At 61.4% G+C, this 113,421-nt stretch carries 109 protein-coding genes, 2 tRNA genes and 4 pseudogenes (1 of these 115 only partly in view); 66 read left to right on the top strand and 49 right to left on the bottom strand.

What is annotated here, in order from left to right; translation table 11 throughout:
* The 7 genes from NKH41_RS14865 to NKH41_RS14835 form a co-directional block, all read left to right on the top strand.
* Positions 1–864 carry the 3' portion of a pyruvate dehydrogenase complex dihydrolipoamide acetyltransferase gene (locus NKH41_RS14865; RefSeq protein ID WP_352766640.1) on the top strand. It extends 513 nt beyond the left edge of the window, so 864 of the gene's 1,377 nt are visible here — the last part of the coding sequence; its start codon lies beyond the left edge, outside the window; the stop codon is at positions 862–864.
* Between the two features lie 17 nt (positions 865–881).
* Positions 882–1,301 (top strand): hypothetical protein, encoded by a 420-nt coding sequence (locus NKH41_RS14860; protein WP_352766638.1) that lies wholly within the window; start codon positions 882–884, stop codon positions 1,299–1,301.
* Positions 1,298–1,936 carry an SGNH/GDSL hydrolase family protein gene (locus NKH41_RS14855; protein ID WP_023675083.1) on the top strand — a complete coding sequence of 213 codons (639 nt, stop codon included), beginning with the start codon at positions 1,298–1,300 and terminating at the stop codon, positions 1,934–1,936. The genes NKH41_RS14860 and NKH41_RS14855 overlap by 4 nt, the downstream gene beginning before the upstream one ends.
* Positions 1,937–1,947: 11 nt before the next feature.
* Positions 1,948–3,393 (top strand): dihydrolipoyl dehydrogenase, encoded by a 1,446-nt coding sequence (gene lpdA / locus NKH41_RS14850; protein ID WP_352471838.1) that lies wholly within the window; start codon positions 1,948–1,950, stop codon positions 3,391–3,393.
* Between the two features lie 98 nt (positions 3,394–3,491).
* The gene (locus NKH41_RS14845; RefSeq protein ID WP_023675081.1) at positions 3,492–3,749 is read left to right on the top strand and encodes a GlsB/YeaQ/YmgE family stress response membrane protein; all 258 of its coding nucleotides are present in this window, start codon (positions 3,492–3,494) and stop codon (positions 3,747–3,749) included.
* A gap of 137 nt (positions 3,750–3,886) precedes the next feature.
* On the top strand, positions 3,887–4,852 hold the full coding sequence (gene lipA, locus NKH41_RS14840; RefSeq protein WP_352457494.1) for a lipoyl synthase: 966 nt from the start codon (positions 3,887–3,889) through the stop codon (positions 4,850–4,852).
* 12 nt (positions 4,853–4,864) lie between these two features.
* The gene (locus tag NKH41_RS14835) at positions 4,865–5,326 is read left to right on the top strand and encodes a type II toxin-antitoxin system RatA family toxin (protein ID WP_352766637.1); all 462 of its coding nucleotides are present in this window, start codon (positions 4,865–4,867) and stop codon (positions 5,324–5,326) included.
* Here NKH41_RS14835 and NKH41_RS14830 read toward each other — a convergent pair.
* Together NKH41_RS14830 and NKH41_RS14825 are read right to left on the bottom strand one after the other, a co-directional pair.
* Positions 5,302–5,811 (bottom strand): CinA family protein, encoded by a 510-nt coding sequence (locus NKH41_RS14830; protein WP_352766635.1) that lies wholly within the window; start codon positions 5,809–5,811, stop codon positions 5,302–5,304. The genes NKH41_RS14835 and NKH41_RS14830 overlap by 25 nt on opposite strands.
* The gene (locus tag NKH41_RS14825; protein ID WP_352766633.1) at positions 5,808–7,028 is read right to left on the bottom strand and encodes a bifunctional 2-C-methyl-D-erythritol 4-phosphate cytidylyltransferase/2-C-methyl-D-erythritol 2,4-cyclodiphosphate synthase; all 1,221 of its coding nucleotides are present in this window, start codon (positions 7,026–7,028) and stop codon (positions 5,808–5,810) included. The genes NKH41_RS14830 and NKH41_RS14825 overlap by 4 nt, the downstream gene beginning before the upstream one ends.
* 179 nt (positions 7,029–7,207) lie before the next feature.
* Between NKH41_RS14825 and dusB the strand changes: the two genes are divergently transcribed.
* From dusB to hflX, 8 genes are all read left to right on the top strand, one after another.
* A complete protein-coding gene (gene dusB, locus NKH41_RS14820) occupies positions 7,208–8,233 on the top strand; it encodes a tRNA dihydrouridine synthase DusB (protein ID WP_352766631.1) in 1,026 nt (341 codons plus the stop codon).
* Positions 8,230–9,372 carry a two-component system sensor histidine kinase NtrB gene (locus tag NKH41_RS14815; protein ID WP_023675075.1) on the top strand — a complete coding sequence of 381 codons (1,143 nt, stop codon included), beginning with the start codon at positions 8,230–8,232 and terminating at the stop codon, positions 9,370–9,372. The genes dusB and NKH41_RS14815 overlap by 4 nt, the downstream gene beginning before the upstream one ends.
* Entirely contained in the window at positions 9,369–10,829 is a 1,461-nt protein-coding gene (gene ntrC / locus NKH41_RS14810) for a nitrogen regulation protein NR(I) (protein WP_254817199.1), read from the top strand. The genes NKH41_RS14815 and ntrC overlap by 4 nt, the downstream gene beginning before the upstream one ends.
* Positions 10,830–10,957: 128 nt before the next feature.
* Positions 10,958–13,243: a sensor histidine kinase NtrY-like gene (locus tag NKH41_RS14805; RefSeq protein WP_352502927.1), complete on the top strand. Its 2,286-nt coding sequence runs from the start codon at positions 10,958–10,960 to the stop codon at positions 13,241–13,243.
* Positions 13,233–14,594 carry a nitrogen assimilation response regulator NtrX gene (gene ntrX / locus NKH41_RS14800; protein WP_352471845.1) on the top strand — a complete coding sequence of 454 codons (1,362 nt, stop codon included), beginning with the start codon at positions 13,233–13,235 and terminating at the stop codon, positions 14,592–14,594. Before NKH41_RS14805 ends, ntrX begins: the two co-directional genes overlap by 11 nt.
* Before the next feature lie 88 nt (positions 14,595–14,682).
* Positions 14,683–15,546: a D-amino-acid transaminase gene (locus NKH41_RS14795; protein WP_352766629.1), complete on the top strand. Its 864-nt coding sequence runs from the start codon at positions 14,683–14,685 to the stop codon at positions 15,544–15,546.
* 145 nt (positions 15,547–15,691) lie between these two features.
* Positions 15,692–15,937, top strand: a complete 246-nt coding sequence (gene hfq / locus NKH41_RS14790) for an RNA chaperone Hfq (RefSeq protein WP_006202172.1) — start codon at positions 15,692–15,694, stop codon at positions 15,935–15,937.
* Positions 15,938–17,329 (top strand): GTPase HflX, encoded by a 1,392-nt coding sequence (gene hflX, locus NKH41_RS14785; RefSeq protein WP_352502925.1) that lies wholly within the window; start codon positions 15,938–15,940, stop codon positions 17,327–17,329.
* A gap of 6 nt (positions 17,330–17,335) precedes the next feature.
* On the opposite strand, the gene mazG is transcribed toward hflX, so the two are convergent.
* Together mazG and NKH41_RS14775 are read right to left on the bottom strand one after the other, a co-directional pair.
* On the bottom strand, positions 17,336–18,160 hold the full coding sequence (gene mazG, locus NKH41_RS14780; RefSeq protein WP_352471848.1) for a nucleoside triphosphate pyrophosphohydrolase: 825 nt from the start codon (positions 18,158–18,160) through the stop codon (positions 17,336–17,338).
* A 136-nt stretch (positions 18,161–18,296) separates the two neighbouring features.
* A complete protein-coding gene (locus NKH41_RS14775) occupies positions 18,297–19,481 on the bottom strand; it encodes an amino acid aminotransferase (RefSeq protein WP_352682713.1) in 1,185 nt (394 codons plus the stop codon).
* 218 nt (positions 19,482–19,699) lie between these two features.
* On the opposite strand from NKH41_RS14775, the gene NKH41_RS14770 reads away from it, so the two are divergent.
* The 4 genes from NKH41_RS14770 to NKH41_RS14755 are packed head-to-tail and all read left to right on the top strand — an operon-like array spanning position 19,700 to position 22,322.
* A complete protein-coding gene (locus NKH41_RS14770; RefSeq protein ID WP_502895600.1) occupies positions 19,700–20,233 on the top strand; it encodes a sigma-70 family RNA polymerase sigma factor in 534 nt (177 codons plus the stop codon).
* Positions 20,230–21,003: an anti-sigma factor family protein gene (locus NKH41_RS14765; protein ID WP_352933005.1), complete on the top strand. Its 774-nt coding sequence runs from the start codon at positions 20,230–20,232 to the stop codon at positions 21,001–21,003. The genes NKH41_RS14770 and NKH41_RS14765 overlap by 4 nt, the downstream gene beginning before the upstream one ends.
* A gap of 24 nt (positions 21,004–21,027) precedes the next feature.
* Entirely contained in the window at positions 21,028–21,735 is a 708-nt protein-coding gene (locus tag NKH41_RS14760) for a Bax inhibitor-1/YccA family protein (RefSeq protein WP_352448927.1), read from the top strand.
* A gap of 32 nt (positions 21,736–21,767) precedes the next feature.
* On the top strand, positions 21,768–22,322 hold the full coding sequence (locus NKH41_RS14755; protein WP_352766624.1) for a DUF2076 domain-containing protein: 555 nt from the start codon (positions 21,768–21,770) through the stop codon (positions 22,320–22,322).
* A gap of 103 nt (positions 22,323–22,425) precedes the next feature.
* Here the strand turns inward: NKH41_RS14755 and NKH41_RS14750 are convergent, their stop codons facing one another.
* From NKH41_RS14750 to NKH41_RS14710, 9 genes are all read right to left on the bottom strand, one after another.
* A complete protein-coding gene (locus NKH41_RS14750) occupies positions 22,426–23,016 on the bottom strand; it encodes a hypothetical protein (RefSeq protein ID WP_352778284.1) in 591 nt (196 codons plus the stop codon).
* A gap of 203 nt (positions 23,017–23,219) precedes the next feature.
* A complete protein-coding gene (locus tag NKH41_RS14745; protein WP_352613605.1) occupies positions 23,220–24,038 on the bottom strand; it encodes an MBL fold metallo-hydrolase in 819 nt (272 codons plus the stop codon).
* Between the two features lie 3 nt (positions 24,039–24,041).
* Entirely contained in the window at positions 24,042–24,836 is a 795-nt protein-coding gene (locus NKH41_RS14740; RefSeq protein WP_352766620.1) for a TatD family hydrolase, read from the bottom strand.
* The gene (gene metG, locus NKH41_RS14735; RefSeq protein ID WP_352766953.1) at positions 24,836–26,422 is read right to left on the bottom strand and encodes a methionine--tRNA ligase; all 1,587 of its coding nucleotides are present in this window, start codon (positions 26,420–26,422) and stop codon (positions 24,836–24,838) included. Before metG ends, NKH41_RS14740 begins: the two co-directional genes overlap by 1 nt.
* Before the next feature lie 122 nt (positions 26,423–26,544).
* Entirely contained in the window at positions 26,545–27,600 is a 1,056-nt protein-coding gene (locus NKH41_RS14730; RefSeq protein WP_352766618.1) for a DNA polymerase III subunit delta', read from the bottom strand.
* Positions 27,597–28,271 (bottom strand): dTMP kinase, encoded by a 675-nt coding sequence (gene tmk / locus NKH41_RS14725; RefSeq protein WP_352448921.1) that lies wholly within the window; start codon positions 28,269–28,271, stop codon positions 27,597–27,599. Before tmk ends, NKH41_RS14730 begins: the two co-directional genes overlap by 4 nt.
* 64 nt (positions 28,272–28,335) lie before the next feature.
* On the bottom strand, positions 28,336–29,496 hold the full coding sequence (locus tag NKH41_RS14720; RefSeq protein WP_352471861.1) for a D-alanyl-D-alanine carboxypeptidase family protein: 1,161 nt from the start codon (positions 29,494–29,496) through the stop codon (positions 28,336–28,338).
* A 101-nt stretch (positions 29,497–29,597) separates the two neighbouring features.
* Positions 29,598–30,821, bottom strand: coding sequence for a septal ring lytic transglycosylase RlpA family protein (locus NKH41_RS14715; RefSeq protein ID WP_352766617.1), 1,224 nt, complete (start codon positions 30,819–30,821; stop codon positions 29,598–29,600).
* Positions 30,822–31,094: 273 nt separating this feature from the next.
* Positions 31,095–31,826 carry a hypothetical protein gene (locus NKH41_RS14710; RefSeq protein WP_352766616.1) on the bottom strand — a complete coding sequence of 244 codons (732 nt, stop codon included), beginning with the start codon at positions 31,824–31,826 and terminating at the stop codon, positions 31,095–31,097.
* A 460-nt stretch (positions 31,827–32,286) separates the two neighbouring features.
* Between NKH41_RS14710 and NKH41_RS14705 the strand changes: the two genes are divergently transcribed.
* Positions 32,287–32,376 (top strand) — tRNA-Ser (locus NKH41_RS14705).
* 43 nt (positions 32,377–32,419) lie between these two features.
* On the opposite strand, the pseudogene NKH41_RS14700 reads toward NKH41_RS14705, so the two are convergent.
* Positions 32,420–33,611, bottom strand: a pseudogene (locus NKH41_RS14700) (helix-turn-helix domain-containing protein).
* Between the two features lie 351 nt (positions 33,612–33,962).
* Here NKH41_RS14700 and NKH41_RS14695 point away from each other — a divergent pair.
* The 3 genes from NKH41_RS14695 to rimO all read left to right on the top strand — a co-directional run bounded on the left by NKH41_RS14695 (position 33,963) and on the right by rimO (position 36,686).
* Positions 33,963–34,370 (top strand): DUF930 domain-containing protein, encoded by a 408-nt coding sequence (locus NKH41_RS14695; protein WP_036238130.1) that lies wholly within the window; start codon positions 33,963–33,965, stop codon positions 34,368–34,370.
* A gap of 190 nt (positions 34,371–34,560) precedes the next feature.
* Positions 34,561–35,220 (top strand): TerC family protein, encoded by a 660-nt coding sequence (locus tag NKH41_RS14690; protein WP_023675054.1) that lies wholly within the window; start codon positions 34,561–34,563, stop codon positions 35,218–35,220.
* A 152-nt stretch (positions 35,221–35,372) separates the two neighbouring features.
* Positions 35,373–36,686, top strand: coding sequence for a 30S ribosomal protein S12 methylthiotransferase RimO (rimO, locus tag NKH41_RS14685; RefSeq protein ID WP_352682730.1), 1,314 nt, complete (start codon positions 35,373–35,375; stop codon positions 36,684–36,686).
* Between the two features lie 63 nt (positions 36,687–36,749).
* On the opposite strand, the gene NKH41_RS14680 is transcribed toward rimO, so the two are convergent.
* The 8 genes from NKH41_RS14680 to NKH41_RS14645 form a co-directional block, all read right to left on the bottom strand.
* Entirely contained in the window at positions 36,750–37,817 is a 1,068-nt protein-coding gene (locus NKH41_RS14680; protein WP_352766615.1) for a BMP family ABC transporter substrate-binding protein, read from the bottom strand.
* Between the two features lie 47 nt (positions 37,818–37,864).
* On the bottom strand, positions 37,865–38,839 hold the full coding sequence (locus tag NKH41_RS14675) for an ABC transporter permease (RefSeq protein WP_352448916.1): 975 nt from the start codon (positions 38,837–38,839) through the stop codon (positions 37,865–37,867).
* Positions 38,839–39,951 (bottom strand): ABC transporter permease, encoded by a 1,113-nt coding sequence (locus tag NKH41_RS14670; RefSeq protein ID WP_352448966.1) that lies wholly within the window; start codon positions 39,949–39,951, stop codon positions 38,839–38,841. The genes NKH41_RS14675 and NKH41_RS14670 overlap by 1 nt, the downstream gene beginning before the upstream one ends.
* Positions 39,948–41,540 carry an ABC transporter ATP-binding protein gene (locus NKH41_RS14665; RefSeq protein WP_502895599.1) on the bottom strand — a complete coding sequence of 531 codons (1,593 nt, stop codon included), beginning with the start codon at positions 41,538–41,540 and terminating at the stop codon, positions 39,948–39,950. Before NKH41_RS14665 ends, NKH41_RS14670 begins: the two co-directional genes overlap by 4 nt.
* Before the next feature lie 152 nt (positions 41,541–41,692).
* Positions 41,693–42,670, bottom strand: coding sequence for a quinone oxidoreductase family protein (locus NKH41_RS14660; RefSeq protein ID WP_352766611.1), 978 nt, complete (start codon positions 42,668–42,670; stop codon positions 41,693–41,695).
* An 18-nt stretch (positions 42,671–42,688) separates the two neighbouring features.
* Complete coding sequence (gene pcsA, locus NKH41_RS14655) at positions 42,689–43,465, bottom strand: phosphatidylcholine synthase (RefSeq protein ID WP_502893794.1); 777 nt, start codon at positions 43,463–43,465, stop codon at positions 42,689–42,691.
* A 35-nt stretch (positions 43,466–43,500) separates the two neighbouring features.
* Positions 43,501–44,115 (bottom strand): DUF1326 domain-containing protein, encoded by a 615-nt coding sequence (locus NKH41_RS14650; RefSeq protein ID WP_352502444.1) that lies wholly within the window; start codon positions 44,113–44,115, stop codon positions 43,501–43,503.
* A gap of 14 nt (positions 44,116–44,129) precedes the next feature.
* Complete coding sequence (locus NKH41_RS14645; RefSeq protein ID WP_352766608.1) at positions 44,130–45,068, bottom strand: DUF2182 domain-containing protein; 939 nt, start codon at positions 45,066–45,068, stop codon at positions 44,130–44,132.
* Positions 45,069–45,129: 61 nt separating this feature from the next.
* Between NKH41_RS14645 and NKH41_RS14640 the strand changes: the two genes are divergently transcribed.
* The gene (locus tag NKH41_RS14640; RefSeq protein ID WP_352766606.1) at positions 45,130–46,338 is read left to right on the top strand and encodes a UbiH/UbiF family hydroxylase; all 1,209 of its coding nucleotides are present in this window, start codon (positions 45,130–45,132) and stop codon (positions 46,336–46,338) included.
* Positions 46,339–46,559: 221 nt separating this feature from the next.
* Positions 46,560–46,883: a heat shock protein HspQ gene (gene hspQ, locus NKH41_RS14635; protein WP_023675043.1), complete on the top strand. Its 324-nt coding sequence runs from the start codon at positions 46,560–46,562 to the stop codon at positions 46,881–46,883.
* Positions 46,884–47,007: 124 nt separating this feature from the next.
* Here hspQ and NKH41_RS14630 read toward each other — a convergent pair whose 3' ends face one another.
* Positions 47,008–47,637 (bottom strand): invasion associated locus B family protein, encoded by a 630-nt coding sequence (locus NKH41_RS14630; protein ID WP_352448908.1) that lies wholly within the window; start codon positions 47,635–47,637, stop codon positions 47,008–47,010.
* A gap of 264 nt (positions 47,638–47,901) precedes the next feature.
* On the opposite strand from NKH41_RS14630, the gene NKH41_RS14625 reads away from it, so the two are divergent.
* A complete protein-coding gene (locus NKH41_RS14625; RefSeq protein ID WP_502906021.1) occupies positions 47,902–49,689 on the top strand; it encodes an extracellular solute-binding protein in 1,788 nt (595 codons plus the stop codon).
* 23 nt (positions 49,690–49,712) lie between these two features.
* Positions 49,713–50,390 (top strand): DsbA family oxidoreductase, encoded by a 678-nt coding sequence (locus NKH41_RS14620; protein ID WP_352766603.1) that lies wholly within the window; start codon positions 49,713–49,715, stop codon positions 50,388–50,390.
* 6 nt (positions 50,391–50,396) lie between these two features.
* On the opposite strand, the gene NKH41_RS14615 is transcribed toward NKH41_RS14620, so the two are convergent.
* Positions 50,397–50,831, bottom strand: coding sequence for a hypothetical protein (locus NKH41_RS14615; RefSeq protein WP_352766602.1), 435 nt, complete (start codon positions 50,829–50,831; stop codon positions 50,397–50,399).
* A gap of 629 nt (positions 50,832–51,460) precedes the next feature.
* On the opposite strand from NKH41_RS14615, the gene NKH41_RS14610 reads away from it, so the two are divergent.
* Both NKH41_RS14610 and mgtE read left to right on the top strand, forming a co-directional pair.
* A complete protein-coding gene (locus NKH41_RS14610; RefSeq protein ID WP_352766600.1) occupies positions 51,461–53,350 on the top strand; it encodes an ABC transporter ATP-binding protein/permease in 1,890 nt (629 codons plus the stop codon).
* A 268-nt stretch (positions 53,351–53,618) separates the two neighbouring features.
* Positions 53,619–54,983, top strand: a complete 1,365-nt coding sequence (gene mgtE, locus NKH41_RS14605) for a magnesium transporter (RefSeq protein WP_352682750.1) — start codon at positions 53,619–53,621, stop codon at positions 54,981–54,983.
* A gap of 57 nt (positions 54,984–55,040) precedes the next feature.
* On the opposite strand, the gene gor is transcribed toward mgtE, so the two are convergent.
* From gor to rpiA, 3 genes are all read right to left on the bottom strand, one after another.
* The gene (gene gor, locus NKH41_RS14600) at positions 55,041–56,429 is read right to left on the bottom strand and encodes a glutathione-disulfide reductase (protein ID WP_352766598.1); all 1,389 of its coding nucleotides are present in this window, start codon (positions 56,427–56,429) and stop codon (positions 55,041–55,043) included.
* Between the two features lie 117 nt (positions 56,430–56,546).
* Positions 56,547–57,125, bottom strand: coding sequence for a DUF2059 domain-containing protein (locus NKH41_RS14595; protein ID WP_352448901.1), 579 nt, complete (start codon positions 57,123–57,125; stop codon positions 56,547–56,549).
* A complete protein-coding gene (gene rpiA / locus NKH41_RS14590; protein ID WP_023675034.1) occupies positions 57,112–57,843 on the bottom strand; it encodes a ribose-5-phosphate isomerase RpiA in 732 nt (243 codons plus the stop codon). The genes NKH41_RS14595 and rpiA overlap by 14 nt, the downstream gene beginning before the upstream one ends.
* A gap of 144 nt (positions 57,844–57,987) precedes the next feature.
* Here rpiA and NKH41_RS14585 point away from each other — a divergent pair, with 144 nt between their 5' ends.
* The 6 genes and pseudogenes from NKH41_RS14585 to NKH41_RS14560 all read left to right on the top strand — a co-directional run bounded on the left by NKH41_RS14585 (position 57,988) and on the right by NKH41_RS14560 (position 62,533).
* On the top strand, positions 57,988–58,671 hold the full coding sequence (locus NKH41_RS14585; RefSeq protein WP_352766597.1) for a phosphoglycolate phosphatase: 684 nt from the start codon (positions 57,988–57,990) through the stop codon (positions 58,669–58,671).
* Between the two features lie 102 nt (positions 58,672–58,773).
* Positions 58,774–58,848, top strand: a tRNA-Val gene (locus tag NKH41_RS14580).
* Positions 58,849–58,914: 66 nt separating this feature from the next.
* On the top strand, positions 58,915–59,241 hold the full coding sequence (locus tag NKH41_RS14575; RefSeq protein ID WP_352766595.1) for a DUF6538 domain-containing protein: 327 nt from the start codon (positions 58,915–58,917) through the stop codon (positions 59,239–59,241).
* Between the two features lie 534 nt (positions 59,242–59,775).
* A complete protein-coding gene (locus tag NKH41_RS14570) occupies positions 59,776–61,515 on the top strand; it encodes an adenylate/guanylate cyclase domain-containing protein (RefSeq protein WP_352766593.1) in 1,740 nt (579 codons plus the stop codon).
* A gap of 167 nt (positions 61,516–61,682) precedes the next feature.
* Positions 61,683–61,934 (top strand): PepSY domain-containing protein, encoded by a 252-nt coding sequence (locus NKH41_RS14565; RefSeq protein WP_023675031.1) that lies wholly within the window; start codon positions 61,683–61,685, stop codon positions 61,932–61,934.
* Positions 61,935–62,058: 124 nt separating this feature from the next.
* Positions 62,059–62,533, top strand: a pseudogene (locus NKH41_RS14560) (hypothetical protein).
* A gap of 11 nt (positions 62,534–62,544) precedes the next feature.
* Here the strand turns inward: NKH41_RS14560 and NKH41_RS14555 are convergent.
* Together NKH41_RS14555 and NKH41_RS14550 are read right to left on the bottom strand one after the other, a co-directional pair.
* Entirely contained in the window at positions 62,545–64,449 is a 1,905-nt protein-coding gene (locus NKH41_RS14555; protein ID WP_352766591.1) for a L,D-transpeptidase family protein, read from the bottom strand.
* Positions 64,450–64,668: 219 nt separating this feature from the next.
* Entirely contained in the window at positions 64,669–65,415 is a 747-nt protein-coding gene (locus NKH41_RS14550; protein WP_352744218.1) for a 3-oxoacyl-ACP reductase family protein, read from the bottom strand.
* 98 nt (positions 65,416–65,513) lie between these two features.
* On the opposite strand from NKH41_RS14550, the gene NKH41_RS14545 reads away from it, so the two are divergent.
* Positions 65,514–66,128, top strand: coding sequence for a TetR/AcrR family transcriptional regulator (locus NKH41_RS14545; RefSeq protein ID WP_352682763.1), 615 nt, complete (start codon positions 65,514–65,516; stop codon positions 66,126–66,128).
* A 33-nt stretch (positions 66,129–66,161) separates the two neighbouring features.
* Here the strand turns inward: NKH41_RS14545 and NKH41_RS14540 are convergent, their stop codons facing one another.
* Positions 66,162–67,070, bottom strand: coding sequence for an alpha/beta hydrolase (locus tag NKH41_RS14540; protein WP_352766589.1), 909 nt, complete (start codon positions 67,068–67,070; stop codon positions 66,162–66,164).
* A gap of 47 nt (positions 67,071–67,117) precedes the next feature.
* On the opposite strand from NKH41_RS14540, the gene NKH41_RS14535 reads away from it, so the two are divergent.
* Positions 67,118–67,570, top strand: a complete 453-nt coding sequence (locus tag NKH41_RS14535; RefSeq protein ID WP_254817243.1) for a MarR family winged helix-turn-helix transcriptional regulator — start codon at positions 67,118–67,120, stop codon at positions 67,568–67,570.
* Positions 67,571–67,597: 27 nt separating this feature from the next.
* On the opposite strand, the gene NKH41_RS14530 is transcribed toward NKH41_RS14535, so the two are convergent.
* A complete protein-coding gene (locus NKH41_RS14530; protein WP_352766587.1) occupies positions 67,598–68,209 on the bottom strand; it encodes a pyridoxamine 5'-phosphate oxidase family protein in 612 nt (203 codons plus the stop codon).
* A 159-nt stretch (positions 68,210–68,368) separates the two neighbouring features.
* On the opposite strand from NKH41_RS14530, the gene NKH41_RS14525 reads away from it, so the two are divergent.
* Positions 68,369–68,797 (top strand): nuclear transport factor 2 family protein, encoded by a 429-nt coding sequence (locus NKH41_RS14525; RefSeq protein WP_352766586.1) that lies wholly within the window; start codon positions 68,369–68,371, stop codon positions 68,795–68,797.
* Positions 68,798–68,821: 24 nt separating this feature from the next.
* Here the strand turns inward: NKH41_RS14525 and NKH41_RS14520 are convergent, their stop codons facing one another.
* Positions 68,822–69,175, bottom strand: a complete 354-nt coding sequence (locus NKH41_RS14520) for a gamma-butyrobetaine hydroxylase family protein (protein ID WP_023717628.1) — start codon at positions 69,173–69,175, stop codon at positions 68,822–68,824.
* A gap of 199 nt (positions 69,176–69,374) precedes the next feature.
* Here NKH41_RS14520 and moaA point away from each other — a divergent pair, with 199 nt between their 5' ends.
* On the top strand, positions 69,375–70,370 hold the full coding sequence (moaA, locus tag NKH41_RS14515; protein ID WP_352568644.1) for a GTP 3',8-cyclase MoaA: 996 nt from the start codon (positions 69,375–69,377) through the stop codon (positions 70,368–70,370).
* A 107-nt stretch (positions 70,371–70,477) separates the two neighbouring features.
* Positions 70,478–70,900 (top strand): hypothetical protein, encoded by a 423-nt coding sequence (locus NKH41_RS14510; protein WP_352766584.1) that lies wholly within the window; start codon positions 70,478–70,480, stop codon positions 70,898–70,900.
* Between the two features lie 51 nt (positions 70,901–70,951).
* On the opposite strand, the gene NKH41_RS14505 is transcribed toward NKH41_RS14510, so the two are convergent.
* On the bottom strand, positions 70,952–71,617 hold the full coding sequence (locus NKH41_RS14505; RefSeq protein ID WP_352766582.1) for a DUF1579 family protein: 666 nt from the start codon (positions 71,615–71,617) through the stop codon (positions 70,952–70,954).
* 261 nt (positions 71,618–71,878) lie between these two features.
* On the opposite strand from NKH41_RS14505, the gene NKH41_RS14500 reads away from it, so the two are divergent.
* The 11 genes and pseudogenes from NKH41_RS14500 to NKH41_RS14450 all read left to right on the top strand — a co-directional run bounded on the left by NKH41_RS14500 (position 71,879) and on the right by NKH41_RS14450 (position 79,947).
* On the top strand, positions 71,879–72,235 hold the full coding sequence (locus NKH41_RS14500) for a hypothetical protein (RefSeq protein ID WP_352448884.1): 357 nt from the start codon (positions 71,879–71,881) through the stop codon (positions 72,233–72,235).
* A 122-nt stretch (positions 72,236–72,357) separates the two neighbouring features.
* Complete coding sequence (locus NKH41_RS14495) at positions 72,358–73,278, top strand: DMT family transporter (RefSeq protein WP_352766580.1); 921 nt, start codon at positions 72,358–72,360, stop codon at positions 73,276–73,278.
* Between the two features lie 58 nt (positions 73,279–73,336).
* A complete protein-coding gene (gene mobA / locus NKH41_RS14490; protein WP_352471892.1) occupies positions 73,337–73,966 on the top strand; it encodes a molybdenum cofactor guanylyltransferase MobA in 630 nt (209 codons plus the stop codon).
* On the top strand, positions 73,963–74,472 hold the full coding sequence (gene mobB / locus NKH41_RS14485) for a molybdopterin-guanine dinucleotide biosynthesis protein B (protein ID WP_352471893.1): 510 nt from the start codon (positions 73,963–73,965) through the stop codon (positions 74,470–74,472). The genes mobA and mobB overlap by 4 nt, the downstream gene beginning before the upstream one ends.
* Before the next feature lie 212 nt (positions 74,473–74,684).
* On the top strand, positions 74,685–75,467 hold the full coding sequence (locus tag NKH41_RS14480) for an ABC transporter substrate-binding protein (RefSeq protein ID WP_352471894.1): 783 nt from the start codon (positions 74,685–74,687) through the stop codon (positions 75,465–75,467).
* Between the two features lie 118 nt (positions 75,468–75,585).
* Positions 75,586–76,299: an ABC transporter permease gene (locus NKH41_RS14475; RefSeq protein ID WP_352471895.1), complete on the top strand. Its 714-nt coding sequence runs from the start codon at positions 75,586–75,588 to the stop codon at positions 76,297–76,299.
* Positions 76,296–77,123, top strand: a complete 828-nt coding sequence (locus NKH41_RS14470; RefSeq protein WP_023675012.1) for an ABC transporter permease — start codon at positions 76,296–76,298, stop codon at positions 77,121–77,123. Before NKH41_RS14475 ends, NKH41_RS14470 begins: the two co-directional genes overlap by 4 nt.
* A gap of 58 nt (positions 77,124–77,181) precedes the next feature.
* A pseudogene (locus NKH41_RS14465) lies at positions 77,182–78,057 on the top strand (NAD(P)-dependent oxidoreductase); the annotation flags it as partial.
* Between the two features lie 9 nt (positions 78,058–78,066).
* Positions 78,067–78,771, top strand: coding sequence for a DNA alkylation repair protein (locus NKH41_RS14460; RefSeq protein ID WP_352766578.1), 705 nt, complete (start codon positions 78,067–78,069; stop codon positions 78,769–78,771).
* Positions 78,731–79,312, top strand: coding sequence for a GNAT family N-acetyltransferase (locus tag NKH41_RS14455; protein WP_352766577.1), 582 nt, complete (start codon positions 78,731–78,733; stop codon positions 79,310–79,312). Before NKH41_RS14460 ends, NKH41_RS14455 begins: the two co-directional genes overlap by 41 nt.
* 62 nt (positions 79,313–79,374) lie before the next feature.
* Positions 79,375–79,947, top strand: coding sequence for a DUF3299 domain-containing protein (locus tag NKH41_RS14450; RefSeq protein WP_352766575.1), 573 nt, complete (start codon positions 79,375–79,377; stop codon positions 79,945–79,947).
* 11 nt (positions 79,948–79,958) lie between these two features.
* On the opposite strand, the gene NKH41_RS14445 is transcribed toward NKH41_RS14450, so the two are convergent.
* The 4 genes and pseudogenes from NKH41_RS14445 to NKH41_RS14430 all read right to left on the bottom strand — a co-directional run bounded on the left by NKH41_RS14445 (position 79,959) and on the right by NKH41_RS14430 (position 82,559).
* Complete coding sequence (locus NKH41_RS14445) at positions 79,959–80,450, bottom strand: Lrp/AsnC family transcriptional regulator (protein ID WP_023675006.1); 492 nt, start codon at positions 80,448–80,450, stop codon at positions 79,959–79,961.
* A 201-nt stretch (positions 80,451–80,651) separates the two neighbouring features.
* Positions 80,652–81,269 (bottom strand): annotated as a pseudogene (locus NKH41_RS14440) (uracil-DNA glycosylase family protein); the annotation flags it as partial.
* 13 nt (positions 81,270–81,282) lie between these two features.
* Positions 81,283–81,894, bottom strand: coding sequence for a glutathione S-transferase (locus NKH41_RS14435; RefSeq protein ID WP_352766573.1), 612 nt, complete (start codon positions 81,892–81,894; stop codon positions 81,283–81,285).
* 41 nt (positions 81,895–81,935) lie between these two features.
* Positions 81,936–82,559 (bottom strand): thermonuclease family protein, encoded by a 624-nt coding sequence (locus tag NKH41_RS14430; protein WP_352766571.1) that lies wholly within the window; start codon positions 82,557–82,559, stop codon positions 81,936–81,938.
* 75 nt (positions 82,560–82,634) lie between these two features.
* Here NKH41_RS14430 and NKH41_RS14425 point away from each other — a divergent pair, with 75 nt between their 5' ends.
* Positions 82,635–84,149: a sensor histidine kinase gene (locus NKH41_RS14425; RefSeq protein ID WP_352471905.1), complete on the top strand. Its 1,515-nt coding sequence runs from the start codon at positions 82,635–82,637 to the stop codon at positions 84,147–84,149.
* 4 nt (positions 84,150–84,153) lie between these two features.
* Here NKH41_RS14425 and NKH41_RS14420 read toward each other — a convergent pair whose 3' ends face one another.
* Positions 84,154–85,152 carry a nicotinate-nucleotide--dimethylbenzimidazole phosphoribosyltransferase gene (locus tag NKH41_RS14420; RefSeq protein WP_352766951.1) on the bottom strand — a complete coding sequence of 333 codons (999 nt, stop codon included), beginning with the start codon at positions 85,150–85,152 and terminating at the stop codon, positions 84,154–84,156.
* Positions 85,153–85,349: 197 nt separating this feature from the next.
* Here NKH41_RS14420 and NKH41_RS14415 point away from each other — a divergent pair, with 197 nt between their 5' ends.
* Positions 85,350–85,583 (top strand): DUF1289 domain-containing protein, encoded by a 234-nt coding sequence (locus tag NKH41_RS14415; RefSeq protein WP_352766569.1) that lies wholly within the window; start codon positions 85,350–85,352, stop codon positions 85,581–85,583.
* Between the two features lie 13 nt (positions 85,584–85,596).
* Positions 85,597–86,301, top strand: a complete 705-nt coding sequence (locus NKH41_RS14410; protein ID WP_352540527.1) for a TIGR02281 family clan AA aspartic protease — start codon at positions 85,597–85,599, stop codon at positions 86,299–86,301.
* A gap of 8 nt (positions 86,302–86,309) precedes the next feature.
* Here NKH41_RS14410 and dusA read toward each other — a convergent pair whose 3' ends face one another.
* Both dusA and NKH41_RS14400 read right to left on the bottom strand, forming a co-directional pair.
* Positions 86,310–87,302, bottom strand: a complete 993-nt coding sequence (gene dusA, locus NKH41_RS14405) for a tRNA dihydrouridine(20/20a) synthase DusA (protein ID WP_352766568.1) — start codon at positions 87,300–87,302, stop codon at positions 86,310–86,312.
* Positions 87,303–87,498: 196 nt separating this feature from the next.
* Complete coding sequence (locus NKH41_RS14400; RefSeq protein WP_023674997.1) at positions 87,499–88,170, bottom strand: GntR family transcriptional regulator; 672 nt, start codon at positions 88,168–88,170, stop codon at positions 87,499–87,501.
* 140 nt (positions 88,171–88,310) lie between these two features.
* On the opposite strand from NKH41_RS14400, the gene NKH41_RS14395 reads away from it, so the two are divergent.
* The 8 genes from NKH41_RS14395 to NKH41_RS14360 all read left to right on the top strand — a co-directional run bounded on the left by NKH41_RS14395 (position 88,311) and on the right by NKH41_RS14360 (position 97,131).
* On the top strand, positions 88,311–88,898 hold the full coding sequence (locus NKH41_RS14395) for an amino acid synthesis family protein (RefSeq protein ID WP_352766565.1): 588 nt from the start codon (positions 88,311–88,313) through the stop codon (positions 88,896–88,898).
* Complete coding sequence (locus NKH41_RS14390) at positions 88,891–90,690, top strand: alpha/beta fold hydrolase (RefSeq protein ID WP_352766562.1); 1,800 nt, start codon at positions 88,891–88,893, stop codon at positions 90,688–90,690. Before NKH41_RS14395 ends, NKH41_RS14390 begins: the two co-directional genes overlap by 8 nt.
* 5 nt (positions 90,691–90,695) lie before the next feature.
* On the top strand, positions 90,696–91,754 hold the full coding sequence (locus tag NKH41_RS14385; RefSeq protein ID WP_352540531.1) for an LLM class flavin-dependent oxidoreductase: 1,059 nt from the start codon (positions 90,696–90,698) through the stop codon (positions 91,752–91,754).
* Positions 91,751–93,226, top strand: coding sequence for an aldehyde dehydrogenase (locus tag NKH41_RS14380; RefSeq protein ID WP_352766558.1), 1,476 nt, complete (start codon positions 91,751–91,753; stop codon positions 93,224–93,226). Before NKH41_RS14385 ends, NKH41_RS14380 begins: the two co-directional genes overlap by 4 nt.
* Before the next feature lie 83 nt (positions 93,227–93,309).
* A complete protein-coding gene (locus NKH41_RS14375; protein ID WP_352471913.1) occupies positions 93,310–94,329 on the top strand; it encodes an ABC transporter substrate-binding protein in 1,020 nt (339 codons plus the stop codon).
* Positions 94,330–94,395: 66 nt separating this feature from the next.
* A complete protein-coding gene (locus NKH41_RS14370) occupies positions 94,396–95,256 on the top strand; it encodes an ABC transporter permease (RefSeq protein WP_502895614.1) in 861 nt (286 codons plus the stop codon).
* A 1-nt stretch (position 95,257) separates the two neighbouring features.
* Entirely contained in the window at positions 95,258–96,058 is an 801-nt protein-coding gene (locus tag NKH41_RS14365) for an ABC transporter permease (RefSeq protein WP_352766555.1), read from the top strand.
* On the top strand, positions 96,055–97,131 hold the full coding sequence (locus NKH41_RS14360) for an ABC transporter ATP-binding protein (RefSeq protein ID WP_352471916.1): 1,077 nt from the start codon (positions 96,055–96,057) through the stop codon (positions 97,129–97,131). Before NKH41_RS14365 ends, NKH41_RS14360 begins: the two co-directional genes overlap by 4 nt.
* Before the next feature lie 497 nt (positions 97,132–97,628).
* Here the strand turns inward: NKH41_RS14360 and NKH41_RS14355 are convergent, their stop codons facing one another.
* The 4 genes from NKH41_RS14355 to NKH41_RS14340 form a co-directional block, all read right to left on the bottom strand.
* The gene (locus tag NKH41_RS14355; RefSeq protein WP_352766552.1) at positions 97,629–98,666 is read right to left on the bottom strand and encodes a phosphatidylglycerol lysyltransferase domain-containing protein; all 1,038 of its coding nucleotides are present in this window, start codon (positions 98,664–98,666) and stop codon (positions 97,629–97,631) included.
* Between the two features lie 275 nt (positions 98,667–98,941).
* Positions 98,942–99,664: a glycosyltransferase gene (locus NKH41_RS14350; RefSeq protein ID WP_352766550.1), complete on the bottom strand. Its 723-nt coding sequence runs from the start codon at positions 99,662–99,664 to the stop codon at positions 98,942–98,944.
* A 108-nt stretch (positions 99,665–99,772) separates the two neighbouring features.
* Positions 99,773–100,546 (bottom strand): glycosyltransferase family 2 protein, encoded by a 774-nt coding sequence (locus NKH41_RS14345; RefSeq protein WP_352502417.1) that lies wholly within the window; start codon positions 100,544–100,546, stop codon positions 99,773–99,775.
* A gap of 113 nt (positions 100,547–100,659) precedes the next feature.
* A complete protein-coding gene (locus NKH41_RS14340; RefSeq protein WP_352766547.1) occupies positions 100,660–101,823 on the bottom strand; it encodes a glycosyltransferase family 4 protein in 1,164 nt (387 codons plus the stop codon).
* A gap of 221 nt (positions 101,824–102,044) precedes the next feature.
* On the opposite strand from NKH41_RS14340, the gene NKH41_RS14335 reads away from it, so the two are divergent.
* Positions 102,045–103,025: a glycosyltransferase family 2 protein gene (locus NKH41_RS14335; RefSeq protein ID WP_352766545.1), complete on the top strand. Its 981-nt coding sequence runs from the start codon at positions 102,045–102,047 to the stop codon at positions 103,023–103,025.
* Positions 103,026–103,055: 30 nt separating this feature from the next.
* On the opposite strand, the gene NKH41_RS14330 is transcribed toward NKH41_RS14335, so the two are convergent.
* From NKH41_RS14330 to NKH41_RS14310, 5 genes are all read right to left on the bottom strand, one after another.
* Entirely contained in the window at positions 103,056–103,751 is a 696-nt protein-coding gene (locus NKH41_RS14330; protein ID WP_352766543.1) for a sulfotransferase family protein, read from the bottom strand.
* A 208-nt stretch (positions 103,752–103,959) separates the two neighbouring features.
* The gene (locus NKH41_RS14325) at positions 103,960–105,165 is read right to left on the bottom strand and encodes a glycosyltransferase family 9 protein (protein WP_352766541.1); all 1,206 of its coding nucleotides are present in this window, start codon (positions 105,163–105,165) and stop codon (positions 103,960–103,962) included.
* Complete coding sequence (locus tag NKH41_RS14320; RefSeq protein ID WP_352766540.1) at positions 105,155–106,339, bottom strand: glycosyltransferase family 9 protein; 1,185 nt, start codon at positions 106,337–106,339, stop codon at positions 105,155–105,157. The genes NKH41_RS14325 and NKH41_RS14320 overlap by 11 nt, the downstream gene beginning before the upstream one ends.
* A 9-nt stretch (positions 106,340–106,348) precedes the next feature.
* Positions 106,349–107,530, bottom strand: a complete 1,182-nt coding sequence (locus NKH41_RS14315; protein WP_352766538.1) for a glycosyltransferase family 9 protein — start codon at positions 107,528–107,530, stop codon at positions 106,349–106,351.
* A 6-nt stretch (positions 107,531–107,536) separates the two neighbouring features.
* Positions 107,537–109,342, bottom strand: a complete 1,806-nt coding sequence (locus NKH41_RS14310; RefSeq protein WP_352766536.1) for an ABC transporter ATP-binding protein — start codon at positions 109,340–109,342, stop codon at positions 107,537–107,539.
* Between the two features lie 676 nt (positions 109,343–110,018).
* Between NKH41_RS14310 and NKH41_RS14305 the strand changes: the two genes are divergently transcribed.
* The 3 genes from NKH41_RS14305 to NKH41_RS14295 all read left to right on the top strand — a co-directional run bounded on the left by NKH41_RS14305 (position 110,019) and on the right by NKH41_RS14295 (position 113,051).
* Positions 110,019–110,732, top strand: coding sequence for an SGNH/GDSL hydrolase family protein (locus tag NKH41_RS14305; RefSeq protein ID WP_352766534.1), 714 nt, complete (start codon positions 110,019–110,021; stop codon positions 110,730–110,732).
* Positions 110,733–110,977: 245 nt separating this feature from the next.
* On the top strand, positions 110,978–111,202 hold the full coding sequence (locus NKH41_RS14300) for a hypothetical protein (protein WP_352766532.1): 225 nt from the start codon (positions 110,978–110,980) through the stop codon (positions 111,200–111,202).
* A 10-nt stretch (positions 111,203–111,212) separates the two neighbouring features.
* Entirely contained in the window at positions 111,213–113,051 is a 1,839-nt protein-coding gene (locus NKH41_RS14295) for a carbamoyltransferase family protein (RefSeq protein ID WP_352932977.1), read from the top strand.
* The last annotated feature ends 370 nt before the right edge of the window (positions 113,052–113,421 follow it).

Genomic DNA, 113,421 nt, shown 5'->3' with positions numbered 1-113,421 from the left:
GTGGTAAAGGCCGATGTCGATGCCGCAATTTCCAGTGGCGGCGCCAAGGCGGCACCAGCAGCAAAAGCGGCGCCCGCCGGCGCTCCGGCGCCTGCGGCCGCAGCACCCAAACCAATGTCCGACGAGCAGGTGCTCAAACTGTTTGCCGAAGGCTCCTACGAGCTGGTCCCCCACGACAATATGCGCAAGACCATTGCGCGGCGGCTGGTCGAGGCCAAAACCACCATCCCGCATTTCTATCTGACGCTCGACTGCGAGCTCGACGCGCTTCTGGCCCTGCGCACGCAGATCAATGCGGCCGCCCCGGCGAAGAAGACCGAGAAGGGCGAAACGCCGGCCTACAAGCTTTCGGTCAACGACATGGTTATCAAGGCTCTGGCCATGGCGCTGATGGCGGTGCCGGATGCCAATGCGTCGTGGACAGAAAACGCCATGGTCAAGCACAAGCATGCCGATGTCGGCGTTGCCGTGTCGATCCCCGGCGGCCTGATCACCCCGATCATCCGGCGTGCCGATGAAAAGACGCTGTCCGTCATCTCCAACGAGATGAAGGATCTTGCCGGCCGCGCCCGCAGCCGCAAGCTGAAACCGGAAGAATATCAGGGCGGCACCACGGCGGTGTCCAATCTCGGTATGTTCGGCGTCAAGGATTTTTCTGCCGTCATCAACCCGCCGCATGCGACGATCCTGGCGGTCGGCGCCGGCGAGCAACGCGCAGTGGTGAAGAACGGCGAGATCAAGATCGCCACGATCATGTCGGTGACGTTGTCGACCGATCACCGCGCCGTCGACGGTGCGCTCGGCGCTGAGCTGCTCGTCGCCTTCAAACGCATGGTCGAAAACCCGATGGGCATGCTGGTTTAAGAGAGGGGAACAGGGCGGTGCGGAAATTCTTCACCAGCCTTTTTGCCTTCTTTCTTTCCGGTTTGGCGGGCGGATTGGTGGCGCAGTGGCTCGCCGTCGCTACCAATGCCGACGTAGAGTACATCGTTGTGTTCATGATCTCGGCTCTCGTCACCGTCCTCGTGACGGTCGCGTTCTTCATCGCACAATTCATGTCGGACCCACGACGGGCAACAAAGCTGACGGCGACCATAGGGGTAGCGTTTTTTGTGCTCGTTGGAGTTGCCCTGATCGGCTGGACTTTCTCCCAGCCCCCAGGCAAGAGCCAGTGGTCGGGCGATCTTCCCGTAGTCGCAGGTCTCGTCCTGCCGGGCATCGCTACGGTGCTGGTCCAGTGGCTTTTCGTGCGCTGGCGATTGGCGCGCTCGCAACCGGGTTTCGGCGGGGCAGGCACATGAAGACGGTCCTCTGCTACGGCGATTCGCTTACCTGGGGCTATGACGCGGCAAACCTCGGCCGGCATCCGCTGGAAGATCGCTGGCCGAGCGTGCTGCAGGCGGCATTGGGCAGCGGCGTCGAGGTCATCGCCGAAGGCCTGAATGGCCGAACCACCGCCTTTGACGATCACTTGGCCGGAGCGGACCGCAATGGCGCAAGGCTGTTGCCAACCATCCTGACGACGCACGCACCGATCGACTTGATCGTCATCATGCTCGGCGCCAACGATATGAAGCCGTGGATTCATGGTAATCCGGTCGCGGCCAAGCAAGGCATGCAACGCCTGATCGATATCGTGCGCGGTCACGATTACCCGTTCGATTGGCCGGCGCCGCAGATCCTGATCGTCGCGCCGCCCGTAGTCAGCCGCACGGAAAACGCCGAGTTCAAGGAAATGTTCGCCGGCGGCGATGACGCGTCAAAGCGGCTGGCGCCGCAATATTCCGCCCTTGCCGACGAGGCCGGCTGCGGCTTCTTCGATGCCGGCACGGTAGCCAAAACCACGCCGCTCGACGGCGTCCACCTGGACGCAGAAAACACGCGGAACGTCGGGCAAGCGCTGGCGCCGCTCGTGCGCCTCATGTTGGAATTGTGAAGGAGAAAGCCGTGGCTGAGAACTACGACGTCATCATCATCGGCTCCGGCCCCGGCGGCTATGTCACTGCAGTGCGTTCGGCCCAGCTTGGCTTCAAGACGGCGATCGTCGAGCGCGAGCACTTGGGCGGCATCTGCCTCAACTGGGGCTGCATTCCGACCAAAGCGCTGCTGCGCTCCGCCGAGATCATGCACTATTCGGATCATCTGAAGGACTACGGCCTGAAGATCGATGGCAAGGTCAGCGTCGACACAGCCGCCGTCGTCGATCGCTCGCGAAAGGTCTCGCTGCGGCTCAACGGCGGCGTCGGCTTCCTGATGAAAAAGAACAAGGTTGACGTCATCTGGGGCGAAGCCAAGCTGACCAAACCTGGCGAGATCGTCGTGTCGAAATCGTCGAAGAAGCCGATGGAGCCGCAGCCGCCGGCGCCCAAGGGCGTCAAGGGCGAGGGCACCTACAGCGCCAAGCACATCATTCTGGCGACCGGAGCGAGGCCGCGCGCATTGCCCGGCATCGAGCCGGACGGCAAGTTGATCTGGACCTATTTCGAGGCCATGGTGCCGAAAGAGATGCCGAAATCGCTGCTGGTGATGGGCTCGGGCGCCATCGGCATCGAGTTCGCCTCGTTCTACCGCACCATGGGCGCCGAGGTGACGGTGGTCGAACTGCTGCCGGCTGTGATGCCGGTCGAGGACGCCGAGGTCTCGAAATTCGCGCAGAAGCAGTTCGAGAAGCAGGGCATGAAGATCATTCTAGAAGCCAAGGTGACCAAGGTCGAGCAGGGCACTAACTCGGTCACGGCGCATGTCGAGATGAAGGACGGCAAGGTCGAGAAGATCACCGCCGATCGTATGATCTCGGCCGTCGGCGTACAGGGTAACATCGAAAACCTCGGCCTCGAGACGCTCGGCGTGAAGACGGACCGCGGTTGCGTCGTCGTCGACGGCTACGGCAAGACAAATGTGCCGGGCGTCTACGCCATCGGCGACGTTGCCGGACCGCCGATGCTCGCCCACAAGGCCGAGCATGAGGGCGTGGTCTGTGTGGAAAAGATCGCCAATTTCCCCGGCGTGCATGCCATCGACAAGCTGAAGATCCCGGGCTGCACCTATTGCAATCCGCAAGTCGCCTCGGTCGGACTGACGGAAGCCAAAGCGAAAGCCGATGGCAAGGACATCCGCGTCGGCCGCTTCCAGTTCGCCGCAAACGGCAAGGCGATTGCGCTGGGCGAAGACCAAGGCTTCGTCAAGACCATTTTCGACAAGAAGACCGGCCAGTTGCTGGGTGCCCACATGGTCGGCGCAGAAGTAACCGAACTGATCCAGGGCTTCGTCGTGGCGATGAATCTGGAGACCACCGAGGAAGAGCTGATGCACACGATCTTCCCGCACCCGACGCTGTCGGAGATGATGAAGGAGAGTGTACTCGACGCCTATGGCCGCGCACTGAATGCATGATAAATTAGTTGGGCGAGTCTCACACGGAAGACACAGAGGAACTCGACGGCAGAGCAATTCGTTTCGCAGGCATCATCCATCATACAAGGAGAGGGCATATGGAAATGAACGGCGTGGGCTGGGTTGCAGCCATCATCATCGGCGGCCTGGCGGGATGGCTCGCCGAGATGGTCATGAAGAGCAATACCGGCATCCTCATGAACATCGTTCTCGGCATTGTCGGCGCAATAGTGTTGAATGCCATCTTGCAGGCCCTGAACATCGGCATCTTCGGCGTCGGCTGGATAGCCTATCTGATCACCGGCTTCATCGGTGCCTGCATTCTGATTGCGGTCGGACGACTGGTGCGCCGCTAACCTCTGTCGGCACTTGCTATGCGAAAAAGGCCACCGCGGCATGCGTGATCGCGGCCTTTTTCTTTTCTCCGAAAAGTCCTAGATGACGTGGGTAGAGCGAGCGCTGGACAAGCGCTTGCCAATGAGCCGGGTTTCACATGGTCACCGTCCTCGACACGATTGCCAATGCGCCGCGCCTGCGGCATCCCGAAAAGGCGCACAAGCCGGATCAGGACGTACTGCGCAAGCCTGACTGGATCCGCGTCAAGGCGCCGATGTCGAAAGGCTATGCCGAGACGCGCGAAATCGTGAAGTCTCACAAATTGGTGACGGTTTGCGAAGAGGCGGGCTGCCCCAATATCGGCGAGTGCTGGGAGAAGAAGCACGCCACCTTCATGATCATGGGCGAGATCTGCACGCGGGCCTGCGCCTTTTGCAATGTCGCCACCGGGATCCCGACCGCACTCGATCCCGACGAGCCGGCGCGCGTCGCGCATGCGGTCAAGCAAATGGGCTTGAGCCATGTCGTCATCACCTCCGTCGATCGCGACGATCTGGCCGACGGCGGGGCCCAGCATTTTGCCGATGTCATCCGTGCGATCAGGGCAGCAACCCCGTCGACGACGATCGAAATCCTGACGCCCGATTTCCTGCGCAAGGACGGTGCACTGGAGATCGTCGTGGCGGCCAAGCCGGACGTTTTCAACCATAATCTCGAGACCGTTCCGTCGAACTATCTGACTGTTCGGCCGGGTGCGCGCTATTTCCACTCGATCAGGCTCTTGCAGCGGGTCAAGGAACTCGACCCCTCGATCTTCACCAAGTCCGGCATCATGGTCGGCCTTGGCGAGGAGCGGAACGAAATCCTGCAGCTGATGGACGATTTGCGTTCGGCCAATGTCGACTTCATGACCATCGGCCAATATCTGCAGCCGTCGAAGAAGCACCATCCGGTGATCCGCTTCGTCACGCCGGAGGAATTCAAGTCCTTTGAGACGATCGGCAGGACCAAGGGCTTCCTGCTGGTAGCGTCGAGCCCGCTGACGCGCTCGTCGCACCATGCCGGCGACGATTTCGCCAGACTACGCGCGGCGCGCGAAGCGTTTCTCAGGAAGTCCGCCTAACACACTGGTTTCATGCCACAATTCGAAGCCCATCGCCGCGTTGCGCATACGCCGGAGCAGATGTTCGCTCTGGTTGCCGATGTCGAATCCTATCCGCAATTCCTGCCGCTTTGCGAGGCACTGACGGTTCGTTCGCGCAAGGAACGCAACGGACGCACCTTGCTCATCGCCGACATGAGCATCGGCTACAAGGCGATCCGCGAGACCTTTACCACGCAGGTGCTGCTGAAGCCGGACGAGAACGCCATCGATGTCAAATACATTGACGGCCCTTTCAAATATCTGAGCAATGTCTGGCGCTTCGACCCGGCGGACGGCGGCGGTTGCAACGTCTGCTTCTTTATCGACTACGAGTTCAAGAGCCGCATTTTGGGTGCGTTGATGGGAACCATGTTCGACCGCGCCTTCCGCATGTTCTCCGAGGCGTTCGAGAAACGGGCCGAAATCATCTACGGCGCGCCATCGACCGCCTGATCCGCAGCGAGCGCGCGCAGACCCAGTTCAAGCGCATGACGGACCGTCTCCCTGCGGATGTAATCGCGGCCCTTGTCGGCGAACAGCTGGCATTCGCTGACTACCGGCCGGCCAGCCACGGCAACGCCGAACCAGACCAGGCCGACAGGTTTTTCCGCCGAGCCGCCGTCCGGACCGGCGATGCCGGTCACCGCCAGGGCGAGCCCGGCCGGCGAATGCGCCAAGGCTCCGGCCGCCATCTCCACCGCAGTCTCGCGCGAGACCGCGCCGTGCGCCTCGAGCGTAGCGGCCGAGACGCCGAGCATCTCGGTCTTGGCCTGGTTGGAATAGGTGATGAAGCCGCGATCGACCACCGCGGAAGAGCCGGCGATCTCGGTCAGCGCGGCGATGATCATGCCGCCGGTGCAGCTCTCCGCCGTCGCCAGCATCATGCCGCGCTGCTGGCAGGCCTTAAGCAGGGCATCTGCGAGACCGCTATTGCTCATTCAGGGACATCCCCTGGAAACACAACGCTGGCAGTCGCGATGGCCGCTATGCCTTCCTCACGGCCGAGGAAGCCGAGCTTCTCATTGGTTGTCGCCTTGATCGAGATGCGATCGCGCGAAATTCGCAGCATTGCCGAAAGCGCTTCGGTCATGGCCTCGCGATGCGGGCCGACGCGCGGCGCCTCGCAGATCAGGGTGATATCGGCGTTGGCGATGCGTCCGCCGCGCGCGCGCACCAGCTTCACCGCGTGTTCGACGAAGATGCGTGAAGCGGCCCCTTTCCACTGCGGGTCGGAGGGCGGGAAATGCGTGCCGATGTCACCGGCGCCGCAGGTGGCGAGCAGGGCGTCGGTCAAGGCGTGGAGACCGACATCGGCATCCGAATGGCCGGACAACTTCCTATCGTGTGGAATGGCGACGCCGCACAGGGTGACATGGTCGCCGGGCACGAACGCATGGACGTCATAGCCATTGCCGGTTCGGATGTCGGGAAAACGCGGGGCGCTGGAAAGCCGCTGATCCGCCATTGCAATATCCCGTGCCCAGGTCAGTTTGACGTTGTCCGACGAGCCGGGAACGATCTTCACCGGAATATGCGCCCATTCGGCGAGTGCCGCATCGTCGGTGAAATCCGCTTTGCCCAGATGATGAGCCTTTTCGTGCGCAGCCAGGATCGGCCAGAACGGAAAGCCTTGCGGTGTCTGTGCGGCATGAAGCCCGGCCCTGGACACGGTTTCGCCGATCATGCCTTCGGCCGTTTCGCGCTTGAGCGTATCGGCAACGGGCAAGGCAGGCAGTGCCCCCTGGCGCTCGCCAATGGCGGCGATCGTGCGGTCTATCAGTTCCGCATCGACAAACGGCCGGGCCGCATCATGGATCAAGACCCGGCCCGGCGCATTGCTTCTCAACGCCAGTAGTCCAAGGCGGACGGACTCCTGCCGTGACGTACCGCCGGTCACCGCGACGACACGGTCGGCGTTCGCACCGGCCGCACGGCGAAAAAGCGCGCCGTCGTCGGCATGGATAGCAACGACGACAGCTCCAATTTTTGGATGCGTCAGAAAGGCGTCGAGCGTGCGTGCGATAACGGCGCCGCCGCCAATCTGCTGGTACTGCTTCGGCCCATTGGCCTGTCCGGCGCGCGCGCCGCGGCCGGCGGCAACGATGACCACCGCGACCTTGTCGTCCGCAGCTTGCTTTTCGCTCACATCTCTCATGCCGAGACGCTTAGCGCATGATCCCGAAAAGTGGTATCGCTTTCGGAAGACCCAGGATTGATGCGGTCCGGCGATCCTTTTTTCCCAAATGCGCCTTAATGTCACGACATTGCGCGTTGCACATTGCCGCCGTTCTGGCTAGAGAATGTGCAGCAACCGAAGGTGCTTGGTTTTTGTGCATGCCTGATGTGACCAAATTGGCTTCGCCGCTGGATGTGGGTGGCGTGAGAATCCGCAATCGCGTATTTCTCGCGCCCATGTCGGGCATCACCGACGAACCGTTCCGGCAACGCGCCCATGCGCATGGCGCCGGGCTGGTCGTATCGGAAATGGTGGCGAGCGGTGAGCTTGCAAAGGGCAGGGCTGGCTCGGGCCTGCGCATCCGTCATTCCGGGCTGCCTGTCCACATGGTCCAGCTTGCCGGCCGCGAGGCGATGCACATGGCCGAGGGCGCGCGAATCGCGGTCGGCGAAGGCGCCGACATCGTCGACATCAACATGGGCTGTCCGGCCAAAAAGGTGACGGGCGGCTATGCCGGTTCGGCACTGATGCGAGACCTCGACCACGCGCTGTCGCTGATCGAAGCGGTAGTCGGCGCGGTCGACGTGCCGGTCACGGTCAAAATGCGGCTCGGCTGGGACGAAGGCGCGCTCAACGCGCCGATGCTGGCGCGACGCGCCGAGCAGGCCGGGGTGATGATGGTGACGGTGCATGGCCGCACACGTTGCCAGTTCTATCAGGGCACGGCCGACTGGCGTGCCATCGCACGCGTCAAGCAGGCCGTCTCGATCCCTGTGGTTGCCAATGGCGATGTCGGCTCGCCGGCAGAGGCTGCGTCGATCCTTGACCAATCCGGCGCCGACGCGGTGATGATCGGCCGTGCGCACTATGGCGCGCCGTGGACCGCCGGCAGCATTGTAGCGGCCGCGCTGGCCGAGCCAGTATCCGGCATGCCGGAAAGCCCGCAAGCGCTGACCGATTACGTCATTGCCCATTACGAAGACATGCTGACGCTCTATGGCGTGGAAAGCGGATTGCGCCAGGCGCGCAAGCATCTCGGCTGGTATCTCGACCGCCACGCCGCCACAAGCGACGACCGGCGCAAGGCCATACTCACGTCTTTCGAGCCTGGGCGCGTCATTTCCTTGCTGCGCGACGTATTTTCAAGCGCTCCCGAAGCAGCGAACCTGCGGAGTGCGGCATGAACGCCACCGTCACACAGAGCACGGATATGGCGGACGCCGCGCATATTGTGCTCAACACCATTCGTCGGCCGGTGATCATGGTCGATCCGCAAGGCTTCATCACCTTCGCCAATGCCGATGCCGAGGATTTTTTCCGTTCGAGCGCCACGATGCTCGCCCGCAACACGCTGCACAAGCTCATTCCTTTCGGCAGCCCGCTGCTGACGCTTGTCGACCAGGTGCGCGAGCGCCGGGCGCCAGTCAACGAATACCGGGTGGACGTGTCGTCGCCGCGGCTCGGCATCGAGAAGGTGGTCGATCTCTACGTCGCGCCTGTGACGGAATTTCCAGGCTCCGTCGTGGTAATGTTCCAGGAACGCTCAATGGCCGACAAGATCGACCGGCAGATGACGCATCGCGGTGCGGCGCGCTCGGTCACCGGCCTTGCCGCGATGCTTGCCCATGAGATCAAGAACCCGCTGTCCGGCATTCGTGGTGCCGCGCAGCTGCTTGAACTGTCGGCGTCCGACGAGGATCGCGCACTGACCAGGCTGATCACCGACGAGACCGATCGCATTGTCTCGCTGGTCGACCGCATGGAGGTGTTTTCGGACGAGCGGCCGATCGACCGCTACCCCGTCAACATCCATGTCGTGCTCGACCATGTCAAGGCAATCGCCAAGAACGGTTTTGCCAAGCGGATCAAGATATTGGAGGATTATGATCCATCATTGCCTCCGGTTTTTGCCAATCGCGACCAGCTCATCCAGGTCTTCCTCAATCTGGTAAAAAATGCCGCCGAGGCGATCGGCAGCGATCCACAGGGCGAGATCATGCTGTCGACCGCCTTCCGCCCGGGCATTCGCGTTTCTGTGCCCGGAACGCAGGACCGCGTGTCGCTGCCATTGGAATTCTGCGTGCGTGACAACGGTTCGGGTGTCTCCGAGGATATCCTGCCGATCCTGTTCGATCCCTTCATCACCACCAAGCCGAACGGCTCCGGTCTCGGTCTGGCGCTGGTCGCAAAGATCGTCGGCGAGCATGGCGGCATCATTGAATGCGAATCGACGCCGCGCGGGACCACCTTCCGTATCCTGATGCCGGCATGGAAAGAAACCCAGTTTGGCACCGACGACGACGGTGAAGGAGACCGCAAATGACCGTTCGCGGCAATATTCTCGTCGCTGACGACGATGCGGCCATCCGCACAGTCCTCAACCAGGCGCTTTCGCGCGTCGGTCACGACGTGCGCGTCACCTCCAATGCCTCGACGCTGTGGCGCTGGGTGGCGGCGGGCGAGGGCGATCTGGTCATCACCGACGTTGTCATGCCTGACGAGAACGCCTTCGACATGCTGCCGCGCATCAAGAAGGCGCGACCGGAACTGCCGGTCATCGTCATGAGTGCGCAGAACACGTTCATGACAGCAATTCGTGCCTCCGAAACCGGGGCCTACGAGTATCTGCCGAAACCGTTCGACCTGACCGAGTTGCTCAACATCGTCAACCGCGCTCTTTCCGAGCCGCGGCGGCCGAAGATCGATACGCGGGCCGACGAGCCGCCGGAAACGATGCCGCTGGTCGGCCGCTCGGCGGCCATGCAGGATATCTACCGCATGCTGGCGCGCATGATGCAGACCGACCTGACGGTCATGATCAGCGGAGAGTCGGGTACCGGCAAGGAACTGGTGGCGCGCGCGCTGCATGAATACGGCCGCCGCCGAGGCGGTCCCTTCGTCGCCATCAACATGGCGGCGATCCCGCGCGACCTGATCGAATCGGAACTATTCGGGCACGAGAAGGGCGCCTTTACCGGCGCGCAGAACCGCTCCACCGGCCGTTTCGAGCAGGCCGAAGGCGGCACGCTCTTCCTCGACGAGATCGGTGATATGCCGATGGAAGCGCAGACGCGGCTGCTGCGTGTGCTGCAGCAGGGCGAATACACCACGGTCGGCGGCCGCACGCCGATCAAGACCGACGTGCGCATCGTCGCTGCCACCAACAAGGACCTGCGCACGCTGATCAATCAGGGGCTTTTCCGCGAGGACCTGTTCTACCGTTTGAACGTTGTGCCGCTCAGGCTGCCGGCGCTGCGCGAGCGCTCGGAGGACATTCCGGACCTCGTCCGCCACTTCTTCAAGCTCGGCGTCAGTGAAGGCTTGCAGACCAAGCGCATTTCCACCGGCGGCATCGAGCTGATGAAGCGCTACCCATGGCCGGGTAATGTGCGCGAACTCGAAAATCTCATCCGCAGGCTGGCCGCACTGTATTCGCAGGACGAGATCTCCGCGGAGATCATCGAGGCGGAGTTGAAGACCGGCGAAAGGCCTGTCGTTCCAGGTGGCGGCAACCTCATTCCCGACGACCTTTCCATCGGCCAGGCGGTGGAGCATTTCCTGCAACGCTATTTTGCCTCGTTTGCCGGCGACTTGCCCCCGGCCGGGCTCTATCAGCGAATCCTCTCCGAGGTCGAATATCCGCTGGTCCTCGCCTCGATGACCGCAACGCGCGGTAACCAGATCAAGGCTGCGGAATTGCTGGGCCTCAACCGAAACACGCTGCGCAAGAAGATTCGCGAACTCGGCGTCAACGTCTACAAGTCGTCCAGGCAGGTCTAGACGAATCCCTTTAAGAGCGCTTTCCAGGGGATCGATTGCCGAAAGATTTCCGTCTCGGCCACACTTGTTGCATAATCGCCACAATGCGTTGCATACATCCGACGCAATCACTGGCTCTAGACGGCGACATGGCCCTGCACGCACCGACACTGAGCAAATCGCTTTTCAGCAATACCGGCGCGCGAGACGGTCGCCGGCTGCTTGCGCTGCCGGGCGTGATCGCCGTTGCCGGTGCGCTGGTGACGGCGGCGATCTCATTCGCCATTCTGGTCGGCGCGACGCCGATCACGCCCGACGCGAGGACGACGCTGGCGCTGATTGCGCTTAATGCGGCGTTCGTCCTGTTTCTGATCTTGCTGGTCGGCCGCGAGGTGCATCGCATCCTGATGGCACGACGGCACGGCAAGGCTGCGTCGCGCCTGCATGTGCGCATAGTGGCGATGTTTGCGCTAGTCGCCGCCATCCCCGCGATCATGGTGGCGATCATCGCGTCGATCACGCTCGACATCGGCCTCGACCGCTGGTTCGAGATCCGCACCAAGACGATCGTCAATTCGTCATTGTCGATCGCCGACGCCTATGTGCAGGAAAACGCCCGAAATCTTCAGGGCACGACGTTGTCGATGGCTTACGACCTCGACGCTTCGCGCACGCTCTACGGTCTCGATCGCACCGGGTTCCTCGATCTCATGAACAAGGAGGCGGTGGGACGCTCGCTGGCGCACGCAGCACTCATCAAGCCCGATGGTTCCTTCGTTATGAGCGCCAAGACCGACGCGGACTTTGCCATGCCGGAGCCGCCTGAGGGCGCCGTGGCAAGCGCTGCCGACGGCAAGCCGGTGCTGATAGAGCCGCGCACCCGCAACATCATGGGTGCGATCGTCAAGCTGCGCGAGATCGACGGGCTCTATCTCTACACCATCCGCCTCGTCGATCCCGAGGTGATCAAGGCACGGCAGATCGTCAAATCCAACACCGCCGAATATCGCGGTCTCGAAGACAATCGCCGCACCTCGCAAGTGGCTTTCGCGCTTCCCTATCTGTCGCTGACGCTGATCATCATCCTGTCCGCCATCTGGACCGGCATTGCGGTGGCCGACCGCCTGGTGCGGCCGATTCGTCAGCTCATCGGCGCGGCCGACGAGGTCGCCACCGGCAATCTCGACGTAGCCGTGCCTGTCCGCCCCTCCGACGGTGACGTCGCCTCGCTCGGCGACACCTTCAACAAGATGCTGATGGAACTGAAATCGCAGCGCAACGAGATCCTGTCGGCCAAGGATTTGATCGACGAGCGGCGGCGCTTTTCGGAGGCGGTGCTTGCCGGCGTCACCGCCGGGGTCATCGGCGTCGATCCATATGGCATCGTCACCATCGTCAACCGTTCGGCCGAAACGATGCTGGCCATATCCGCCACGGCAGCGCTTGGGCAGAACCTTTCCGCCGTGCTGCCGCATGTCGGCCGCGTCTTCGAGATCGGCCGCAAATCGGGCAAGCCGGTCTATCGCGAACAAGTCACCTTCTATCGTGCCGGCACCGAACGGACCTTCAACGTGCAGATCACGATTGAAGCCGGCGACGACGGTTCGGAGGATAAATCCTACGTCGTGACAGTCGACGACATTACCGATTTGGTCCAGGCACAGCGTTCCTCCGCATGGGCCGACGTGGCGCGGCGCATCGCCCACGAGATCAAGAACCCGCTGACGCCGATCCAGCTTTCGGCCGAGCGCATCAAGCGCCGTTACGGCAAGGTCATCACCGAGGACCGTGAGGTTTTCGATCAATGCACCGACACCATCATCCGGCAAGTGGAGGACATCGGCCGCATGGTCGACGAGTTCTCGGCGTTCGCCCGCATGCCGAAACCGGAAATGAAGGCCATCGATCTGCGCGATTCGTTGCGCGAGGCCTCGTTCCTGGTCGAAGTGAGCCGGGCCGACATCACCTTCGAGCGCGTCTTCGGCAATGAGCCGCTCAAAGGCACGTTCGACAGCCGGCTGATGGCGCAGGCTTTCGGCAACGTCATCAAGAATGCTGCCGAGGCCATCGACGGACTTGATGCAGAGGATCGTCCGCACGGCATAATCCGGATTCAAGCCGGGCGTCAGAATGGCGCGATTCGAATCGACGTCATCGACAACGGCAGGGGCTTGCCGCGCGAAAACCGGCAGCGCTTGCTCGAGCCTTACATGACGACACGCGAGAAAGGCACCGGGCTTGGCCTCGCTATCGTCAAGAAGATCGTGGAGGACCATGGCGGGCGACTCGAATTGCACGATGCACCAGCGGACTTCCACGATGGGCGGGGTGCAATGATCAGCATCATCCTGCCGGTTGCCGCCACCGTTCCGGTACGCGGCGAGGGCAAGACGGAACACGAAAAAGAAACTGAAAAGGTCGGTAATGGCGTCTGATATTCTCATCGTCGATGACGAGGAAGACATCCGCGAACTCGTCGCCGGTATCCTGAGCGACGAAGGTCACGAAACACGCACGGCGTTTGATGCCGACAGCGCGCTGGCGGCGGTCGCCGACCGGGCACCCAGGCTGATCTTCCTCGACATCTGGCTGCAGGGCTCGCGGCTCGATGGCCTGGCCTTGCTGGACGAGATCAAGACGATGCACCCGAACCTGCCGGTGGTAATGATCTCGGGCCACGGCAACATCGAAACGGCAGTCTCGGCCATCCGCCGCGGCGCCTATGATTTCATCGAAAAGCCATTCAAGGCCGACAGGCTGATCCTCATTGCCGAACGGGCGCTCGAAACCTCCAAATTGAGACGCGAGGTTTCGGATCTCAAGCTGCGCAGCGGCGAGACTTTCGACCTCATCGGCATGTCGTCGGCAATGAGCCAATTGCGCCAGACCATCGAGCGCGTCGCGCCGACCAACAGCCGCGTCATGATTATCGGCCCCTCCGGCTCGGGCAAGGAACTGGCGGCGCGCGCCATCCACGCACTGTCGGCGCGCAAGAGTGCACCGTTTGTGACGCTGAGCGCCGCCAACATCACGCCTGAGCGTATGGAGATCGAGTTGTTCGGCACCGAATCGAACGGCGTCGAACGCAAGGTCGGCGCGCTGGAGGAAGCCCATCGCGGCATTCTCTACATCGATGAAGTGGCCGACATGCCGCGTGAGACGCAAAACAAGATCCTGCGCGTGCTGGTCGAACAGCAGTTCGAGCGGGTAGGGGGCACCAAGCGGGTCAAGGTCGACGTGCGCATCGTCTCGTCGACCTCGCAGAACCTGGAAGCCATGATCGCCGACGGCCGTTTCCGTGAGGACCTTTATCATCGCCTGGCCGTGGTTCCGGTCATGGTGCCGGGACTGGCCGAGCGTCGCGAGGACATTCCTTATCTGGTCGACAATTTCATGAAGCAGATCGCTCGCCAGGCCGGCATCAAGCCGCGCCGCATCGGCGACGACGCGCTGGCGGTGCTGCAGGCGCATAACTGGCCGGGCAACGTTCGCCAGTTGCGCAACAATGTCGAGCGGCTGATGATCCTGGCGCGCGGCGACGATGTCGATGCGCCGATCACCGCCGATCTCCTGCCTGCCGAGATCGGCGACGTCATGCCGCGCACTCCAAACAAATCCGATCAGCACATAATGGCGCTGCCGCTGCGGGAAGCGCGCGAACAATTCGAGAAGGACTATCTGATCGCCCAGATCAACCGTTTTGGCGGCAATATCTCGAAGACGGCAGAGTTTATCGGCATGGAACGCTCTGCATTGCACCGCAAGCTGAAGTCGCTGGGCGTCTGACAGCCAAACCAGTCGTGGCCCACGCAATTATCGGTTACGGCGGTCTTGGAATCGCATAAGAAAGCTGGACTTCTTTCAGGGGTTAGCCATGCCGCGCATTGCGTATGTGAACGGGCGCTACGTCGCTCACGCCGAAGCTTCCGTGCATATCGAGGACCGTGGCTATCAATTCGCCGACGGCGTCTACGAGGTCTGCGAGGTGGCACGAGGCTTCATCGTCGACATGCCCCGCCATCTCGCCCGATTGAACCGCTCACTTGCCGAACTCTCGATCGATTGGCCGATCACGCGCGGCGTGCTGCCGCTCGTCATGCGCGAGGTGGTGCGCCGCAACCATGTCGTCGACGGCCTGGTCTATGTCCAGGTGACACGCGGCGTCGCCAGCCGCGAGTTTTTCTTCCCGCCGGCGGAGACGAAGCCGTCGCTGGTGGTGACCGCCAGAAAAGCCGATCCTGCAGCTGCCGCGAAGCGGGCCGAGAGCGGGATCCGGGTTATCACAGTGCCGGAGAACCGGTGGGATCGGGTCGATATCAAGTCGGTCGGCCTGTTGCCGAACGTGCTGGCCAAGCAGAAAGCCAAGGAAGCCGGCGCTCAGGAGGCCTGGTTCGTCGATGTCGACGGCACCGTCAAGGAAGGTGGATCGTCGAACGCCTGGATCATCACCGGGGACGGCGTGCTGGTGACGCGGCCGGCCGAGCACGGCATCCTGCGCGGCATCACCCGTACGACGCTGTTCGACGTGGCCGCCAAGCTCGGCCTGACGATCGAGGAGCGCGGTTTTTCGGTGGCCGAAGCCAAGGCCGCGCGCGAGGTTTTCATCAGCTCCGCGACCACGATTGCCATGCCGGTGGTGGCGATCGATGGCGCTCCCGTCGCCAACGGCCACCCGGGCTCGATAACAGTTTCATTACGGCAGGCCTTTTTTGACGTTGCGGAAAAAAGTCCAGCCTGATAACCGCACAGATGGAATGAACATCAATATATCTCGTTCTGCTTGTCGTTACTGACGGCAAGATGGTGTTTGCGTGCTTGACATGTGCCGGCTAATTTGGCGCATTGGCCTGCAAACCGAAGGGGATCGGCGAAAGACAAGAACAATGGCGGAACGATCGCAAAATCTTCAGGACCTGTTCCTGAATTCAGTTCGCAAGAGCAAAAATCCACTCACCATCTTTCTCATCAACGGCGTGAAGCTGACCGGCGTGGTCACTTCGTTCGACAATTTCTGCGTTCTGCTGCGTCGCGACGGCCATTCCCAGCTTGTCTACAAGCACGCTATTTCCACGATCATGCCGAGCCAGCCGGTTCAGATGTTCGATGGTGAGGAAAGCCAGGGCGCCTGATTGGCACGTGAGAAAGACGCGGACCGCCGCGTTCGCGGAAAACCAGCACATCAGACCGGGACAGAGGCCAACGGCCCGACCCGGGCGGTGGTAATCGTGCCGGTGCTTACCCGGCAGCCGCGTGGCGACGACGACACCAACCGCCCCCGCCTGACCCGTTCCGCCGAGGCTCGTCGCGACGAGGCCGTCGGCCTCGCCAGCGCCATCGACCTCGACCTGGTCCACACGGCGGTGGTGACCGTCAACGATCCACGCCCGGCGACCTTGCTCGGCAGCGGCAAGGTGGCGGAGTTCGCTGAGATCGTCAAAGAGGGCCACGCGGAAGTGGTCATTGTCGATCATCCGCTGACCCCGGTACAGCAGCGCAACCTCGAAAAAGAGTTGAACGCCAAGGTGCTCGACCGCACCGGGCTGATCCTGGAGATTTTCGGCGAGCGCGCCCGCACCAAGGAAGGCACGCTGCAGGTCGATCTTGCCCATCTCAACTACCAGAAAGGCCGCCTTGTGCGGAGCTGGACCCACCTCGAGCGCCAGCGTGGCGGCGCCGGCTTTCTCGGCGGCCCTGGCGAGACCCAGATCGAGTCGGATCGGCGTGTGCTGCAGGACAAGATCACCAAGCTGAAGCACGAGCTCGAAACTGTGCGCCGCACCCGCGACCTGCACCGCGCCAAGCGCAAGAAGGTGCCATTTCCGGTAGTGGCGATCGTCGGCTACACCAATGCCGGCAAGTCGACTCTGTTCAACCGGCTGACCGGAGCAGGGGTGCTGGCCGAAGACATGCTGTTTGCCACGCTCGACCCGACGCTGCGCCGCGTGCGTCTGCCGCACGGCACGCCGATCATCCTTTCCGATACGGTCGGCTTCATTTCCGACCTGCCAACGCATCTGGTCGCGGCCTTCAGGGCGACGCTGGAGGAAGTGGTCGAGGCAGACCTCGTCATTCATCTGCGCGACATCTCCGATCCCGATACGGCCGCGCAGGCCGAAGATGTCGAGCGCATCCTTGCCGATCTCGGCGTCGATGCCCGCGATAGCAAGCGCGTCATCGAAGTATGGAACAAGATCGACCGGCTCGACGAGGGCAACCGGGCGCGGCTGCTTGCCGATGGTGCTGACGGCAAGAAGGCACCGCCGATCGCCATATCGGCGGTAACCGGCGAGGGCATCGATGCGCTGAAGGCGATCATCGAGACGATGATGTCGGGCGAACTGGAGACCTTCACCGTCACACTCAAGCCCGACCAACTCGGCGTCGTCGACTGGCTTTACCGCAACGGCGACATCATCTCGCGCGACGACAATGAGGATGGCAGCGTAACCGTCGCGCTTAAAGCTACACACAGCGCTCGGCAGGAGATCGAAAGCCGATTGCGCCGTCAAAACAACGGGTAGAGGCGGTTACTTCGCGCTTTTTGCCTGCTGCCAGAGCGCTTCCATCTCGTCCAGTGTCGCCTCTTCCAGGCTGTTTCCCGACGCTTGCAGCGTCCGCTCGACATAGTGGAAGCGCGACCGGAATTTTTCGTTGGTGCCGCTGAGTGCCGCTTCGGAATCAATTTTGAGGTGCCGGCCGAGATTGACGACCGCAAACAGCATGTCGCCGAACTCGTCCTTGATCGGCGCAGTGTCGCCTTTGGCCAGCGCCTCGCGTAGTTCGCCGATCTCCTCCTCGATCTTGTCGAGGATCGGCGCCGCCTCGCTCCAGTCGAAGCCGACGCGGGCGGCCTTTTCCTGCAGCTTGAGCGCCCGGGTCAGCGCGGGCAGGGCGACCGGCACGCTGTCGAGAAAGCCCTTGCCATGGTCTTCCGGGTCGAGCCCACGGGCGAGGCGCGCACTGCGCTTCTCCGCCTTTTCCTCTGCCTTGATCTTTTCCCACATGCCCTTGGCCATGCCGGCGCTGCGCGCCTTGTCGTCGCCGAAGACATGGGGGTGGCGGCGGATCATTTTTGTGGTGATGGCCAGGACCACATCGCCGAATGAAAATTCGCCGGCCTCCTCGGCCATTTGCGCGTGGTAGACCACTTGCAGCAGGAGATCGCCGAGTTCATCCCGCAGATCGTCCAGATCGCCACGCGCAATGGCGTCCGCCACTTCGTAGGCTTCCTCGATCGTGTACGGCGCGATTGTCGAAAAGTCCTGCTCGATATCCCACGGGCAGCCGGTTTCCGGCGCCCGCAGCGCTGCCATGATCTCGATCAGTCGGGAAATGTCTTTCGAGGGTTTCATCTGGGAAACGCTATCCTGTACACGGCTGTGCGGCCAACGGCTTCAGCCGGTGAGGGCGCCTTGTCCACAGACGGGCCGCCAGACCATGATACGAAAGTGGAAGCCGGTTTCCGGAAGATCCTAGTTAGCAAAAGCATCAGTCGAGCACGGAGACTATCGCCTTGGCGAGCGCATCCATGCCGTCCTCGGGCAGGCCGGCAACGTTGATGCGGCTGTCGCCGACCATATAGATGGCATGCTCGGCGCGCAGCCGCTCGACTTGCGCCTCCGACAGGCCAAGCCGGGAAAACATGCCGCGATGGCTGGCGACGAAATCGAAACGGTCGGAGTTGGACTGCCGCCGCAGCGCCTCGGCGAACTGGACGCGCAGCCGCAGCATGCGCAGCCGCATCTCTTCAAGCTCTGCCTCCCAGTCGGAACGCAATGCGGGGTCTTCAAGCACGATGCGCACCGCCGCCGCGCCGTGGTCCGGCGGCATCGAATACATGGCGCGCGCCGCCGACAGCATCTGGCCCATCGCCAAATCCGCCTGCGCGCCACCTTTCGCCATGATCAGCGCTGCACCGACTCGGTCGCGATAGACGGCAAAGTTCTTCGAGCAGCTGGAGGCAACGACCATTTCCGGAACTTTTGCCGCCAGAAGGCGCAAGCCGGCGGCATCCGCATCAAGTCCCTCGCCAAAGCCCTGATAGGCGATGTCGACAAAGGGCAGCAGGCCGCGCTCAACGACAAGATCGGCAATGGCAGCCCATTGCGAGATGTCTAGATTGGCGCCTGTCGGGTTATGGCAGCAGCCATGCAACAATACGACGTCGCCAGGATTCGCGGTTCTCAATGCATTCAGCATGTCGTCGAAGCGAACCGCACCAGAAGCAGCGTCGAAATAGGGATATTCGCGTATCTGCAGGCCAGCGGCGCGCATCACCGGCATGTGGTTCGGCCATGTCGGATCCGACAGCCAGACCATCGCGTCGGTGCGGGTCCTTTTCAGCAGCTCTGCTACCAGCCGCAGCGCGCCGGAGCCGCCTGGCGCCTGCGCCGCACGAATGCGCGTCATGTCGGCGGCTGGGCCGAACACCAACCTGGCCATCGCCGCGTTGAAGGCGGTATCGCCGGCAAGGCCGAGATAGGTCTTGGTATCCTGGCCCTGCAGCAGCCGCTTTTCGGCTTCGCGCACCGCGCGCATCACCGGCGTCTTGCCGTCGCGATCCTTATAGACGCCGACCCCAAGATCGACCTTGTCGGGACGCGGGTCGGCGCGATAGAGGCCGATCAAGGCCAGGATCTTGTCGGCAGGCGCGGGCTGGAGATTTTCGAACATCGATAAGGTTCCGTTGGCGGCGGAGTGATACGCAAACCGGCCGTGCTTTGCCAGCAGTTTCATATGCGCCAACTCGGCGCCGGTTTGCCTCGAAGGCGGCCGATACTATCTGGCGGGCGAGAGCGGGCCCGATATCTCCCAGGACGAGAACGCGGCGAGCCGTAAGAAAATTTCGGGGAGAGCGGGATTAACATCCCGACCTGCTCCGTAAACAGGACATGAAACGGCCGATGCCACGCTTCGATATTCTGGGACAGCTCGGTTCGCTGCGCCGCTATGCACGCTCGCTGACGCGCGACAGCGCCGATGCAGAGGATCTGGTGCATGATGCGCTGGTGCGTGCCTATGAGCGACGCGGCAGCTTCCGCTCCGGCGGAAATCTTCGCGTATGGCTGCTGTCGATCGTCCATAATGCATTCATCGACGGTCGGCGGTCCCGCAAATCCGAAGCAATGCGCATCGAACAGGCCGGCTATCTCGCCGAGGCGAATGTCCCGGCGCCGCAGGAACATTCGGTCCGTCTGGCGCAGGTGCGCGAAGCGTTTTTCGAATTGCCGGAGGAGCAGCGTTCGGCGTTGCATCTCGTCGCCATCGAGGGGCTTAGCTACAGCCAGGCCGCTGAGGTGAGTGGCGTGCCGCTTGGCACGCTGATGTCGCGCATCGGCAGGGCGCGTGCGGCCCTGCGCGAGATGGAGGACGCGGTGCCGGCACGCGCGAAAGGCCATCTGAAGATCGTCGGAGGTGGATCATGAACCAACTGCGCGATCCCGTGACCGACGCCGATCTCGACGCCTATGTCGACGATCAGCTGGACGTGGCTCGTCGCATCGAGGTCGAGGCGTTCCTTTCGGCCCGCCCGGACGCGGCCGCGCGGGTGATGTCCGACTTACGGATGCGTGACGAATTGCGCGTGGCGCTTGCCGGATCGAAAGGCATGGCGCGGCCCGCGACGGCCGATGCTGCACGGCGGCTGGAGCGGGGATTGGCGCGCGGCCGCGTCCTTGGTGCTTTGCAGCGAGCTGCGGCAGTCGCTGTCTTCGTCGCTGCCGGCTGGCTTGCGAACGGGCTCATCGGACCGATATCGGTGACGGAAGTCGTCGCTTCGACCCATCCGCCGGCCTATGTGGAGGACGCGGTCCGGGCGCACCGCACGACGCTCGTGCGCGAGGCGATGTCGTCGCAACCCGAAGCACCCGGCTACAATGCCGACGAAATCCGCGCCGCGACGGCGATCGTGATGCCATCGCTGCCACCGGACTGGACGGTCCGTGACGTGCAGATCTATCCATCGCAATTCGGACCGAGCGTCGAGATGGCTGTCGAGACGAAAGAGATGGGGCTGGTCTCGTTGTTCGCGATCAGGCCCGGAACATTCGACGTCGTCAAGCCGACCGTCGTTCCCTCGGGCGAAGTTTGCTCGGCTTATTTCCAGATCGGCGAGGTCGCCTACGCGGTCGTCGGACGCAGCGATGTCGGCGGTCTCGATCGCACGGCCGAAGCCCTCGCCAAAACGCTTTACTGATCGACCTGCAAGAAGGAGAACCACATGAACAATCTCGGATATATCGGGGCCGGAGCCCGAGCCGGAGCCGTCTACGATGAAGGCCTGCGCCGGCACATGCTGCGCGTCTATAACTATATGGGCCTTGGCCTCGTCGTTACGGGCGTGATCGCGTTCGTGGTGGCTTCCACGCCCGCTCTTTACGTGCCGATCTTCTCCACACCGCTGAAATGGGTGGTGATGCTGGCCCCGCTGGCCTTTGTGCTCTTGTTCTCGTTTCGGATGCAGGCGATGTCGGCAGCCGGCGCCCAGGCGATGTTCTGGGCATTCTGCGCGGTCATGGGCCTGTCGCTGGCTTCCGTGTTCCTGGTCTTTACCGGCACCAGCATCGCACGCACCTTCTTCATCGCCGCCACCATGTTCGGCGCGACCAGCCTTTACGGGTACACGACCAAACGCGACCTGACGCAGTTTTCGTCGTTCCTGATCATGGGCCTGATAGGCGTGGTGATCGCCAGCATCGTCAATATCTTCCTGGGCTCGACCGCGCTCCAATTCGCGATCTCTGTGATCGGCATCGCCGTCTTCATCGGCCTCACCGCCTGGGATACCCAGACGATCAAAGAGCAGTATGCGGAAAACTTCGGCGCGGAATCACAGCAGAAACTCGCTGTCTTCGGTGCATTCTCGCTCTATCTGAACTTCATCAACATCTTCCAACTGCTGTTGAACTTCACCGGCGAGCGCGAATAGCCGGCGTTGAACCAAGACCGGAGTTGGACATCATGGACAGAAACGATCAGCAAGCGATCGGACAGCTCTTCGAGAAGTTGGCAAGCGCCGAGCGCCAGGCGCCCCGGCGCGATGCCGAAGCAGAGCGCTTCATCCAGGACCAGATCACCCAGCAGCCTGGGGCGCCATATTACATGGCCCAGACGATCGTGGTGCAGGAGCAGGCCCTGAACGCAGCTCAGGCGCGCATAGAAGAACTGGAGGAGCAGGCGCGGCAGCCGGCCGGCGGTGGACCGCTCAGCGGCTTCTTCGGCCGCAGCGGCGGCAGGCGCTCAGGCTCGGTGCCGCGGGTAGGGCGCACCGCCTCCGTTGCAACTGAAGGGCCGCAGGACACGCCACAGCGGGCAGGCGGCGGTTTTCTTGCCGGCGCCGCGCAGACCGCGATGGGCGTGGCGGGCGGCGTGCTGCTCGGCAACGCGATCGCCGGCGTGTTTGGCGGCAGCGAAGCGAAGGCAGCTGAACAGCCGACGCCGCAGCCGGACGAAGCCGATCAGGCAGGCGATGCCAGCTCCGACAATGGCGGTGACTTCGGTGATATGGAGTTCTGACGAGACGACCCAGACTGTGCCTGTACCGGCGCTGGGGACGATTGCGGGTAAGCATAGGCGAGATGGCGAGGGCAACATCCGGGAAGCGAGTCCTCGCCGGCGGCTAATAACCCAGGCGCTTCAGTTCAGCCTTGACCGCTGCGATCGTCTTGAAGCGGAAGTGCTTCGTTGTGCCGTCGCGCCAATGGCAGTCGCATGTGGCGTCGAACTTCCGGCTCGCTTTCAATTGAGTCAGCGCCTTCTGGCCTGGCTTGGGGCCATCGAAGATGCGAACTTCGTAGAGCGTCCCTTCGACATCGTAGTGCATCTGAGCCCAGGAAAGTATCACGATCAGTTCCTTTGCCGGGTCGTGGTCGGCGTTGGCGAGGCCGAGCGCGATGTCCGGTGTGTCGCCCTCTTGTTCACCGAGCGTGACCTGGATTGCGCGATATCTGTTGTCAGCTAGCCGTTGCAGCGCAACGAGCGGGCGTTCCGGATAGTCCTCGGCGGTCTGGTAATCGACGAAGAGTGTCTGGAGGCCGTTCCAGCTCACGGCTGTGGTGTGCGGATCAGCATTATCGGCGAACCCAACAACACGTTTGGCGAAAGCCAGGTCGTTCTCGCCTGGCGTACGACTGACATCCTGAGCTCGCGCATCGGTGAGCGCGCAGGCGAGGGTGAGGGCAAGACCTGCAAGCAGCGGAAGCGTCTTCATGATTCGCAATCCTAGCATGCCCGTTGCCCCACAGCGCTGTTGCGAACGTCTACGAGTGACCGGCCTGATCTCGCCGCCATCGGATGCTATAGGCGTAGTCGCATAAGATAGATTATGGAACTGGCGTAGCCGATTGGATGTGGCGTGAAGATAGCACTCCGCGAGATCCAAACCCGGGAACCTAGCCGTGAAAACCTCGCCCTTCACGCTGATTCGTAAGGGATTTCGATCGTCATGCCGTCATAAGCAGGCTCGACGTTGGCCGGCGTCTCGGCCATTACCGTGGCGTAGTCGAGCGGAACATGCATATGCGTCAGCACCGCGTTCTTCGGCGCCAGTCCTTCGATCCAGCCAAGCGCCTGGCCAAGCGACAGATGGCTCGGATGGACGGTGTATTGCAGCGCGTCGATGACCAGCATGTCCAGCCCGCGCAAACGCTTGGCGGTCGCCTCCGGAAAGTCGCTGACGTCAGGGCAATAAGCCAGCCCGCCGATGCGGAAACCCAGCGAGGTGATGTCGCCATGGAGCTGCAGCAGCGGTTCGAGGGTGAGGGCGCCGCCCTCGCCTTCGATCACCACCGGCCTGTGGTGGTCGATGATATGGGCATTGACGATCGGCGGATACGAACTGCCTTTCGGTGTTTCGAAACAGTAGCGGAACGCCTCGCGTAGGCGCAGCATGGTGGCCTGATCGGCATGGATGTCGATCCGGTGGCGCTGCTCGAGCACGAAGCCGCGCAAATCGTCGATGCCGTGGATATGGTCGGCATGCGGATGTGTATAGACCACCGCATCGATGCGCTTGACGGATGCCAGCAGCATCTGCTCGCGGAAATCCGGGCCGGTGTCGATGACGACCGTGGTCCGGGCGCCACTCGCCGCGATCCGCTCGACAAGCGCTGCGGTGCGCGTGCGCCGGTTCCGGGGGTTCGCGGGATCGCAATTGCCCCAGTCGCCGGTGATGCGTGGCGTGCCCGGCGATGAGCCGCAGCCGAGGACGGTAAGACGTAACCGGTCGCTCATGCGTCAGGCGCCCGGCGCGCTCGGGCGCGGCATTTTCCTGAACAGCCGGAAGAAGTTATCCGTGGTGATGTCAGCGATCTCGGCATCGCTGACGCCGATCGTCTCGGCCAGCACCTTGGCTGTATGCGCGACATAGGCGGGCTCATTGCGCTTGCCGCGAAACGGGATCGGCGCCAGGTATGGCGCGTCGGTTTCGACCAGCAGACGGTCGCGCGGCACATCGGCGGCGACGGCGCGCAGCTCGGCGGAGTTCTTGAAGGTCAGGATTCCGGAAAACGAGACGTACCCGCCGAGCGCCACGCCGATCTCGGCCAGCCGGCGTCCCGACGAAAAACAGTGCAGGATGAAGGGGAAGGCGCCCTTCCCCGTTTCTTCTTCGAGGATATCAGCCATGTCGTCGTCGGCGTCGCGCGAATGGATGACCAGCGGCAGACCGGTCACGCGCGCCGCGGCGATGTGGGTGCGAAAGCCCTGCGCCTGTGCGTCGCGCGGCGCATGATCGTAGAAATAGTCGAGTCCGGCCTCGCCGATCGCCACCACTTTGCGATGAGCAGAGAGCCGCACCAGACCATCGACAGTGACATCAAGCTCTTCGGCCGCATTATGCGGATGGGTGCCGACCGAGCAATAGACCTCATCGAAAGTCTCTGCAATCTCAAGCACTTGGTTAAATCGCTTCACCCTCGTCGAGATCGTCACCATTCGGCCGATGCCGGCCGCTAGGGCGCGGGCGACAATGGCCGCCCGCTCTTCGGCGAAATCCGGAAAGTCGAGATGGCAGTGACTGTCGACCAGCATCAGGCGCTTGTATCCGTTTGCTCGACATAGCGTGGAAATACCGGTTCCGGCGCCGGCAGCGGCGTACCGGATACCAGCGAATGGCCTTCCGCGACATGCTCGAAATTACGGCTGCCGGCCGGCACCGCCAAAAGGTCTAGTAGCTTTGCCGCCGACTGCGGAATGAAGGGCTGGCACAGCAACCCGACACGCCGGATCACCTCAGCGGTCGTCCACAGTACCGTTTCCATGCGCGCCGGATCGGTCTTCTTCAGTGCCCATGGCTCCTGCCCGGCGAAATAGCGGTTGGCTTCGGCCACCACGCCAAAGATCGCCGCCAGAGCAAAGTGGATGCCCTGGTCGGCCATCGTCCTGCGCGCCGTGACAAGGGCGGTATCTGCCTGATCGAGGATCGCTTTGTCGGCATTGCTCAATTCGCCGCGCTTAGGCACCACGCCGCCGCAGTTCTTGGCGATCATGGACAGCGAGCGCTGCGCCAGATTGCCGAGATCGTTGGCGAGGTCGGCATTGGTGCGGTTGACGATTGCATCATGGCTGTAGCTGCCGTCCTGGCCGAACGGCACTTCGCGCATGAAGAAATAGCGCACTTGGTCGAGGCCGTAGTGCTCGATCATCGCGAACGGGTCGACGACATTGCCGACCGACTTCGACATCTTCTCGCCACGGTTGAACAGAAAACCATGCGCAAACACGCGCTTCGGCAATTCGATGCCGGCCGACATCAGGAATGCCGGCCAGTAGACCGCGTGGAAGCGGATGATATCCTTGCCGATGACGTGGACGTTCGCCGGCCAGAAAGACCATCTCTCATTGGTCGGATCCGGATAACCGGCGGCGGTGATGTAATTGGTTAGGGCATCGACCCAGACATACATCACATGCTTCTCATCGCCGGGCACCGGCACGCCCCATTTGAATGTGGTGCGCGAGATCGACAGATCCTTCAGGCCGGATTTGACAAAGCTAATGATTTCATTGCGCCGCTCCGCCGGTCCGACGAACTCGGGGCTGTTCTCATAGAGCGCGAGCAGTCTGTCCTGATAGGCGGAAAGGCGGAAGAAATAGCTCTCTTCCTCGGTCCATCCGACAGGCGAGCCGAGCGGTTCGCGGCGCACGCCGTCGTCACCGACCTTGGTTTCGGCCTCGTCGAAATAGGCTTCCTGCCGCACCGAATACCAGCCACTGTAGCGGTCGAGGTAGATGTCGCCATTCTCAGCCATGCGCGTCCAGATCGCCTGGCAGGCCTTGTAATGACGCTCTTCGGTGGTGCGGATGAAAACGTCGTTCGAGCAACCGGTCGCTTCGAGCATCGAGCGGAAGATCGCCGAGTTGCGATCGGCAAGCGCTTTCGGCGTCAGGCCTTCGGCGTCCGCCGTCTGCTGCATCTTCAAACCGTGCTCGTCGGTTCCCGAGACGAAGAAGACGTCCTTGCCATCGAGCCGCTGGAAGCGGGCCAGCGTGTCGCTGGCGATGACATTGTAGGCATGGCCGATATGCGGCTTGCCGTTCGGATAGAAAATCGGCGTCGTGACGTAGTATTTTTCGCGTGCCATGGATGAGCCGTCATGAATGTCTGAATGAAAGATGTCGCGGTGAGATATCGCATCGAAACGGCAATTGCCATCCGACGCCAATGTGGTGGCTTCGAAGTTCCTGCGATTGATTGGGAATCAATACTCAGGGGCTTCAAAAGCCACGCCAGCGGCCGTCACATTCGCATTGCAGAATTCAGGCGGTCGATCATGGTCAGGGCGTGCTGCTTTTTGTCGAGGTTGTAGGTCTCGGTTTCAGATATAGCGTTCAAAGCCGCGTGCCAAGTATCCGACAGCGTTTTGGCTCGCGCGAGATCGCCGGCGAGCGCGGCCTGGCTGGCGCCGGCCGACAGCAGATCAAGCGCACGGCGATTGAATATCTCGAACGGGATCGCCTGGTCGCGGCCGGCGACCGCCTCGGCAAGACGGTAGGCGCCCGCGACATCTAACTTCTTGGACATCACCAGAGCGTCGAGGGTGGCGGCGATTTCGAGCCCGCCATACTGCGTCAACAGGATCGCATTGCGCGCGCTGCCCCCTGACCGCTCCGCCAGCGCCGCGCGCGCCGCAGGATCCGCCGGTGGCGGCGGCTCGATGCCCTCCAGAACCGTCATCAAGCTCTCGGCATCGAGCGGCGCCAACCGCACCATCTGGCAGCGCGACCTGATCGTCGGCAGCAGACTGCCCGGCGCATGGACGATGAGGATGAATAAGGTGCGCGCGGGTGGCTCTTCAAGATTCTTCAGCAAGGCATTGGCAGCATTGGTGTTCATGTCGTCGGCGGGATCGACGATAACCACCCGGTAGCTGCCGTCGTGCGAGGTCAGCGACAGAAAACGGCTGACCTTGCGGATTTCGTCGACCGTGACCACTGTCTTGAAGCTCTTGGTCTTGTCGTTCGCCGGGCGTGTAAGATGCAGCACCGAAGGATGCGCGCCGGTGGCGATCTGTCGAAACAGCGACGAAGCCGGATCTGGAACGGCAAGGCTTTCCGGCGCCTGCTCGAAGGCCGGGTGCTTCAACAGATGATGCGCCAGGTGAAAGGCCAGCGTCGCCTTGCCGATGCCAACCGGTCCGGCAAAGATCAGTGCGTGCGGCAGCTTTCCCGAGCGGTAAGCGGTGGCGAGCATGTTGGCCGCCTGCAGGTGACCGACAAGACGCGGCGTCTCGGATGGCTCGGGCACCCCGTCCAGCGTGTCGTGCTGTTCGGGCGCGATGCGTTCGAAAATCATGCTGGCGCCGCCTGCCTTCTTTGCGCCGGCATCATCCTCTCGAGAGCCGCGAAGACCGCGGCGGTAACGACATCCTCCACCGCATCTAGGTCGGCTGAGGCATCGACGACAACGCAGCGTTCGGGTTCAGCTGAGGCGATCGCGAGAAACGCCTCGCGCCGGCGTTGGTGGATGGCCAATGTTTCTTTCTCGAAGCGGTCCGGTCCGTCACTGCTGCCCCGCCGGGCGGTAGCGCGCCTCAGGCCCTCGGCGGGGTCGATGTCGAAGATCAGTGTCATGTCCGGCACCATGCCGTTGATGGCGACCTTCTCCAATGCGTCCATGAATGCCGGGTCGAGGCCGCCGGTGACGCCCTGGTAGACGCGCGAGGAATCCATGAAACGATCGCAAAGTACGACCGAACCGCGCTCGACTGCCGGCCGGATGACCTGTTCGACATGGTCGGAACGCGCAGCGGCGAAAAGCAGAGCTTCCATCTTGGGGCCGAACGGCTCGGCTGCGCCTGAAAGCAGGACATGCCTGACCGCCTCCGCGCCCGGCGAGCCACCCGGCTCACGTGTCACCAGCACATCGTATTTCTTGGCGCGCATCTTCTTTGCCAGCCGCTCGATCTGCGTCGACTTGCCTGCTCCTTCGCCGCCTTCAAAAGTGATGAAAAATCCGCGCGCCAAAGCCTTTGTCCATACTTCGGGGACCGTATAGTCCCGGCGGGAAAAAAGGTCCACCGCGACGGTGCTAACGCAGCCAGCCGACGGCCAGTTCCTTGGCGGCGTCGAGCGCGCGCTGCGGCAGCGAACCGACACCGATCGACTCGGCGGCAAACAGCGGCGTCTCCTGGCTCAGCGTATCGCCGATCCAGACGCGCAGCGTACCCACCGGCTGCCCCTCCTCCACCGGCGCTGCCACCGGTCCGTCATAGACGATCCTGGCGGTGAGCTTGTCGCGGTTGGTGATCGGCAGGAAGATCTGCACCGGTCCTTTTGCCTTTAACGCGACACCGGACTTGGCACCGCCAAAGACCTGGGCTTCGCCAACCACTTCGTCCTTGGCGAATACTTCAGTCTTCTCGAAGGAGCGAACGCCCCAGTCGAGCAGCTTTCGCGCTTCCTCAGCCCGCTCACGGTCGTTTGCCAGACCGCTCATCGCCGCGATCACCCTTGTGCCGTTGTGGCTGACCGAGCCGACAATGCCGAACCCGGATTGCTCGCTGGCACCGACCGCGAGCCCGTCGGCGCCTATGTCCATGGCCAGTAGCGGATTGCGGTTCCTCTGGGAAATCTTGTTCCAGGTAAAATCCTTCTGGCCGTAATAGCGGTAGAGATCCGGGTAGTTGCGCCAGATATGCAGCGCCAGAAGCGCGAGTTCGCGAACGCTCGTTTGCTGCCCATCGGCCGGCAGACCGGTGGAATTGACGAAAGTCGATTTCTGCAAGCCGATCTGGCGGGCACGCCCGGTCATCTGCGCCGCGAAGTTTGCTTCGGACCCGGCCATCCCTTCAGCGATGACGATACAGCCGTCATTGGCCGCCTGCACGGTCACGCCCTGGATCAGGTCTTCCAGCCGGATCGTCGACTTGAGCTTGGCGAACATGGTCGATGTCCCCGAAGGAGCGCCGCCTTTGCGCCAGGCGTTCTCGCTCACCACGAAGGTGTCATCGAGCGTCATGCGCCCTGATTTGATGGCGTCGAAAGCCACTTCCATCGTCATCAGCTTGGCCAGCGAGGCCGGCGGGATCAACCTGTCGGCGTCCTTGGAAAACAGCACGGTTCCGGTTTCGGCATCGATCATGAAGGCCTGGGCGGCCTTGGTCTCGAAAAGCTGAGCTGAGGCCTGCGCAAGCGAGAGCAGCAGCAGGCCGAGCGCCACAAGCCCGGTGAAAGGGTGAAAAGATTTCATCAGGTTCGACCAGTGAGCCGGCGCTTTTGCAAGTTGGCAGAAGCTATCAGGCTTTTGCCTGGCGGATCAATCGCGCGCGAAAAAACCAGGCAGCCCCGAACTCAGTTGCGTACCGCAAGCGCATCCGGCGCACCATGCGACCACGCTGCCTGCAGCATCTCGTCCAGGCTGCCACGACCGTTGGCAAAGAGGTTGACCGAGTACCAGTCCTTGCCTTCAGGTTCCGAGCGCTGGATTTCGGTCTTGCCGAAGCTGGAAAGCTGGGCAGCCACACGCTCCGCTTCGGCGGCATTCTCGAATGAACCCGCCGCGACATAGGCGGTGGGCGACCCGGCTGGAGGGGCTTGCCGCTTCCACGATTGAAGAAGCTCGGCGGACGACATGCCGGTGCGATCCAGCCCGGCAAACGCGTTGGAGGCGCGCTGCACGCGCTCGTCGGCGTAAGACAGCGACGCCATGGTGAACGGCGATTGCGCCGGCAGGTTGATCTCCGGACGCTCCGGCACGATCGGGCCGAAATCGGGCAGTACAATGTCTCCCGAAGCAGATGCTTGCACCGCCATGACAGGCCGTGCATCGGATCCCTGCCCGGAATTCGTCAGCTGACCGGGGAACGGCACGGCAGCAGCGCTCACCGGCAGGCTTGGCGACGGCCCATTCATCGCGACCATGACGCCGCTGGGCAGACCGTCCGACGGATCCGGCGCCCTGTTGCCTGGACGATACGAAGCCACCAGATACTGCCCGTCATTGCCTTCGAGCGGCGCACGGCCGACATATTCGACCTTCACCTCGGCCGTACCGACATTGGCATAATCGAGCATTTCAGCAGCGCGCTTCGACACATCGATGATGCGTCCATCATGATAGGGCCCGCGGTCGTTGACGCGCACGATCACCGAGCTGCCGGTCTTCATGTTGGTGACCCGCGCATAGCTCGGCAGCGGCATGGTCGGATGCGCCGCCGTCAGATCTGCCATGTCGTAGACTTCGCCGTTGGCCGTCAACCGGCCGTGGAAGGCCTCACCGTACCAGGATGCGAGGCCAACCTTGGCGTAACGTTTGTCTTCCTTCGGATAATACCACTTGCCGCGCACCTGATAGGGCTTGCCGAGCTGGTCGCGTCCGCGAGACGTCTTGAACATGACGCGCGGGCTGGCTTTCACGCCGTATTCGGCTTCGGAAAAATATTCCTTGGAGCGAGGTTTCTTGTTGACCATCGCCCTTTGCTGCGGCCCGGCACATGCTGCAAGAAAGGCTGCCGACAAGGCAAACAGCGCGAAAGCGGAAGCGCGACGAAGACGCGGGCGCGCCGTGGTCTGCATATTTTGATTGTCCCCTATAGCATCGACGAAGGCACCGCAGCATGAACGTCAGCGATGCCAAAGCACCCACTCCAGAAACGCCGGCGACGCCCTACCCCAATCCTTTTTGTGCGCAGGAATTGTTTATCACCGTATTAACCGATTGTGGTCGGAACCGGGCGAGATTGTGGCACGGACCGCCTCGCTGATCGGCATGAAAATCATCGCTTATCGATCAGAAACGCCATTCGTGGCGCACTTTGCCCCTGGCTTGGCGTGGCTGCGAGCGCAGATTCAGGGACCGAATATCACAAGTTCGGTGAACGTCAGATCTCCAGGTGCGGGTGGTCTGGGACCTTTGAAGTATTTCAGCCCCTTGTTGGGGCGGTACCATCCCACCAAGCCTGGAATCGGCTCCTTGGCGTCGACAAAGCAAACCAGGATTCCGCTTCGCAAGAGAAAGCGCCCCATCGCGCCGGCGCAGCGGCTCAAATCCGCAAGCGAGCGGCAATAGATGACCTGATGGCATCGAATAACACCGTGCAACATTCGGCGCGGCATCAACACCATGGGGAACGCTGCTCCGTCGCAAATGCAGATCAACGACAGGCAGCCCAGCGCGGCGTGTTCCGAGAGTATGTATCTCTCACTCTCGGGCAGCATCGCCAATTCCGGAAGATCGGGACGCACTTCGACCACGCGACATGACCGCTGCGCCGAACTTAAAGCCGGCAAGAAGGTAAATTGTCCGCTGGAGAAGAGCCGAAAGCCTAGCGCCCGGTTGGCTTTCAATGTCGCTTGTGCAGGCGAAATGTTCGTGTAGGTCACGTCCTTCCGCTTGAGAACCGCCGCAACCAACATGGCGCCATAGGGACGGAAATCTGCATCGACTGACCAGCTTGAAAGATTGCAGCGAATTTCCTCGCTCTCCGACCCGTGATAGCGAGCATAAAGGGTGAGCACAACGCCGACGATCCGACCGGCATGCTCCAAAGCAAAGCCATATTGTGGGAACTCGGCAACCACAGGCCGCTGCGACAAGCGGGTCAGAGCGTGTATCCAGTAACTCCGGTTACGCGCCGGAAAGCCCCTGCACAGGCAATCAACCACTCCCTCCCAGTCGGTTTCGCGGACTGGTCTACAGCGAAGACCGGGCGGGAGAGCGCCAAGTACGGCCAAAATCAACTCCAGAATACGATTTACTTACATGTGCCTAACGCGCCCAACATATCAGCGCTCAACGATTAATAGTCCGTGCGGGTTTTAAAAACGATTTTCCACACTCAGCACAAACACAGCTCGCCATGACGCTGCTCAACGCCCTGGATCGCGCCGAAAGGTGCGGCCGCCACGGTTGACTTGGCGTTGAATGCGGCTTTACAGGAATGGAGCGCGAACCGGTCGGGGAACGTCCTGGTGCCAATCCGGTACCGACAGCTCGAACCCGCTCCTCTCGCGATATCCTAAGTGATTGAAAAATCACCTTGGAGGGATGGCCGAGCGGTTTAAGGCACCGGTCTTGAAAACCGGCGTGGGTGCAAGCCCACCGTGGGTTCGAATCCCACTCCCTCCGCCATATCCGTCCTGTCCAACCCGGAGACATGGGTAACAGATTGTACTTAAGACATGGGTGACAACCTCGTGCCGAACGGGTTGTCGATGGTCTGCAAGGTCCTCTGTTCCAAGTCGATATACCCGAGATCGTAATGCATGAAGCTGACGAGCCAAATGCCGTCGTCGATCTCCTTGATTCCCAGCCTCTGACCGGCGAGCACGGTCGAGACGTTGATCTTCTTCCTGTGCATGCAGATGCGGCCGCAAGCGGTAACCAGGATGTCGCGGTCGTGGAAGGGGTAATTCCAGTTCCGGCAGGCCGTCATAGGCTCTTGAGGACGGCGTGTAGAGCTCGGCCGGGGTGCGCATGGCGAGCGCCTCGTGTGGCCTTTCCTCATTGAATTCGCTGATGAAAGCGTCGAACCTCGCCTGCTGCTGGAGGATGTTCATGCCGGGCGGCCTGGTCGTCTCTTTCTTTAAGGTCAGATGCATGCGCTCGTGGCGGCCGTTCTGTTGCGGGTTGCCCGGCTGGATGCGCTCGATGACGATGCCGAGCCTGAGCCAGAACACCGACAGGCGCGAGAGATTGTAGAGGCCGTTAGGCGAAGCGAAAGGGAGCCCGTTGTCGGAGCGGATGGCGGCGGGCAGGCCGCGCTCCCTGAACAGCCGCACGAAGGCCTCGATGACCGGCGTCTCCTTTGTCGATTCAAGCGCTTCGCAGGCGAGCACATAGCGCGAGATCTGGTCGGTGACCGTCAGGGGGTAACAGTAGCTACCGTTGCCGAGCCTGAACTCCCCCTTGAAGTCGGTGCACCACAGATCGTTAGGGGCGGCGGCTTGCGACAATGGCGTGCCCACGGCCTTGCTCGCCCGGTTCCTCTTGCGGGCCTGGCTCACAAGGCCGTGACGGTCGAGCACGGCATGCACGGTGCTTTTGGCCGGGATACGCACATCACCGGCGAGCTTCCTGACCAGCAACTCCCTGATCTTGCGAGCGCCCCAATGCGGCTTCTCACGCTTGGTCTCGACGATCAGCCGCTCGATCTGCTCGGGCAACTGGTTGGCGTACCTCACCGGCCGCCGCGAGCGGTCGCAAAGCGCCTCCAGCCCTTCCTCCCTATAGCGGTTGAAGATCTTGTAGCCAGTCTTGCGCGAAATCCCGAAATCCCGGCACACATCGCTCATGCCTTCTCCCGCGAGAAGGCGGGCAACGAAACGTAGACGTTCCTCCATCACCGAACACTCTCTCCACGGCATCAACACCTCCGGCCAAAAGCCAAAAGTGTTACCCATGTGTCCGGTACAAACGTCACCTATGTCTCAGGCCGCGCATCCAATTTCTTCAATTCTGCAGGCATGACGTCGAGTTTTCCGCTCGTCGGATTCTCGACTGCCTGGGTTTAACAGGCCGGTCCGGTTAGGGGAGAACCGCCGCTCTGCCCCATGCCGCGCGCCACCTCTCGCGTCGCTGAAATGCGACAGGTGCTGATCATGGCAACGATACCAAAGTACCGGTGATACTATTGCGTAATCAACAACCTGCCACAAAGCGAAGACTGTCACCCGCCGCGCAGCCGCGCTTCGTCGGGTTGATTTCTCCGCCCGAATATGATGCTTCTCCCGCCCATGAATAAACTATTTTCTGCGGTCCTCGCATGGACGATAGTGGCTTGGCCGGCCAGCGCAATGGACAGCGCATTGCGCGCCGGCCTGCTGAAACTCGATCCGCAAACCCGGCTGGAGCAGCGATGCGACGCCGAAATTCTCGACCGGATTACCCGCGACGATCACAAATACAAAGCCGATCGTGTCGTCGCCTACGCTTTTGCGACGCCCGAAATGGGCGCCGATGCGATCAAGAGCCCGGGTGCTGCGTTTCGCAGCAAGGGACAGTGGTACCGGCTGAAATTCAAATGCGAAACAGCGCCGGACCATATGGAAGTCCTGCAGCTCCGCTATCGGATCGGTGATGAAATTCCGGAAAGCGACTGGCCCAAATACAATCTCTATAACTAGGCATTCGCGACCTGTGGCCGCATTTTGCCGGTGTTCGGGCCGATCGTCGCAAACTCTGTATATTGCCGCAATAACGGGCGGTTTGCCGACCTTGTTCCAACCAGTCCCTTGACGCGCAGGAACCATACACGTTAGGCCCTCCAGGCATTCGACGCGAACGGTCGGCCAACCAGCAAGGGACTTCCAGTCGATGGAAATTTTCACTGCCGCGGGCTTCTCTGCCCTGCTCCAGGTCATCGCCATCGACCTCGTGCTTGCAGGCGATAACGCCATCGTCATCGGCTTGGCCGCGGCGGGCTTGCCGGTCGAGCAGCGCAAGAGAGCGATTCTCATCGGCGTGGTGGCGGCGACGGTGCTGCGTATCGGTTTTGCTGCGATCACCGTCACCCTGTTACAGATTGTCGGCCTGCTGCTGGCCGGCGGCATCTTGCTGCTGTGGGTGTGCTGGAAAATGTATCGCGAGCTGCGCACGTCGTATGCCGACGAGGTGGAGGCGACCGAAGCGCTGTCCAATTCCGATATCAACAGCGATGATATGGTGGCCGGCAAGGCGCGCAAGAAGACCTTGGGTCAGGCGGCATTGCAGATCGTCATCGCCGACGTGTCGATGTCGCTCGACAACGTACTGGCGGTCGCCGGCGCGGCGCGCGATCACTTCCAGGTGCTGGTGATAGGCCTCGTCCTGTCGATCGCGCTGATGGGCCTTGCCGCGAGCTTCATCGCCAAGCTGCTGCACCGCCATCGCTGGATCGCCTATATCGGCCTTTTGATCATCTTTTATGTCGCACTCGATATGATCTACCGGGGCGCGGTGGAAGTCTTGCCGCATGTCAGCAGTGCGGTGAGCTGACACGCCGACTCGAATTCTCATCGGCCGGCCTTTCAGCTTCGGCGAGCCTTCGGCGACGCTGGCGGTTGCGTTTCGCCGCAGCCGCTGCCCATACCAATGCCGCGACAAGTGTGATACTGCGCCGCCAATCCTGAAAATCCGGAAAAGCTTAGATGTCCGCCCCTCGCGTCAGTTTCGTCAGCCTTGGATGCCCGAAAGCCCTTGTGGATTCCGAGCGCATTATCACCCGCCTGCGCGCCGAAGGCTACGAGATCGCCCGCAAGCACGACGGCGCCGACCTGGTCGTCGTCAACACCTGTGGCTTCCTCGATTCGGCTCGCGACGAATCGCTCAACGCCATCGGCTCCGCACTTTCGGAGAATGGCAAAGTTATTGTCACCGGCTGCCTCGGCGCCGAGCCGGACATCATCCGTGAAAGACATCCCAACGTCCTCGCCATCACCGGACCACAAGCTTATGAAAGCGTGATGAGGGCGGTGCATGAGGCCGCCCCCCCGAGCCATGATCCCTACATCGACCTTTTGCCGCCGCAAGGGGTCAAGCTCACGCCGCGCCACTATGCGTATCTCAAGATCTCGGAAGGCTGCAACAACCGCTGCACTTTCTGCATCATCCCGGCGCTGCGTGGCGACCTCGTATCGCGGCCGGCGGCCGACGTGTTGCGCGAAGCCGAGAAGCTGGCCAAGGCCGGGGTCAAGGAGATCCTCGTCATCTCGCAGGATACCAGCGCCTACGGCATCGATATCAAATACCAGACCAGCATGTTCGGCGATCGCGAAGTGCGGGCGAAATTCCTCGATCTATCGGAAGAACTGGGCAAGCTCGGTGTCTGGGTGCGCATGCACTATGTCTATCCCTACCCGCATGTCGCGGACGTCATCCCACTGATGGCCGAAGGCAAGATTCTTCCCTATCTCGATATCCCATTCCAGCACGCCTCGCCGCAGGTGCTGAAGAACATGCGCCGGCCCGCTCATGGCGAAAAGACGCTCGAGCGCATTCGCGGCTGGCGCGACGTCTGCCCGGACCTTGCCATCCGCTCCACCTTCATCGTCGGCTTCCCCGGCGAGACGGACGACGACTTCGAGATGCTGCTCGACTGGCTGGACGAGGCCAAGATCGACCGCGCCGGCTGTTTCAAATACGAGCCGGTCAGAGGCGCCCGCTCCAACGAGCTCGGCCTCGAGCAAGTGCCGCAGGAGATCAAGGAAGCCCGCTGGCACCGCTTCATGCAGCGCCAGCAGAAGATTTCGGCAACGCAGCTAACCAAGAAAATTGGCAAGCGACTGCCGGTCCTGATCGACGAGGCGCATGGCAATTCGGCCAAGGGCCGGACCAAATACGATGCGCCCGAAATCGACGGTTCGGTCCATATCCAGTCGCGGCGGCCACTGCGCGCCGGCGACATTGTCACGGTCAAGGTCGAGCGCGCCGACGCTTACGACCTTTACGGCTCAGCCGTCTGATATTCCGTCCAAAATGAAAAGGGCGCCGCGTGGCGCCCTTTCGTTCGATATGTTTCCGACCGCCTACTGCGGCAGCTTGTCGTCGACGCCCTTCACGTAGAAATTCATGCCGAGCAACGTGGCGTCGTCGGCGACCTCGCCCTCCTTCAGCCAAGGTGTGCCGTCCTGCTTGGCGACCGGCCCGGTGAAGGGGTTCCAGCCGTCGGCGATCTTCTTGGTGGTGGCTTCGGCCATCGCCTTGACGTCGTCGGGCATGTTGGTGAACGGCGCCAGCTTGACGGCGCCGTCCTTAATGCCGAGCCAGACATTATCGGGCTTCCAGGTGCCGTCGAGCGCCGCCTGGACGCGGCTGATGTAGTAGGGACCCCACTCGTCGGTCAGCGCGGTCAGCTGCGCGTGCGGCGCGAACTTGATCATGTCGGAGGACTGGCCGAAGCCGTGCAGCTTGCGCTCTTCCGCCACCTGCAAGGCAGCGGTCGAGTCGGTGTGCTGGACGATGATATCGGCGCCCTGGTCGAACAATGCCTTGGCAGCATCGGCCTCCTTGCCCGGATCGAACCAGGAGTTCACCCACACGATCTTCGCCTTGAAGTTCGGGTTGATCGACTGTGCGCCGAGCATAAAGGAATTTATGCCCATCACCACTTCCGGGATCGGGAAGGAAACGATGTAGCCGGCGACGCCCGACTTCGATTGCTTGGCGGCGATCTGGCCAAGCACGTAACGGCCTTCGTAGAAACGCGCATTGTAGATGCCGAGATTTTCGGCGGTCTTGTAGCCGGTGGCGTGCTCGAACATCACCTTGGGGAATTTCTTGGCGATCTTCACTTCCGGGTCCATGAAGCCGAAGGACGTGCCGAAAATGATCTTGCATCCCTCCCGCGCTAGGCGCTCGAAGGCGCGGTCGGCATCGGGGCCTTCGGAGACGTTTTCGAGATAGGCGGTCTCGACCTTGTCGCCGAGTGCCTTTTCCACCTCGAGGCGGCCTTGGTCGTGCTGGTAGGAGTAGCCGAAATCGCCGATCGGGCCGGTGTAGACCCAGCACGCCTTCAGCTTGTCCGCCGCCTGGGCTGATGCCGCCAGCGACAATGCGGCCGTCGTCGCCATCAGGGCAATAAGCAGGTTTTTCATTGTGTTACCTCTCTGAGTTAAGCCTTGGAGCTTCCGTCTTTTTGTTGTCAACGATCCGGAACGAATGGCTGGCCCAAGGAGGCCGGCGTGTTCATCATCGTCAAACGCTTGTTGCGCGAGATTAGAACGAGAACCACGACGGTTGCCAGATAGGGCAGCGAAGAAAGCAGTTGCGAGGGAAACGATTTTAAGAACGCAATTAACTTGTAGAGCAACCAGGGCGCGTCGACGAAGTCCTGCAGATTTATGGCTTGGACGTGAAGCTGGCCAACCCAGATCGCGCCGAAAATATAGGCGCCGGCCAGCACCCGCCATGGCCGCCAGGAGGCGAAGACGACCAGAGCCAGCGCGATCCAGCCGCGGCCGGCGGTCATGTTCTCCACCCATTGCGGTGTGTAGACCAGCGATAGGTGACCGCCGGCGAGGCCGGCACAAGCGCCGCCGAAAATCACTGAGAGATAGCGGTAGCGGATGACGTGGATGCCAAGCGCATGGGCGGATGCATGGCTGTCGCCGATCGAGCGCAGCGTGAGCCCGGTGCGGGTCTTGAACAGGAACCACATGACGGCGGCGGTCAGCGCGATCGAGATGTAGAAGATTGGATCCTGGCCGAACAGCAGCCTGCCGACGACGGGGATTGCGGTCAGGCCGGGAATATCGAGGTTTGGCAGCCTTTCGCCGGGCTGGCCGACAAAATTCGTTCCCATCATGCCGGAAAGGCCGAGGCCGAGCAGTGTCAGCGACAGGCCGGTGGCCACCTGATTGGTGGCCAGCGACAGCGTCATGACGGCGAACAGCAGCGAGAACACTGCCCCCATGGTGATTGCCGCCAACAGCCCTATCCAAGGCGAGCCGGTGAGATAGCCGGCGCCGAAACCGCCGACGGCACCCATGATCATCATTCCTTCGACGCCGAGATTGAGCACACCCGAACGTTCGACCACCAGTTCGCCGATCGCCGCGATCAGCAGCGGCGTCGCCGCCGTAGCGATGGTCAAGAGGATGTTGACGGTGATGTCCATCAGCGGGCTTCCTCCAGCTTCGGCCCTGCCTCGAGCTTCGGCGCGGAAAAGCCGGTCAGGCGAATGCGGTAATGGATGAGCGTGTCGCAGCCGAGCACGAAGAACAAAAGCATGCCCTGGAACACGCGCGCCACCTTGTCGGAGATGCCGAGCGCGCTTTGCACTGCCTCGCCGCCCAGATAGGTCAGCGCCAGCACAAGGCCTGCGGCGACGATGCCGAGCGGATTGAGCCGGCCGAGAAATGCCACGATGATAGCGGTAAATCCGTAGCCGGGCGAGATCACCGGCTGCAATTGTCCGATGGCTCCCGAGACCTCCGAAATCCCTGCAAGTCCGGCCAGTGCGCCCGACAGCAGGAAGGCAAAGAAGACCATGCGGTTAAGGCCAAACCCGGCGAAGCGCCCTGCCCTCGGGCTTGAGCCGAGCACGCGGACCTCGAAGCCTTTCAGCATACGGCTCATCAGGATCCAGATCAGTATCGCCGCGATCAGCGCGAAGACAAATCCCCAGTTTGCCCGGCCGGATTCCGGGAGGAGTTCCGGCAGTATGGCCGAGTCGTTGAACTGGATGGTCTGCGGGAAACCGTGGCCCTGCGGATCGCGCCACGGCCCCCGTACGAGCCAATCGAGGAAGAGCTGGGCGACATAGACCAGCATCAGGCTGGTCAGGATCTCGTTGGTGTTGAAGCGCGTCTTCAGCAGTGCCGGGATTGCAGCATAGGCGGCCCCACCGACCATGCCGAGCAGAAGCATCAGCGGCAGCACCAATGGGCCTTCGAACTGCGGAAACAGCACGGGGATGATCGAGCCGACAATGCCGCCCAGGATGAACTGGCCTTCGGCGCCGATGTTCCAGATGTTGGCCTTGTAGCAGACCGACAGTCCGACCGCGATCAGGATCAGGGGGGCGGCCTTGATCGCCAGCTCATGCAGCTGCCAGACCTGGCTGATCGGTTCGATGAAGTAGATGCGGAACGCAGTCAACGGGTTGACGCCGAGCAGCGCGAACATAATGGCACCGGCAATGATCGTCAAAACGAAAGCGATGAAAGGCGAGAGTGCCGAAAACAGCATCGAGCGCTGCGGGCGTTTTACAAGTTCGAGGCGCATCAGGCCGTCTCCAGCGTATGTTCGGCATGCCCGGGTTCGGCGCCGCCCATCAGCAGCCCGATCTTCTCGAATGTCGCTTCAGCTATCGGCAGCGGCTTCGACAATTCGCCATTGTGCATGACCGTGATCGCATCGGAAATCTCGAACAGCTCGTCGAGGTCCTGGCTGATCACCAGCACCGCCGAGCCGCTGCGTGCCAGTTCGATCAGCGCCTGGCGGATGTGGGCCGCCGCACCCGCGTCGACCCCCCAGGTCGGCTGATTGACCACCAAGACGGTCGGCCGGCGGTCGAGTTCGCGGCCGACGATGAATTTCTGCAGATTGCCGCCCGAAAGAGCCGCAGCCTCCGGATCCGGCGCGCTCTTGCGCACGTCCATCGCCTTTATGATGCGCTGGGCAGCGGTATGGATCGCATCGCCCTTGACCATTCCACCGGCGCCGACAAACATCTTGCCATCGGTGGCGTGGCGCGACAGAAGCAGGTTCTCCGAAAGCTTCATGCGCGGTGCTGCGCCATGGCCGAGCCGCTCTTCCGGGACGAAGGCAGCGCCCATCAGACGCCTGCCGGTGATGGTGAGGCCGCCGGCATCCTTGCCGCGGATGCGGACCGAGCCGGCATCCGGCTGCAGCACCTCGCCGGAAACGGATTCGAAGAATTCGCCCTGGCCGTTGCCGGCCACACCGGCAATGCCGATCACCTCGCCGGCGCGGACCTCGAGATTGATGTTCCTGAGCGGGATCGAGAACGGGGTCGCCGGCTTGCGGGTGAGTTCGCGGATTTGAAGCAGCACCGGCGCGGTCTCGATACCCTCGGCCGGCGCCCGCACCACGGCCAGCACCTCGTTGCCGACCATCATCCGCGCCAACGAAGACGCGGTTTCCTGGCGCGGATTGCAATGGCCGACCACCTTGCCGTGACGCAGCACGGTGGCGCGGTCGCAGATCCGTTTGACCTCTTCCAGCCGGTGCGAAATGTAGAGGATGGACTTTCCTTCCGAACGCAGCCGTTCGAGCGTCTCGAACAACTTATCGGCCTCCTGCGGCGTCAGCACCGAAGTTGGTTCGTCGAGGATGATAAGTTGCGGCGTCTGCAGCAGGCAGCGGATGATTTCGATGCGCTGACGCTCGCCGACCGACAGATCACCGACCAGCGATAGCGGATCGAGAGGCAGGCCGTAACTGTAGGAGAGCGCCCTCGCCTTGGCCGCGATCGTACTGATCGGCGAGCCGTCATCCAGCGACAGCGCGATGTTCTCCGCCGCCGTCAGCGCTTCGAACAGGGAAAAATGCTGGAAAACCATGCCGATGCCGAGCTTTTTTGCGGTGCCGGGGCTGGTGATCCTGACCGCCTGGCCATTCCAGAAAATCTCGCCGGAATTCGGTTCCAGCGATCCAAACAGCATTTTCACCAGGGTCGACTTGCCGGCGCCGTTCTCGCCAAGCAACGCATGGATCTCGCCCTTGGCGATGTTGAGATCGACATGGTCGCACGCCATCAACGTGCCGAATATCTTTGTGAGGCCGCGAACCTCAAGCAGGTTTGCGCCGTCCTGATCTGCACTCACGGTGCCTCCATCTGGTTTGCCAGACATGTTCTGTGTTCCCGCAACCATCGTATGCGCGGGCTGCTCTCTACGGTAAGCGCCTCACGACTTGAAAGAGCTTCAAGAATTTCAGCGGAAACTCAAGCGGTAAAAAGCAGTTCGCAAGAACGGCGGCGTCGGCGGCCCGAAACGGCGGGCACCTAAGGGATAAGTATTGTTGTCCCGGTGGTCCGGCGCCCTTCGAGATCGGAATGCGCTTTGCCGGCCTCGCTGAGCGCGTAACGCTGGTTGATCTTGATCTTGACGGCGCCGCTGAGCACCACGTCGAACAAGGCGGTGGCGGAAGCCTCGAGGTCTTCGCGCCTGGCATTATAGACGAACAGCGTCGGCCGCGTTGCGAACAGCGAGCCCTTCTGCGCCAGCAACGAGATGCTGAAGGGCGGGATCGGCCCAGACGATTGACCGAAGCTGACGAAAGTGCCGAGCGGCCGCAGGCAATCGAGCGAGGCTGGAAATGTGTCGTTGCCGACTGAATCGTAGACAACGTCGCATTTCTTGCCACCGGTGATAGCGGCAACGCCGGCCACGAAATCCTGTTCGCGATAGTTGATCACGTGGTCGAAGCCATGCGCCTTGGCGAGCTCGATCTTGTCGGTGGAACTCGCCGTGCCGATCACTGTCGCGCCAAGATGCTTGGCCCATTGGCCGAGGATCAGCCCGACACCGCCCGCCGCCGCATGAAACAGGATCGTGTCGCCGGCTTTCACCTTGAATGTACGGCGCAACAGATATTCGGCGGTCATGCCCTTTAGCATCATGGCTGCGGCCTGTTCGTCACTGATGCCGTCCGGCACCTTCACCACGCGGTCGGCGGCGATCACGCGCTGCCCGGCATAGGCGCCGGTCGTCACGGCGTAGGCGATGCGATCGCCGGGTTTGAGCCAGTCGACATCCGAGCCGACATCCAAGACCACGCCGGCCGCCTCGCCGCCGGGGATCAGCGGAAATCCGCCCTGCGGCGGATAAAGGCCAGAGCGATAATAGACGTCGATGAAATTGAGACCGATCGCGGTATGCTTGACCAGGATCTGTCCCGAGCCCGGCTGCCCGGGATCGGCATCCTCATAGGTCAGGACCTCCGGGCCGCCATGGGCATGGATGCGGATCGCTTTGGACATTTTCTGGCTCTCTTGGGATCAGGCTTTCTTATCCGGCTTGGCGCCGAGATTTGGGAAGAACTGCATGATAGCGCCGATGCAAGCGAGGTAAAGCCCGGTGACCGTAATCCCGATCTTGATGAAATCGCTGACCTGCTCGCCCAGCACGCCGATCTGGTCGTAGAAGGAGGCAAGTGCGGCCTGCGCCAGCGCCAGCGCGCCGAAAGCGCACCAAAGCAGCGTCATGCCGAGATTGATTGGCCGCAGCCGCTTCACCCGCACCGGATGGATGAAATTGATCGGCACGAAGGTGAGAATGCCGGCCACCACGACCACGGCGAAAGAAACCCACTGTCCGGGCTCGATGACGAACAGCGTGAACACCACCATGTTCCAGACGACCGGAAAGCCCTTGAAGAAATTCTCCTTCGTCTTCATGCCGGTATCGGCATAGTAGATTGCGCTCGACACCACGATGATCGCCGCCGAAAGGAACGACAGGCGCTCGCCCATGAAGCCGCGCTGATAGAGCGCGAAGGCCGGAATCAACACGTAGGTCACGTAGTCGATGATGTTGTCGAGCAGTTCGCCCGACCAAGTCGGCAGGATTTCCTTGACATCGAGCTTCCTGGCGATCGGCCCGTCGATGCCGTCGACGAAAAGCGCCAGCCCCAGCCACCAGAACATCGCCGTCCAGCGCTGCTCGCTTGCTGCCACCAGCGACAGAAACGCCAGGAATGAGCCCGACGCGGTCAAGAGATGGACCGAGAACGCCCGCGCCTGAGGCCATGTGACTTTCTTCTTCGGCCGCGGAATCCGGTCGGCGATTTTCCTGGCCGTCGTCTTCTTGCTCACGGGCCCCGCCAGTCCAGCTTGCAGATTTCGGCCGAACGGCCAGCAAAGTTCCAGTTGCGGCCAAAGGCCCGCATTTTGCTCTTGTCGGATTTGGCGACGATGATTTCCGGCGCAATCCAGTATTCCGAATTGCTGATGACCGTATCCTTGTCGCGATCCTTGCCGGTGATTGGCGTCACCGCACCATCGATGATCTTCGGTATCTGAAAGATGCGTGTTTTCTCACGCGTCTCGTAGGTGATCGGCACCTGCTCGGCACCGAGGAACTGTCCGACCAGGATGGAGAGCAGCGATGTGGTTCCACCGGCCTTGCCGGTGAATATCTTCGTCAGTCCCTTCATAGCGTAAACCGAGGCGCGCTTGTCGATGAACAGACCCGCCGTCCAGTTGCCGCGGCTCATATAACCGGGGATTTCCATGACCAGCCCAAGATTGAGGCCGGACAGGTCGACCTCGCCGAAATGGCCGGCATCGATCCGGAACCCCGCCCAGGTTTGGCAATAGCCTTCCGTAGGCGGATGATTGCCGAGCGACAGAACGCAAGGGCAAAAAACCGTGCAATTGCAGGAAAGGATGAGCTCTCCCTTCATTGCCCAGTTTTGATCTGTCATCGAATTCTCCCCCCTCATGCCGAGACTACTAGTAGCGCGGCTGCCCAGACAAGCAGTATCGCACCGCCCAACCGCGTCGGCAGATTGCCTGCCGTCTGTTTTTCGACCAGGCTAAACAAGCCGACCAGCGCCATCCAGAACACGTTCATCACACCGACGGCAAACATTACCAGCATCAGCGCCCAGCAGCATCCAAGGCACCACAGGCCCTGCTCTATACCGAGCCGGAAAATGCGAACGGGCCTGGCGCTCCAGTTGGCGAACAGGACCGAGAACGGATTTCTGCACTTCTCCAGACAGGCTTCCTTCAGCCAGCTGAACTGATAGAGACCAGCGATCGACAGCGCGGCTGCTCCGGCAATTCCAAGCAGCGGATCGAGCATCTGCCCGGATGACACGAATGCATGGACTGCGAGCGTCAGGGCAGCGAATATTGCCGAGGCGGCAAGCCAGACGCTCAAATATCCAGCGACCAGGATCAGCGGATGGGCAACGGGTTCCCCCTTGATCCGGGCGGTATCTGCGATCTCGCAATAGGTGCGGATCATCGGCGCCGCGGAGGGCAGCATGGTCGCGATGGCCATCAACAGCCACATCGCGGTGAGTGCCCCGCCTTGCGCGCCTACGCTTGCGCGAAGCGGCGCCGGCGCAAGGCAAAGGGCGAAGAAACGCGCAAGGAAATCCGGCAGCGGCAGTTGCGGCAGGTATTCCAGCACGGCGTCGCCGGGTACATCGGCGCCCGGGAGCCGGCTCACCGCCCCCCGAACTGCCATTGCGCCGAGAAGGAGCCAGGCAAGGGCGATGCCCATGCCGGCAACGACGCCCACCGTCAGTCGAGGGCTGCATGCAACGCTCGCCATCGCGCGGCCGGTGCCGTCGAGGTGGCTGAAATCGTCTTGTTGGCCGGTCATGGCAACCGAATGGGCCGAATCGCCGCGTTGATCAAGCCGCATCACCTGACCTATATGGACCAGCAGGTCGGACGGGCCTCACCTCGCAATCCGGAAGCCGAATTTGAACCATCGGGAAACAGCACGGATACTGGTCGCTGGCAGCGGCCCTGCGGGGCTGATCGCGGCGCTTGGCTTTACCGAGGCGGGTTTTCCCGTGACGCTCGTCGGACCCGACGCCGCCGGCCCCGACGGCCGGACGACAGCCTTGATGAACCCTGCCCTGAAGATGTTCGAACGGCTAGGGATCTTCGACGGAATCAGGCCGCACGCAGCGCCGCTCAAGGTGATGCGTATCGTTGACGCAACCAACCGGCTGATCCGCAGCCCGACAGTGACCTTTCGCGCCAGCGAGATCAACGAAGAGCAATTCGGGCTGAACTTGCCCAACAGCGTTCTCAACCGCATGCTAGCCGAGGCTGTCGCGCATTCGGGCATCGAATGGCGAAAGTCGATGGTGGAGGCATGGCGCCTCGATGCCGACCATGCCCATGCCGTTCTCGCCGACGGCAGCGAGGTTGAGGCATCGTTGGCAGTTGCCGCCGATGGCCGTCAGTCGCCGGCCCGCGAGGCAGCCGGCATCCGCACCTCGATCCGATTCTATCCGCAGGCGGCGTTGGTGCTCAATTTCGGTCACCGCAGCGACCATGCCTTCACCTCGACCGAATTCCACACCGAGACCGGTCCGTTCACACAGGTTCCCCTGCCCGGCAACCGGTCCAGCCTTGTCTGGGTGCTCGAACCCGATATCGCCAAGGACCTTGCAGCACTCGACGACGCCGAGCTTTCGACGCGGGTCGAACAGCGAATGCAATCGATGTTGGGCCGCGTGTCGGTTGAGCCCGGCCGGCAGGTCTACCCACTTTCAGCGGTGAGCCCGTGGCGGTTTGCGCATCGCCGCGTGGCACTTGTCGGTGAAGCCGCCCACGTGTTTCCCCCAATTGGCGCGCAAGGCCTCAATCTCGGCATCCGGGACATCGACGACCTGATTGGTGCCGCAAGCAGAAACCGCTCGGACCCGGGCGCCGCCAAGGCGCTTGCAGCCTATGATTTCAAGCGGCGGCCGGACATTCTGGCGCGCAGCAGCGCGGTCAACCTGCTCAACATGTCGCTGCTTTCCGACATGCTGCCGGCCCAGCTGGTGCGCAGCGCTGGCCTTGGCGCGCTTGAGGGGTTTGCGCCGTTACGGGCGTTTTTCATGCGCGAGGGTCTTCGACCCGGCAGCGGTTTTGCGGCGTTTTTTGGCGGATTGCGAAAACCGGCTGAGCGATAGCGATCTTGGCCACCGCCCTTGATCCGCATCTCGCGATGTTCAACCCGGCATCAAGGGGATCGGGATTGAATTGACGCCGCGTCTGCGCCAAATAATGACGATGTCGACCTTAAGGTCTGGGCCAATCTTTGCCGGACCGGTGCGTAAGAATCTAAAGTCCTGGAGCGTTCCTTGCGTGTTCCAGGATGCGTGGCGTTCAAGAAGTTCAAGTGGTGAGTGCGATGAAGACAGCCAAATTCTCGATCGGACAGGTGGTTCGGCACCGGCTGTTTCCGTTCCGCGGCGTCATTTTCGACGTCGATCCGCAATTCGCCAATACTGACGAATGGTACGAGGCGATCCCCGCTGACGTGCGGCCGCGCAAGGACCAGCCTTTCTATCATCTGCTCGCCGAGAATTCCGAAACGGAATACATCGCCTATGTGTCCGAGCAGAATTTACTCGAGGACCGGTCGGGCGAACCGGTCCGGCATCCGCAGATTGGTGAAATGTTCGACAAGAAGCCGGACGGGCGCTACGAGCCGAAGCACCAATTGAGACATTGACTTAGCCGGGATCTGGCTGGGCTGGGACTGGCTTGAGACTTGGCTGAACGCGACAAATGGCGGGTCCAAACGAAAAAAGCGGGGTATGAGCCCCCGCTTTTTTGTTGGTTCGAAAACCCGTCGATCAGTTGGCGGCCTTCGCCTTTTCCTGCTCTTCCTTGAGCTTCTTGGCAAAGTCCTGATTGTTCTTGGCGACGAACTCCTGGAGCTTCTTCTGCCGGTCCTCGATGTCCGACTGCTGCAGCGGCGGGCCGTCGAAGGCGCCGCTGAAGCCGGTCAGCGCAATCTTGATCGGGTTCGGCTGGTTCTGGAAATTGACCGAGGTGAGCGTCAGCGCCGATCCCTTCTTGAAGGATGCGACAAGCTGATCGCTCAGCGGCACTTCCGCCACGCAGCGATCCGGAAAACAAATCACATAGTCGAGCTTCTGCGCCTTGCCGCCGTCGATCTGGAGGCCGATGCCGGGAGGAACGAGACGGCCGGTCGGAACCGTCACCTGGAACACCTTGCGGTTCACCTTGCCCTTCAATTCGATCAGGCTGACGCCGGTGATGAGCTGGCCGTTGCCGGCGGTGGTAATGTTCTGGACATTGCAGATGTCGACGTCTTCCTGCTTGGTGCAGGCCTTGAACCAGCCTTGCGGAATCTGCTGTTGCTGCTGCGCGGAAGCAGCGGGAATCCCGGCGCCCAGAATGCCGACCACGCCAGCGGCCATGACCGACAGGCGGTACGCGTTGCTGTTCAGGCTCGTCATGTCGTGCATTCCTCTCAAATGATCCCGGAACCGGCTTTTTTCATGCCGTGTGGTCCAGCTACCTGTTGCCGAAATGAGGCAACAGAATGACTTCGGACGGCGTGTTACACTGCAAGCGGTGCCGAATCCAGCCCGGGTCTCGCGAATCTTGGCCGAAGGATAGGCTCAAGGGGTTGGCCGGTGCACGACCGGCTCATGTATGCTGCGCATCGAATCGGGAAGGAGACGGTCATGGGCCGCGTTGTCGTTTGGCTGATCGCCGCAATGTTGTTTGTCGGCCTTTCCCTGCAGCCGGCCCTGTCGGAACCGAAGCACGCGCTTGCCATGCAGGGCGAGCCGGCGCTGCCGGCCGACTATAAGCATTTCAACTACGTCAACCCCGACGCGCCGAAAGGCGGCAGCATTACCTATTGCGTCGTCGGCAGCTTCGACAATCTCAATCCGTTCATCCTGAGAAGCCTGCGCACCACCGCGCGCGGCATGATGGATCAAGCCTTTGGCAATCTTGTCTTCGAGCCGTTGATGCAGCGCAACTACGACGAGGCCTTCAGTCTCTACGGCCTGCTCGCCGATACCGCCGACATGGATCCCGAGCGCAAGAGCATCGAATTCCACCTCGATCCCAACGCCAAATGGTCGGACGGCGAGCCGGTGACGCCGGAAGACGTGTTGTTTACCTATGACGTCTTCACCGAGAAGGGCCGCCCACCTTACAGCCAGCGAATGAAAGCGATTGCCAAGCTCGAAAAGACCGGCGACCGCAGTGTGCGCTTCACCTTCAACGACAAGGCCGACCGCGAATTTCCTTTGATCATTGCGCTGACGCCGATCATCCCGAAACACGCCTTCAACAAGGACACCTTCGACAGGACGACGCTAAAGCCGGTGATCGGCAGCGGGCCTTACACGGTGGCGCAAGTCGTGCCCGGTCAGCGCATCGTGTTCAAGCGCAATCCGGACTATTGGGGCAAGGACGTGCCGTCCAAGCGCGGCTTCGACAATTACGACCAGATCACCATCGAATATTTCCTCAACGCCAACGCCAAACAGGAAGCGTTCAAGAAAGGCATCTGCGCCATTGACGACGACAGCGACCCGGTCAAACGCGAGCGCGATCTCGATTTTCCGGCCTTCCACAGGGGCGAGGTCATCGCCGAAACTTTCGATACCGGCATTCCGCCGGTGGTCAACGGTTTCCTGTTCAACACGCGGCTGCCGAAATTTTCCAATCCGGTCGTGCGGCGCGCGCTCGGCATGCTCTACGATTTCGAATGGGCCAACAAGAACCTGTTCGGCGGCAAATACACGCGCACGATGAGCTTTTGGCAGAATTCCGAGCTGTCCGCGCTCGGCCACCCGGCCAGCGAAAAGGAAAAGGCCCTGCTGGCCCCCTACCCCGGCCGAGTGCCCGCAGATGTCATGGACGGCACCTACAGGCCGCCCGCTACCGACGGCTCCGGCCAGGACCGCAAGGTGCTGAAGGCGGCATTCGAGCTGCTGAAGAGCGCGGGCTATACGGTGCAGGACGGCGCGATGCTCGATCCCGAGGGAAAGCCGTTCGGTTTCGAGATCCTGACCGCCTCGCAGGACGAAGAGCGACTTGCCACTATCTATCAGCGCACCCTTGAGAAGCTCGGCATCGATGTCGGCATCCGCAGCCTCGACGGTGATCAGATCCAGTCGCGCAAGCAGCGTTTCGATTTCGAGGTGCTGGTCGGCTCGACCGGTTTCAACAACTCGCTGTCGCCCGGTATCGAGCAAACCGGGCGCTGGGGATCCGCTGCCGCCAAGGCCGAAGGCTCGTTCAACCTGGCGGGTGTCGCCGACCCCGCAGTGGATGCGGCGATCGAGGCGATGCTGAGAGCTCGTTCGAAGGAGGACTATGTAGCGGCCGTCCGCGTTCTCGACCGGCTGCTGATCTCCGGCAATTACATGGTGCCGACGCAGCACAACAACCAGCAATGGCTCGCTTATTGGAACTATCTGGAACATCCGCAAAAGACGCCCATATACGGTTATCAGTTGCCGACCTGGTGGCGCAAACCGAAGTGACCTCTTCACAACAGGAGATCAAGATGAACGACGAGAGCTCGATTACCGTCGATGTGGTCTCCGACGTCGTGTGTCCCTGGTGCTTTATCGGCCAGAAACGGCTCGACAAGGCGATTGCCGCCGTCGATATCGACGTTCACATACGCTGGCGGCCCTTCCAACTCGACCCAACAATCCCGCCCGAAGGCAAGAACCGCCGCGACTATATGGTGGCGAAATTCGGCAGCGAGCAACGCATCCGCGAAATCCATGCCCGGATCGAACCGCTGGGCGAGGCTGAAGGCATCTCCTTCGCATTCGACGCCATCAAGGTCGCGCCCAATACGCTGGATGCGCACCGTCTCATTCGCTGGGCCGGCACGGCCGGCGAGGCCATTCAGAACCGGCTGGTGCGCCGGCTGTTCCAGCTGAATTTCGAGGAAGGCGCCAATCTCGGCGATCGTGCCGTGCTGATCGAAGCCGCCCGCGAGGCCGGCATGGATGCGTCCGTGGTCGAAACGCTTCTGCCGACCGACGCCGATGTAGAGGCGGTGCGCACCGAAATCGCCACCGCTTCGCGCATGGGCATATCGGGTGTGCCGTGCTTTCTGCTTGAAGGCAAATATGCGGTGATGGGCGCCCAGGACGCCGATACGCTCGCCGATGCACTCCGCCAGGTCGCCGCGGCCAAGGCACGCGGCGAACTGGAAACGGCGAACTGAGCCGGACTATTTCACCGTCACCTTGGCCTTGCTGACGAAAAAGCCATGGCCATGCTTGCCGGTGCAGGTCAATCCCTTGGTGGATGACTGGCAGGAAAACGGCCCCTTGCTCCAGCTGTTGCCGTAGGCCAGCCTGGCGACGTCGCCGCAGCAGCCTTGCTCGCCCGGATTCTTGATCAGCGTCGCCGGGCCTTTCGGGCCGAGGATGATGGTGACGTAGCTGGGCTCGACGCGCGAACAGCTCAGTTCCGGTCCGCCATCCTGCGGCTCGTAGGTGCTGGTGCCGCCCTTCGGTGTGTAGATGCAGCCAATATTGCCGGACGGCGTGTTGAACTCGATCTGTCCCTCGGCGTTTGCGGGAACGGTCTGGCTGCCGGCATATGTTTGCGGCAGCCAGGCAAACATCGCGAGCATCGCCGCAAACAATGTCCGTGCAAGCATGAAGAACTTCCCCCCGGTTCAAACCTGGATGCGTCCGGCAGGTTCGATCCGCAGCGCATCATTGTCAAACGCGGTTTGTGCGCGCTCTTAAAAAGGCACGGGCCAATTGATATTGATCTTCATCCTGGACTGTGTCGGCAAAGTCATTGCTTGGCCGACTACGGGGTCCTGACAAGGCGGCTTCAACCACGAATCATACGGTCACTTTCTGGTCGCCGACGAGGTCGGAGCTGACCGTGAAGGCGGTTCAGGCTGTGAAGATCGACCGCTGGACGGCGCTTCTATGTTCACAAAGCTGTGTGAAGACCTTCCCTTGGGGAAGGTCACTGCTTGCTCCGGCGCAGGCAAGTAACTATTTGAAATTGCGTTGGTATTCCGCCCCTCGAAGCATGACGGCATAGCGCCATGATCATTCATTCTGTTGCTCCACTGCAACGGCCGGCGAGCTAAGCCACCTGCGACTGGTGAAAAGCTAATGGAAAATGATCAATTGGTGTTACTGTCCGTAACAAAAGAAAAATCGTTTGGGCGGGATAGTGATTCGGGTCGATAGACCAACGCGACATTCAATATCGGAAAAATGGCTCCGCGGTGCCGCAAGGCAGTCGCCCCTGACGCCCGTATCGTCGATGCGCAGCTTCTGGGGGCTGATGCGGGTCTACTGGTTCTCGGACCGCTGGAGGGAAGCCTGGACGCTGACGCTGGTGATCGCGCTGATCATCGCGCTGTCCAGCAAAGCCGACGTCTGGTTTACGGTAGCTGGGGCTGAGCTGGCGACTTCGATCGCTTTTTTCCACGATGCCGCGAACACGACGCCACTCAAGACAATACTGACCAACGCCGGTTGGCTGGTGCTGCTGGTCCTGCTCAAGGACTTGGTTATTGCCGGCATTCATAACCTGGTTTCCAAGACATTGCATCGCAAATGGCGTGGCTGGCTGGACAGCCGATTCAACGAGGCCCTGCTCGACTCTAACCATACGCATTTCCATGCCCAGCATGGCTCTTCCGGGAATGCAGCTCCCGACAATATCGACCAGCGCGTGCAGGAATCCATCAAGGCCATGACTGGCGGAGCCATCGGGCTTGCTTCGGGTGTGCTAAGCGTCTTCGCTTCGTTCTACTTTCTCGGTGGCGAATTGCTGAAAAACTCTGTCGAGGTGAAGGGCCTGGAGTTTCTCGGCAGCTACGGCAGCGCCGTCCTTGCTCTCCTGGCAATCGCTGTGTATGTGCCGTTCAACACCTGGATCGCATTGAAACTCGGCCGAATGCTGGAGTGGCTAAACGTCAGAATGCAGCAGGCCGAAGGCAGTTACCGCAGCGAGTTGATCACATTCCTGCGCCGCAGTTTTCATGTCGCCGCATCGCAGGGCGAGAATGTGCAGAAGACTGTAAACAGCCAGCGTTATGCCGACATTGACCGTACCTGGGCCAGACTGAACATCGTCAATACTGGCTACGCCTCGTTCGAGCTGATCTATAATTTCATCGGTGCCAAGATTGTCGCTTTCGGGCCAGGGCTCGTGCCCTTCATCCACAACGGCCTCGACCTCAAGGGTTATCTGACAGCTTCCGGCCAGGTCGATAAGCTGATCAGCAACTGTTCGTGGTTCATCCATGTGATGCCGGACATCGCCACCTTGCGCGCCAACAGCCAGCGCGTCATCGAATTGGCGCAGGCAATCGAGAACGTGCAGCAGCCACAGGAATTCTATCAGCAGACCGGCCGGTCCGACTTCCGCTACGACCACCAGAACCCGGTTTTCGGACTGACCATCCAGAAGCTCGAACTGGCGCATCAGGGCGAGGACGCAACGCCCTTCGTGAGTGCCGCGAACTTGCGCTTCCGGCGTGGCGAGTGGACTTTCCTCAAGGGCGAATCCGGTTGCGGCAAGACCTCGCTCGTCAAGGCGATCAACGGCCTGTGGCCTTATGGCCGCGGCACCATCGTCTTCCCGGAAGGGGTCAGGAGTTTCTACGCCGCCCAGGAGGTGAAGCTGCAGCAGGTTTCGTTGAAGCAACTGGTCTGCCTGCCTGGTTCCGAGCATGATTACGCCGACATGCAGGTCGCATCCGCCCTGCACAAGGCCGGCCTCGGCGATTTCATCGAGCATTTGGCCGATGAGAGCCGTGAAGGAAAGATCTGGGATCAGGTTCTCTCGGGTGGGCAGAAACAGAAGCTGGTTGTCGCCCGCATCGTGCTGCAGCAGCCGGGATTGCTGTTCCTCGATGAAGCCACCGGCGCGCTCGACCCCGATGGACGGATCGCCTTCCACCAGGCGATCAAGGACAATTGCCCTGATGCAACCGTGATCTCGATCATGCATGAGGCGACGCCGCCGAGATCGCTCGCGGGCACCGAATTCTACCACAGCGTGGTTGCGATCGCCGACGGCGTCGCTACCAAGAAGCCGCTGGTTCCGAGCTTGCCGGTAGAGCTCACCACCATCCTCACGCAGCCGACACGGCCGGCCGAGGACAAGTGGCTGCGCTTTCCCCGCCGGCTGAAGCAGAGATAGCCGCGGCACCACTGCCGGCATCCAGCCACTGCCACGTAGCCCGATCACAGTCTCGCGATCCGCCGGTTTGCCGCCGTTTTAACCCGCTCTCGCGATTGACTCGGCAAGGCGCGCTCCTATGTTGCGCCGGCTTGCAGAATCTCAACTCGAACCCGCGAGCAGAAAGGTCACCGCGCCATGCCTGGCGACAGTCACAGTCGAACGCAACCGCCGTCCGCTTGACGTGACCTGACAGGCTCACGTCCTGCCGGACGGCAAGGAGTGAGCCATGAACGAGTTTTCCCCTGTCGCGGGCGGCGATGCCATCGCCATCGCTCGCGTACTTGCCAACGAACACGTCGCCGACATCGTCGAGGCCTTGAACCAGGAGCCCCGCGAGACGGCATCGGAGCTGCTTTGCGAAGTGCCGTTCGGGCGGCTGGTGGAGATCTTCGACCAGCCTGAACTCGACGGCGCATCCGAACTGGTCGAGGCGCTGCCCCGCATCAAGGCAGGCAGACTGCTTGCCGCCATGTCGGTCGATCGCGCCGCCGACATACTGCGCGATCTGAACGAGCCGGCTCGTTCCGAACTGCTTGGTGGCCTGGCGCCACCGCTGCGCGCGACGCTGCTTGCCATTCTCGGCTATCCCGAAGGCAGCGCCGCCTCGCTCATGACGACCGAATATGTCAGCGTGCCGCCGGACTGGAGCGTGGCCCGCACGCTGGATTATATCCGCAAGGTGGAGCGGACGCGCGAAACCGTCTACGCGATCTACATCGTCGATCCGCAAACGCATGTCCTGTTGCGCTCGACCAGCCTGCGTCGACTGATCGCTGGCGGGCCCGACGAGCTGATCATGGCAATCGCGCCGGATCGTGCGCCTGTCACCGTTTCACCGCTGACCGACAGTGAAAAGGTTGCTCAGCTGATCTCGAAATATGATCTGCTCGCCGTTCCGGTCGTGGACAACGGCAAACTGCTCGGCATCGTTACCATCGACGATATTATCGACACGATGATCGAGGAAACGACGGAGGATGTGCATCGTTTCGGCGGCATGGAGGCTCTCGACGAGCCGTATATGAAGATGGGCTTTCTGGCGATGATCCAGAAACGCGCCGGCTGGCTGTGCGCGCTGTTTATCAGCGAGATGCTGACCGCCAACGCGATGCAAAGTTACGAGGGCGAGATGGAAAAGGCGATCGTGCTGACGCTATTTATTCCATTGATCATGAGCTCCGGCGGCAATTCCGGCTCGCAGGCGACCTCGCTCGTCATCCGGGCGCTGGCACTGCGCGAGATCGGCCTTGGCGACTGGTGGCGGGTGGCATTGCGCGAGCTGCCCACCGGCCTGGTGCTTGGCTCGATTCTTGGCGTGGTCGGCGTCTGCCGCATCGCGCTCTGGCAGTATCTCGGCTTCTACGACTACGGCCCGCACTGGCCGCTGATCGCAATGACGATCGGCGCCACGCTGGTTGGCATCGTCACCTTCGGCTCGCTGTCTGGATCGATGCTGCCGTTCGCCCTGAAGCGCATGGGCTTCGACCCGGCCAGCGCATCGGCCCCGTTCGTCGCCACGCTGGTCGACGTCACCGGGCTGGTGATCTATTTTTCTGTGGCGCTGGTGATCCTGGGCGGAACGTTGCTGTAAGAAAACTCACGCTCTTCCATCGCGGCAATTTCGTTGCCGCGATGGGTTGTCGTCGCGTCAGACGCGCTCACCATCTCTCACCCGGTAAGTCGGCTTGTACATGGTGACGAGTTCTTCCGCGGCGGTCGGATGCACCGCCATGGTGCGATCGAAATCATCCTTGGTCAGGCCGGCCTTCAGCGGTATGCCGAGAAGCTGCGCCATTTCGCCGGCATCCGGCCCGAGAATGTGGGCGCCGAGGACCTTTTTCGAGGCGCCGTCGACGACCAGCTTCATCAGCATCTTTTCGTCGCGGCCGGAAAGTGTGTGCCGCATCGGCCGGAAGGTGGCGCGGTAGATTTCAACATCCGGAAAGCGCTTTGCCGCCTCATCCTCCGACAGACCGACCGTACCGATCTCGGGCTGCGAAAAGACTGCGGTAGCGATCGTGTCATGGTCGGGCGCCGTCGGCTTGTCCTTGAAGGCGGTCTCGACGAAGCACATCGCCTCGTGGATTGCCACCGGCGTCAATTGCACGCGATGGGTGACGTCACCGATTGCCCAGACGTTGTCGATGTTGGTGCGGGAGTATTCGTCGACGTGGATTGCCCCGGTTTTGGTCATCTCGATGCCGACGCCTTCCAGGCCCATGTTCTCGGTATTGGGAATGCGGCCGATGGCGAGCATGACCTGGTCGACCGTCAGCACCGTGCCACCGGTGACAAGCGCGTCGAGCCGGCCGTCAGGCCGCTTCCTGACCCACTCGGACACGGCGTGGCAGAGGATTTTTATCCCTTTCTTTTCCATCGTGTCGTGCAGCATGCGTCTGAGGTCCATGTCGAAACGGCTGAGGATCTCCTTGCCGCGGTAGACCAGCGTCGTGTCGACGCCGAGGCCGTGAAAGATGTTGGCGAATTCGACGGCGATATAGCCGCCGCCCTCGATCATGATTGCCTTCGGCAGTTCCTTGAGGTCGAAGGCCTCGTTGGAAAAGATGCAGTACTCATGGCCGGGCAATGCCGGATGCGGCGCCGGCCGCCCGCCGGTAGCGATCAGGATCTGGTCGGCGGTAACGGTGCGATCCTCACCAAGAAGATGCACCACATGCCGATCGACCAGGGTGGCGCGCGAATGAAAGACCTCGCCGCCGGCGCTCTGCACGTTCTTCTTGTAGATGGCCTCCAGCCGGCTGATTTCCCGGTCCTTGTTGGCGACCAGCGTCTGCCAGTCGAAACGCGCCTCAGGCACCGTCCAGCCATAACCGGCGGCGTCGGCGAAATGCTCGGGGAATTGCGAGGCGTAGACATAGAGCTTCTTCGGCACGCAGCCACGGATCACGCATGTGCCGCCATAGCGGTATTCCTCGGCAATGCCGACACGCTTGCCGAGTGCGGCCGCGACGCGCGCCGCCCTCACCCCGCCGGAGCCGCCGCCGATGACGAAAAGATCGTAGTCGTAACCGGCCATGGCTGAACTCCTTGCCCCTCAAACCCCGAGACAGGTAGGCTGCCGACTATCAAAAGAAAAGCCCGGACTTGCCGGGCTTTTGGTCCAGTGGCGGTCAGGCGGCTCGGAAGTCCGCAATCAATTCGGTGTAGCGTCCGCGGGAGCTGCGCCATCGGCCGGAGCGGTACCGTCGGCAGGTGCAGCCGGCGCCTTGGCATTCGCCGCCGCACCCAGGGTCTCGCCGACCTGCTGGGCGAGATCGCGAGCCAGGCCGTTCTGCCAGATCTCGGCAGCCTTCACCAGTTCGCGCGTCACGATCGGGCCGTTGTCGAGCAGCTTCTTGCCGGAATCGGAATTGTAGAACGCGGCGATTTCATTGAGTTCCTTTTCCGAGAATACCTTTGCATAGGCGAGCGCCGCTTCCTTTTCCAGGTCGGCGCGGCGCGATGCCAAGGCCATCGCCTTCTCGTTGATGGTCTTGGCGATCAGTTCCTGCATGTCCGGGTTCTTCTGGATCAGTTGCTGCTCCAGTGCCGCGGCCGCTTGCGGCAGGATGCTGTCGAACGTATCCGTCGCATGGATTGCCGCGACGGCGGCGCGCGCCGCCTTCAAATGCGCGTCGGTGACGTCCTGCGAGAATGCCGGCGACGAAAACGCGAAAACGGCCGAGGCCGCCAGAATGGCAAAAAAGCGGCCAACCCGGTTATGCAACATCATGATCGGTAAAACTCCCTGATTTTCGGGCGGCATGGACGGTTTGGATGCCGTCGCCGCCGGCTATGATGGCCGTTGATGCCAGCCCGATGAAAAGACCATGCTCGACCACGCCCGGAATGGCGTGGAGAGCATTCGAAAGCGCTCTTGTATCCGGAATGCGGCCAAAAGATGCATCGAGGATAAAATGGCCGCCGTCTGTAACAAATGGCTGGCTCCCCGTCATCCTCAATGTAACAGGGCCGGAAAGGCCAAGGTTTGCAGCTGCCGCGCCGACCGCAATTTCGGTGGCGCGCAGGCCAAACCGGTTGACTTCGATGGGCAGCGGAAAACGGCCGATCATCTCGACCATCTTGGAGCTGTCGGCGATGACGATCATGCGGGCGGAGGCCGCCGCGACGATCTTTTCGCGCAGCAGCGCACCGCCGCCGCCCTTGACCAACGTCAGCGCCGGATCGATCTCGTCGGCGCCGTCGATGGTGAGGTCGAGCTCGGGGGTTTGCTCGAGGGTGGACAGCGGCACACCAAGCTCGGTGCAAAGGACGGCGGTGCGCTCCGAGGTCGGCACGCCGATGACAGTCAGGCCGGTGGCGACCTTGTCTGCGAGCAGCCGCACGAACTCGTCCGCCGTCGTGCCGGTGCCGATGCCGAGCCGCATGCCATCCGTGACATGGGCAAGCGCTGCCCGCGCGGCCTCAACCTTCAATTGCCTCGCATCCATGCCGGGTCCCGAGATTTGTTTCGGCGCTCGTAGCATTTTTGCCGGGCTGGTCAAAGGACCTTGCCCGCGGTGGATAAGCCGTCTTGCCTGAACGGGCCGCAGCGGTTATCGCCTGCCGGCAATCAAATCGTCACAGGACAGGCCATGACCCGACCGATCATCGTGTTCGACCTCGACGGGACGCTGATCGACACGGCGCCGGACCTGCTCGACAGTCTCAACCACAGCCTTGCCGCCAGCCAGCTCGCGGCCGTCGACGAAGCCGGCTTCAAGCGCTTCGTCGGCCATGGCGGCCGGGTGATGATCGAGCGCGCTCACGCAGCGCAGCACAGGTCGCTGGCAGTGGAGGAGCACGACCGCCTGCTCAAGCTGTTTCTGGACCATTACACCGTTAACATCCCCGGCAAATCGCGCCCCTACCCTGGCGTCCCCGAGGCGATCGCACGGTTCGAGGCAGCCGGTTACCTGCTGGCCATTTGCACCAATAAATACGAGGCCAATTCGGTGGCGCTGATCGAGGCGCTCGGTATGACCAGGCATTTCGCGGCGATCTGCGGTCAGGATAGTTTTCCGTACCGCAAGCCCGACCCGCGCCATCTCGCGCAGACCATCGCGCGCGCCGGCGGCGATCCGCACCGTGCACTGATGGTCGGTGATTCGCAGACCGACATCGACACGGCGAAAGCCGCCGGGATTCCGGTGGTGGCAGTCGATTTCGGCTACACCGATCGTCATGTGCGAGAGTTCGAACCGTCGGCGGTGATCTCGCATTTCGATTCGCTGACGCTCGATCTGGTACAAGGGCTGATGGCCGCGGCAGAGGGCTGAAGCCGGCCATAGTCCAGACCGCCAGATGACGGCTGACAAGTGGTTGACTTCACAGGCCGGCCTCCCTTATATCGCGGCGCGCTTGGCCTTCGGGCAACGAGCGGGCGATTAGCTCAGCGGGAGAGCACACCCTTCACACGGGTGGGGTCGCAGGTTCAATCCCTGCATCGCCCACCATTCTGTTTAAAGTCACTAGGTTAGCCTGCACGATCCTTTGGTGGGACATCCAAGGGGTACATCCCAGTGTTAAATCCTACGTACCTCGCACTTTCGCGAAACCAAATTTTCTATTTCCGTTGGCCGATCCCGAGACACACTCACCCCGCACGGAAGCCGTCCACCATCAAGGTTTCGCTCCGAACCCGCGACCCGAGGGAAGCCTTGCGCCTCGCCCGCTATCTCGGTTATGCCGCCCATGGTGTCGTTGTCCATGGAACAATGCACGGAATGCAGTACCAAGACATTAGAAACACCCTGCACCAGCACATGCATGGCTTGCATTCGGCTTGTACTGGTTCTTCCGACATAAGGTCCGACTACCAAGTGTACAGCCATGGCGGGGCATTATGATCGGTGCATTGTTTGTTGCGGCAGCCTGCTCAGTGATAGTCTCAGGCGCGGTGCTAGCTAGCCTGAAAGGCGGCTATTGAGTCGGCTCTGGGAAGTTCAGGAGGGGCCGGTCGGTGCTGGGATCGGGCACGGGAGGAAAGCTCGATTTTACAGCCTTCTGAATGACGCTGGCGGCTCGACTGAGATAGGGAGCCTGCCGTCCTTCGAAGGCCTTTAGCGGCCTTCCCTGCCCCCGTGCAAGCGCATAGCCACCCGGAGCTAGTGGTGAAAGCCTAACGCTTGGTATCGGCAATGAACGGCAAGATCCGACCCTGTGCTGCCCTTAGATGCTTCTGCTGGAAGGTCGTGATTGAGCCCGAAGCCGACAATCAGAAGCGGAATTGCCTTTCAATAAGTTGTCCATGCCGGCAGCCGAAATTTCCGCAGCCATCAGGAACCTATCGTGTAATCATCTTCCCATTTCCGTCCGCGCAAGTTCGATGCTTCGGCGGTGCGGATGTGTTATCTAGTTGCTTGTAGGAGTGGGGAGCGCCGATGGAACAGAAACTCTCCGTCATCATGGCCACTGACGTAGTCGGCTACAGCCGGCTGATGGAAATTGACGAGAAAGGTACTTTGTCGGCCCTGAAGAAGCATCGTCAGGAACTATTGGACGTCAAGGTCGCATTGCGTCATGGCCGCATCATCAAGCTCATGGGCGATGGCATGTTGGTGGAGTTCCGCGCCGTCGAGGAAGCGGTTCTCTGCGCGGTCGAAATCCAACGGGAGATGCGGACGAGGAACACGAACGTCCATCGCGATCGGCAAATAGAATTTCGCATCGGCATTAATATCGGCGACATCCTGTTCGAAGACGAAGACGTCTATGGTGACGGCGTAAACGTGGCGGCGCGCATCGAGAGCATCGCCAGGCCTGGGGGCGTCGCGGTCTCGGCATCGGTGCGCGATACTGTGGGCAACCGCCTGTATATCAGCTTCGAAGATGCGGGCGAGCAGGCGTTGAAGAACATTGAACGTCCGCTCCGGATTTTCAATGTCATCATAGATGATGACACGCCATCCAAGCACACGCCCACCGCCCTCATGGCACCGCCGTCGCTCAACGTTCAGGATAATCCTGCTATCGCGTCGAACAGAACGCTTCTCTATGTCTCGAGGTTTGTGAATTTGAGCGGCGATCCCGACCATGAGTATTTCGCCGCCGGCATAACCGAGGATATCGCTGCCGCATTGTCGCGCTTCTCCGGGTTAAACGTGATCGTTCGCTTGCCTCGTTCAGAGCCGCAACAGAATGCTCCGGCCACGCATTACACTCTTGAGGGGAGCGTGAGGCGGCTCGGCAATCGCGTCCGGGTCAATGCCAATCTGACCAATGCGTTACACGAACACATCTGGGCGGAGAAATACGATTTCGACCTTGTCGATATGTTCTACATCCAAGACGAGCTGTCCCAATCCATTCCGGCCGCCCTTAACATCAAGATCGAGGAGGCCGAGCGCCACCGTGTTCTCGGCAAACCGCTAACCGCACTGAGGGCATATGACTTTTACCTGCGCGGCAGGCATCTTGAGATGAGCTTGAATCCGGATGACGTCAGACTTGCCAGAGAGATGTTCGTCGCCGCGATCAACGACGATCCGGGCTACGCGCGCGGATACCTGGGACTCGCCTGGCTCGAGATACACAGGCTGAAATGGAATGAGCGCGTCGATCTGGAAACCACGCTGGCAAGTGCATTCGCTTCGGCGAGCAAAGCCCTTGAACTCAGTCCCTACGACGCCAACGTCCACTGGGCGCTGGGCGTCGTTTACCTCTGGCGGGGGGAAGCTGAAAGAGCAATAGGCTGTTACGAACGTGGCCGCGAGCTTGCGCCCAACAATTGCGATCTCCTCGCCGAATATTGCGATGCCTTGGGCTATCTCGGGCGTCTCGAGGACGCGACCAGAATCGGAGAACTGGCTTTACGGCTCAATCCCAGCCGACCCGACTGGTACCTTTGGAACATTGCGGCCAGCAAATACCTTTCCGGAAACTACCTCGAAGCCCTGTCCCTTTTGGAAAAGATGGCAGACATTGGTTCCGCCTACCGCTTGCTGGCGGCAACATATGCCCAACTTGGTCGCTTGGAGGACGCCCGTCGCGCCGCTAGCGAACTTCTCAAGCTCAATCCGGAATTCTCGATCGAGCGATACAGCTCCCGCGCGCCATATCGGGATAAGGCTCTCCTTGCCCGATACATCGAAGGGTTGCGGCTCGCTGGCCTCCCGGAATGAAACGCTGGGCATTCGTAGGTAAATCACCGATTTTAAGCAGTCGCCTTGTTCTTTCGGCGGCCATAAATCAGGCATGGCCGGCGCCTCCTTGTAGCGCAACGCCCGGCGCTCCGGGAACAAACCTGCATGGAAACGAGTTTCTGCTCATCGAGATGTGAGGGAAAGCCATGTCCAGACTTGTTTTGGCGGCCGCCGTGCTGCTTGTCGGCGGATCGGCCTTTGCCGCGGACGAAAATCCGGTGCCGCCGCAGAATGCCAAGAAGCTGTCGGAAATCATCGCCAAGGTCGAGCAGCGCGACGACTTCCGCTACATCAAGGAAATCGATTGGGACAGCGATGGCTACACCGTCATTTATTACACGAGCGACAAGGCGAAAGTCGAAATCACCTACGATCCGGTGACAGCCGCGCCGAAATAGTCGCTGCCTGCAAAGGTTAGCATTCGAAAAAGGCGCGCCCGGAGGCACCCGGTCTTCGGCACACCCTTGCGTAGATATGACTTTGATGGCTGACTGGGTGCTATCATTGCGCGCGGGGGTGGGCATGGAGACGGTAAAGCACGTATTGAAGCGCTTTCTGATGATGCTCGCGGGTTATTTCATAGCGGTACTGGTTGGGCTGATCGCGGTGGCGGCGATCTATGGCGGGCTGAGTTCGCTGCCAAATGCGCCGAATTATTTCGACGTCATGGGCGTCACCCCCGTTGCGGTGCTGCTGTTGCCGCCGCTCGGCATGTTCATCTATTTTGACGATCGTGCTGACCGGCCTGCAGACGCTGATCTTCGCACTGATTGCCGAGTTTTTCTCGCTGCGCAGTTTTTGGCTGCATATGGTCTTCGGCGCGGCGGCCGCTGTTGGCGGCTTCGCCTTGATCTGGCCCAGTGTACCGGATGACACGAACCCGGAGCGCTGGGCCGATATCGGCATCATTGCCGCCGCAGGCGTTGTCGCGGGCTTGGTCTATTGGCTCATCGCCGGACGCGATGCCGGTTTCCGGCGTCCACTGTTTCAGCGCTAGAACCGCATTCGTCAGCTTGCCGGCGAACGCACCGCTTCCGTGCTGTCGAGCGCCTGCTGCAGCCTTGTATCGCGGCCGTAGACGTCGTTGAAATATTCGACCTTGCCGGACAGGTCCGGCCATGCGGTGAAATAGGCGACATAGACCGGGATCTTGCGTGTCACGTCCTCGGTCGAATGTCCGTGTTTCAGTTTGTCCTCGATGTAGTCGACCGAGGTGCCGAGCACGGCAGCGGCCATGCCGCGCGGATCCTGCAAGCGAACGCAGCCATGGCTGAGCGCACGCATGTCGCGCTGGAAAAACGACTTCTGCGGCGTGTCGTGCATGTAGATTGCATGCTTGTTGGGGAACAGTATCTTCAGCTCGCCCAGCGCATTGGCCTCGCTTGGCAGCTGGCGCACGCCGTAGGGTATCTTTGCGCCGTAGGCGCCCCAATTGACCGAGGACGAGGGAATGCGCTTGCCGCGGGCATCGACCACCTCGTAGCCGGCGCGGTCGAGATAGCCAGGATCCCGGCGCAGCCGCGGCAGCATCTCGTTGACCAGGATCGATTGCGGCACGCCCCAATAGGGATGGAAGTCGACCTGCTCTATCTGGTCATAGAAGAAAGCAGTCTGGTTGGTGGGCCTGCCAACCACGGCGCGGGTCTTCAGCTTCTCCTCGCCATCATCGATATAGCTCGCGGTGAAAGCCGGCTGGTTGATGAAGACGCGCGGGCTGCCAAGGTCGGAAGGCAACCAGCGCAACTCTTCGAGCGCAACCCGAACCTTCTGAACTTTGTCGGCCTTGGACGTTCCGGCCAACGATGCAACAGTACGCGGGCCGATGACGCCGTCGCCTTTCATGCCGGCCCGTTTCTGCACCGCCTTGATCACCGGCACCAGCTCCGGATCGTAGACCTCGCTGGTAGCGAGCCTCGCCAGGACCTCGCCATAGGCGCCGCCCATCTCGTCATCGAGATTGCGCGCGATCTTTGTCAAAAGCTTCGGCAGCTCGGGGCTGGTCTGCCCCGGCTTCAACAGCAGATCGGGATCGATGGTGATTTCGTCTTCGGCGGTGGCCAGGAGAGCTTCCAGTTCGACGCGCAGCGCCTGATACTCGGAATTCTGTGGATGCCGTGACTCGAGATAAGTGCGCACTTGCTGGGTATGGGCCAGCGTCTTCAGCACCCCTTCCATGTCGAGCGGCTTCGGCGGAAAATCGTAGTAGCCGGTCATGCGGTTGGGATCGACGCGGCCGCTTTGTGCGTCACGGGCGTAGCGCAGGACACGCGCCGACAGCGCCATCTCGAAGCGGACCAGCTCTTTCAGGCGTTCATCGACATTGCCCGCCGATGTGCCTGCTGCCGGAACTTCGACGGTGTAGTCGGCGGGCGTCAGGCCGTAGCTCGCGGCCTCGCCCAGCACCCGCACGGCATCCTGGGCACGGCTGCTGGGACTGGTTCCCGTCACCCAGATGAAATCCGGATTGGCCGAGTAATAGGCGATCAGCGCCTTGGCGATGTCCTTCTCGGCGTAGAGATCATAGCCGTCGAGGCCGGCAATGGCTTCGCGGAATGCAGCCCCGGTGGCTGCCGGCTCGAAAGCAGCGTCCTGAGGCGTTGCTGGTTCAGGCGCTGCCGACAGTGCCGAAAAATCGACGCGCACCAGCGGATCGCTCTTGTAGGTATAATAGGACGGGCCGCTGATTTGCGCACCACCACCGCCCCCACCACCGGAAGCGGCCGGCGCCCTGGGCTTCGGCTTGTATTTTGACGGTGGCGGCGGAAAGTTACCTTTCGGCGGTGCGTGTTTGACGCCGCCGCCGAAAAGCATGTCGAAGAACCCTTGCGCTTCAGCCTTCGGCGCCCCGAAGGCCAGCATTGCCGCGGCCACCGCAAACGGCAGCACGGTTGCTTTGTTTCCAAGGAGTTTCATGGATCACCCGCTCCGGTTGAACCGGATCCCGTTCCGCACCGCTTTCACGGTCTCGCCCACCCCATGGCGGATGTAAGGCGTGACTACACTGATTCATACTGATTTCGTTAAGCTTTCATAAATTTCGGAACGTCTGTTGCAGAACGGTTTCACAACGTCGTGACGGGGGAGCGAATCCACCGTCGCTCCCGACCAATGGTAGTGCCCGTGAGCCAAGCCTCAAGCGTTGGCGCCGCCGTCGATGGTCAATGCAGCGCCTGTCACGAAGCGCCCTTCGGGGCCGGCAAGCCAGGCGACCATGCCGGCGATCTCGTCGGCCGTGCCGAAGCGAGGCATCGCCATCCTCTGACGCTGATGCTCGGCGTGCGGGCCGGCTGCCGGATTCATGTCGGTATCGGTCGACCCCGGATGGACGACATTGGCGGTGATTCCGCGCGGACCGAGATCGCGTGCAAAGGCCTTGGTCAGGCCAACCAAGGCAGCCTTGCTGGCCGAGTAGGCGCTCAGGCCGGCGTCCGTGGCACGCTCGGCCAGATTGCTGCCGATCGAGATGATCCGGCCACCCTCGCCCATATGCGCTGCTGCCGCCTTGGCGGCGACGAACGGGGCTCTGAGGTTGACCTCCATCGTCTCGTCGAAATCGGCAAGCGACAGGGCATCGATCGGCGCAGCGCGCCAGATGCCGGCGCTGTTGACCAGGATGTCGAGCCGTCCGAAGGCTGTTGCTGCCTCATCGACCGCCGCCTCGATCGCCCCAGCATCGCGATTGTCGGCCTTGATGGCAAAGGCCCGGCCGCCGCCCGCCTCGATTTCCCTGACCACCGCACGCGCCCCTTCCTCGCCATTCACATAGGTGATCGCCACGCCTGCGCCGTCAGCCGCGAGCCTTCTTGCGATCGCCGCACCAATGCCGCGGCTGCCGCCGGTGACGAGGGCGGCCTTGCCGTTCAAGCTTCTGGATGACATCTGCTTCTCCATTTTGTAGTGATTGATACATAAATATCTGCCAGCCTTGCTGAACCACGTCAACCGAATTATGTATCGATCAATACAGAAAGGATGCCATGCCGGAACGAGGTCGCCCCCGCACCTTCGATCGAGCCGCCGCCTTGCGGCGCGCAATGGAAGTGTTTTGGGCCAAGGGTTATGAGGGCGCGTCGATAAGTGACCTGACCGCTGCAATGGGCATCAACTCACCCAGCCTCTATGCCGCCTTCGCCAGCAAGGAAGCGCTGTTTCTCGAGGCAACCGAGCTTTACACGCGGGTCGAGGGAACCGAGATCTGGTCCGCGCTGGAAAAGGCGCCGACCGCGCGCGAGGCCGTCGAACGGTTCCTGCGGCAGACTGCCAGGGCCTATTCACAGAGCGGTCGTCCGCAAGGCTGCCTTATCACGCTCGGCGCATTGCACCAGGATTCAAGCCGCGGCGCCATCTGCGATGATCTGCGCCGTCGCCGCGCCGAAAACCGCGAAGCCTTGCTGAGACGCCTCGAGCGTGGCGTCGCCGAGGGAGAGTTGCCGGCCGATTTCGACTGCGGTACGGCCGCGACCTTCTACGCGACCGTGCAGCACGGCATGTCGATCCAGGCGCGCGACGGCGCGTCGCGCTCGGCTCTTCTGGCGACGGTGGCCGGGGCAATGGCGGCTTGGATAGCGATGGCCAGCACCGGGGCAGCGTGACGTCGAACCCGGCTGACAAGAACGATATTCAGGTCACTGCAGAGACGGCTCGAGCCTGCCGGCAACGAAGCCAACGGCACGCTCCGCCACACCCCTGTCGGCGAGAATGCGGCGATGGCCGAGCCCGTCGGCCCAGTAGAGCCGCACATGGTCGCCGGCGCGCGTGTAGAGCCTTGCATGCTCGGCGGACACTTCGCGGTCGTCCGGCGCGTGGATCACCAGCGTCGGCAGCGGCGTGCTTGCGAGCTGGCGGTCACCGGTGAACTCGTGCAACGGCCGGCCGGCGATGCGCTCGACCCGGTCGGCCATGGCGGCCTGCGAGCGCGAGCCGACATTCAGCATGCGGCTGAAATCAGCGAAGATCGCCGGCAGCGAGCTCGGCGCGGCGATAAGCACCAGCCGCCCGGCCGCCAATCGCGGGATGTTCCTGATCGAACCGGCGACGGCGTTGGCGGCAACGGCACCACCGAAGGAATGGCCGACAATGGCGGCAAACGGCCCGAACCATTCGCCGGCAACCCGTGCCGCATCGACCGCGCTGACCAGGGTAAGCCGGCGGCCCTGCGACCGGCCGTGGCCCGGCAGGTCGAGCGAGACCACCTTGTAGCCGGCATCGCGATAGGCTTCGATCAGCGTGCGCATGTATTCGGTGCGCGAACGCCAACCATGGATGACGAGCACGGTGCCGGCAGCCGCCCTGCCCGGCTCGGGCCGGAATTCATGCACCATGACGCAGCCGGTTCTGGTCTTTAGCCGATGATGGCGTGCCTGGGTCATGAAATCGGCGGCGCGGTCGATTGCGCGGCGTTCGCCTTCGCTCAGGTTCTTCTCGTGCGGCGTGCGGCAGAACAGCTCGAATGCAGCACGCCCGGTGAGTCGCGGTGCCACATGCTCAGCCACGCCGAACGTGCCGCGGATGACCTTCAGTCCAAATGATGCCATAGTGGCGATCCATTCATTGGTTCAAGCATGAACATAATAGTTCAAACATGAACATTAAGCAAGACCTGCCCTGGGACAACCCGCGTTTTCGCAACTGGGTCGCGGTGGCGCGCGCCTGCCATGTGCTGGAACGCACCCTGGCGGTGAAGCTTGCGCCGCTCGACCTGAAGCCGGCGCAGCTCGACGTGCTGATGAACCTCTACCGTCATCCCGGCATGTCGCAGCACGACCTCGCTCGCCGGCTGCTGGTCGGCCGCTCCAACATCACCATGCTTTTGCCGCAGCTGGAGACGCGCGGCCTGCTGCGCCGCGAGGGCGATGAGAAGGACAAGCGCGTGCTGCGGCTGACGTTGACCGAGGCCGGCGAGGCACTGCTGATGCAGGCGCTGAAGGTCCATATGGCGCTGATCGAGAAGGCGATGAGCCAGTCGACACCGGAACAATGCGACATGATCGGCGAACAGATGCGTAGGGTTGCCGAGGTTTTGAAGACCGCCTGACAGCCCAGTGCTCCACCACCAAATGCTTCACCACATCGATTTTTTCGCGCGCTCGGGCCATTCCTTGTCGTAGACCTCGCCGTCAATGTTCTTGCGGCTGGTGATTTCCAGGATTTGGCCGGGAGTCGGCAGCGATCTCGGGTCGACATGCCTTGCCGGGTTCCACAGTTCCGATCGGTGGATGGCGCGGGCGCACTGGAAATAAACCGCATCGATCTCGATGATCGTCACCGAGCGCGCCGGCTTGCCCTCGACGGCGAACGAGGCGCAGAGCCCGGTATCGGTGGTGATGTGGGCGCGGCCATTGACGCGCAGCGTCGTGCCGGAACCCGGCACCAGGAACAGGAGCGCGACGCGCGGATCGCGAAGGATGTTCCTTAGCGAATCGGCACGGTTGTTGCCGCGCCGGTCCGGCATCATCAGCGTTTTCGGATCATGGATGCGGACGAAGCCGGCGAGATCGCCGCGCGGCGAGCAGTCCAGCCCTTCTGGCCCGCAGGTTGCGAGCGCGGCAAACGGCGAAGCCTCGATGATAGCTGCGTATTCGCGAATCAGCTGGTCGAGTTCCTTGACCACTGACGCTTCACCAGGCAGGCCATAGAGCGCTTCGAGCTGTTCGACGCTGGTGATTATCGACATGTGTTCGTCTCCAAAGCTTTGCCGGCGCTACTCCAGATGCATGACGTTTTCACGACAAATGCCCGTTTGCCGGTCATCAGGAAACGGGTGTCGAGGCAACGCAAACAAGGGCAAACCGCTTTACCTGCATGATCGTGCCAAGGGATACGGAGGTCAAAAATGGATAAACCGCTCGACCGGCGACGCACCGCCATGGAACTTATTGAAAACATGTTCAATGTTGAAATGCGTTTCCTGCAATCAGGGTCGGAGAGCCTCGATGTGCTTGCCTGCGCATTTCATGCCGAGATTGTCGTGCATGAGCCGCGCTCCCTGCCCTATGCCGGTGACTGGAACGGCCTCGACGGCGTTGGCGCCCTTTTCCGCAAAATGCGGGAAATCTGGAGCGACGTGGCGGTGGAGGACCTTCAGGTCGCCCAAAACGATGACACGGTGTTCATGAGCTGCTCGCTTTCGCTTTCATCGCGGGCCAATGGCGCAACCATCAAACAGCCGTTTGCCGAAGTGTTGCGCTTCAAGGATGACCGGCTGATCGAAGGCACGCCGTTTTATTACGACACCAGCGAGATACTGGCGATCTTGCGTTGACCTGAGAGTCCTGCGGGATCCATTTCAGCGGTCGCGGCTCAGCCCCTTCTCTTCCAGCTCGGCGAGATAGGCGGCCCAGCGTGCATCCTTCTCATGACCCAGCGTATGCAGGTAATTCCAGGTGAAGATGCCGGTGTCGTGGAAATCGTCGAAGGTGATGCGCACGGCATAATTGCCGACTGGCTCGATCTTCAGGATCGCCACGTTGCGCTTGCCGGGAACGGTGACGCGCTGTTCGGGCGAATGGCCCTGCACCTCGGCCGATGGCGAGGCGACGCGCAGCAGCTCGGCCGGCAATTCGAACGGCTGATGTCCCGGAAAGGTGACGGAAAGCAGCTTGCGGTCCTTCGAGACCCTGAGTTCCTTTGGCGCTGTCATGCTGGTGGATCCTGCGGAGAACCGCCCTTCCCTACGCCGCTTCGCGTCGAGGGAAAAGGCCGCATGGAAAGTTCCGACATGATCTGTCGGCGTCGGAATGTTACCGATGATCGCGAGCTTCTATCTTGAATGGCAAGTTGGCTCGTATCACATAGCCATATATAACGAAGCCGTTCACGGCCACGGAAAGCGCATACGCATGGATATGATCGATCCTTTCGGTCGCACGATTACCTACCTGCGCGTGTCGGTTACCGACCGCTGCGATTTCCGCTGCACCTATTGCATGGCCGAGGACATGACGTTCCTGCCGAAGAAGGACCTGCTGTCGCTGGAAGAGCTCGACCGGCTCTGCACGGTCTTCATCGAAAAGGGTGTGCGCAAGCTCCGCCTCACCGGCGGTGAGCCGCTTGTGCGCAAGAACATCATGCACCTGGTACGCCAGCTTTCGCGGCATCTCGAGAGTGGTGCACTGGAAGAGCTGACGCTGACCACCAACGGATCGCAGCTTTCCCGCTTTGCCGCCGAGCTCGCCGACTGCGGCGTCAAGCGCATTAACGTCTCGCTCGATACCCTCGATGCCGACAAATTCCGCCAGATCACCCGCTGGGGCAATCTGGACAAGGTCATGGACGGCATCGACGCCGCGCAGGCGGCCGGGCTGAAGGTAAAGCTCAATGCCGTGGCGTTGAAGGACTTCAATGACGCCGAATTGCCTGAAATGCTGCGCTGGGCGCATGGCCGCGGCATGGATCTGACGGTCATCGAAACCATGCCGATGGGCGAGATCGATGCCGACCGCACCGACCAGTATTTGCCGCTGTCGCTGCTGCGCGCGGCTCTCGAACGCCAGTTCACGCTAAGCGACATTCCCTACAAGACCGGTGGCCCGGCCCGCTATGTCCAAGTCGCCGAGACCGGCGGGCGGCTGGGCTTCATCACACCGATGACGCATAATTTCTGCGAAAGCTGCAACCGGGTCCGGCTGACCTGCACCGGCACCCTTTACATGTGCCTCGGCCAGGAAGATGCGGCCGACCTGCGCGCGCCGCTGCGTGCGTCGGAAGGCAACGAGCTGGTCGCCGATGCCATCGACGAAGCAATCGGCCGCAAGCCCAAAGGCCACGACTTCATCATCGATCGCCGCACCAACCGTCCGTCGGTGTCGCGGCATATGAGCGTCACCGGCGGCTGATTTTTGGCCGATTTCGTGCAAGAATAATCGCCTTGGCACCGGCTTCGAGGCAAGGCGTGCAGCGGTTTTTTGCAATCCCGACGTTTTTCGGAGTGATGGCGGCCACCATGGCATTTGCCGCGCCATTTACCTACACGAACGAGCGCTTCGGCACCGTCTGCACCTTTCCGGATGAAATCTTCACTCTTCGCCAGCCTGAGCCGGACAATGGCGATGGACAACAATGGCTCACTGCCGATGGCGCCAGCCTGATCTGTTCGGGTATCCTCAACATCGATGACGACACCCCGACAGCCTTCGTCTCCGCCGAGAGGGCCAGCAAGGAACCTGGCTACAGGATCACCTACAGCAAGACCGGCAAGGACTGGGCGGTGCTGTCGGGCATCAAAGGCGAGAACATCTTCTACGAACGCCGCCTGTTCGGAAAAGACGGTGTCATCCATACGGTCTGGATCGACTACCCGCCAGCCCTGAAATCGAAATACGACCCGCTCGTCGATGCGATCGCCGGCAGCCTCAGGGGACCGTGAGCATCCGGCGATGTCAGAACTTATTGGCAGCCTATTGTTTTTGCTAGCGAGTCACGGTTGTTGGCGCGTGTAGTCATACCGCACGGCAAGCCATTTCTTGCCGCTGCCATTGGCCTGCAGGAAATGCTGCTCGGCCACCTCGTGATTATCGCCATCCCTGGAAATGACGAAATCCGAGGCCGTGAACCGCCCTTCGACCTCGGGGCCGAAGCCGACGAAACCAAGCGGCTCGAACAGCAGTGAAATCTTGCCGTCCTCCTCGCCACCAAAACTCCAGGCGGGCATGATCCCTGCCGGGAAACGGGTGTCCATGGAGACATACTTCCAGCGGCCCTCCACCCGGTCATAGCTCAAATAGGCTATCCGCTGGAAGTCCGGCATTTCCGACCCGGGCGCCGGGCGCATCACCTCCTGCATGAAGGGACCGATCATCGTGCGCTCGGCCACCAGCCCGGTCATCACGATCGGCTGCGCGCCGGGCGTTGGCCAGATCGTGTTGACGACGGACCATTTCCCGACGCGGCGAGCGAGCTCATCCGCTTCGTGACCCGGCGTGGACATCCGTTCGATTGCCGACGCCGAAGCGCCGTTCTCGGCGAACGCAGGCGCTATCGCCATGAGGATACCCGCCAGGGCAGAAGAGAACCGGAAAGCCGACGAAACATGCCGCCTGCTGCCTGTGCCAAGCCAGTCCGCATTGCCTCGTGCATTCATCATGGACCATCTCCCAACACGATCAGAAGCTTACAATGACCAATTTGGTGAATCTTGCCGAGCAAATTTGATCTCGTCGAAAAATTTTCCTCGAGCCGGCAGTGTGATAAATTTGCCCTCCGAACCCATCCTTTAGAACGGCACCTTTTTTGGGGTCACACCCAGAAAAGGTCTTGTCCGCAAACGGTCACCGGATTTACCGCAAGCCCATTCGGGCCTAGCCTCTGCTCTGGAGCGGTTCTTCGCCCAGTGGGGGAATACGATATGCGCAAACTCATTCTTTCTCTTGCATTGCTCAGCCTCGCGGCCCTGCCTGCGGCGGCTCAGTCGATCGGCGGCACCTATGCCGTGGCCGGCACCAATTTCGATGGGTCGTCCTATGGTGGCGACGCGACGATCACGCTGACCAGCGAGACGACCTGCACGATCCATTGGGAGACAGGCGGCTCGTCCTCGGACGGTATCTGCATGCGCAATGATGATGCCTTCTCCGCCGGCTATGTCATGGGCAAGGCGGTCGGTCTTGTCGTCTACAAGGTGCAGGACGACGGCTCGCTGCGTGGCCTGTGGACGATTGCCGGCAAGGAAGGCAACGGCACCGAGGTACTGACGCCCAAATAAGCCCTGCCGCTCTTGCGCGACAGATGTTACGGGCCATAGAAAGGCTGTGGCCCAGCCCTTTGACGTTGCTGTTTTGCGGGTGCCTGCTAGACGCTTGCTGCAGGACTCACCCGGTAATCGCCTTGCCTCTTTCGCCAAACCTGCGCGGCGCGTTGTTCATGATGGTGGCCATGGCTGGTTTCACCCTCAACGACGCTATCACCAAATTCTCGTCGGAATCGATGAACATGGCGCAGGTCATGCTGATCCGCGGCGCCTTCGCTTCGCTTTTCGTTGGCCTGCTTGCGTGGCAACGCGGCGCGCTTGCCCGGCCAGGTTCGATGCTGCAGCCGACCGTTGCGCTGCGCGTTGCCGGCGAGGCCGGCGCCACGGTGTCCTTCCTGGTTGCTCTGGCGCATCTTCCGATCGCCAATGTCTCCGCCGTGCTGCAGGCGCTGCCGCTGGCGGTGACGATGGGCGCAGCGCTTGTGTTCAACGAGGGCGTCGGCTGGCGGCGCTGGCTGGCTATTGCCGTCGGTTTTGCCGGCGTGCTGATCATCGTACGGCCGGGCTTCGAAGGGTTCAGCGTCTTTTCTCTGCTGGCGCTGGCCAGCGTGGCATGCTGTGCGGTGCGCGATCTCGCCACCAAGCGGATACCGCAGGCAATTCCGACATTGCTGGTGTCGAGCGCCACCGCCCTTGCCATGACGTTTCTGGGCGCGGCATTGCTTTCACCGATGGGCGGTTGGACACCGATGACAGGACAAAGCACGGCGTTCCTGGCGCTGGCGGCGGTGCTCGTGCTCATCGGCTACCACTTCATCATCACGGCGATGCGGGTGGGCGATATCTCCTTCATCGCGCCGTTCCGCTACACCGCCCTGCTCTGGTCGATCCTGCTTGGCTTCACGATCTTCGGCGATGTCCCGGATCTGCCGATGATCGGCGGTGCCACGATCATCATCGGCTCAGGCCTCTATGCACTCTACCGCGAACGGATCGTCGGCCGGCGAAAGACAGCCGCCGAAAGCACTGGACCGGACATGGCGCCGGACGGCATATAGAGTGACTGTCGACGACTGTCTGATTTGAAAACTGGATTTTGGGTCTAGGCAGCAAACGATGGGCCGAGATATCGCAGGGATCATTCTAGCCGGCGGCCGGTCGAGCCGGATGGGCGGCGGCGACAAGACGCTGCTTGCGCTTGGCGACGGTACCCTGCTCGACCATGTCGTTTCGCGCCTTGGCCCGCAGGTCGGACCGCTTGCGCTAAACGCCAATGGCGATCCGACACGGTTTGCCGCGACGGGGCTTCCGGTGCTTGCCGACACCGTCAAAGGTTATGCCGGGCCGCTTGCCGGGATCCTGACCGGCCTCGAATGGGCTTCCGACACGACCTGCCAGGCGCTGGTCACGGCTGCCGGCGATACGCCTTTCCTGCCGAGGGATATGGTCGAGCGGCTGCTCGCGGCAGCCTATGCGCGCTCCGGCTCGATCGCCGTTGCCTGTTCCGGCGGCAAACGACATCCGACCTTTGCACTCTGGCCGCTAGGGTTAGATCAGGCCTTGCGACAATTTCTCGTCGAGGAAGACAACCGGCGCGTTGCGGCGTTCATCGACCGGCACGGTTTTGTCGAGGTGGAATTTCCCATCCTGAAATCCGGCGGGGCCGAGATCGATCCGTTCTTCAACATCAACACTCCCGACGACCTTGCCCAGGCCGCGCATCTGTTGCGGAGCATCGAGCCATGAAAAGACGTGTCTTCGGCATCACCGGCTGGAAGAACTCCGGCAAGACGACATTGACCGAAAAGCTGGTAGCCGAGTTCGTCCGGCGCGGCTGGAAAGTGTCGACGGTAAAACACGCCCATCATGATTTCGACATCGACAAACCCGGAGCGGACAGCTTTCGCCACCGGCAGGCGGGAGCAGTGGAGGTCGCGGTCGTGTCGGGCAGGCGCTGGGCGCTGATGCACGAATTGCGCGGCGAGGACGAGCCGACGCTGGACGCGATCCTGTCACGGCTGGCACCCTCCGATATCGTGCTGGTCGAGGGTTACAAGCGCGAGGCGCACAAGAAAATCGAGACGCGACGGCTCGAGGCCAAGGACCGGACACCGCTCTCGGCAGGCGATCCACACATTGTCGCCATCGCGTCCGACTTCCACATTGTCGGCGAAGACCTGCCGGCCTTCGATCTCGACGACACGAATTCGATAGCTGACTTCATCGAGCGCGCCACCGGCCTGACGCGCTGAGATCGCGGCCGCAGGGGGCTTCCGGCCACTTTCTCTCCATTCAGGCGTTTGACCCAGCGTCACCGTTTTCTGAACATGACCTTCCCTCAAGCGACGGTTTTGCAGTTGCTTTTTCTTGGGAAAGAATGGGAGTATCGCGCCAGCGGGCGGTCAAAAGCACCGCCCACAGAGCCGTTCGGGAACGACGGCCGGGACCAACAGAGAGGACCATTATGCGTATTGCACTGCGTATCGCGCTCGCCGCTTCGGCTGCGCTGCTGACGCTTGGCGTTGCCCAGGCGCAGGAAAAAACCTTGAGGATCGGCACCGAGGGAGCGTATCCGCCATTCAACAACCTCACCGCCGACGGCCAACTCGTGGGCTTCGATATCGACATCGCCAAGGCGCTTTGCGACGAGATGAAGGTGAAGTGCACCTTCGTCGCGCAGGACTGGGACGGCATCATTCCAGCCCTTCAGGCAGGCAAGTTCGACGCCATCGTCGCGTCGATGTCGATCACGCCGGAACGCGCCGAGAAGGTCGACTTCACCCACAAATATTACAATACGCCGCCGGCGATCGCCGCGCCCAAGGACACCGACATCAAGGGTGTCACCAAGGAAGATTTGGCCGGCAAAACGATCGGCGTGCAGGCGTCCACCACGCATTTCAACTATTCGACCAAGACTTATACCGACAGCACCGTCAAGCCGTACCCGACCGCACAGGAATACCAGCTCGATCTGGCCAATGGCCGGCTCGATGCCGCCAACGACGACGTCGTCGTGCTGCAGCAATGGCTGGATTCGCCGGACGGCGCCTGCTGCAAGCTGGTCGGCACAATCAAGCCGGTTATCGAAATCCACGGTCCGGGCGCCGGCATTGCCGTGCGCAAGGGCGAGACCGATCTGGTCAACCAGTTCAATGCGGCGATCGACGCCATCCGCGCAAACGGAAAGTACAAGGAAATCAACGACAAATACTTCAAATATGACGTTTATGGCGGCGAGTCCTGATCGACCGACATAGGATGACGTGAACGGCGGGAGATTCCCGCCGTTCTTATAAGGACGCCGCGCACGAGGGGTGATGCGGTACGGGTCTCGAAGAGCCTCAAGGAGAACAGGCAGGCGGATGCAGAGCGCACTGACGCTTCTCAGTTGGGGACCCGAAGGCTGGCTCGACGACATCGCCGCGGGTGTATTTGTCACGGTATGTCTTGCGCTGGCCACTCTGCCTTTCGGGCTGACGCTCGGCTTTTTCGTGGCGCTGGCCAAACAATCGGAAGAGCCGTCGCTGAGACTGGCCGGGAACATCTACACCACGATTTTTCGCGGAATACCCGAGCTGCTCACCCTATTTCTCATCTTCTTCGGCATCCCATTGATCCTGCAGTACATTGTCCGGCTGGTGAGCCCTGGCACCTCCGCCGACGTCAACAGCTTCGTCGCCGGCATGATCGCGCTGTGCTTCATTTTCTCCTCTTATTCCAGCGAGGTGTTTTTATCCGCATTCCGCGCCATTCCAAAAGGGCAATATGAGGGAGGCTATTCGGTTGGCCTGTCCAGCGGCCAGACGATGCGGCTGATCGTGTTGCCGCAGTTGATCCGCATCGCGTTGCCCGGACTTGCCAATCTCTGGCTTATCCTGCTCAAGGACACCGCGCTCGTCTCGGCCGTCGGCCTCAACGAGATCCTCCGGCAGAGCGGGGTTGCCGCTCGCGTCACCAAGCACGCCTTCCTGTTTTACGGTTTTGCCGGCCTGATCTATCTCCTGCTGGCGATCGTCTCCTCCTTCGGCATCAATGCGATCGAACGAGCGGTCGGCAGCAGCGAGGTCAAAAGATGAGCCTGGCCACCGACACGCTGAAGGTCGACCGGCCGCCGCCGCCCGCACGCGGCTGGTCGCGCCAACGCATCCTCGGCCATGTCCTGGTCGGCCTGTGGATCGCTCTCGGCATCGGCATGGTCGTCTACCTGGTCGCTGCGTGGAACCCGGAGTTCTTCCAGAAATATGCACCCGGCTACATATCCGGCCTCGGCATCACCCTGTTGCTGGTTGCCATCTCGATTGTGCTTGGCGCGATCCTGTCGGTGCCGATCGCCTATGCACGCATGTCGAAGAACCCGATCCTTTCGGGGTTCGCCTATGCCTATGTCTATTTCTTTCGCGGCACGCCGCTGTTGGCGCAGACCTTCCTGGTCTACTATGGGGTCGGCTCCTTCCGGCCGGAGCTCGAGATGGTCGGACTGTGGGGCTTCTTCCGCGAAGCGTTCAACTGCGCGATCTTCGCCTTTTCGCTGAATACGGCCGCCTATCAAGCCGAGATTTTGCGTGGCGCAATCGAGAGCGTGCCGAGGGGCCAGTGGGAAGGTGCCGCCTCGCTCGGCCTGCACAAACTGCAGACGATGTGGAAGATCATCCTGCCGCAGGCGCTGATCGTCGCGTTGCGCCCGTATGGCAACGAGATCATCCTGATGATCAAGGGCTCGGCAATCGTCGCCATCATCACGGTCTACGATTTGATGGGCATCACCCGGCTCACCTATGCGCGCACCTTCGACTTTCAGTCGTATATCTGGGCGGCGATCATCTATCTGATCATCGTGGAAACATTGCGCCACGGCGTCGAGTGGATCGAACGGCGCATCACCATCCACCTGCACCGCTGACTCCCATCACCTTGCCTGATCCGGTAAGAAGACCGCAAAGCAGGCTTCTAAGGGATTCGAAAACATGGCTTCGGTGGCATTTCTTGGTCTTGGCGTCATGGGTTATCCGATGGCCGGACATCTCAAGAACAAGGGCGGTTACGATGTCACCGTCTACAATCGTACCAGCGCCAAGGCCGAGCAGTGGGTTGCCCAGCACGGCGGCAGCTTCGCTGCGACGCCAGCGGAGGCGGCGGAGGGCAAGGACTTCGTCTTTTCCTGCGTCGGCAATGACGACGATCTGCGCTCGGTGACGACCGGCGCCGGAGGCGCCTTCAATTCCATGAAGAAAGGCGCCATCTTCATCGACAATACCACCGCATCGGCGGAGGTCGCGCGCGAACTGGCGCAGCAGTCGCAAGCGCTAGGGTTTGCGTTCCTCGACGCCCCGGTCTCCGGCGGCCAGGCAGGCGCCGAGAACGGCATGCTGACCGTGATGGTCGGCGGCGAGCCCGACGCCTTCGACAGGGCCAAGCCAGTCATAGATGCTTATGCCCGCATGGTCGGATTGATGGGACCGGCCGGGGCTGGCCAGCTCACCAAGATGATCAACCAGATCTGCATCGCCGGCCTCGTTCAGGGCCTGGCCGAGGGCATCCATTTCGGCAAGAAGGCAGGGCTCGACATCGAAAAGGTCATCGAGGTGATTTCCAAGGGTGCGGCCGGTTCCTGGCAGATGGAGAACCGGCACAAGACGATGAATGCCGGCAAATATGATTTCGGCTTCGCCGTCGACTGGATGCGCAAGGATCTTGGCATCTGCCTCGCCGAGGCCGACCGCAACGGCGCCAAACTGCCGGTGACGGCACTTGTCGACCAGTTCTACAAGGACGTGCAGGCGATGGGCGGCAAGCGCTGGGACACGTCCTCGCTGCTGGCGCGGCTGGAGAAATAGGACTTCACCGTGGCCGAGCTTTCGCCTCAATCCAGCGCCGATGAAATCGTTGCTCATCTGCGCTCGATCGCCTCGGAGGAAAATCGGCTTGGCATGCTGCGCTACGGCATCAAGATCGAACGTGCGCTCGGTATCTCGCATGGCGTGCAGCGGCAGATTGCCAAGAAAATCAAGCGCAACCATGAGCGTGCCTTCGAGCTTTGGCAGACAGGCATCATGGAGGCGCAGTTCATCGCTTCCGTGACAGCCGATCCGGAGCGGTTCTCCGGCGCGGATGCAAGACGATGGGCGGCGACTTTCGACTCGTGGGATATCGTCGACGGGGTCTCCGATCTCTTTGTCGACACGGATTGCTGGAAGGAATTGATCGCCGAATTCGCGGTCGACGAACGGGAATTCGTTCGACGCACGGCTTTTGCGATGATGGCCTGGTCGGTAGTCCACCGGAAGAAGGAGCCCGAGACGACCTTCCTCGAATTCCTGCCGATCATCGAAGCGCATGCGACCGACGCCCGCAATTTTGTGAAGAAGGCCGTGAACTGGGCGCTTCGTTCGATCGGCAAGCGATCGATGAATTTGCACGGCCCTGCCCTTGCCGTGGCGCTAAAACTGGCGGCCTCGACAGACAGGACCGCACGCTGGATCGGCAAGGACGCCGTGAAGGAGCTTTCCGATGCCAAGACGCTCGAGCGGCTCGCCGCCAGAAAAGCTTGACCTGAGCGAAGTGCGCTTCACGGAGGTGAAGCAATCGACGCGCGCCGATTTCGAAAACCTGTTCGAGCAACCCGGCGGGCCGAAATACTGCTGGTGTATGGCTTGGCGCAATCTCGACCGCCGCGAGCATGTCGAGAACGACGAGAAGAAACGCGCGATGATGACGCTGATCGACGCCGGCACGCCGGTCGGCATTGTCGCCCAGATCGATGGCCGGACCGTCGGCTGGTGCTCGATTGCGCCGCGCGAGACCTACCGCAAGCTGTCACGGCAGCAGGACGATAGCGAGACGGGCATCTGGTCGATCGTCTGCTTCTTTGTGCCGAGAGCGTTGCGCGGCGGCGGGCTGGCAAGCGCATTGCTCGACGCGGCCATCGATCACGCCTTTGCCAAAGGCGCCAGGACGATCGAAGCCTATCCCGTCGACCAGGCTTCGCCGAGCTACAGCTTCATGGGTTTTCGCGACATGTTCGTCGCCCGCGGCTTTCGCGAGATCGGCATGACCGGCTCGCGCCGGCATGTGATGCGGCTTGAGCGTTGACCTGTGAGGCAGCGGCAGCTTTACTTGATGTCCGCAGATCAAGGCTCAACGGCGGAGCAGCGATGAGCAACCGTTTTAAATCAGGTACGATCATGGCAACTGCCTTGTTGGCGTCCGCGATCGCGGCAAGCGCTTCCACTGGGACCATGCACATTTTCTGGAAGGATCTGCGCCCGGCTACCCAGGCAGCCGCCGAAAGCGTCGGACTGCCGATGATCGCGGCCAAAATGCCGGATCGTGGCGAGACGCTCTCACTCGACTTGCAGGACAAGACCGTGCAACTCGCAGGCTATGCGCTGCCGGTCGACCGCGATGGTGATCTCGTCTACCAATTCCTGCTGGTGCCGTGGACGGGAGCCTGCAGCCACATGCCGACGCCGCCGCCCAACCAGATCGTCCTCGTCACGCCTGCACAGCCTTACAGGATGTCCGAGGCCTACCAGCCGGTTTCGGTGACCGGCGCATTACGGCCGGGCATGGAGAAGAGCCAGCTTTTCATCCTCGACGGCGTCAGTGTCATCCAGTCGGGCTACACCGTGCGCAAGGCCGAGGTGGTTAACGTCGACGCCGTGCCGGACACGATCACGCTGCCGGTCAACTCGCCCTGGAGTTTCCTCAACAAAAAGAAGAACTAAACAGAAGAATCTCAGGCGGCGTTCGCGCCGGACTCCTTGTCGAGCATCATGTAATCCAGCGGCATCTCGGTCGTGTATTTGATCTGCTCCATGGCGAAGGAAGACGACACGTCGCGGATCTCGATCTTGGCGATCAGCCGCTTGTAGAAGGCATCATAGGCGGCGATATCGGGCACCACGACGCGCAAGAGATAGTCGACGTCGCCGCTCATGCGATAGAATTCGACCACTTCCGGGAATTCCTGGATGACCTCCGAAAAGCGCCGCAGCCATTCATGGCTGTGCGAATTGGTGCGGATCGAGACGAACACCGTTACCCGCACGTTGACCTTTTCATGATCGAGGATGGCGACGCGCCGCTTGATGACGCCCTCTTCCTCGAGCTTCTGGATGCGCCGCCAGCACGGCGTCGTCGACAGGCCGACCTTCTTGGCGACGTCGGCGACTGCAAGCGTCGCATCCTCCTGCAGGAGGCGGAGAATTTTTCTATCAAGGCGGTCCATTGGGTGCTCCCCTGATGCAAGTCGTCCAAGTGCGCAGCGGCCTTGGCACAACGACATGCATAAAAACAAGAATTTAACGCGCGTCCCCTCATGCGCGGCGCGCTTCGAGGAATGGATTACCATAATCCCTCTTGCTCGAGCCTATTACAAGAAAGAAATTCTGCCGCATAGTGCGAAAGCGAGTGATTTCTTGCTGAATGCCTAGCCGAGGCGATAGCGGATTTCCGATCTCAGAAAGGGCAGCAAATCCATTTCAAACCATGGATTGCGCTTCAGCCAGCCGGTGTTGCGCCAGGACGGGTGCGGCAGCGGCAGGACTTTCGGGTCGGTTGCCGCCGCCCAGATGGCACGCCAATCCATGACCGTTTCCGTCAGCGAGGGACGGCGCGCTGCGCCCATATGCCAGCTTTGCGCGTAGATGCCGATCGTCAGCACCATATCGACTTGCGGCATCAGCGCCATCAGCGATGTGCGCCAGGCCGGCGCACATTCGCGGCGCGGCGGCAGGTCGGCGCCCCTGGCGTCCTGACCGGGAAAGCAAAAGCCCATCGGCACGATGGCGAATTTGTCCGTGTCGTAAAATTCCTCGCTGCCGACGCCCAGCCAGCTTCGCAGCCGGTCGCCGGAGGCGTCGGTGAACGGCATCCCTGTAATGTGAACCTTGGTACCCGGCGCCTGGCTGGCGATCAGGATACGCGCACTCGACGATGGCCTGAGCACCGGACGCGGCTGGTGCGGCAACGGCCTGCCGGCCGGGTTATCGACGCAGATGCGGCAGGCGCGTACCCTCGCCGCCAAGGCTTCCAGCTCTTCGCTCATTCGGAACTCGTTGTCAGGCGGCGGCACTCGGCCGGCTGGAGATGTCCCGATGCCAGCGCAGCACGTTCGTGCACTCTTCGGGTACCTTGATGCGAGCCGGCTTCATGAGGTCGATGGCGACCAGCCCGGTGATGTCGGCGATCGAATAGGCATCGCCGGCGACGAATTCCCTGCCGGCGAGCTCAGTGTCCAGAAATCTCAGGAATTCGATCGCCTTCGGCTTGTTGGCCTCGCCCCATTCGGGGATTTGCGGGATCTCCCATTCCCTCATTGCGGGGTGGATGTGCCGGAACGCCGCAGCGACGCAGCCGAACAGATTGAACTCCACACGTCTTTGCCACATCTCGACGATCGCCTTGCCGAGCGCGCCACGCCCGAACAAAGCCGGCTCGGGGTGCAGTTCCTCGAAGTAACGACAGATTGCGACGGATTCGGTGATGACTGTGCCGTCGTCGAGCTCGAGCACCGGCAGACGCTTCAGCGGATTGCGCGAGCTGACCGGCTGCTCTTTGTGCTCCAGCGCGCCCATGTCGACGGGCACCAGCGGAACCTGAAGTCCCTTTTCGGCCAGAAAAATCCGAACCCGGCGTGGATTGGGCGCGCGCCCGCCGTCGAACAGCTTCATCTCTATCCTCCTCGTCCGTCTCGACGAACTATAGGCACAGCTCACCAGAAGCGAAAAATTTCGCGCAAGGCGTCGCCGATCGACGCCAAGGTACCGTGCTTTCTTTCAGCCAGCTCGTGGCCGTGGCTCTCGCGCCAGTTCTTCGGCTCGTCGAAAGTTCCGCCCCAGATGCCGGCTTTGCCCGCGCGCGCAGCAGCTTCCTCGGTCTCGAAATCGCCAAAGGCGACCGCCCAGCCGGCCTCGACCTGTGCGCGGTTGAGATCCTTGCCGCCGGCCTTGCAGTCGCCGAGCAGCCTGCCGTAGCGGTCCCGCTGCCAGCCGCTGCAGGAGACGGCTTTGCCGGCGATCAACCGCACCAGGGACTGCCGCGCGAGCTTGCCGCAAGGATAGTCGGCACCGTCCTTGCGACAGATCTGCGAATATTCCGGCGCGTCGATGCCACGCATGCGGATGCGCTCGCCGCCGAGCGTGATGCTATCGCCGTCATTGACGGTGGCCGCGCCCTCCGTCTTGCGCGTCTCGATCCGGTCGAGGCGCGCCGCCAGGAGGATCGCCAGGCCGAGCACGATGAGTGTCAGCCCATAGTCCATCAGTCGGCGCCACAGGCTTCGCGGACGCGGCGCATAGTATCGCTGGCGCGGCCATCGCGACCACGAACGGCTCATATGGCAAACCGTTGGTTAATCATTCGAACGTAGCTTAACGATTTGAAATTGCTGCCCGCGTAAATTGAAGACTTCATGCCCCTGCAACGCTCGACCATGGCAGACAAGTTTATTGTGGACCGCAGAAAACGCCATCGCAACAGCGATGTCGCACGCGCGGTGCGCAAGACGCGCGACCGTCTTTCGCAGCAAGCCGGAAATCCCGACTTCGACCGCGAGCTGTTGAAGCTCCACGCGCTTTCGATGACCGGCGGCGTGATCGTCATTCCGCTGCTCATCCTGGCAACGGCCGCGGCAGGCTTGTTCGCGGGCGTCGGCAAGGAGATCGGCGTCTGGGCGCTGTTCACATTCATCTGCTATACCATCGTTGCATTCATGGCCAGACGCGTCACTCAAGCGTCCGAGCTCAACCCGCTGGAAACGCATAGGGATTTCCTGATCGGCCATTTTCTGTGCGGGCTTGGCTGGGCCTGGTTCGCATGGCTCGGCTGCGAAGCTTGCCAAATGGATCAGTTCCAGGTCGCCAAGGCGGTGGTGCTGCTGCTCGCCATGTCGGCAACTGCGATCCTGGCCTCGTCCCTGCGCGGTGCGCTGTTGGCGACCTTCGCCCTCCCGGTCGCCATCTATGCTTATGCCAGTGCGAAATTATGGATGCCGGTCGAGGCGATCATGGCAGGCTTGCTGATCGCCTCGTTGCCTTTCTTCGCCTATGTAGCGCGCCAGCTCAACCGTTCCTCGCTGATGCTGCTGTCGTTCCGCTCCGAAAAGGATGCGCTGATTGCCGAACTGGAGACGGCGAAATCGATGTCGGACGAGGCACGGCGGCGGGCGGAAGACGCCAATCTGGCGAAATCGCGTTTCCTGGCCTCGATGAGCCACGAACTGCGCACACCGCTCAACGCCATTCTCGGCTTTTCTGAAGTGATGGCCAACGAGGTGCTCGGCCCGATGAGCAACCCGACCTATCGCGACTATGCCCGTGACGTGCACGACTCCGGACAGCATCTGCTCGACCTGATCAACGAAATCCTCGATTTGTCGCGCATCGAAGCGGGCCGCTACCAGCTCAACGAGGAGCCGATGATGCTGCTCTCAGTCGTCGAGGATTGCTGCCACATGATGGAGCTGAAGGCGCGCAACAAGGACATCCGCATCGTCCAGGATTTCGAAAACGCCTTGCCGCGCTTGTTCGCCGACGAACGCGCGGTGCGGCAGATTGCGCTCAACCTGTTGTCCAATGCCATCAAGTTCACCGCCACCGGCGGCGAAATCCGCGTGCGCGTCGGCTGGACGGCGGGCGGCGGGCAATATCTCTCGGTCAAGGACAATGGGCCGGGCATACCGGAAGACGAGATTCCGATCGTGCTCTCGGCCTTCGGCCAGGGCTCGATCGCCATCAAGAGCGCCGAACAGGGCACCGGGCTTGGCCTGCCGATCGTGCAAGGCCTGCTGGCCATGCATGGCGGCGAATTCCAGCTCCATTCCAGGCTGCGCGAAGGCACCGAGGCGATCGCCATCTTCCCGCTGAGCCGGGTGATGGAGGAACTGCCGGCGCTGCCGACCAAGGCGGTTGCCTCGCGCCGGCGCTGAATGCTTAACCGCGGACCGCGGCTGCCATGCCGGAGCTGGTCAGCGCGGCCGCCCTGACCAGGCCGGCGGCAAGAGCCGCCCCTACCCCCTCGCCTTGACTGACGCCCAGATCGAGCAGCGGGCGAAGGCCGAGGCGCTCGGCGGCCTTGGCATGGCCAGACTCCGGCGACAGGCTTGCGAGGAGACAATGATCGAGGGCGGCAGGGTTGGCGGTATGTAGGACACCAGCGGCGGCAGTCACCGCAAACCCATCGAGCAGCACCGGGATCTTCTGCATCCGCGCCGCCAGAATGGCGCCGCAGATCGCTGCGAATTCCCGTCCACCGACCCGGCGCAGCGCTTCCAGCGGGTCCTTGAGGCCCGCGCCGTGAAACGCGATCGCGGCATCGACCACCTCCGCTTTGCGCCTCTGCATCACGGTGTCGGCCCCTGATCCAGGGCCGATCCAGTCGGCGCCAGTGCCTCCGAACAATGCCGTGCAAAGGGCCGCGGCGACAGTCGAATTGCCGACGCCGAGGTCGCCAAGGCAAAGCAGGTCGGTGCCGCCGGCAATCGCTTCCATGCCGAAGGCCATGGTAGCGGCACAACCGCGCTCGTCCAGTGCCGCATCCTCGGTAATGTCGGCTGTCGGAATGTGCAGAGCCAGATCGAACACCTTCAAGCCGAGATCGTTGGCGATGCAGATCTGGTTGATTGCTGCACCGCCGGCGGCGCAGAGCTCGACTGCATTTGCCGTGGCGGCGGCCGGGCGCGGCGAAATGCCGTGGCGGGTGACGCCATGATTGCCGGCAAAGATCGCCACCAATGGCCGCGTCACCGCCGGCGGCGCGCGGCCGCTCCACCCGGCAAGCCAGGCGGCGATGTCCTCGATGCGGCCAAGCGAGCCTTTGGGCTTGTCTGCCTTGGCAAACAACTGGCGCACGCGGGCCTTGGCCGCCATATCTCCCGGCGGCAGGCTCACCAGGAGGTCGCGAAAATCGTCGAAAGGTAGCGCGCTGGTCATGTCGATGGCGATCGTCCGTGTGAATTGGTGAGCGGCATAGCCGCCTTGGCCAGCCGGCACAACCTCAAGCCGGCACAAGCTCCAGGCCTGGTACAACTTCGAGGTATTGACGCGAAAGCACCCGTTGGCGGCGCTTCCCGGAGGGCTTGTATTGACTTTGTCGTTGCACCATGTGGAGGCTAGCCAAGGAAATCCTTATGACGGCCATTGAATCCCCGTGCATCCTGGTCTGCTCGATCGATATGAAAACCGGCTTCTGTTTCGGTTGCGGGCGCACGCGCGCGGAAATCGCTGCCTGGATCGACATGACCCCGCAAACCCGCCGCAGCGTCATGGCCGAGCTGCCGGCAAGGCTGGAAACGATCGAGCGACGCCCCCGCCGGGAAACCCGTCGCAGCCGCATGGCACGCGAACGCGACGCCCTCTCGTGAACCGGCCGCAGAGATGAACCGACTGCTGTGGATTCTGATCGTCGCGATCGGGGCAGGTGTACTCCTGCTCATGCTCAACGATTCCGCCGGCAGTACATTCGGCATTGAGAATTACGATTTCAGCCAGCTGATCTGGCTTAGCGCTTTAGCGGCGCTCGTCGGCGCCGGCCTGCTCAGATCGGGCAGACCGTTAGGCACCATGGCCCGCAGCCTCGGCGCCTGGGGTGCCATCGTGCTGGCGTTGATTGCCGGCTATCAGTACCGCTATGAGTTGCAGGATTTCGCCAGCCGCGTCACCGCCGGCCTTGTTCCCGGCAGTCCGCTGGCGCTGGGCGTGGAAGAAGGCCATGCCACCGTCACCCTGGACAAGGCCGGCAGCGGCCATTTCGAAGCGCGCGTCACGATCAACGGCACGCCGATCCTGACGGTTGTCGATACCGGCGCGACCAGCACCGTTCTGACCGCCGAGGACGCGCTGGCGGTCGGGTTCAATTCGGCGGCTCTCCGCTTCACCATACCGATCTCTACCGCCAACGGCATGACACGCGCGGCGGCGGTGCGAACCGACGAACTGTCGATCGGCGGCATCGTGCGCAAGGACATGCCCATCATGATCGCCGCACCCGGCACGCTCGGCCAGAGCCTGCTCGGCATGAATTTCATCGGCTCGCTATCGGGCTTCGACGTACGTGGCGATCGCATGATTTTGCGGGATTGAGTTTTTCCTCAGGCCGCCTCTGCGGTCCGGCCGAAATCGACCTCTGCAAAAGCCGCCTTGAGCACCTGCGGTCCGGCACCCGGCCTTGTCGCATCGGTGGACAGGATCTGCCGATAGCGGCGTGCACCGGGCAGGCCGTGAAACAGCCCGACCATGTGCCGGGTGACATGCCCGAGGCGTCCGCCCTGCTCGATATGGCGTGACGCGTAATCCGCCATGGCATCGATCAGTGCGACAAAATCGAACGACTCAGCTGTGCTGCCGTAAAACGCGGCATCGATGCCGGTGAGTATCCCTGGCGTGTGATAGGCGGCGCGGCCGAACATGGCGCCATCGACATGGTCGAGATGCGTCAGCGCCTCTGCGAGAGATTGAATACCGCCATTGATGCCGATGAATTTGTTTTGTTTTCTCGCTTTCAGCCGATAGACGCGGTCATAGTCGAGCGGTGGGATGTCACGATTTTCCTTTGGGCTCAGTCCTTCCAGCCAGGCCTTGCGGGCGTGCACCCACAGCGCGTCGGCGCCGGCCGCGAAAACACCATCGGCCAACGCATCGAGTGCCGGTTCCGGATCCTGCTCGTCGACGCCGATGCGGCACTTGACGGTAACCGGCATTTTCACCGCCGCCTTCATCGCCGCGACGCAATCCGCGACGAGCACGGGCGTCTTCATCAGGCAGGCGCCGAAGGTGCCGGACTGGACGCGGTCGGACGGGCAGCCGACATTGAGGTTGATTTCATCATAGCCGAAGGCTTCGCCGATGCGCGCCGCCTCGGCCAGCTTTCCCGGACCGGCGCCGCCGAGTTGCAGCGCCACCGGATGTTCGCTGTCGTCGAAGCCGAGCAGCCGCTCGCGTGCGCCGTGGATGACCGCATCGGCGACCACCATCTCGGTATAGAGCAGCGCCTCGCGCGTCAGCTGGCGATGGAAGAACCGGCAGTGCCGGTCCGTCCAATCCATCATCGGCGCCACGGCAACTTTGTGGCGTAACATATTCATTTTACTACTTTTTCTGTCTTAGTCCGTCCGATACTCCGTTCGAATGACAGAGCAATTTGGCAAAAGATGCACACCTAACTGACCCGATATACGATTTTGCCGCCGCAACTGAAAGCAAATTGGCATGTCACACATGTCACTGTACGCACCAGTTAGATGCCTGCCGTGGAACGATGGACCGCCGGCGGCATACCAGTCAGCCAAGGCGAAGCGTGTTGCGGGCGATCTGCCACGCGGATTCGACATGCCGCCGCGCCGCCTCCTCCGCCTCGTCCGGCTTGCGCGAGCGGATTGCATCCATGATTTCGGTCATTTCGGCGATCGCCGGCTCGCGGCGGTTCTCCGACGCGATCGTCATTGAGCGGAGCTGGTTGATGCGGACATTCAGCCCCGTCACGATTTCCCAGGCAATGCGCTTGTCCGCCGCCTCGAACAGCGTTTCGTAGAACTTGGTCGTTGCCCGCATCACCTCGACAGGCGCACCGGACGCCCACGCCTCAAGCAGGTTAGTCAAGGCGGCATCGAGCGAGGCGATCTGCGCGTCCGTGGCTGTCAGGGCGCAAGCCCGCGCCGCGATGCCCTCGAGCAGCGCCCGCAATTCATAGATTTCGTCGGTGCGGCCGAGATCCGGCTTGGCCACGGCGGGTCCGTGGCCCGGTATCATCTGCACCAGGCCTTCCGCCTCCAGCTGCCGCAGCACCTCGCGCACGACGGAACGGCTTACCCCGAGCTGATCGCATAGCGGCCGCTCGACCAGCCTTTCGCCAGGCTGGAAATGGAAGCCCATGATCGCCTCACGCATGCGCTCCAGCGCCAGCGTCCTCAGCGTCTTGGCAGAGCGGTCGATCCGCAGCGTATCGCCTGACATTTTCTCTCCCTACCCCGATCCGGCCACAAAACAGATTCCATAGCCGATTGACAAGGCTTCTGGTGCTCCATAGTATGGTATACCATAAGATGACGTAAAGATTTCGGCGTTGCACAGCGCCGCGGCGACCGAGGACTTTCATGAAACCAGCCATTCGAAAGATCGTCACCTACATCGAGAACACGCTAATCGAGGGCGGCAAGGAAGCCCCAAAACCGCTGCGTCTGATCGGTGTCGCCGCTGTGCTGACAAATCCTTGGGCCGGCCGCGGTTTCACCGACGACCTGTCGCCGGAGATCCGCGCCATTGCTCCCGTCCTCGGTGAACTGCTGACCCGCGAGATTATCGCCGTTGCCGGTTCCGGCGAGGCGATAGAGGGCTACGGCAAGGCCGCGGTCTGCGGCACGGAGGGCGAGATCGAGCATGCATCGGCGCTGATCCATACGCTGCATTTCGGCAACCATTACCGTCGCGCGGTCGGCGCCAAGACCTATCTCGCCTTCACCAATCTGCGCGGAGGGCCGAACACCCCGATCATGATCCCGCTGATGGACAAGAACGACGAAGGCCGCCGCTCCCACTATCTGACCGTACATTTCCAGATCGGCGACGCGCCCGCGCCCGACGAGCTGGTGGTGGCGCTTGGCGCTTCGATTGGCGGCCGCCCGCACCATCGTATCGGCGACCGCTATCAGGACCTCAAGGAGGTCGGAGACCTGCATGGCTGACGTCGCTGCCACCGGATGGGTCCGGGACACGGCTCCGGACGGCACCGGCTTCATCCGCGCCGGCTCCGGCGCGCCGGTTCTGCTCATTCACGGTGTCGGCATGAACGCCGCAATCTGGCACGATCAGATCGTGGCGATGAAACACCATCATGACCTGATCGCCATCGACATGCTCGGCCACGGCGTTTCACCGCTGCCGCCGGAAGAAGCCAGCCTGTCGGATTTCGCCGATCAGGCGGTTCGCCTTCTCGACCATCTCGGCGTGGCGTCGGTGTCGATCGTTGGCCATTCGATGGGCGCGCTGGTCGCTCTGGAGATCGCCCTTCGCACCCCTTCGCGCATTCGCTCGATCGTCTGTCTCAATGCGGTATTCCGCCGCCCCGTGGCCTTGGCGCAGGCCGTACGCGAGCGTGCCACCGCGCTCGGCACCCATGGCAACCCTTCCGCCATTGCGGCTACGCTTGCCCGCTGGTTCGGCGACCCGCTGCCGGCGAACCTTATCGGGGCGGCCTCTACTGCGCGCGCCGCCCTTGAAAGGGTCGACCCCGAAGGCTACGCGCGCACCTATCGCCTCTTTGCCCATGCCGATGCCGAGCACGCCGATGCTCTCCCCGGTCTTGCCGCGCCGGCCCTGTTCATGACCGGGTCGCAGGACAGCAATTCGACCCCGGCCATGTCGGCGGCGATGGCGAGGCTTGCGCCGCACGGCCAATGCCTCGTGCTCAATGGAGAAAGGCATATGATGGCAATGGCTTCACCTGAAAAAGTGACCAAACACATCATGGAATTTCTCGACACGGCAAGAGACGCTGGCGTGAAGCCGGAGACGGATGCAGTCTTTGACAGCGGCGAATTCCGGCGCGCGCTCGGCTCGTTCCTGACCGGTGTCACCATCGTCACAACGATCGGAGCGGAAGGCGAACCGCGCGGCTTCACCGCCAACTCCTTCACCTCGGTCTCGCTCGAGCCGCCGCTGGTGCTTGTCTGCATCGCCAAGAGGGCCCTGGGGCACAGTGCTTTTTCGACATCGAGAGGTTTCGCCATCAACATCCTGTCGGAGGACCAGAAGGCCCATTCCGGCATCTTCGCTTCCAAAGCAGCGGACAAGTTCGCGGCCGTGGCCTGGCAGCCGGGCCGGACCGGCAATCCGCTGATCGACGGCTCCGTTGCGGTGTTCGATTGCGGCATGGAGCAGCTGGTCGATGCTGGCGATCACTCGATCCTCATCGGCCGCGTCCGCGACTTCAGCCACAACGGAGCCCAGCCCCTCGGTTATTGCAGAGGCACCTACGTCACGCCCGGCCTCAGCCAGGAGGCGCTGGCGGCGGCGCCCCCCGATACGGAGGTCGGCGCCATTCTCGAGCACGAGGGCCGTGTGCTGTTCTTCGCAACGGCCGACGGGTTTCACGAATTGCCTGCGGGGCGCGGACTGGGCACGCCCAACGATGCGCGCAGCCTCAAGGGGCGCCTTGCCGCCAGGGCCATAGACGCCCAGCTCGGCTTCCTGTTCGCGGTGTGGGACGATGCCGCCGAACCCTGGCGCACGCATGTTTATTATCGCGGAACGGCCGAGGGGTCCTATTCCGACGATCGCCAGATGCGGCTTGTCGACATCGAGCAGATCGCCGATCTGGAGATCGCCGATCCCGCGGTGCGTTCGATGCTTGCCCGCTATGCGCGCGAACGCACGGAAGATGCATTCGGCGTCTATGTCGGCAACGAGGTCGAAGGCGAAGTCCGGCCGCTCGCCAAGCCCTCGCCTTCTCAAATTCCTCTTTCCGGCCGCGGGTGAAACCGATGAAGTTTTCGCTTTTCGTGCACATGGAGCGATCGGATCTGGCAAAGCCGCATTCCGAGCTTGTCGGCGAGCTGGAGGAGCTGGTTCTGCAGGCGGAAGAGGCAGGATTCGAGACTGCCTGGATCGGCGAGCATCACGGGATGGAATTCACCATCTCGCCGAACCCGTTCATCAACATCGCCTGGCTCGCCGCCAAAACCAGGCGCATCCGGCTCGGAACAGGAACCATCGTCGCGCCGTTCTGGCACCCGATCAAGCTTGCCGGCGAAGCAGCGATGGCCGACGTCGTCACCGGCGGCCGTCTCGACATCGGCATTGCGCGCGGCGCCTACGCTTACGAATACCAGCGACTTTTCCCAGGCCTCGAGGCCTGGGTCGCCGGGCAGCGTATGCGCGAGATGGTGCCGGCGATCCGGGGCCTTTGGGATGGTGATTTCGAACTCGCCGGCGAGTTCTGGTCGTTTCCTTCAACCACCTCGTCGCCCAAGCCGCTGCAAAAGCCTTATCCGCCGATCTGGGTGGCCGCACGCGATCCGAACTCGCACGACTTTGCGGTTTCCAGCAAATGCAACGTCCAGGTGACGCCGCTTGCCTCCGGCGATGGCGAAGTGGCCAGCCTGATGGAGCGTTTCAACGCGGCGTGCAATGCCCACCCCGACGTACCAAGGCCGGAGATTATGCTGCTGATGCATACTTTCGTCGCCGAGGATGCAACGGAGGCTGACCGGCTCGCGCAGGATCTGTCGCAGTTCTACTGCCAGTTCGGCGCCTGGTTCCAGAACAAGAAGCCGGTGCACCAGGGCATAATGGAAGCGCTGACCGAAGACGAGATCGCGGCCATGCCGCAATATGCGCCTGACAAGATCAGGCAGAACCTGGTCATTGGCGAAGCCGACGAGGTGATCGCCAGGCTGAAGGCCTACGAAGCGCTCGGCTACGATCAGTATTCGATCTGGATCGACAGCGGCCTTTCCCATCGGCGCAAGAAGAAATCGCTGCAGCTCTTCATCGACAGGGTGATGCCGGCCTTTTCCGAACCGAAAGCCGGATTGCGATGAGCACCACTCAATTCAGGAACTATATTGACGGCAGCTTCGTCGAAGTGGCGGCGACCTTCGACAGCGTCGATCCCTCGACGGGCGCGCCATGGGCGAAGATGCCCGCTGCATCGTCTGATGACGTCGACCGCGCCGTCGAAGCTGCTCACCGGGCGCTTGGCTCCGGCACGTGGCCGGCAATGACGGCAACGGCACGCGGCAAGCTTCTGGTGCGGCTCGGCGATCTGGTGGTCGCCAATGCCGACCGGCTGGCGGAACTCGAGACGCGCGATACCGGCAAGATCATCCGCGAGACCCGCGCACAGATCGCCTATGTCGGCGACTATTACCGCTATTATGGCGGGCTGGCCGACAAGCACGAGGGCTCGTTTGTTCCCATCGACAAGGCCGACATGGAAGTGACCATCCGGCCGGAGCCAATCGGCGTCGTAGCCGCCATTGTGCCGTGGAACTCGCAGCTCTTCCTGTCCGCCGTCAAGCTCGGGCCGGCGCTGGCGGCCGGCTGCACCATCGTTCTGAAAGCATCGGAAGACGGCCCTGCCCCGTTGCTGGCCTTCGCTGAACTCGTCCATGAGGCGGGATTTCCCGCCGGGACCGTGAACATCCTGACCGGCTTCGGCCACGATTGCGGTCACCGGCTGACCAGTCATCCGCTCGTCGCCCGCGTCGCCTTCACCGGCAGTCCCTCGACCGCTCGGCAGATCGTCAGGAATACGGCGGAAAACCTCGCCTTCACGACGCTCGAGCTCGGCGGCAAAAGCCCGGTCGTGGTGTTTGCCGATGCCGATCTGGACAGCGCCGCCAACGCGGTCGTTGCCGGCATCTTCGCTGCCACCGGCCAGAGCTGCGTCGCCGGCTCGCGGCTGCTGGTCCAGCGCTCCGCGAAGGACGAATTCCTCGCCCGGCTCAAGCGCAAGGCCGAGGCGATCAGGATTGGCGATCCGCAGGATCCGGCGATCGAAATGGGACCGCTCGCCACCTCGCGCCAGCGCGAATGGATAGAGAAGATCATTGCTGAAAGCCTGGCCGCGGGCGGGCAACTGGTCACCGGCGGCATCCGCCCCGCGGGCATGGCGGACGGCTTCTATTACGCGCCGACGATTATCGACGCGCCTGATCAGACGCTTGCCTGCGTGCGCGAAGAGCTCTTCGGCCCGGTGCTCTGTGTGCTAGCCTTCGACAGCGAAGCTGAAGCGCTTTCGCTCGCCAACGACACGAAGTTCGGCCTGGCGTCCGGCGTGTTCACCACCAATCTGGCAAAAGCCCACCGCATGGCGCGCGGCATCCATGCCGGCGTGGTCTGGATCAACACCTATCGGGCGGTCTCGCCGCTGGTTCCGTTTGGCGGCTACGGCCAATCCGGGCTCGGCCGCGAGGGCGGCCTCGATGCGATCCGCGACTACACGCGTTCGAAATCGGTGTGGATACGCACCTCCGACGACCCAATTCCCGATCCTTTTGTCATGCGGTAGCCGCCGCTGGCCGGAGATGCGCGATCAAGGCGAAAACGACCGATCGCGAACAGACACCAACGAAAACAACAGAGGAGAACGACATGAAACTGATCATCACCGGCTTCCTTGCCGGATTTATTGCAACGACAGTTCTGGCAACGACGGCCGCAAAGGCCGAGGACATGGTCTTCACCAGCTGGGGCGGGACGACCCAGGAAGCGCAGACCAAATCCTGGGCCGAGCCGTTCACCGCTGCATCCGGCATCAAGGTCATGCAGGACGGCCCGACCGACTACGGCAAGCTGAAGGCGATGGTCGACAGCGGCAGTGTCAACTGGGACGTCGTCGACGTCGAGATGGATTTCGCCATCAAGGCGGCCAAGGACGGTCTGCTCGAGCCGATCGACTTCAAGGCCGTGCCGAAGGCCGACCTCGATCCGCGCTTCACCACCGATCATGCCGTCGGCAGTTTCTACTATTCCTTCGTGCTCGCCTGGAACAAGGGCGCCGTTTCGGGTGAACCGGCCGGCTGGGCCGACATGTTCGACCTGACGAAGTTCCCGGGCAAGCGGACCTTCTACAAATGGTCGGCGCCCGGTGTCATCGAGATCGCGCTGCTGGCCGATGGTGTTCCGGCGGACAAGCTCTATCCGCTGGATCTCGATCGCGCCTTCAAGAAACTCGACACCATCAAGTCGGACATCGTCTGGTGGGGCGGCGGGGCGGAGTCGCAGCAATTGATCGCATCCGGCGAAGCAACGTTCGGCCAGCTGTGGAACGGCCGCGTCTTCGCACTGGACAAGGAAGGCGCCGATGTCGGCGTCTCCTGGAACCAGAACCTGACCGCAGCCGACGTTCTGGTGGTACCGAAGGGTGCCAAGAACAAGGATACGGCGATGAAATTCCTCGCCGCGGCGAGCAGCCCCGCCGGCCAGGCCAAATTTGCCGAAGCCAGCGGCTATGCGCCGATCAACACCAAGGCCAAGGCAGAGATGCCGGCCGATGCCGTGAAATCGCTGCCGGACGCTCATGTCGACGGACAGATCAATCTCGACATGAACTACTGGGCCGCCAATCGCGACACCATCGCCGCGCGCTGGTATGCCTGGCAGGCGAAATAAGCCCGCCCCTGAACCGCAATGGACGAGACGGTTCGCGCCGTCTCGTCCCGTAGCCGGGTCGCTGTCATGTCGGTCGAAACACGCCGGAACTTTGGAACGGTGCGGGTGCCGGCAGGTCTCAATGGCCTGCTGCCGGCCCTGATTCTGATTATGCTGTTCTTCGTCGTCCCCGTGCTGGCGCTGCTTTTGCGCAGTGTCACGGAGCCCGAGCCAGGCTTGCAGAACTATGCTGCCCTGCTCGGTGACGGCACCTATGCGCGGGTGTTCTTCAACACATTCCTGGTCGCGGCGTTGGTCACCATCGTCACGGTCCTTGTCGCCTTTCCGGTCGCCTGGATGCTGGCGATCATGCCTTCGGGACTGGCCTCGATCATCTTCGGCATCATCATTCTGTCGATGTGGACGAACCTGCTCACCCGCACCTATGCCTGGATGGTGCTCCTGCAGCGTACCGGCGTCATCAACCGGACGCTGATGACCATCGGCGTCATCGACCACCCGCTGCCGCTCATCAACAATCTCACCGGCGTCACCATCGGCATGGTCTATATCATGCTGCCCTTCATGATCCTGCCGCTGGTCGGCACGTTACGGGCGATCGATCCGATGACGCTGCGTGCGGCGTCGCTGTGCGGCGCAAGCCCTTTCCAGGCGTTCCGCCGCATCCTCGTGCCGCTGTCGTTGCCCGGCGTCGCCGCCGGTGGCCTGATGGTCTTCGTCATGTCGCTCGGCTACTTCGTAACGCCGGCACTGCTCGGCGGCACGTCGAACATGATGCTCGCCGAAATGATCGCGCAGATGGTCCAGTCGCTGCTCAACTGGGGGCTCGGCAGCGCCGCTGCCTTCATCCTGCTTGTCGTCACCATGGCTCTCTACGCGCTGCAACTGCGCCTTGCCGGTGCCAGGCGCATGAGCGGAGGCATCTGAGATGCTGCTCGACTATGACCGCATGGGTGGATTGCGGGTTGCCCTGCTCGGCTTCACCGCGCTGGTCGCCGGCTTTCTTCTGTTGCCGGTGGTCTTCATTGTCCTGCTCTCTTTCGGCTCGTCGCGCTGGCTGGCCTTTCCGCCGCCCGGCTGGACGCTCAAATGGTACCAGGAGCTTTTTGCCGATCCGGCCTGGCTCGGCGCCGCACTGACCAGCGCCCGGATCGCCACCATGACGGCGATCCTGGCAGTGGCGATCGGCCTGCTCGCCTCCTTTGCCCTGGTTCGCGGACGGTTTGCTGGACGTGAGATCGTGCGTGGCCTGCTGCTGACGCCGATGGTGCTGCCCGTCGTTGTCTTCGCCATCGCCATCTACGCCTTCTTCCTTCGCCTTGGCCTCGGCGGCACCACCATCGGCTTCGTCATCGCCCACACCGTGCTGGCGCTGCCCTTCGCCATCATTCCGATCGCCACCGCGCTCGAAGGGTTCGACAAGTCGATCGAGGACGCGGCAATCGTCTGTGGGGCAAGCCCGCTCGAGGCCAGGCTCAGGATCACCTTGCCGTCGATCCGGATCGGCATCTTCTCCGCCGCGATCTTTTCCTTCCTCGCCTCGTGGGACGAAGTCGTGGTGGCGATCTTCATGGCCAGCCCCAGCTTGCAAACCTTGCCCGTCAAGATCTGGGGCAGTCTGCGGTCGGACCTCAGTCCGGTGATCGCCGCTGCCTCCAGCCTGCTGGTCGGGCTGACGCTTGCCCTGATGGTGATGACGGCGCTGCTGCAGCGAAAGTTTCGGATATGACCCACCCTTTCCTCTCCATCCGCAATCTGCGCAAGGCGTTCGGGGCGATCGTCGCAGTGCACGACGTCACGCTGGACATTCCCAGGGGCGAGTTCCTGACCTTCCTCGGGCCCTCCGGTTCGGGAAAATCGACGACGCTCTACGCGATCGCCGGCTTTCAGGACCCGACTTCCGGCGATGTCTTGCTGGAAGGAAAGTCGCTGCTTGCGGTGCCCCCGCACAAGCGCAACATCGGCATGGTCTTCCAGCGCTACACGCTGTTTCCGCATCTGACGGTGGCCGAAAACGTCGCTTTTCCGCTGCGGGTTCGCCGCCGGCCGGACGCCGAGGTGAAGAAAAAGGTCGCCGACATGCTGGCCCTGGTGCGGCTCGAAAGCTTTGCCGGACGCTTACCCGGTGCGCTGTCGGGCGGCCAGCAACAGCGCGTCGCGCTGGCCCGGGCGCTGGCCTACGATCCTCCGATCCTTTTGATGGACGAGCCATTGTCGGCGCTCGACAAGAAGCTGCGCGAGGAAATCCAGGGCGAAATCCGCCGCATCCATCGCCAGACGGGCGTCACCATTCTCTACGTCACCCACGATCAGGAAGAGGCGCTGCATCTGTCGGACCGAATCGCCCTGTTCAAGGATGGCCGCATCGAGCAGACCGGCACCGGCGAGGATCTCTATCTCAGGCCGGCGACCGATTTCGTCGCCGGCTTCATCGGCAATTCGAATTTCCTCGCCGCCGAACATCTCGGCACCACCAACGGCACGACAACGATCCGCATGACAGACGGTTCGGTCATATCCGGAGTCAGGGCCAACGGCACGTTCGGCAAAGGCCAGAAGACCAGGCTGATGATCCGGCCCGAAGCCTTTAGCATGGAGCGGAGCCCGGCGAGCGCGGAACTGAATGTCGAGATCGTCGACATCGCATTTTACGGCGAGCGCCGGCGGATCGTCGCGCGCATCGCCGCTGGACAGGAGGTTGACATCAGGCCGACCTCCGCCGCCATGCAATCGCAGGATGTGTGGCCCTGCAGCCGGCAGGTCTTTTTCGATCCCGCTGCTGCATTCCTGTTTCCGGCCTGACTAAGCCGCGGTGGATCGCCGCCCTTCAACGCTTCGCAGCTGATTGGATGGCGGGCGCAACTCCTGTACCCATTGACAGTCGTCATGCTCGGTTGGAAGATGAAGAAGGTCCGCGGCGATAGCCATACGGGAAGGCAATGGTCCAACCGCCAGATACCGGACACCATCCTGGCAGCGTCGTCGCGGTCATCGTCATTTGTTTGATCATCGTTGCTTTGTTCTTCATAGGCTTCAGATACTCAAGGCCAGGCCAGGGTACCCTCGTTATTCCTGGCGGTACGCTGCAGCAGCCGTGAATCCGACCCCTTGGCGCTGACGCGGAGCCGTTCTCAGGCCAAAGTGCGCCGGCGGGACTGGTGGACGCCGCAGAATGGGCCGGCGGTTCGCAGCCGGTCTTTTGCTTCCCGCCGCGGCATTCCTTTCCCACCTAAACAACCGAGCCTGACCGGTGTGAGGTCGACCATACTAGGAGACGACGAGCGCTCAGCCACTAGGCACTAGACGGCCCTGATCAGCCGGAGCAGAGAAAGCGCTTCGAAAAAGGTCCCCTTGCGAAAGGCAAGATAGGTCGGCTCTTCGACACCATGGAACCGGCGCTTGAAGGCCGCCTGCCCCTGCAGATTGAAGCGGGTGCGATTGACCCAGGGGGAGTCATAGGCACGCTGGAAGGCGTGCCGCCAGAAATCGCTTTCGGCAAACCCGCTAGGTCCGATTTCGACAAGCGGCGACAGGCCTAGGGTGACGACGGAAACACCTTCATCGCGAAAGCGGTCGACCGCGAATTTGGTCAGGCCGATCTCGGCATGCGCCGAGGCATCGATGTGCTTGCGCTTGAACGAGGTGGTGTAGCCGATGACCTTGCCGTCGCTGAACAGCGGATCGAAATCCAGCAAGGCCACGAGTTCCCCATCCGGACCGTGCAGGACGAAACGGCGCATATCGACGCCAAGGTGATCGGCAAAGGGCCTGTTGAGAAATCTCATCTCCCAGCGCTTGACAATGCGGTCGGCCCGCCAATTCTGGGAGAGCCTGGCAATCTCGTCGAGGAAGACAGTCCCGTTGTCCTCTGCGAAGGAAAAACCCTTCTTCAAGAGCCAGCGTTCGGAATAGCGCACTGTCTCATTGCGCTTTCCGGAAAAGTCGTGTCCGGGCAGGACAAGCCTGGTATCGACGCCGAGGCGGTTGACCTGATAGCCAAGCCCGGCAAGCACGCGCGCCGTCTGGTCGCCGATCTGCACAAACCACGGGCTGCCGGCAACCTCGATGAAACGTCTGATATAGTCGCGCCGATCGGCCGGGGCAGCCACTGGATCACCGAGCGCGAAATGATGTCGCGTTTTGCTGCCGTAAGCGATGTAGCCCTGGGCATCGCCGAAGTAGTGAAGCCCCCTCTGCACGGCGGTCGAATAGGCAAGGGAAAAATCACCATGGCGACGGACCAGCGCCAGGCGCTCGACATGGTTCAGCTGCAGCCGCGATATTTTAGGCCCGCGGTTCTCCAGGAAACGATCGAGGCGTCTTCGCAGTGACGGCATGGTCGACTTTCGCGTGCCGGCTAGGCCGATGAAAGAGCTGACGGACCCAAAAAACCGATCATATTGCCGCGAGCTGATCCTTATCTCAGCGCGGCATGTTTACCCGGCCGGAGCCGCCAGATTCGTAGGCGCAATCTGCCCCGGTCCCGCCCCCAGGCGGCAACACGCATTGTTGTCGACGCCCCGCGCCTGACGGCTGGTTGCTGCGCCCTTGGCGACACGAAAATCAATGCCACTTTCGGAAGCGCCCAGGTCACCTGCCAAACACGATGTTCTTATCGAACGGCGCTCTGAGAAGATTCCGCTTGATCGGAAGCCAGGAACTCGTCGCGTTCTGCTATCCACAAATCGGCGTAGTCGACATTCTGCCATTCGGCAAACCACGGGCCGCCGCTGGTATAGTGGACCGCCTTAGGTGTGCCGACCGCAGGCTTTTCATTCCAACCTTCGAGCCAATTCCACTCTACCGGCAATGAGCCCAAATCTTTGTCGGCAACCCACTGCATTCGGTGAAGATAGGCGCCACTTTCCTGATTCACGACCTCTGGCGTGAGCGATCTGACCGAAGGATGCGCGCAATTGAACAGCATCAGCGACGACCAGTTTTTCCGAGGATAGGACGTCTGGACCACACCATCCATCTTGGTTGTGGCCTTCGGCGTATAGTCATGCTGGACGCAATAGACCGCCTTGTCCGAGTCCGTATATTTCAGCAGGCCTGCGACGTCACCAAGCCACAGGAAATCGCAATCGCAAAACAGGGCCCAACCCGTGTAGTCGGCGAGAAAGGGCGTGAGGAAGCGCGTGTAGGTGAACTCCGTTGAGGCGAGCGGGTCTTTTTCCCGCCAATATAGCCCGCGGGCACGCATCTCGTCCTGTTTGATCGGAATGACGGAGATAGGCGCCGACGCATGTTTGAGCAGCGAGTGTCGCGCGACGTCGTACGCGATCGGCTCACGACTGTCCCATCCGATAAATACCCTAAACGCATCAGTCATATTCACTACCCTGGCTTTCGATTTTTACGGTCGTACACTAACTAGTTGGCGATGGCTCGGCAACAATTGCGGTCAACCAAGCCGGTTTCTCACAGATTTGTCCTGGCCTCAGCCTTGCGTTTTTGGGTGGACCTGGCCTCGCATTCCCAATGCGACACGAGCCCATTTCTGATAGGTGTAGCTGGCCGAATACGCGGCCACCATCGCACCAATGGAACCGTCCAGAAATCCCAGCCGGAAAATATAGCTGCGCACATAGGCCCAGACCGAGCGCAAGACCGCCTTGCCTATCGAGCTTTTTTTGCCCTCGGCAAGCAGTTGCGCGGCGGACGCTTCTGCGTACCGGCCGATCTTGTCGTGGGCATCTGCCAAGTCGGTAATGGAATCGTGCTCGATCGGCTGGGACAATCGGCTGACCTTCCCGTTCACCAATACCTTCTCGTGCACGGTGTCGTCGCTGAACCGCCCGGAGCGGCGACGGAAGAGCCTGAGCACCAGATCGGGCGACCAGCCGCTATGGCGGACAATGTGCCCGCAAAAGCGCGATCTTCTCGGTATTTCGAAGCCGTCATTGGCTTTTGGGTCGGCGATTGCGGCCCTTATTTCCGCGCCGAGCGGCGCCTCCACCCACTCATCGGCATCCAGCGACAGGATCCAATCCCCCGTTGCCGCGGCCAGCGCACGGTTTTTTTGCGCGCCAAAACCGGGCCAATCGACGGTCATCAGAACCTTTGCCCCCAGAGCACCGGCAATCTCCCTGGTTCTGTCGCTGCTGTTGTTGTCGAGAACGACGATCTCATCGGCAAAATGGACCGACTGAAGGCATTGCGCGATGGACGCCTCCTCGTTGCGGGTGATGATAATGACCGAGAGCGCCGGCACGGTCAGAATGCTCCGGCATCAAGGCTGCCATCGTCATTCGAATGCATCTGCAGCATCGGTTCCCGGCCCGTTAGCAAACTGAGGGTACTAACCTAATTCAACAAAGTCGAAAATCATTTCAGATCAAGGCTTTCATAAAGCGCCATCATTCGCTTGATCATGACATTGAAATCATAGTGTTCGGCCGCCGCTCTCACCCGGGCTGCGGTGTCAGGTCGTGACGACAACTGCAGCGCGTGCGCGAGCGCTGCAGCGAGGTCGCTTTCGCTGGCCGCATCGCAAACGAGCGTCGGCTCGAACCGCTCGACAAGCTCGCGCGCTCCACAGCCGGTGCTTACCACGGCGGGCAAGCCGCTGGCCATCGCTTCGATGACCACTGTGCCGAAAGGATCATAGATGGAAGGCAGCACGGCAATATCGGCCGCGCCGTACCACGGCAGCATGTCTTTCTGCGGCCCCAGCATCTTGAGCCGTGCGCCGAGACCGAGCCTGTCACCGGCCTGCCTGAAGGCGTTGGCGCGCGAATCATGGCCGATGACCCACAATTCAGGCTCGCCATCGAGCCTGCCGACCGCCTTCATCAGTGCAAGCAGTCCTTTTCGCGCGAAGCCCGAGCCGACAAACAGGACGACCGGCCTGTTTTCGTCGACGTCGAGCCGCGCGCGGATTGTCGCCCGATGCTGCTGGCGCAGCTGCGGGTTGAAGCGGTCGAGATCCACCCCGTTGGGAATATGGTGCACATTTTCCGCCGGATAATCGTAGTGACGGACAATGTCCTCGGCGACCATCTTCGAAATCGCTATGACAGCTTTGAGCCGTGGGCTGGCATAGGTTGCGCGCTCGAGGCGCAGCGTCTGGCGGTGAAAGGGGCTCAGCGCCATTGCCGCCCTGCCAAGCCGCGTCTCGAAACGCCGCCGCTCGGCAAGATAGGCGGCATGAACGCCCTCCCCGGCCCGGAAGACATCGCAGCACGGGAGGCGATCGTTGCTCTGCACCAGCGCCGGCGGCATCTCGGCGATCTTGCGGCAGGCGGCTTGAGCAAAGGACGTCGCCCGCAGCGAACGCGGAAACCGCCGACCGGCACAATGGATGAACTCGATGCCTTCATAACGCGGCCAGTCGCCGGACAGCACGGCCACCCGCCGCTGACGCGCGGCGAATGCGGCCATGATGTTTTCCAGCATGATCTCGCCGCCACCGAAAGGCGCATAGCGCTGGCGCACGAACAGGATCGGCCTGTCGAATTGAATTTCGCTGCCACGAATGCCGGCGTACATAGGGTCTGGGCTCCGGCCTTGTTGCCATCTGACGATGTCTATAGAGGCCAGCTCGCATCGGCAACACTTGGAAAGCTCCCCCGCCGGAACTCAGAACAGGCCTGTGTCCATTGTCCGCAACTGCTTGCGATTTGCCTAACGGTGCTGCATGTAGAAATTAACTGCAAACAGCGGATCAGCGCCAGCTCCAGCCGGTGACCGCCATGAGGGGAATCGATGGCTTGAGCAAAGCAACCTGGCCCGCCATTGTCCGCCGGACGATTACCGACACCGCCATATATCGGCTGAGACACACCTTCGGAAGACGGGCAGAAGTGTCATCGCTGCGGCCGATAACGCCCCTTAAAGCGAATGACCTGCCTTTGATCCTCGTCATCCGCAACGAGGCGGACAGGCTACCCCCGTTCCTGAAGCACTATCGCGAACTCGGCGTCACCAGATTCGCCGTCCTCGATGATCGCTCGACCGACGGCACAGCTGAGCTTCTGGCCGAGCAGCCAGATGTCGATCTATTCAGCTCGCCGATCACCTATTCGCAGTCGGACCTGGGAAACCTTTGGCGACAGCGGATTGTGCAGATCTATGGTCAGCCTCGCTGGTATCTGACCGTGGATGCGGACGAATATCTTGTCTATGACGGCATGGATCAGCATCCGCTCGGTGCGATGGCCGACTGGCTGAAGCGGCGCGGAATGACACGCCTGCTGGCGCCGATGATCGACATGTATCCGAGCGGAAGCATCTGGGACGTACCCTTCGATCCCATCGTGCCGCCATGGCAAGTTGCAGACCATTTCGACGGCAGCGGCTATGAGGTGACGAGGAGCCCCCGGCATCTCAAGATCACAGGCGGCCCGAGAACCCGGCTTTTCGCCAGGCAGCACAAGTTGACCAAGTTTCCTCTGATATATGTTGATCGCCAGACGATTTTTACGTCGATTCACTCACCGCTGCCCTACTGGCGAAACTATATAAGGGGATTGGCTGGCCTGCTTCATTTCAAGTTCTTCGCCGATTTCAACGACAAGGCGCAGGTCGCGGTGGCGGAAGGTCAGTATTGGAACGGCGCTTCCAAATATCGCCAGTATCATGAGGTATCGAGCGGTAAAGCCGCTCTCAGCGCGATGAGCGAACAGTCAATGCTGTACGAAGGCGCTCACAGCCTGTTCAAAACGGGTTTGATCGACAAAATTGATTGGTAGACGGCATTTCAAGCAGATGCCGAGCCGAGATCATGCATAACCGAATGCTTTCATAAGCTGGGCACCTCGTCCTTGTACCAGGTCCTGTAGCTCGGCGTTTCCAAGTTCGGAGCGCCATCTTCCGCTCCCGTCATAGATCGGCTGATTGACCTGTTGGTTCCGGAGCACCGCATGTGGCGTCTCGCCGCTGGCGTCGGTCGGCTTGAACCACTGCTGCGGGTTCTTGTGATAGTCGAGGAGATCCGGCCTGAAAGTTACATCGAGAAAGCTGCATATCTGCTCGACGACTTTGGCCGGATTCTCGACCAGGTCCTCATAGCGATAGATCAGCACATCCGGCTTTCCCCGTTCCGCAAGAACCAGCGCATTGTCGTTGATCCAGCGGTCGAGAGCCTCCGTTGGGTCGCCAAGTCGTTTGATCAGGGACGCTACGACGTCGCGCCCATCTCGCACCGGCATGACGAAACGCGCGCCGGGCACGAGCCCGCGAATGCGGGCGACACGGCGGATATGCCGCGGTGTCTTTTCAAGCAGCACGTTCTTTCCAGCATCGAGCGCCGCCCGCTTCAGTTTCCAGAAGCGGAACATGGCCAGTGGTGTCCACTTGAAAAAAATGTTGGTTTCCTGGAGCGGCAGGTAGACGTCGGGATGCGACGCAAGGATCGTCGCAATCAACGTCGTCCCGCTATGGCCGCAGCCGCAAATGAATCCGGTCCGCATCACCATGTCGGCAATGCTCCTCCAGCTCGAAGCCACAAGGTGTAATGATTTATTGGACGATAGCTCAGGTTGTTCACGTAAAAGATCTCCAGCTGTGCCCAGACGCCAAACAGTTCGAACATCAAAACGGCTCCCAAGCGAAGTCTTTGACTCAAAAGCTTTTGCCGGCCTTCGCCGGCCGGGGCCGGATCAATATAGTAGGCCCTGTTTGCTCTCAACTGCCGCCCCGCCGATGAGCCTCCAAACGGTCATTAGCGTCGAGCAGACCGACGATAATGCTCTCGGCCTCGTCCATCACAGCGGCCCAGGACCGTTCCCGTTTCGAGACCAGCACGGCCGATGGATAGTAGGGCGTGCGGTCGCCCTCGACCGGCCAGGAGCGTTTGAAGCCGTCGCCCAGAATGAAAACCGAGGAGATGCCGAGCGCGCCCGCCAGATGCGCTCCAGTATTGCTGATGGTTACCACGGCGTCCATCGCGGCAACCTGCGCGGCGAAAAGGTCCATGTCGACGAGCTGATCGACCGATCTGTCATGAAGAATGCGCTCCGGCTCACCGTCGGTCAGGAACTTCAGATCGGTCTCGATCTGGCCGTACTGCAGCGAGACGAACCGGAGGTCCGGTCGGCCTATCAGGTTTCGCCAGGCGGCAAGCGGCGGCAGGTCTTTGCCAGGATTCGAGCTGCCCCATGCGATACCGACCAACGGCCGTCCTTCATGCCGGTAGCGGGCGCGAAGTTCAGCGACCCGGGCCGGATCCGGCTTAAGGGGCACGAAATGCTCGCGGATCGTCGCCTCGTCGGTCTCGAAAACGGCAGTCAGATGCTGGACGCCGGCGAAGGCCTGCGCCTCGCCATAGGCAGCCTTGCCGTCAGCGCCGACCGGCCGCACATCGGCGGTCGGAAAAGTGCGCTGAAAGAGCGGTACCAGGCGGCGTTCGACCAGGACGATCGAACGGGCGGCGCGCCCCAACGCACAGCCGACGGAACTCGCATGATGGATCGCGGTGGCCAGACCCTGCTTTTCGGTTTCCATCAGATCGACCAGCAGTGTCTGGCCCGAAATATCCTGGCCCAGCCACTCGCCATCGACGCGGCCGTTGACGATGTGGCGTCGGGCGATCCTGAGTTCGGCGGCTGCGCCATAGGCGCCCATCCGCATCAGCGCCTTGCTGAGCTCGTCGATCAGGTGGACCTCGCCCCTCGACTTCGCAATGGATCCAAGAGCCAGGGCTTTCGGCAGTGCCGCCGGCCAATCGCGGGACTCGACGCTTCGCCGATAATCCGCCATCTGATCGGCAATGTCGCCGTCGCGCCAGCGAAGGAAGAGCTGCCGCCGGTGGCGTCGGAACCAGACCTTGTATCTGTAGCCTGCAAGCGCGACAGCGCGGCGCAACCGGCCGAGAAGTTGGCTACCCTCCATCGCCAGCTCCGCCGATGATTTGCATGACCCGTCCGCCTGCTTCCTGGACTGCCGACGCCCAGGCTCGGCCGCCTTTTCGGACCAGTCGAACGCTCGGATATGCGGCGACGGTCTCACCGAAAGCAGGCCAGGACAGCCGAAATCCATCGTCGAGCATGACAATCGTCGGCACGCCGAGCGCTCCGGCGAGGTTGGCGCCGGTATTGCTGATCGTGACCACCGCGTCGAGCGCCGCAATTTGGGCGGCAAAGCGGTCCATGTCCGTCAATTGGTCGACTGAAGCGTCATGGATGATGCGCCCCGGAGCGTGGCGCTCGAACTCGGAGAGGGCCGGCCCGACATCGCCATATTGCAAGCTTACCAGGCGCCCCGGCAGGCTGCTGAACAGCGTCCGCCAATCGTCCAGAGCCGGCAGATCCTTGCTCTTGTTCAGGCTTCCCCAGGCAAATCCGATCAGGGGACCTGGGCCGCCATCGAGATAGGTGCCGCGCAGCTCGGCAACCAGTCGGCGGTCCGGCTCCAGCGGAACGAAGGGCGCGCGTGCCGCCGGGTCGTCCGGCCAGAAATGCTTTGCGAGTGTCTCGAAACCGGCAACGACATCGGCGTCCACTGCCGCCATGTCCTCTTCCCCTTCAATCCTGACATCAAGCGCAGGATATGTTCTGCGATAAAGCGGTGCCAGTCGCGGCTCGACGAAGACAATGCATCGACCGGCAGCCGCGACCACTGGACCAAGCAGCGACGCGAACTGGAAAAAGATCGCCAGGTCGCCTTCGCGACGATCGACCAGAAGCATGCGATCCGCAAGATCACTGCCATCCCAATCGGGTCTGCCGCGCTGCTTGCTCGCCGCCATCAACTGCCAGATGCGATTTCCTCCGTCGAGACGCCTCAGTCCGCGCCCCGCTTTCTTGATCAGGCCGAGATCGCCAAGCTGCTCACCAAGCGCGCCAAGCGCCAGTGCATGGTCGCGAGCAGTTTGCCAGTCACCACGCTGCACGCTTTCCTCCATCAGCCTCATATGCCTTTCGGCGCTTTCGTCGGCGTGGCGCGAGGGACGTCTAAGAAGTTCCTTTGCCCGCTCGAGAACCTTCTGCAGCCGCTTGCCGACAGCGCCTTGCGGGCGCAGATCGGCGGTTTTTGCCTTCTGAAGGATGGTTCGTCTGTTCTGCACGGCGATGTTCTATCGTCCTCGGGGAGCGTCGGAAAGCGTCGTCAGGATCGACGAGAGCCGCCGGCCGGCCTCGTCGAGCACCAGCGACCAAGGGCGTCCCTCCTTGCGAATGACAATGCCCTTCGGATACCAGGGTGTCCGGTCGCCGGTCACCGGCCATGCCGTCTGAAAATTATCGTCGATGAGGAAAACAGTCGGCACGCCAATGGCTCCGGCAAGATGGGCAGCTGTATTGCTGATCGTCACGACAGCATCGAGTGCGGCGACCTGTGCGGCGAAACGGTCCATGTCGACCATCTGGTCGACGCTGTCGTCAAAGATCAGACGCGCGTCGTTGCCGTTGCGAAGGCGCCGCAACGCCGGCTTGACCTGCCCGTACTGGAGCGAAACGAATGTCGCTGGCGTCTGGGCGATGAACCGTGCCCATTCAGGAAAATCAGGCACGTCCTTGGTATGAGACTTGCTGCCCCAGGAGAGACCGACCAGCGGCAGATCCGTCATCGCCCGATAGCGCTTGCGGAATGTCTCGACGAGTTCAGGATCTGCCCGCAGCGGTACGAAGTCGGCAGCAAGCCTTTCGGCGTCGCGTCCGAACACCCAGGCGAGATCTTCGAAAGTCGCGTGTTTGTCGCCGACCACATCCCGCTGCGCCGGGACCACGGTCGCCTTCGGGAACGTTCGCTGCAGAATTGATACCAGGCGCGGCTCGACCCGGATTGTTGCGCTTTGCGCATAGGCAGCGGCAGCGCCGGCCAGTCGCGCGTGGCGGATAACCCGGCCAAGGCTGCGCGGGTCATCCTCCACAAGATCGATCAGCAGTGTATCCGATCCGAGATTCTCGCCGGTCCACTCGTTGGCGCTTTTCCCTTTCCGCAGCCGGCGAGCGGAAAGCCGAAGCTCAGCTGCCCGCGCAAAGTTGCCAAGGCGTTCGAACGCCTGGCCCGCCTTCTGCATCAGCTCGGGGTCGCGATTATGATCGGCCGTGACAGCCATCTCATTGGTACCGGCTTCAAGGCCTTTCCAGTCCCTGCGCACAATCAGTGCCGCAACCTTGGCCTGCAGCTCAAGAACGGAACGAGGCTGCTTGCGACCGGAAAACAACCCGCGCACCGCCTTTTTGTACCGGCGCACCTGAAGGCCCAGTCCACCAATCACATACCGGACATAGGAACCGTGATAAAAGCTGGTCATCGGCCTTCAGCGCAATACGCTCTGCCGCAGCTTTTTGCCGCTTTCGACCATCGGATCGGGCGTCTCCAGGTGGAATATCGAACGATATATCTCGCTGTGCTTGGAAAGCTGGTCATGCGTTCCAGCATCGACAAGCTGTCCGGCGTCAAACACGAGAATACGATCGGCCGCCTTGATTGTAGACAGCCTGTGCGCAATGCAGATCACTGTGCGCTGAAATGTGTTGTCGAAGGCTGCCTCCATAACCGCCCGTTCGTTTTCACCGTCAAGCGCCGATGTCGCTTCATCATAGACGATTACCGCAGCATTCTTGAGCAGGGCGCGCGCGATGGCAACGCGTTGTTTCTGGCCGCCGGACAGGTTGGTGCCGCTTGGTCCGACAAGCGTGTCGAGCCCGTTTTCGAGCGCCGAAGCAAAGCTGGTGACCCGGGCGAGGTTCGCAGCGGACTCGATTTCCTGATCCGTGGCATTCGGGCGGCCGTCGCGAATGTTGTCGCGGATCGAGCCTTCGAATAGGAAGACGTCCTGCGACACAAGTGCGATGTTATCGCGAACGTCGGCCAGGCTGATCTTCGAAATGTCCTTTCCGTCGATCAGGATCCTGCCCTTGTCCGGCTCCATCAGGCGCAGGATCAGATTGACGATGGTGGTCTTGCCGGCGCCGGAGCGGCCGACGATCGCCAGCTTCTCGCGAGGTCGCACGTCGAAGGAAACACCCTCGAGCGCGGGGCTGTTGCCGTCATAGGAAAAGGCCACATCTTCAAAGCGGATACCACCATCGACGTCGGTCAGACGCTCGCCCGCGATCGCGAGTCGCCGCTGCTCGGGCGTGTCGATCAAATCATACATCTGCTCGACGGCGACCATTTGCTTCTGGATGTCGACATTGACCCGGGCCAACCGCTTGGCAGGCTCATAGGCAAGCAGGAACGCGGTAATGAAGGCCATGAATTCGCCGGGCGTCTTGCCGTTGCCGAGGGTCTGCCAGCTGGCGTACATAACGAAAAGCCCGATGATCACGCCGCCGCCGGTCTCCATCAATGGGCTCATCAATGCTGACGTCCGGTTGATCTGGATGCCACGTCTTTCCATCTTGCGGACGGCCTTTGCAAAGCTGGCAACCGCCTTGTCCTCGAGCTGGAAGGACTTGATGGTGCGGATGCCTTCGACGGCTTCCGTGCCGATCGACTGGACCTGCGCGGCCAATTCCGTCTCGCCCCTCGCCAGCGCCTTGAGCTTCCTTGTTATCGCGCCGACTGACAGGAACAGCATCGGCAGAACCGCCACGGATATCAGCGACATCACCGGGTCCTGCTTGACCATGACGCTGGCCAAGGCAATCAGGGTCAGCAGATCAGAGACGGCGCTGCTCGTGAGGGTGAGAATAACGGTCGCCCCGGCGCGCGCGTTGAACATGATTTTGGAGATGAATTTTGCCGGATGCTGGTTCGCGAAACGGCTGATGTCGAAACGCACCATTCGAGAAAATTGCCGGTTTTGCAGGTCCGAAACGATAGCCCGGCGAATCTTTCCCGTTGTGACGGTCTGGCAGTAGGCAGCTATGCCCTTGACCAGGAAAATGCCGATGATGACGACGCTGATACCCGATACAGCGGCAGCGTCTCGCTCGACATAGATGGTGTTGATCATGACTTTCATGATCCAGGCCGCCGCGCCGGTCGCGGCAGCCGCAGCGATCGAGCACAGCAAACCTGTCACATACAGCATCTTGTGCGGCGGCAGATTTTCCACGATCAAGCGCTTTGCCAGCGGATAGGTGAGCGAGGCTGAAGACTGTTTCTTTGCTTTCATCGTGACGCCCACTGTAATCCAATCCGGTACCAGCTAATTCCCATTCGCTTTATCTGACCTTTCGGAGCTACCATTTAGGCATTGGCATTGTCTGTGGCGATGTTCCTGATCGCAGTCAATGCCAGAAGGCCGAGTGCTCATTGATCATAGTCGTTGTGGACAGCAAACCGACACTTGCATCCAGTCATTCGAGCATGCTTATTGACCTTGCAGGGGTGGTTTGATCTGGGGAGGTCGCTCCGAATGGCCTACCTCCCTGGGGTTTTTGCGTACGATAAACCAAATGAGACCGCCCTGTTCCCTTGAGCAGATGCACACGTAGTTGATGCTTGGAGTCGAGATAAGCATGGCCAGGAAACGTTCGATCGCAGAGCGCGTACTCAGAAGCCTAATCAGGATTTTTGGCGATCGGGCGTTGCTGCAAATCGGTTATCCCGGTCGAATTGCCAAGTGGTTTGGTTGCCCACCACCTTTGGTCCGGCCTCACCCTTACGCGCTCTATGAGCTGAACCCAGCGTGGCGTTCAGCTGATGGTAAATCCAGACACAATAGTATGGGATTCCGGGGCTCGGAAATATCGATGCCAAAACCGGCCGGGCGCCGGAGAGTCGTATGCATGGGGGAATCGTCGACATACTGTACGGGATTAGACGATAGTCGGACCTACCCATATCGATTGGGCGAGTATCTGAAGAGTTTGAAGCCAGGAGTCGATCTTGATGTCGTTAATGCAGGTGTGATGGGCTATACCTCAATCGAGAACGTCTTGAGACTTCTTTTCCATGTAATTCCTTTATCTCCTGATCTCATTATATATTACTACACACACAATGACGTTCATCCCCGTCGACTAGAGGGACTATCTCGGGATTACAACGAATACTCTTGCTCTTGGTTCGAGCCTCCGTCAGGCGGCGGCGTTTTTGGTTGGATAAATAGACGTCAAAAACTGGCGACGTCGTATGTCGCGAACGTCGTCCGCCGTTCAGGCAATCGACCTGGCAAATCTAGCAACATAGCGCACAATCCGCCTGATGCGTTCCGTGCGAATCTGAGTGCCCTGGTCGTCTTGGCAAGAGCAGCTGGAGCTTCGGTTCTTTTTGTAAATCCAAATTACCGGCAGGAGAGTCCAGACGACCCACCCGCAAATGCGGTTTGGGAGCACAGACGCGTTGTTGACGATATTGGCAAAAGGATGGACGTCCCGGTTGCTGATCTGAACGGGTTGCTGCCTTACTCCGTAAATGGGAACACCAGTCTTAATGAAAATTACCGCGACGCTGTGCATTTTACGGAAATCGGCGCAGATGCTGCAGCAAGAATTGTTGCCGATGTAATCCATAAAAATAACATACTATACTCGTCGAAAAAGAAGCCCATCCTATATTAAGATTTGTCTATATGACCAAGAGAGGGTGTAGTCGCGATCGGATCCTTGCGTGTCGGTAATTTAAGGCTGCGCCGTCTCCCGGAGCCCGCGAGCATGATCAATATCTCCCTGACCGCTGCGAACGCACCGACGTATTATTCCAGCCAAGTCCGGACTGGGAGCCTCATGTTTCTGCCAGTTGGGGCACGCCCTTGACAAGCCGAGTCCCTTTGGCTCAATCGACTTAGTTGCATGGGGACAGAACAATGTCTGACGTCGATAATGCTCTCTCCAAGAGGGCGGAAACCAATGGTTGGTTTTCCGATTTGATATGCGCATTGACGTTCTATGGTGTCGTATTCCCCCTCGGTTTCGCGCGCCGGTTGATCGGAACAATCAGCCGACGGCTCCAACCAGGGCATTCAAACGAGACATTCTGGATCATGCGCGAAAGCAGGAACGATGTGAATTCGATGACCAGTCAGTTTTGAAGATATCCTTGTGACAAACATCTTAGGTATCTCGGCGTTCTACCATGACAGCGCAGCCTCCCTTGTCGTTGATGGCGCCATAGTTTCTGCGGCCCAGGAGGAGCGATTCACCCGTCGAAAGGCTGACGAACGTTTCCCCTCGAACGCCATTCGGTCGGTTTTGCAGACCGGCGGGGTTTTGCTGAAAGATGTGGACCACGTCGTGTTCTACGAGAAGCCGCTACTGAAATTTTCGCGTCTAATTGACACTTATCTCGATGCGGCTCCCCGTGGGTTCAGCTCTTTTCGAAAGGCGATGCCAGCTTGGGTTGGGGGCAAATTGTTTCAGAAGAGGCTCATTTTCGACGAGCTCAGAAGGATTGACCCTGATTTCAATGATCCGTCTCGTATCCTTTTTTCCGAGCATCACGTAAGCCACGCGGCCAGTGCGTTTTTCCCGTCGCCATTTGACGAAGCTGTGATTTTGACTCTCGACGGCGTGGGCGAGAAAGCAACCACCACAGTTGCCATCGGCAGGGGCGCAACTTTGGACGTCATAAGGGAATTGCATTTCCCGCATTCCCTGGGGCTCTTGTATGCGGCATTCTGTTATTATCTCGGTTTTAAGATAAACAGTGGCGAATACAAAGTAATGGGGCTTGCGCCCTATGGCGTGCCTCGGTTCAAGTCGCTGATCCTTGAAAAGCTGGTCGATCTTAGGGCGGACGGAACCTTCCGTCTCGACCAGAGCTATTTTGACTACGCTACCGGACTAAAAATGACGAATACACGGTTCGCCGACCTCTTTGGGCAACCGGTCCGAAGGCCCGACACTGACCTGCTGACCGACTTCCATATGGACGTCGCGGCATCTATCCAGGCGGTCACCGACGAGATCGTTCTGCGGCTGACGCGCGGTTTGGCACGGGAATTTGCGATCCCCAATCTCTCCCTGGCAGGTGGCGTCGCGCTTAATTGCGTAGCAAACGGCAAAGTACTTAGAGACGGTGCCTTCAAGAAAATATGGATTCAGCCCGCGGCTGGCGACGCAGGCGGCTCACTCGGGGCAGCGCTCGCAGCCTGGCACATAAAACTCGGCGGTAACCGTGTCGCAGCCAAACAAGATTCAATGAAAGGGGCCTATCTCGGTCCTGAATTCGACCAGGCCGACATTGAAGCGCAGCTCAGCCGAGCCAAAGCTGTCTTCGAGGTCATGCCTACCGACCAACTTATCGACACGACGGCAACCGCATTGGCGGCCGGCAAAGCTGTCGGATGGTTCCAAGGCAGGATGGAATTCGGCCCCAGAGCACTTGGCAACAGGTCTATCCTGGCCGATCCACGCTCTGACCACATGCAAAAGACGCTCAATTTGAAGGTCAAATTTCGGGAAAGTTTTCGCCCGTTCGCACCTTCGGTTCTGTCGGAACATGTGTCGGACTGGTTCGATTTGAAAGTAGAATCCCCGTATATGCTGCTTGTCGCTCCGGTTGAGCAGTCCCGACACCGTGCAATGACGCCCTCAGAGGCAGCGATGTTCGGAATAGATAAGCTCAACGTCCGGCGATCCGACATTCCTGCCGTCACGCATGTCGACTATTCGGCCAGGGTTCAGACGGTCCATGCCGAAACCAACCCGCTATACCACGCATTGATCACCCGGTTTGAAGCGCTAACCGGCTGCCCTGTTTTGGTGAACACCAGCTTCAATGTTCGCAGCGAACCGATCGTGTGCTCTCCCATGGACGCTTTTCGATGCTTTATGGGAACAGACCTGGATATGCTTGTGGCGGGCAACTGCGTTCTTCGGAAAACAGAGCAGGATCCCTCTCTCGCGATAGACTACCGAGGTGATTTTGAGCCGGATTAGGATCGCGCTGCCCTTGCAGACTTTTACTAGGTGTTGAGATGAGTGCTTCTGTCCTTTTATGGATAGCCTCTGCTTTGCTGATCGTCGCAGCAATAGCATTGGCGCGGATGGTAACGAAAAGGCGCGGGAGGACCAAAGAAGAAGCTGACCCGGGAGACAATTACCCTCTCTGGTAGAGCCGAGTCCATCCTGCAACTCGTCCTCACTCGATCTTAAGCTGTGCGAGCGGGGAGGCCACCGATAGTGTGCTGAAGGTTCTGCAAAAAGTTTTGGAGAGAGAACGGCGCTTGCTCTGAGGGGCGAGCGGCCATGGCACGGTGGTGACGTTGCGATCACCGATTCCCGTGGAAGGGGAAGTGCCATGACCAAT

The sequence above is a fragment of the Mesorhizobium sp. M1169 genome (assembly GCF_040318345.1).
Lineage (GTDB): Bacteria > Pseudomonadota > Alphaproteobacteria > Rhizobiales > Rhizobiaceae > Mesorhizobium.
The sequence above is the reverse complement of the archived record's forward strand: the minus strand, read 5'-3'. Positions and strand labels throughout refer to the sequence as shown.

Excerpts from the sequence above, each read along its gene's own strand:
- NKH41_RS14360 (WP_352471916.1), top strand. The coding sequence starts at position 96,055 with ATGACCCACCCTTTCCTCTCCATCCGCAATCTGCGCAAGGCGTTCGGG.
- NKH41_RS14665 (WP_502895599.1), bottom strand. The coding sequence starts at position 41,540 with ATGTCTGGCAAACCAGATGGAGGCACCGTGAGTGCAGATCAGGACGGC.
- NKH41_RS14715 (WP_352766617.1), bottom strand. The coding sequence starts at position 30,821 with ATGCAGACCACGGCGCGCCCGCGTCTTCGTCGCGCTTCCGCTTTCGCG.
- NKH41_RS14300 (WP_352766532.1), top strand. The coding sequence starts at position 110,978 with ATGTCTGACGTCGATAATGCTCTCTCCAAGAGGGCGGAAACCAATGGT.
- dusB (WP_352766631.1), top strand. The coding sequence starts at position 7,208 with ATGCCTGATGTGACCAAATTGGCTTCGCCGCTGGATGTGGGTGGCGTG.
- mobB (WP_352471893.1), top strand. The coding sequence starts at position 73,963 with ATGAAAAGACGTGTCTTCGGCATCACCGGCTGGAAGAACTCCGGCAAG.
- NKH41_RS14325 (WP_352766541.1), bottom strand. The coding sequence starts at position 105,165 with ATGGAGGGTAGCCAACTTCTCGGCCGGTTGCGCCGCGCTGTCGCGCTT.
- NKH41_RS14505 (WP_352766582.1), bottom strand. The coding sequence starts at position 71,617 with ATGATGAATGCACGAGGCAATGCGGACTGGCTTGGCACAGGCAGCAGG.
- NKH41_RS14450 (WP_352766575.1), top strand. The coding sequence starts at position 79,375 with ATGAGCAACCGTTTTAAATCAGGTACGATCATGGCAACTGCCTTGTTG.
- NKH41_RS14830 (WP_352766635.1), bottom strand. The coding sequence starts at position 5,811 with ATGAGCAATAGCGGTCTCGCAGATGCCCTGCTTAAGGCCTGCCAGCAG.
- NKH41_RS14610 (WP_352766600.1), top strand. The coding sequence starts at position 51,461 with ATGCGCAGCTTCTGGGGGCTGATGCGGGTCTACTGGTTCTCGGACCGC.
- NKH41_RS14815 (WP_023675075.1), top strand. The coding sequence starts at position 8,230 with ATGAACGCCACCGTCACACAGAGCACGGATATGGCGGACGCCGCGCAT.
- NKH41_RS14380 (WP_352766558.1), top strand. The coding sequence starts at position 91,751 with ATGAGCACCACTCAATTCAGGAACTATATTGACGGCAGCTTCGTCGAA.
- NKH41_RS14535 (WP_254817243.1), top strand. The coding sequence starts at position 67,118 with ATGAACATTAAGCAAGACCTGCCCTGGGACAACCCGCGTTTTCGCAAC.
- ntrC (WP_254817199.1), top strand. The coding sequence starts at position 9,369 with ATGACCGTTCGCGGCAATATTCTCGTCGCTGACGACGATGCGGCCATC.
- NKH41_RS14645 (WP_352766608.1), bottom strand. The coding sequence starts at position 45,068 with ATGCGGCTTGATCAACGCGGCGATTCGGCCCATTCGGTTGCCATGACC.
- NKH41_RS14805 (WP_352502927.1), top strand. The coding sequence starts at position 10,958 with ATGGCCCTGCACGCACCGACACTGAGCAAATCGCTTTTCAGCAATACC.
- NKH41_RS14695 (WP_036238130.1), top strand. The coding sequence starts at position 33,963 with ATGATGCTTCTCCCGCCCATGAATAAACTATTTTCTGCGGTCCTCGCA.
- NKH41_RS14365 (WP_352766555.1), top strand. The coding sequence starts at position 95,258 with ATGCTGCTCGACTATGACCGCATGGGTGGATTGCGGGTTGCCCTGCTC.
- rpiA (WP_023675034.1), bottom strand. The coding sequence starts at position 57,843 with ATGGATGCGAGGCAATTGAAGGTTGAGGCCGCGCGGGCAGCGCTTGCC.
- mgtE (WP_352682750.1), top strand. The coding sequence starts at position 53,619 with ATGAACGAGTTTTCCCCTGTCGCGGGCGGCGATGCCATCGCCATCGCT.
- NKH41_RS14375 (WP_352471913.1), top strand. The coding sequence starts at position 93,310 with ATGAAACTGATCATCACCGGCTTCCTTGCCGGATTTATTGCAACGACA.
- NKH41_RS14480 (WP_352471894.1), top strand. The coding sequence starts at position 74,685 with ATGCGTATTGCACTGCGTATCGCGCTCGCCGCTTCGGCTGCGCTGCTG.
- NKH41_RS14530 (WP_352766587.1), bottom strand. The coding sequence starts at position 68,209 with ATGTCGATAATCACCAGCGTCGAACAGCTCGAAGCGCTCTATGGCCTG.
- NKH41_RS14425 (WP_352471905.1), top strand. The coding sequence starts at position 82,635 with ATGCCCCTGCAACGCTCGACCATGGCAGACAAGTTTATTGTGGACCGC.
- NKH41_RS14855 (WP_023675083.1), top strand. The coding sequence starts at position 1,298 with ATGAAGACGGTCCTCTGCTACGGCGATTCGCTTACCTGGGGCTATGAC.
- NKH41_RS14430 (WP_352766571.1), bottom strand. The coding sequence starts at position 82,559 with ATGAGCCGTTCGTGGTCGCGATGGCCGCGCCAGCGATACTATGCGCCG.
- NKH41_RS14720 (WP_352471861.1), bottom strand. The coding sequence starts at position 29,496 with ATGAAATCTTTTCACCCTTTCACCGGGCTTGTGGCGCTCGGCCTGCTG.
- NKH41_RS14475 (WP_352471895.1), top strand. The coding sequence starts at position 75,586 with ATGCAGAGCGCACTGACGCTTCTCAGTTGGGGACCCGAAGGCTGGCTC.
- NKH41_RS14770 (WP_502895600.1), top strand. The coding sequence starts at position 19,700 with ATGAAACGGCCGATGCCACGCTTCGATATTCTGGGACAGCTCGGTTCG.
- rimO (WP_352682730.1), top strand. The coding sequence starts at position 35,373 with ATGTCCGCCCCTCGCGTCAGTTTCGTCAGCCTTGGATGCCCGAAAGCC.
- gor (WP_352766598.1), bottom strand. The coding sequence starts at position 56,429 with ATGGCCGGTTACGACTACGATCTTTTCGTCATCGGCGGCGGCTCCGGC.
- NKH41_RS14395 (WP_352766565.1), top strand. The coding sequence starts at position 88,311 with ATGAAACCAGCCATTCGAAAGATCGTCACCTACATCGAGAACACGCTA.
- NKH41_RS14420 (WP_352766951.1), bottom strand. The coding sequence starts at position 85,152 with ATGACCAGCGCGCTACCTTTCGACGATTTTCGCGACCTCCTGGTGAGC.
- NKH41_RS14775 (WP_352682713.1), bottom strand. The coding sequence starts at position 19,481 with ATGTTCGAAAATCTCCAGCCCGCGCCTGCCGACAAGATCCTGGCCTTG.
- hspQ (WP_023675043.1), top strand. The coding sequence starts at position 46,560 with ATGAAGACAGCCAAATTCTCGATCGGACAGGTGGTTCGGCACCGGCTG.
- NKH41_RS14410 (WP_352540527.1), top strand. The coding sequence starts at position 85,597 with ATGAACCGACTGCTGTGGATTCTGATCGTCGCGATCGGGGCAGGTGTA.
- NKH41_RS14630 (WP_352448908.1), bottom strand. The coding sequence starts at position 47,637 with ATGACGAGCCTGAACAGCAACGCGTACCGCCTGTCGGTCATGGCCGCT.
- NKH41_RS14470 (WP_023675012.1), top strand. The coding sequence starts at position 76,296 with ATGAGCCTGGCCACCGACACGCTGAAGGTCGACCGGCCGCCGCCGCCC.
- NKH41_RS14555 (WP_352766591.1), bottom strand. The coding sequence starts at position 64,449 with ATGAAACTCCTTGGAAACAAAGCAACCGTGCTGCCGTTTGCGGTGGCC.
- NKH41_RS14350 (WP_352766550.1), bottom strand. The coding sequence starts at position 99,664 with ATGACTGATGCGTTTAGGGTATTTATCGGATGGGACAGTCGTGAGCCG.
- NKH41_RS14835 (WP_352766637.1), top strand. The coding sequence starts at position 4,865 with ATGCCACAATTCGAAGCCCATCGCCGCGTTGCGCATACGCCGGAGCAG.
- NKH41_RS14690 (WP_023675054.1), top strand. The coding sequence starts at position 34,561 with ATGGAAATTTTCACTGCCGCGGGCTTCTCTGCCCTGCTCCAGGTCATC.
- NKH41_RS14315 (WP_352766538.1), bottom strand. The coding sequence starts at position 107,530 with ATGACCAGCTTTTATCACGGTTCCTATGTCCGGTATGTGATTGGTGGA.
- NKH41_RS14330 (WP_352766543.1), bottom strand. The coding sequence starts at position 103,751 with ATGGTGATGCGGACCGGATTCATTTGCGGCTGCGGCCATAGCGGGACG.
- NKH41_RS14435 (WP_352766573.1), bottom strand. The coding sequence starts at position 81,894 with ATGAAGCTGTTCGACGGCGGGCGCGCGCCCAATCCACGCCGGGTTCGG.
- NKH41_RS14500 (WP_352448884.1), top strand. The coding sequence starts at position 71,879 with ATGCGCAAACTCATTCTTTCTCTTGCATTGCTCAGCCTCGCGGCCCTG.
- NKH41_RS14730 (WP_352766618.1), bottom strand. The coding sequence starts at position 27,600 with ATGATTTTCGAACGCATCGCGCCCGAACAGCACGACACGCTGGACGGG.
- NKH41_RS14585 (WP_352766597.1), top strand. The coding sequence starts at position 57,988 with ATGACCCGACCGATCATCGTGTTCGACCTCGACGGGACGCTGATCGAC.
- NKH41_RS14760 (WP_352448927.1), top strand. The coding sequence starts at position 21,028 with ATGAACAATCTCGGATATATCGGGGCCGGAGCCCGAGCCGGAGCCGTC.
- NKH41_RS14745 (WP_352613605.1), bottom strand. The coding sequence starts at position 24,038 with ATGAGCGACCGGTTACGTCTTACCGTCCTCGGCTGCGGCTCATCGCCG.
- NKH41_RS14795 (WP_352766629.1), top strand. The coding sequence starts at position 14,683 with ATGCCGCGCATTGCGTATGTGAACGGGCGCTACGTCGCTCACGCCGAA.
- NKH41_RS14385 (WP_352540531.1), top strand. The coding sequence starts at position 90,696 with ATGAAGTTTTCGCTTTTCGTGCACATGGAGCGATCGGATCTGGCAAAG.
- NKH41_RS14545 (WP_352682763.1), top strand. The coding sequence starts at position 65,514 with ATGCCGGAACGAGGTCGCCCCCGCACCTTCGATCGAGCCGCCGCCTTG.
- NKH41_RS14675 (WP_352448916.1), bottom strand. The coding sequence starts at position 38,839 with ATGGACATCACCGTCAACATCCTCTTGACCATCGCTACGGCGGCGACG.
- NKH41_RS14310 (WP_352766536.1), bottom strand. The coding sequence starts at position 109,342 with ATGAAAGCAAAGAAACAGTCTTCAGCCTCGCTCACCTATCCGCTGGCA.
- NKH41_RS14525 (WP_352766586.1), top strand. The coding sequence starts at position 68,369 with ATGGATAAACCGCTCGACCGGCGACGCACCGCCATGGAACTTATTGAA.
- NKH41_RS14680 (WP_352766615.1), bottom strand. The coding sequence starts at position 37,817 with ATGAAAAACCTGCTTATTGCCCTGATGGCGACGACGGCCGCATTGTCG.
- NKH41_RS14750 (WP_352778284.1), bottom strand. The coding sequence starts at position 23,016 with ATGAAGACGCTTCCGCTGCTTGCAGGTCTTGCCCTCACCCTCGCCTGC.
- NKH41_RS14620 (WP_352766603.1), top strand. The coding sequence starts at position 49,713 with ATGAACGACGAGAGCTCGATTACCGTCGATGTGGTCTCCGACGTCGTG.
- NKH41_RS14550 (WP_352744218.1), bottom strand. The coding sequence starts at position 65,415 with ATGTCATCCAGAAGCTTGAACGGCAAGGCCGCCCTCGTCACCGGCGGC.
- NKH41_RS14615 (WP_352766602.1), bottom strand. The coding sequence starts at position 50,831 with ATGCTTGCACGGACATTGTTTGCGGCGATGCTCGCGATGTTTGCCTGG.
- NKH41_RS14340 (WP_352766547.1), bottom strand. The coding sequence starts at position 101,823 with ATGTACGCCGGCATTCGTGGCAGCGAAATTCAATTCGACAGGCCGATC.
- NKH41_RS14400 (WP_023674997.1), bottom strand. The coding sequence starts at position 88,170 with ATGTCAGGCGATACGCTGCGGATCGACCGCTCTGCCAAGACGCTGAGG.
- mobA (WP_352471892.1), top strand. The coding sequence starts at position 73,337 with ATGGGCCGAGATATCGCAGGGATCATTCTAGCCGGCGGCCGGTCGAGC.
- NKH41_RS14755 (WP_352766624.1), top strand. The coding sequence starts at position 21,768 with ATGGACAGAAACGATCAGCAAGCGATCGGACAGCTCTTCGAGAAGTTG.
- NKH41_RS14595 (WP_352448901.1), bottom strand. The coding sequence starts at position 57,125 with ATGATGTTGCATAACCGGGTTGGCCGCTTTTTTGCCATTCTGGCGGCC.
- NKH41_RS14570 (WP_352766593.1), top strand. The coding sequence starts at position 59,776 with ATGGAACAGAAACTCTCCGTCATCATGGCCACTGACGTAGTCGGCTAC.
- NKH41_RS14455 (WP_352766577.1), top strand. The coding sequence starts at position 78,731 with ATGCCAAGACGCTCGAGCGGCTCGCCGCCAGAAAAGCTTGACCTGAGC.
- NKH41_RS14660 (WP_352766611.1), bottom strand. The coding sequence starts at position 42,670 with ATGTCCAAAGCGATCCGCATCCATGCCCATGGCGGCCCGGAGGTCCTG.
- NKH41_RS14510 (WP_352766584.1), top strand. The coding sequence starts at position 70,478 with ATGGCATTTGCCGCGCCATTTACCTACACGAACGAGCGCTTCGGCACC.
- NKH41_RS14740 (WP_352766620.1), bottom strand. The coding sequence starts at position 24,836 with ATGCTGGTCGACAGTCACTGCCATCTCGACTTTCCGGATTTCGCCGAA.
- ntrX (WP_352471845.1), top strand. The coding sequence starts at position 13,233 with ATGGCGTCTGATATTCTCATCGTCGATGACGAGGAAGACATCCGCGAA.
- hfq (WP_006202172.1), top strand. The coding sequence starts at position 15,692 with ATGGCGGAACGATCGCAAAATCTTCAGGACCTGTTCCTGAATTCAGTT.
- NKH41_RS14765 (WP_352933005.1), top strand. The coding sequence starts at position 20,230 with ATGAACCAACTGCGCGATCCCGTGACCGACGCCGATCTCGACGCCTAT.
- NKH41_RS14415 (WP_352766569.1), top strand. The coding sequence starts at position 85,350 with ATGACGGCCATTGAATCCCCGTGCATCCTGGTCTGCTCGATCGATATG.
- NKH41_RS14520 (WP_023717628.1), bottom strand. The coding sequence starts at position 69,175 with ATGACAGCGCCAAAGGAACTCAGGGTCTCGAAGGACCGCAAGCTGCTT.
- moaA (WP_352568644.1), top strand. The coding sequence starts at position 69,375 with ATGGATATGATCGATCCTTTCGGTCGCACGATTACCTACCTGCGCGTG.
- dusA (WP_352766568.1), bottom strand. The coding sequence starts at position 87,302 with ATGAATATGTTACGCCACAAAGTTGCCGTGGCGCCGATGATGGATTGG.
- lipA (WP_352457494.1), top strand. The coding sequence starts at position 3,887 with ATGGTCACCGTCCTCGACACGATTGCCAATGCGCCGCGCCTGCGGCAT.
- NKH41_RS14845 (WP_023675081.1), top strand. The coding sequence starts at position 3,492 with ATGGAAATGAACGGCGTGGGCTGGGTTGCAGCCATCATCATCGGCGGC.
- NKH41_RS14825 (WP_352766633.1), bottom strand. The coding sequence starts at position 7,028 with ATGAGAGATGTGAGCGAAAAGCAAGCTGCGGACGACAAGGTCGCGGTG.
- mazG (WP_352471848.1), bottom strand. The coding sequence starts at position 18,160 with ATGAAACCCTCGAAAGACATTTCCCGACTGATCGAGATCATGGCAGCG.
- NKH41_RS14650 (WP_352502444.1), bottom strand. The coding sequence starts at position 44,115 with ATGACAGATCAAAACTGGGCAATGAAGGGAGAGCTCATCCTTTCCTGC.
- NKH41_RS14565 (WP_023675031.1), top strand. The coding sequence starts at position 61,683 with ATGTCCAGACTTGTTTTGGCGGCCGCCGTGCTGCTTGTCGGCGGATCG.
- NKH41_RS14390 (WP_352766562.1), top strand. The coding sequence starts at position 88,891 with ATGGCTGACGTCGCTGCCACCGGATGGGTCCGGGACACGGCTCCGGAC.
- NKH41_RS14445 (WP_023675006.1), bottom strand. The coding sequence starts at position 80,450 with ATGGACCGCCTTGATAGAAAAATTCTCCGCCTCCTGCAGGAGGATGCG.
- NKH41_RS14370 (WP_502895614.1), top strand. The coding sequence starts at position 94,396 with ATGTCGGTCGAAACACGCCGGAACTTTGGAACGGTGCGGGTGCCGGCA.
- NKH41_RS14540 (WP_352766589.1), bottom strand. The coding sequence starts at position 67,070 with ATGGCATCATTTGGACTGAAGGTCATCCGCGGCACGTTCGGCGTGGCT.
- NKH41_RS14625 (WP_502906021.1), top strand. The coding sequence starts at position 47,902 with ATGTTGTTTGTCGGCCTTTCCCTGCAGCCGGCCCTGTCGGAACCGAAG.
- NKH41_RS14355 (WP_352766552.1), bottom strand. The coding sequence starts at position 98,666 with ATGCCGTCACTGCGAAGACGCCTCGATCGTTTCCTGGAGAACCGCGGG.